This is a genomic window from Novosphingobium olei, assembly GCF_012927405.1.
Taxonomy (GTDB): Bacteria; Pseudomonadota; Alphaproteobacteria; order Sphingomonadales; family Sphingomonadaceae; genus Novosphingobium; species Novosphingobium olei.
The window spans coordinates 1-112463 of sequence record NZ_JABBGM010000009.1 but is presented as its reverse complement, the minus strand read 5'-3'; the positions used below and the strand labels follow the sequence as shown (position 1 = coordinate 112463).

The 112463-nt window shown below is 67.2% G+C and carries 108 protein-coding genes (1 of these 108 running past the window's edge); 57 read left to right on the top strand and 51 right to left on the bottom strand.

The window, feature by feature from the left end; translation table 11 throughout:
• Positions 1-318, bottom strand: partial view of a cold-shock protein gene (locus HHL27_RS22740; protein ID WP_169494610.1) — the 5' end (the start) only. Its footprint begins 456 nt before the window's first position; only the first 318 of its 774 coding nucleotides appear in the window; it begins with the start codon at positions 316-318; its stop codon lies off the left edge, out of view.
• Between the two features lie 253 nt (positions 319-571).
• On the opposite strand from HHL27_RS22740, the gene HHL27_RS17145 reads away from it, so the two are divergent.
• From HHL27_RS17145 to HHL27_RS17130, 4 genes are read left to right on the top strand one after another with little or no spacing between them, the layout of a single operon-like run.
• On the top strand, positions 572-1408 hold the full coding sequence (locus HHL27_RS17145; RefSeq protein ID WP_169494609.1) for a TerC family protein: 837 nt from the start codon (positions 572-574) through the stop codon (positions 1406-1408).
• Positions 1409-1413: 5 nt separating this feature from the next.
• On the top strand, positions 1414-1845 hold the full coding sequence (locus HHL27_RS17140; RefSeq protein WP_169494608.1) for a protein tyrosine phosphatase family protein: 432 nt from the start codon (positions 1414-1416) through the stop codon (positions 1843-1845).
• 20 nt (positions 1846-1865) lie between these two features.
• Positions 1866-2291, top strand: coding sequence for a hypothetical protein (locus HHL27_RS17135; RefSeq protein WP_169494607.1), 426 nt, complete (start codon positions 1866-1868; stop codon positions 2289-2291).
• Positions 2288-3208 carry a sterol desaturase family protein gene (locus tag HHL27_RS17130; protein ID WP_169494606.1) on the top strand — a complete coding sequence of 307 codons (921 nt, stop codon included), beginning with the start codon at positions 2288-2290 and terminating at the stop codon, positions 3206-3208. The genes HHL27_RS17135 and HHL27_RS17130 overlap by 4 nt, the downstream gene beginning before the upstream one ends.
• On the opposite strand, the gene HHL27_RS17125 is transcribed toward HHL27_RS17130, so the two are convergent.
• From HHL27_RS17125 to crcB, 7 genes are all read right to left on the bottom strand, one after another.
• On the bottom strand, positions 3205-3501 hold the full coding sequence (locus HHL27_RS17125) for a plasmid stabilization protein (protein WP_169494605.1): 297 nt from the start codon (positions 3499-3501) through the stop codon (positions 3205-3207). The two genes, HHL27_RS17130 and HHL27_RS17125, sit on opposite strands and share 4 nt — an antisense overlap.
• A gap of 62 nt (positions 3502-3563) precedes the next feature.
• Complete coding sequence (locus HHL27_RS17120; RefSeq protein ID WP_169494604.1) at positions 3564-4259, bottom strand: ATP12 family chaperone protein; 696 nt, start codon at positions 4257-4259, stop codon at positions 3564-3566.
• Positions 4259-4480, bottom strand: coding sequence for a hypothetical protein (locus HHL27_RS17115; RefSeq protein ID WP_169494603.1), 222 nt, complete (start codon positions 4478-4480; stop codon positions 4259-4261). The genes HHL27_RS17120 and HHL27_RS17115 overlap by 1 nt, the downstream gene beginning before the upstream one ends.
• Positions 4477-5139, bottom strand: a complete 663-nt coding sequence (locus HHL27_RS17110) for an HAD-IA family hydrolase (RefSeq protein ID WP_169494602.1) — start codon at positions 5137-5139, stop codon at positions 4477-4479. Before HHL27_RS17110 ends, HHL27_RS17115 begins: the two co-directional genes overlap by 4 nt.
• Positions 5136-5738, bottom strand: coding sequence for an FMN-binding negative transcriptional regulator (locus tag HHL27_RS17105; protein WP_169494601.1), 603 nt, complete (start codon positions 5736-5738; stop codon positions 5136-5138). Before HHL27_RS17105 ends, HHL27_RS17110 begins: the two co-directional genes overlap by 4 nt.
• Complete coding sequence (locus tag HHL27_RS17100; RefSeq protein WP_169494600.1) at positions 5738-7036, bottom strand: RluA family pseudouridine synthase; 1299 nt, start codon at positions 7034-7036, stop codon at positions 5738-5740. Before HHL27_RS17100 ends, HHL27_RS17105 begins: the two co-directional genes overlap by 1 nt.
• Positions 7033-7434 (bottom strand): fluoride efflux transporter CrcB, encoded by a 402-nt coding sequence (gene crcB, locus HHL27_RS17095; RefSeq protein WP_169494599.1) that lies wholly within the window; start codon positions 7432-7434, stop codon positions 7033-7035. The genes HHL27_RS17100 and crcB overlap by 4 nt, the downstream gene beginning before the upstream one ends.
• A gap of 218 nt (positions 7435-7652) precedes the next feature.
• Here crcB and rpsU point away from each other — a divergent pair, with 218 nt between their 5' ends.
• The 9 genes from rpsU to HHL27_RS17050 all read left to right on the top strand — a co-directional run bounded on the left by rpsU (position 7653) and on the right by HHL27_RS17050 (position 15742).
• Positions 7653-7859, top strand: a complete 207-nt coding sequence (gene rpsU / locus HHL27_RS17090) for a 30S ribosomal protein S21 (RefSeq protein ID WP_008070684.1) — start codon at positions 7653-7655, stop codon at positions 7857-7859.
• Positions 7860-8038: 179 nt separating this feature from the next.
• Entirely contained in the window at positions 8039-8608 is a 570-nt protein-coding gene (locus tag HHL27_RS17085; RefSeq protein ID WP_169494598.1) for an FKBP-type peptidyl-prolyl cis-trans isomerase, read from the top strand.
• Positions 8609-8766: 158 nt separating this feature from the next.
• Positions 8767-9069: an Asp-tRNA(Asn)/Glu-tRNA(Gln) amidotransferase subunit GatC gene (gatC, locus tag HHL27_RS17080; RefSeq protein ID WP_169494597.1), complete on the top strand. Its 303-nt coding sequence runs from the start codon at positions 8767-8769 to the stop codon at positions 9067-9069.
• 2 nt (positions 9070-9071) lie between these two features.
• Complete coding sequence (gatA, locus tag HHL27_RS17075; RefSeq protein ID WP_169494596.1) at positions 9072-10556, top strand: Asp-tRNA(Asn)/Glu-tRNA(Gln) amidotransferase subunit GatA; 1485 nt, start codon at positions 9072-9074, stop codon at positions 10554-10556.
• A 98-nt stretch (positions 10557-10654) separates the two neighbouring features.
• Positions 10655-11563, top strand: coding sequence for an FkbM family methyltransferase (locus tag HHL27_RS17070; RefSeq protein WP_169494595.1), 909 nt, complete (start codon positions 10655-10657; stop codon positions 11561-11563).
• A gap of 58 nt (positions 11564-11621) precedes the next feature.
• Positions 11622-13109: an Asp-tRNA(Asn)/Glu-tRNA(Gln) amidotransferase subunit GatB gene (gene gatB / locus HHL27_RS17065; RefSeq protein ID WP_169494594.1), complete on the top strand. Its 1488-nt coding sequence runs from the start codon at positions 11622-11624 to the stop codon at positions 13107-13109.
• A 346-nt stretch (positions 13110-13455) separates the two neighbouring features.
• Entirely contained in the window at positions 13456-14049 is a 594-nt protein-coding gene (locus HHL27_RS17060) for a hypothetical protein (RefSeq protein WP_169494593.1), read from the top strand.
• A complete protein-coding gene (locus tag HHL27_RS17055; protein WP_206069669.1) occupies positions 14046-14999 on the top strand; it encodes a hypothetical protein in 954 nt (317 codons plus the stop codon). The genes HHL27_RS17060 and HHL27_RS17055 overlap by 4 nt, the downstream gene beginning before the upstream one ends.
• A 143-nt stretch (positions 15000-15142) precedes the next feature.
• A complete protein-coding gene (locus tag HHL27_RS17050) occupies positions 15143-15742 on the top strand; it encodes a hypothetical protein (RefSeq protein ID WP_169494591.1) in 600 nt (199 codons plus the stop codon).
• Here HHL27_RS17050 and HHL27_RS17045 read toward each other — a convergent pair.
• On the bottom strand, positions 15726-18608 hold the full coding sequence (locus HHL27_RS17045; RefSeq protein WP_169494590.1) for a M16 family metallopeptidase: 2883 nt from the start codon (positions 18606-18608) through the stop codon (positions 15726-15728). The two genes, HHL27_RS17050 and HHL27_RS17045, sit on opposite strands and share 17 nt — an antisense overlap.
• A 163-nt stretch (positions 18609-18771) precedes the next feature.
• On the opposite strand from HHL27_RS17045, the gene clpB reads away from it, so the two are divergent.
• From clpB to HHL27_RS17020, 5 genes are all read left to right on the top strand, one after another.
• A complete protein-coding gene (gene clpB / locus HHL27_RS17040) occupies positions 18772-21351 on the top strand; it encodes an ATP-dependent chaperone ClpB (RefSeq protein WP_169494589.1) in 2580 nt (859 codons plus the stop codon).
• 123 nt (positions 21352-21474) lie between these two features.
• Positions 21475-22488, top strand: coding sequence for a glycosyltransferase family protein (locus tag HHL27_RS17035; protein WP_169494588.1), 1014 nt, complete (start codon positions 21475-21477; stop codon positions 22486-22488).
• Positions 22485-23378, top strand: a complete 894-nt coding sequence (locus HHL27_RS17030) for a hypothetical protein (protein WP_169494587.1) — start codon at positions 22485-22487, stop codon at positions 23376-23378. Before HHL27_RS17035 ends, HHL27_RS17030 begins: the two co-directional genes overlap by 4 nt.
• On the top strand, positions 23378-24421 hold the full coding sequence (locus HHL27_RS17025) for a hypothetical protein (RefSeq protein ID WP_169494586.1): 1044 nt from the start codon (positions 23378-23380) through the stop codon (positions 24419-24421). The genes HHL27_RS17030 and HHL27_RS17025 overlap by 1 nt, the downstream gene beginning before the upstream one ends.
• 184 nt (positions 24422-24605) lie before the next feature.
• Entirely contained in the window at positions 24606-25391 is a 786-nt protein-coding gene (locus HHL27_RS17020; RefSeq protein WP_240959934.1) for a hypothetical protein, read from the top strand.
• Between the two features lie 37 nt (positions 25392-25428).
• Here the strand turns inward: HHL27_RS17020 and HHL27_RS17015 are convergent, their stop codons facing one another.
• Positions 25429-26121 (bottom strand): class I SAM-dependent methyltransferase, encoded by a 693-nt coding sequence (locus HHL27_RS17015; RefSeq protein WP_169494585.1) that lies wholly within the window; start codon positions 26119-26121, stop codon positions 25429-25431.
• 153 nt (positions 26122-26274) lie between these two features.
• Here HHL27_RS17015 and phbB point away from each other — a divergent pair, with 153 nt between their 5' ends.
• Entirely contained in the window at positions 26275-26997 is a 723-nt protein-coding gene (gene phbB / locus HHL27_RS17010; RefSeq protein WP_169494584.1) for an acetoacetyl-CoA reductase, read from the top strand.
• Positions 26998-27057: 60 nt separating this feature from the next.
• Here the strand turns inward: phbB and HHL27_RS17005 are convergent, their stop codons facing one another.
• Positions 27058-27861, bottom strand: coding sequence for a helix-turn-helix domain-containing protein (locus HHL27_RS17005; protein WP_338114932.1), 804 nt, complete (start codon positions 27859-27861; stop codon positions 27058-27060).
• Between the two features lie 25 nt (positions 27862-27886).
• Here HHL27_RS17005 and HHL27_RS17000 point away from each other — a divergent pair, with 25 nt between their 5' ends.
• Together HHL27_RS17000 and HHL27_RS16995 are read left to right on the top strand one after the other, a co-directional pair.
• Positions 27887-28135, top strand: a complete 249-nt coding sequence (locus HHL27_RS17000; RefSeq protein WP_169494583.1) for a ribbon-helix-helix domain-containing protein — start codon at positions 27887-27889, stop codon at positions 28133-28135.
• The gene (locus HHL27_RS16995; protein ID WP_169494582.1) at positions 28125-28433 is read left to right on the top strand and encodes a DUF1905 domain-containing protein; all 309 of its coding nucleotides are present in this window, start codon (positions 28125-28127) and stop codon (positions 28431-28433) included. The genes HHL27_RS17000 and HHL27_RS16995 overlap by 11 nt, the downstream gene beginning before the upstream one ends.
• Before the next feature lie 3 nt (positions 28434-28436).
• On the opposite strand, the gene murA is transcribed toward HHL27_RS16995, so the two are convergent.
• Positions 28437-29720, bottom strand: coding sequence for a UDP-N-acetylglucosamine 1-carboxyvinyltransferase (gene murA, locus HHL27_RS16990; RefSeq protein WP_169494581.1), 1284 nt, complete (start codon positions 29718-29720; stop codon positions 28437-28439).
• Positions 29721-29855: 135 nt separating this feature from the next.
• On the opposite strand from murA, the gene galU reads away from it, so the two are divergent.
• A complete protein-coding gene (galU, locus tag HHL27_RS16985; RefSeq protein WP_169494580.1) occupies positions 29856-30743 on the top strand; it encodes a UTP--glucose-1-phosphate uridylyltransferase GalU in 888 nt (295 codons plus the stop codon).
• Positions 30744-30773: 30 nt separating this feature from the next.
• Here the strand turns inward: galU and HHL27_RS16980 are convergent, their stop codons facing one another.
• Complete coding sequence (locus HHL27_RS16980; protein WP_169494579.1) at positions 30774-31892, bottom strand: glycosyltransferase; 1119 nt, start codon at positions 31890-31892, stop codon at positions 30774-30776.
• Positions 31889-33313, bottom strand: coding sequence for a hypothetical protein (locus HHL27_RS16975; RefSeq protein ID WP_169494578.1), 1425 nt, complete (start codon positions 33311-33313; stop codon positions 31889-31891). Before HHL27_RS16975 ends, HHL27_RS16980 begins: the two co-directional genes overlap by 4 nt.
• 150 nt (positions 33314-33463) lie before the next feature.
• Between HHL27_RS16975 and HHL27_RS16970 the strand changes: the two genes are divergently transcribed.
• Entirely contained in the window at positions 33464-34588 is a 1125-nt protein-coding gene (locus HHL27_RS16970; RefSeq protein ID WP_169494577.1) for a methyltransferase domain-containing protein, read from the top strand.
• Between the two features lie 26 nt (positions 34589-34614).
• Here the strand turns inward: HHL27_RS16970 and HHL27_RS16965 are convergent, their stop codons facing one another.
• From HHL27_RS16965 to HHL27_RS16950, 4 genes are all read right to left on the bottom strand, one after another.
• Positions 34615-35181: an LptA/OstA family protein gene (locus HHL27_RS16965; RefSeq protein ID WP_169494576.1), complete on the bottom strand. Its 567-nt coding sequence runs from the start codon at positions 35179-35181 to the stop codon at positions 34615-34617.
• Positions 35178-35831, bottom strand: coding sequence for an LPS export ABC transporter periplasmic protein LptC (lptC, locus tag HHL27_RS16960; RefSeq protein WP_169494575.1), 654 nt, complete (start codon positions 35829-35831; stop codon positions 35178-35180). Before lptC ends, HHL27_RS16965 begins: the two co-directional genes overlap by 4 nt.
• A 19-nt stretch (positions 35832-35850) precedes the next feature.
• On the bottom strand, positions 35851-36468 hold the full coding sequence (locus HHL27_RS16955) for a ribonuclease D (protein ID WP_169494574.1): 618 nt from the start codon (positions 36466-36468) through the stop codon (positions 35851-35853).
• A gap of 74 nt (positions 36469-36542) precedes the next feature.
• Positions 36543-37847 (bottom strand): UDP-glucose dehydrogenase family protein, encoded by a 1305-nt coding sequence (locus HHL27_RS16950; protein ID WP_169494573.1) that lies wholly within the window; start codon positions 37845-37847, stop codon positions 36543-36545.
• Positions 37848-37984: 137 nt separating this feature from the next.
• Here HHL27_RS16950 and ung point away from each other — a divergent pair, with 137 nt between their 5' ends.
• Positions 37985-38668, top strand: a complete 684-nt coding sequence (gene ung / locus HHL27_RS16945) for a uracil-DNA glycosylase (RefSeq protein ID WP_169494572.1) — start codon at positions 37985-37987, stop codon at positions 38666-38668.
• Positions 38669-38675: 7 nt separating this feature from the next.
• Here the strand turns inward: ung and HHL27_RS16940 are convergent, their stop codons facing one another.
• The 5 genes from HHL27_RS16940 to HHL27_RS16920 all read right to left on the bottom strand — a co-directional run bounded on the left by HHL27_RS16940 (position 38676) and on the right by HHL27_RS16920 (position 48751).
• Positions 38676-39371 (bottom strand): HAD family hydrolase, encoded by a 696-nt coding sequence (locus HHL27_RS16940; RefSeq protein ID WP_169494571.1) that lies wholly within the window; start codon positions 39369-39371, stop codon positions 38676-38678.
• Positions 39372-39468: 97 nt separating this feature from the next.
• Positions 39469-40902 carry a glutamate synthase subunit beta gene (locus tag HHL27_RS16935; protein WP_169494570.1) on the bottom strand — a complete coding sequence of 478 codons (1434 nt, stop codon included), beginning with the start codon at positions 40900-40902 and terminating at the stop codon, positions 39469-39471.
• Between the two features lie 13 nt (positions 40903-40915).
• Positions 40916-45556 (bottom strand): glutamate synthase large subunit, encoded by a 4641-nt coding sequence (gene gltB, locus HHL27_RS16930; protein ID WP_169494569.1) that lies wholly within the window; start codon positions 45554-45556, stop codon positions 40916-40918.
• A 205-nt stretch (positions 45557-45761) separates the two neighbouring features.
• Positions 45762-47456 (bottom strand): hypothetical protein, encoded by a 1695-nt coding sequence (locus HHL27_RS16925; RefSeq protein WP_169494568.1) that lies wholly within the window; start codon positions 47454-47456, stop codon positions 45762-45764.
• A 53-nt stretch (positions 47457-47509) separates the two neighbouring features.
• Positions 47510-48751, bottom strand: a complete 1242-nt coding sequence (locus HHL27_RS16920; RefSeq protein WP_169494567.1) for a TIGR04063 family PEP-CTERM/XrtA system glycosyltransferase — start codon at positions 48749-48751, stop codon at positions 47510-47512.
• Between the two features lie 90 nt (positions 48752-48841).
• Between HHL27_RS16920 and HHL27_RS16915 the strand changes: the two genes are divergently transcribed.
• From HHL27_RS16915 to HHL27_RS16905, 3 genes are all read left to right on the top strand, one after another.
• Positions 48842-48997 carry a hypothetical protein gene (locus HHL27_RS16915; protein WP_169494566.1) on the top strand — a complete coding sequence of 52 codons (156 nt, stop codon included), beginning with the start codon at positions 48842-48844 and terminating at the stop codon, positions 48995-48997.
• A gap of 7 nt (positions 48998-49004) precedes the next feature.
• Positions 49005-50366: a putative O-glycosylation ligase, exosortase A system-associated gene (locus HHL27_RS16910; RefSeq protein ID WP_169494565.1), complete on the top strand. Its 1362-nt coding sequence runs from the start codon at positions 49005-49007 to the stop codon at positions 50364-50366.
• An 81-nt stretch (positions 50367-50447) separates the two neighbouring features.
• Positions 50448-50909 carry a MaoC family dehydratase gene (locus HHL27_RS16905; RefSeq protein ID WP_169494564.1) on the top strand — a complete coding sequence of 154 codons (462 nt, stop codon included), beginning with the start codon at positions 50448-50450 and terminating at the stop codon, positions 50907-50909.
• Positions 50910-50972: 63 nt separating this feature from the next.
• Here HHL27_RS16905 and HHL27_RS16900 read toward each other — a convergent pair whose 3' ends face one another.
• Positions 50973-52229, bottom strand: coding sequence for a polyhydroxyalkanoate depolymerase (locus tag HHL27_RS16900; protein WP_338114934.1), 1257 nt, complete (start codon positions 52227-52229; stop codon positions 50973-50975).
• A 160-nt stretch (positions 52230-52389) separates the two neighbouring features.
• On the opposite strand from HHL27_RS16900, the gene HHL27_RS16895 reads away from it, so the two are divergent.
• From HHL27_RS16895 to HHL27_RS16875, 5 genes are all read left to right on the top strand, one after another.
• Entirely contained in the window at positions 52390-54180 is a 1791-nt protein-coding gene (locus HHL27_RS16895) for an ABC transporter transmembrane domain-containing protein (protein ID WP_169494562.1), read from the top strand.
• 133 nt (positions 54181-54313) lie between these two features.
• Complete coding sequence (locus HHL27_RS16890; RefSeq protein WP_169494561.1) at positions 54314-56485, top strand: M13 family metallopeptidase; 2172 nt, start codon at positions 54314-54316, stop codon at positions 56483-56485.
• A gap of 77 nt (positions 56486-56562) precedes the next feature.
• A complete protein-coding gene (locus tag HHL27_RS16885) occupies positions 56563-57378 on the top strand; it encodes an undecaprenyl-diphosphate phosphatase (protein WP_169494560.1) in 816 nt (271 codons plus the stop codon).
• A 123-nt stretch (positions 57379-57501) separates the two neighbouring features.
• On the top strand, positions 57502-57768 hold the full coding sequence (locus HHL27_RS16880; RefSeq protein WP_169494559.1) for a GlsB/YeaQ/YmgE family stress response membrane protein: 267 nt from the start codon (positions 57502-57504) through the stop codon (positions 57766-57768).
• 72 nt (positions 57769-57840) lie between these two features.
• Entirely contained in the window at positions 57841-58125 is a 285-nt protein-coding gene (locus HHL27_RS16875; protein WP_169494558.1) for a hypothetical protein, read from the top strand.
• Between the two features lie 63 nt (positions 58126-58188).
• On the opposite strand, the gene phhA is transcribed toward HHL27_RS16875, so the two are convergent.
• Positions 58189-59088: a phenylalanine 4-monooxygenase gene (gene phhA, locus HHL27_RS16870; protein WP_240959948.1), complete on the bottom strand. Its 900-nt coding sequence runs from the start codon at positions 59086-59088 to the stop codon at positions 58189-58191.
• Positions 59089-59242: 154 nt separating this feature from the next.
• On the opposite strand from phhA, the gene ppk2 reads away from it, so the two are divergent.
• The 5 genes from ppk2 (at position 59243) to ribA (ending at position 63215) form a co-directional block, all read left to right on the top strand.
• The gene (ppk2, locus tag HHL27_RS16865) at positions 59243-60022 is read left to right on the top strand and encodes a polyphosphate kinase 2 (RefSeq protein ID WP_169494556.1); all 780 of its coding nucleotides are present in this window, start codon (positions 59243-59245) and stop codon (positions 60020-60022) included.
• 85 nt (positions 60023-60107) lie between these two features.
• Complete coding sequence (gene rpmG / locus HHL27_RS16860) at positions 60108-60275, top strand: 50S ribosomal protein L33 (RefSeq protein ID WP_011446825.1); 168 nt, start codon at positions 60108-60110, stop codon at positions 60273-60275.
• Between the two features lie 132 nt (positions 60276-60407).
• On the top strand, positions 60408-61064 hold the full coding sequence (locus HHL27_RS16855; protein ID WP_169494555.1) for a LolA family protein: 657 nt from the start codon (positions 60408-60410) through the stop codon (positions 61062-61064).
• Positions 61065-61359: 295 nt separating this feature from the next.
• Positions 61360-62151: an exodeoxyribonuclease III gene (locus HHL27_RS16850; RefSeq protein WP_169494554.1), complete on the top strand. Its 792-nt coding sequence runs from the start codon at positions 61360-61362 to the stop codon at positions 62149-62151.
• Positions 62148-63215: a GTP cyclohydrolase II gene (ribA, locus tag HHL27_RS16845; RefSeq protein ID WP_169494553.1), complete on the top strand. Its 1068-nt coding sequence runs from the start codon at positions 62148-62150 to the stop codon at positions 63213-63215. The genes HHL27_RS16850 and ribA overlap by 4 nt, the downstream gene beginning before the upstream one ends.
• Before the next feature lie 39 nt (positions 63216-63254).
• On the opposite strand, the gene HHL27_RS16840 is transcribed toward ribA, so the two are convergent.
• The 10 genes from HHL27_RS16840 to HHL27_RS16795 all read right to left on the bottom strand — a co-directional run bounded on the left by HHL27_RS16840 (position 63255) and on the right by HHL27_RS16795 (position 70194).
• On the bottom strand, positions 63255-63554 hold the full coding sequence (locus HHL27_RS16840; protein WP_169494552.1) for a hypothetical protein: 300 nt from the start codon (positions 63552-63554) through the stop codon (positions 63255-63257).
• 60 nt (positions 63555-63614) lie between these two features.
• Complete coding sequence (locus tag HHL27_RS16835; protein ID WP_169494551.1) at positions 63615-63950, bottom strand: hypothetical protein; 336 nt, start codon at positions 63948-63950, stop codon at positions 63615-63617.
• Positions 63951-63990: 40 nt separating this feature from the next.
• Positions 63991-64980, bottom strand: coding sequence for a right-handed parallel beta-helix repeat-containing protein (locus tag HHL27_RS16830; RefSeq protein WP_240959932.1), 990 nt, complete (start codon positions 64978-64980; stop codon positions 63991-63993).
• Between the two features lie 111 nt (positions 64981-65091).
• Positions 65092-65712: a MarC family protein gene (locus HHL27_RS16825; RefSeq protein WP_169494550.1), complete on the bottom strand. Its 621-nt coding sequence runs from the start codon at positions 65710-65712 to the stop codon at positions 65092-65094.
• Between the two features lie 4 nt (positions 65713-65716).
• Positions 65717-66508: a hypothetical protein gene (locus tag HHL27_RS16820; protein WP_169494549.1), complete on the bottom strand. Its 792-nt coding sequence runs from the start codon at positions 66506-66508 to the stop codon at positions 65717-65719.
• A gap of 71 nt (positions 66509-66579) precedes the next feature.
• A complete protein-coding gene (folD, locus tag HHL27_RS16815; RefSeq protein WP_169494548.1) occupies positions 66580-67473 on the bottom strand; it encodes a bifunctional methylenetetrahydrofolate dehydrogenase/methenyltetrahydrofolate cyclohydrolase FolD in 894 nt (297 codons plus the stop codon).
• Positions 67474-67489: 16 nt separating this feature from the next.
• On the bottom strand, positions 67490-67783 hold the full coding sequence (locus HHL27_RS16810; protein WP_169494547.1) for a YggT family protein: 294 nt from the start codon (positions 67781-67783) through the stop codon (positions 67490-67492).
• Positions 67784-67896: 113 nt separating this feature from the next.
• Positions 67897-68517: a hypothetical protein gene (locus HHL27_RS16805; protein WP_169494546.1), complete on the bottom strand. Its 621-nt coding sequence runs from the start codon at positions 68515-68517 to the stop codon at positions 67897-67899.
• The gene (gene argB / locus HHL27_RS16800; protein WP_169494545.1) at positions 68514-69434 is read right to left on the bottom strand and encodes an acetylglutamate kinase; all 921 of its coding nucleotides are present in this window, start codon (positions 69432-69434) and stop codon (positions 68514-68516) included. The genes HHL27_RS16805 and argB overlap by 4 nt, the downstream gene beginning before the upstream one ends.
• Before the next feature lie 52 nt (positions 69435-69486).
• Complete coding sequence (locus HHL27_RS16795) at positions 69487-70194, bottom strand: queuosine precursor transporter (protein WP_169494544.1); 708 nt, start codon at positions 70192-70194, stop codon at positions 69487-69489.
• Positions 70195-70290: 96 nt separating this feature from the next.
• Between HHL27_RS16795 and HHL27_RS16790 the strand changes: the two genes are divergently transcribed.
• Entirely contained in the window at positions 70291-71562 is a 1272-nt protein-coding gene (locus HHL27_RS16790; RefSeq protein WP_169494543.1) for a NupC/NupG family nucleoside CNT transporter, read from the top strand.
• A 6-nt stretch (positions 71563-71568) separates the two neighbouring features.
• Here the strand turns inward: HHL27_RS16790 and HHL27_RS16785 are convergent, their stop codons facing one another.
• From HHL27_RS16785 to mutS, 4 genes are all read right to left on the bottom strand, one after another.
• A complete protein-coding gene (locus HHL27_RS16785) occupies positions 71569-71823 on the bottom strand; it encodes a hypothetical protein (protein WP_169494542.1) in 255 nt (84 codons plus the stop codon).
• 6 nt (positions 71824-71829) lie between these two features.
• Entirely contained in the window at positions 71830-72324 is a 495-nt protein-coding gene (locus HHL27_RS16780; RefSeq protein ID WP_169494541.1) for a hypothetical protein, read from the bottom strand.
• 74 nt (positions 72325-72398) lie between these two features.
• Positions 72399-73391, bottom strand: a complete 993-nt coding sequence (locus HHL27_RS16775) for a hypothetical protein (protein WP_169494540.1) — start codon at positions 73389-73391, stop codon at positions 72399-72401.
• A 2-nt stretch (positions 73392-73393) separates the two neighbouring features.
• Complete coding sequence (mutS, locus tag HHL27_RS16770; RefSeq protein ID WP_169494539.1) at positions 73394-75964, bottom strand: DNA mismatch repair protein MutS; 2571 nt, start codon at positions 75962-75964, stop codon at positions 73394-73396.
• A gap of 121 nt (positions 75965-76085) precedes the next feature.
• Here mutS and HHL27_RS16765 point away from each other — a divergent pair, with 121 nt between their 5' ends.
• From HHL27_RS16765 to HHL27_RS16715, 11 genes are all read left to right on the top strand, one after another.
• Positions 76086-77723, top strand: coding sequence for a hypothetical protein (locus HHL27_RS16765; RefSeq protein ID WP_169494538.1), 1638 nt, complete (start codon positions 76086-76088; stop codon positions 77721-77723).
• Between the two features lie 123 nt (positions 77724-77846).
• On the top strand, positions 77847-80108 hold the full coding sequence (locus HHL27_RS16760) for an NADP-dependent malic enzyme (protein WP_169494537.1): 2262 nt from the start codon (positions 77847-77849) through the stop codon (positions 80106-80108).
• 64 nt (positions 80109-80172) lie between these two features.
• The gene (locus HHL27_RS16755; protein WP_240959930.1) at positions 80173-80916 is read left to right on the top strand and encodes a sterol desaturase family protein; all 744 of its coding nucleotides are present in this window, start codon (positions 80173-80175) and stop codon (positions 80914-80916) included.
• Positions 80913-81362: a DUF2141 domain-containing protein gene (locus HHL27_RS16750; RefSeq protein WP_169494536.1), complete on the top strand. Its 450-nt coding sequence runs from the start codon at positions 80913-80915 to the stop codon at positions 81360-81362. Before HHL27_RS16755 ends, HHL27_RS16750 begins: the two co-directional genes overlap by 4 nt.
• Positions 81359-82636, top strand: a complete 1278-nt coding sequence (locus HHL27_RS16745) for an MFS transporter (protein ID WP_169494535.1) — start codon at positions 81359-81361, stop codon at positions 82634-82636. The genes HHL27_RS16750 and HHL27_RS16745 overlap by 4 nt, the downstream gene beginning before the upstream one ends.
• Positions 82614-83516: an HpcH/HpaI aldolase/citrate lyase family protein gene (locus tag HHL27_RS16740; protein ID WP_169494534.1), complete on the top strand. Its 903-nt coding sequence runs from the start codon at positions 82614-82616 to the stop codon at positions 83514-83516. Before HHL27_RS16745 ends, HHL27_RS16740 begins: the two co-directional genes overlap by 23 nt.
• Before the next feature lie 95 nt (positions 83517-83611).
• Complete coding sequence (locus tag HHL27_RS16735) at positions 83612-85024, top strand: PAS domain-containing protein (protein WP_169494533.1); 1413 nt, start codon at positions 83612-83614, stop codon at positions 85022-85024.
• A gap of 353 nt (positions 85025-85377) precedes the next feature.
• Positions 85378-86355, top strand: coding sequence for an alpha/beta hydrolase (locus HHL27_RS16730; protein WP_338114931.1), 978 nt, complete (start codon positions 85378-85380; stop codon positions 86353-86355).
• A 10-nt stretch (positions 86356-86365) separates the two neighbouring features.
• Entirely contained in the window at positions 86366-87724 is a 1359-nt protein-coding gene (locus HHL27_RS16725; RefSeq protein ID WP_420874076.1) for a M48 family metalloprotease, read from the top strand.
• A gap of 11 nt (positions 87725-87735) precedes the next feature.
• Positions 87736-88470, top strand: coding sequence for a DsbA family protein (locus HHL27_RS16720; RefSeq protein ID WP_169494530.1), 735 nt, complete (start codon positions 87736-87738; stop codon positions 88468-88470).
• 16 nt (positions 88471-88486) lie between these two features.
• On the top strand, positions 88487-89398 hold the full coding sequence (locus HHL27_RS16715) for a PDZ domain-containing protein (protein WP_169494529.1): 912 nt from the start codon (positions 88487-88489) through the stop codon (positions 89396-89398).
• A 9-nt stretch (positions 89399-89407) separates the two neighbouring features.
• Here the strand turns inward: HHL27_RS16715 and HHL27_RS16710 are convergent, their stop codons facing one another.
• Positions 89408-90010, bottom strand: coding sequence for an HD domain-containing protein (locus HHL27_RS16710; protein WP_169494528.1), 603 nt, complete (start codon positions 90008-90010; stop codon positions 89408-89410).
• Between the two features lie 92 nt (positions 90011-90102).
• On the opposite strand from HHL27_RS16710, the gene HHL27_RS16705 reads away from it, so the two are divergent.
• From HHL27_RS16705 to HHL27_RS16685, 5 genes are all read left to right on the top strand, one after another.
• The gene (locus tag HHL27_RS16705; protein ID WP_169494527.1) at positions 90103-91296 is read left to right on the top strand and encodes a sensor histidine kinase; all 1194 of its coding nucleotides are present in this window, start codon (positions 90103-90105) and stop codon (positions 91294-91296) included.
• Between the two features lie 70 nt (positions 91297-91366).
• Positions 91367-92164 (top strand): LytR/AlgR family response regulator transcription factor, encoded by a 798-nt coding sequence (locus HHL27_RS16700; RefSeq protein WP_169494526.1) that lies wholly within the window; start codon positions 91367-91369, stop codon positions 92162-92164.
• Positions 92165-92268: 104 nt separating this feature from the next.
• A complete protein-coding gene (gene nadC, locus HHL27_RS16695; RefSeq protein ID WP_206069668.1) occupies positions 92269-93156 on the top strand; it encodes a carboxylating nicotinate-nucleotide diphosphorylase in 888 nt (295 codons plus the stop codon).
• Positions 93153-93539 (top strand): hypothetical protein, encoded by a 387-nt coding sequence (locus tag HHL27_RS16690; RefSeq protein ID WP_169494525.1) that lies wholly within the window; start codon positions 93153-93155, stop codon positions 93537-93539. The genes nadC and HHL27_RS16690 overlap by 4 nt, the downstream gene beginning before the upstream one ends.
• A complete protein-coding gene (locus HHL27_RS16685) occupies positions 93521-94252 on the top strand; it encodes a ribonuclease T2 family protein (RefSeq protein WP_169494524.1) in 732 nt (243 codons plus the stop codon). Before HHL27_RS16690 ends, HHL27_RS16685 begins: the two co-directional genes overlap by 19 nt.
• On the opposite strand, the gene HHL27_RS16680 is transcribed toward HHL27_RS16685, so the two are convergent.
• A complete protein-coding gene (locus tag HHL27_RS16680; RefSeq protein ID WP_169494523.1) occupies positions 94236-94691 on the bottom strand; it encodes a nucleoside deaminase in 456 nt (151 codons plus the stop codon). The two genes, HHL27_RS16685 and HHL27_RS16680, sit on opposite strands and share 17 nt — an antisense overlap.
• A 133-nt stretch (positions 94692-94824) precedes the next feature.
• Between HHL27_RS16680 and rpmB the strand changes: the two genes are divergently transcribed.
• Positions 94825-95115, top strand: a complete 291-nt coding sequence (rpmB, locus tag HHL27_RS16675) for a 50S ribosomal protein L28 (protein ID WP_169494522.1) — start codon at positions 94825-94827, stop codon at positions 95113-95115.
• 64 nt (positions 95116-95179) lie between these two features.
• Here rpmB and HHL27_RS16670 read toward each other — a convergent pair whose 3' ends face one another.
• The 5 genes from HHL27_RS16670 to HHL27_RS16650 form a co-directional block, all read right to left on the bottom strand.
• On the bottom strand, positions 95180-96205 hold the full coding sequence (locus tag HHL27_RS16670) for an esterase-like activity of phytase family protein (protein ID WP_169494521.1): 1026 nt from the start codon (positions 96203-96205) through the stop codon (positions 95180-95182).
• Between the two features lie 104 nt (positions 96206-96309).
• Entirely contained in the window at positions 96310-96816 is a 507-nt protein-coding gene (msrB, locus tag HHL27_RS16665) for a peptide-methionine (R)-S-oxide reductase MsrB (RefSeq protein WP_169494520.1), read from the bottom strand.
• 243 nt (positions 96817-97059) lie between these two features.
• Positions 97060-98397, bottom strand: a complete 1338-nt coding sequence (locus HHL27_RS16660) for a cytochrome P450 (protein WP_169494519.1) — start codon at positions 98395-98397, stop codon at positions 97060-97062.
• Between the two features lie 83 nt (positions 98398-98480).
• Complete coding sequence (locus HHL27_RS16655; protein ID WP_169494518.1) at positions 98481-99698, bottom strand: ABC transporter permease; 1218 nt, start codon at positions 99696-99698, stop codon at positions 98481-98483.
• Entirely contained in the window at positions 99698-100732 is a 1035-nt protein-coding gene (locus tag HHL27_RS16650) for an ABC transporter ATP-binding protein (RefSeq protein ID WP_240959929.1), read from the bottom strand. Before HHL27_RS16650 ends, HHL27_RS16655 begins: the two co-directional genes overlap by 1 nt.
• Positions 100733-100779: 47 nt before the next feature.
• On the opposite strand from HHL27_RS16650, the gene queG reads away from it, so the two are divergent.
• The gene (queG, locus tag HHL27_RS16645) at positions 100780-101847 is read left to right on the top strand and encodes a tRNA epoxyqueuosine(34) reductase QueG (RefSeq protein WP_169494517.1); all 1068 of its coding nucleotides are present in this window, start codon (positions 100780-100782) and stop codon (positions 101845-101847) included.
• Between the two features lie 110 nt (positions 101848-101957).
• Here queG and HHL27_RS16640 read toward each other — a convergent pair whose 3' ends face one another.
• The 5 genes from HHL27_RS16640 to HHL27_RS16620 all read right to left on the bottom strand — a co-directional run bounded on the left by HHL27_RS16640 (position 101958) and on the right by HHL27_RS16620 (position 110943).
• On the bottom strand, positions 101958-103184 hold the full coding sequence (locus HHL27_RS16640) for an NAD(P)/FAD-dependent oxidoreductase (protein WP_169494516.1): 1227 nt from the start codon (positions 103182-103184) through the stop codon (positions 101958-101960).
• Between the two features lie 105 nt (positions 103185-103289).
• Entirely contained in the window at positions 103290-107993 is a 4704-nt protein-coding gene (locus tag HHL27_RS16635) for an NAD-glutamate dehydrogenase (protein ID WP_169494515.1), read from the bottom strand.
• Positions 107994-108199: 206 nt separating this feature from the next.
• Positions 108200-109192 carry an LLM class flavin-dependent oxidoreductase gene (locus HHL27_RS16630; protein ID WP_169494514.1) on the bottom strand — a complete coding sequence of 331 codons (993 nt, stop codon included), beginning with the start codon at positions 109190-109192 and terminating at the stop codon, positions 108200-108202.
• A complete protein-coding gene (locus HHL27_RS16625) occupies positions 109189-110163 on the bottom strand; it encodes a tetratricopeptide repeat protein (protein ID WP_169494513.1) in 975 nt (324 codons plus the stop codon). The genes HHL27_RS16630 and HHL27_RS16625 overlap by 4 nt, the downstream gene beginning before the upstream one ends.
• A 21-nt stretch (positions 110164-110184) precedes the next feature.
• Positions 110185-110943 (bottom strand): alpha/beta fold hydrolase, encoded by a 759-nt coding sequence (locus tag HHL27_RS16620; protein ID WP_169494512.1) that lies wholly within the window; start codon positions 110941-110943, stop codon positions 110185-110187.
• A gap of 67 nt (positions 110944-111010) precedes the next feature.
• Between HHL27_RS16620 and HHL27_RS16615 the strand changes: the two genes are divergently transcribed.
• Positions 111011-112297, top strand: coding sequence for a glycosyltransferase family 39 protein (locus HHL27_RS16615; RefSeq protein WP_338114930.1), 1287 nt, complete (start codon positions 111011-111013; stop codon positions 112295-112297).
• Positions 112298-112463: the final 166 nt, after the last annotated feature.

Here is a 112463-nt window from a genome sequence, read left to right as displayed (position 1 = left end):
TACGACACCCTTGCCGGTGCCGACCACCTGGGCGGGCATGCCGCCGCCGCGCGGACCGCCGAAGCCACCGCCGCCGCCGCCGCGCGGGCCACCGAAGCCGCCGCCACCGCCGCCGCCGAAGCCGCCGCGATCGCCGCCACCGAAGCCACCACGGTCACCGCCGCCGAAGCCACCACGGCCGCCGCCGCCGCCGAAACCGCCGCGGTCATAACCACCGCCGCCGAAACCGCCGCCACCGCCGTAGGGATCAAAACCTTCGTCGCCGAAACCGTCGCGCTTGTCGCGTCCGCGACCCCGCCGCCCTCTGTCAAAACCCATAAAAACCAATAAACCTTCGTTCGCCCTGCTTTCCCGGCACCGCTGGCCGGACTCGAATGCCGGCGGCACGACAAGGGATTCGCGCCGGATTTCAGCCGGCCCACTCCATTGCACTTTCCACTATAGCCTACAAAAACGCCCAGCGCGAACGGAATCCACCGTTTTCGCCGAAAACGGCGCGAAATACTTTGACATTTGCAACAACGCAGCTCCGCCTTGCCGACGCGGGCTGCATTGGGCACAAGCCCAAGCCATGGATATTCTCGCACTCCTGGCCGATCCCGCTGCGTGGGCCGCCTTCGTCACGCTCGTCCTGCTCGAGATCGTGCTGGGCATCGACAACCTGGTGTTCATCGCCATCCTGTCGAACAAGCTGCCGCCCGAACAGCAGCAGAAGGCGCGGCGCATCGGCCTCCTGCTCGCGCTTGGCCTGCGGCTGGGCCTGCTCACGCTGATCGGCTGGATCGTCACCCTGCAGGCACCGCTGATCGACCTCGGCATCGCCGGCAAGCCCGGCGCGCATGGCGAACCGACGTTCGAAACGGCGTTTTCGGGTCGCGACCTGATCCTGATCGCAGGCGGCCTGTTCCTGCTGTGGAAGGCGACCAAGGAAATTCACCACAACATCGATCCCGAGCCGAGCGGCGAGTTGCTCGACCACAAGGGGCACGGCGGAGCGGGACATGGGGGCAGCGCAGGACAGGCGGTCGTTGCCAACTTCGGCTCGACCATTGCGCAGATCATCGCGCTCGATCTGGTCTTCTCGATCGATTCGATCCTCACCGCCGTCGGCATGACCGACGAGATCCCGATCATGATCGCCGCGGTCGTCACCACCGTATCGCTGATGATGATCGCGGCCGATCCGCTGGCGAAGTTCATCGAAAAGAACCCCAGCCTCGTCATGCTGGCGCTCTCGTTCCTGGTGATGATCGGGCTCGTGCTGCTGGCAGACGGGTTCGGACTCCACATTCCCAAGGGATACATCTACGCGGCGATGGGCTTCTCGGTATTCGTCGAGCTGCTCAACATCGTCGGCCGCAACCGGCGCGAAAAGCGCCGGCTCGCGGACGCGGCGGCAAGAGGATAAGAATCATGTTCCGCAAGATCGACGACAAGACGTACGCCAGCCCGCAGATCACCGTGGACGACGTGGCACAGGCCAAGGCGCTCGGCATCGCCCTGATCGTCAACAACCGGCCCGAAGGCGAATCCGACGACCAGACCCCGGGCGCCGAAATCGAAGCCGCGGCCAAGGCTGCCGGCATCGCCTACGTTGCCATTCCGGTCAGCCATGCCGGCTTCTCGCTGCCGCAGGTCGAAGCGCTCGATGCCGCGCTCGCCAGCGCCGGGGATGCGCCCGTGCTTGCCTATTGCCGCTCCGGCACGCGCTCGACGCTGCTGTGGGCGTTGACCCAGGCCAAGCGCGGCATGGCGCCTGATCAGATCGCCGCCAGCGCGGCTGGCGCGGGCTACGACATCGGCCCGATCCGCGCGCAAGTCGACATGCTCGCCGCCAACGGCTGAGCTTAAGAAAGCCGGGGGCGATGTCGGGGGGCATCAATCTGCTGGGGCTTGCGGTGCAGGGCGTGCTTTCGCTCGCCGCGATCCTGGCCATCTGGTGGATCGCGCGGGCGATGAAGCTTGGCGGCGACGTGCGCCTGCGCGACGAGGACCATGCCCGCGAGCTCGCCGAAGAGGCGATCTGCGGATTCGGTCCGGTCGAGGTCGCGCTCGATCGCGCGCGGATCGGCGCTCTGGTACGCGGTGCCGACGGACGCGTCCTGCTGCTGCGCCGCCACGGCAGCCATTTCGCCGCACGGCTGATCGCGGATTATCAGGGCATCCGGCTCGATCGGCAGTTCCTCACCATCGCCACGCGCGAACGGCGGTTCGGCGCGGTCACGCTCGATCTCGGCCCGCAGGCGCAGGCCTGGGCCGCAAGCCTGCGCCGCCTTGGAGCCTCGGCATGAAGCCGCTCGACCACCCGATCGAGGTCGTCGTCTTCGCGATCCCGTTCTTCATCCTCGCCATCGTGCTCGAAATGCTCTGGGCGCAGCGCCGCCGCCCCGATGCCTACGAACCCGCTGATACGCTCACCAGCCTGGCGCTCGGGCTGGGCAGCACGATTGCCGGGGCCCTGACCGCCGCGGTCGTCTATGCGGCGGCGACCTGGCTTTATGCGCACCGCATCGCCACCGTGCCGTGGGCATGGTGGGCCTGGATCGCCTGCTTCCTGCTCGACGATTTCAATTACTACTGGGCACATCGCACCGGCCACCGCGTGCGCTGGTTCTGGGCGAGCCACGTCAATCACCATTCCAGCCAGCACTACAATCTGTCGACCGCGCTGCGGCAGACCTGGACCGGGTTCATCGCCTTGTCGTTCGTGTTCCGCATCTGGCCGGCGCTGCTCGGCTTTCCACCGGCGATGATTGTCACCGTCGGCGGGGTGAACCTGATCTATCAGTTCTGGATTCACACCGAAGCGGTCGGTCGGATGCCGCGCTGGTTCGAAGCGGTGTTCAACACACCGTCTCACCACCGGGTGCACCACGCGACCAATCCGCTCTATCTCGATCGCAACTATGCCGGCGTGCTGATCGTGTGGGATCGGCTGTTCGGCACGTATCAGCCACAGCGCGACGAAGGCGAAGTGCCGGGCCTAGGCCGCATCCGCTATGGCATCGTGCGCCAGTTGGGCAGCTTCCACCTGCTGCATGCCGCCTTCCACGAGTGGACCGCGATGCTACGCGATTTCCTCACCGCGCCGTTCCGGCACAAGCTGTCCTACCTCGTGCGCGAGCCCGGCTGGAGCCATGACGACAGCCGGGAAAGCTCGGATACGATCCGCGCCCGCTGGCGCGAGCGGTACGCCGAGGACAACTAACGCGCAGCCTTGCGCCGGCGGGTTTCCCAGCCCTTCTTCGCTGCGGCCGATCGCTTGGCATGGCTTTGCGAGGAGCCGGCCTTTTCGCCGCCGCGCTTCGACGGGCTGTGGTCGCTCTTGCGCCCTCGGCCCGAACCGGACTTCTTGCCGCCACCGTCCTGCTTGTTGACGGTGGCCCAAGCGCGACGCTCGGCCTCGTCCTTGCTCACGCCCCGATCTTCGTAGCCTTCCTCGATATGTTCGGCCTGGCGCTTCTGCTTGCCGGTATAGGCGTCCTTGTCTCCACGCGGCATGGCTCCTGCTCCTTCAGCTGGTCTGTCGAAAAAGCGCTTGGGGTTACCCGGCGGTTCCCGCCTCAGCCGCGCGAAAGGCCGGCAAAGCGCGCGGCGGCGATGAAGGCCCCGCGCCGTAGGTCGCGCCGTGCCATGGCTTCCTCGTCCTTGCCCCACAGCTCGGCCTGCCAATCCTCTTCAAGGTTGGCCGCATTCCACAGCGTGTCGAGATCGGCATCGGGCAGGATCGCCTCGATCCCGAGCACCAGCGATGCGGCAAGGCTGGTGGTGTTGCGCAAGGCAGCCAGCGCGAAGGCGTCCAGCCCTTCGAGCACCGCCTGCAACGCAGCCAGCGTTTCGCCGGCCTGCGGCTTGTGGATGATGCCGGCCACGCGCTGGAAGCGTACGCCGTGGCGCGCTTCGGCAGCGGCGAGCAGCGGCTCCCACACCTCGCGCTGGCGCGCGGCGAGCGGCTCGTCCGGTTCGGCGCGATAGCACAGCGTGTCGGTCTCGCCGTAAGGCAGCAATTCCATGATCGCTCGCGCGCGGTCCGGCGCCACGACATCGAGCGCGTAATCCGCCATGTCGCGGAACACGAAGCGCGCCGGCTCGATTTCTTCGCCTTGCCCGTCCCATTCGGCGGCCATCGCCCCGGCCAGGGCAGCGCTCGGCACGATCTGCGGCTGGCGGGCCACGGTGCGGATGCCGCGCCCATCGAGCGTGACGCGGTAGCCTTCGCCTTCCCGGGCGACGGCGACTTGCTTGTAGAAACGCTTCATCAGTCCTTGCTTTTCCAGCGGCGCGCCAGCAGCGGCGGCACGAAGAAGAAGTCGACCATGCCCACCAGCAGCAGTGGAAAGCCCGCAGCGGGCGGCACGGCCTTCAGCCAGGCGACATTGCCCGAAGACACCAGCACGCCGGCCAGCGCGATCAGCGCGCCTGACAGACGCACCGCCTGCAGCACGGCAAAGCGCGCGATGGCCGGATCTCGCCCGCTCATTCCATCCCCCGCAGCAGCGCGCGCAGCTCCGTCATCGATGTCGCGACCGCCTCGGCCCCTGCCTCGAACAGGTCTTCCGGCTCGTGGTAGCCCCAGTCGACGCCGAAGGCGCGGACGCGAGCGTTGACGGCCATCTCCATGTCGTAGGCAGTATCGCCGATCATCGCGGTCAGGGCGCGATCGGCGCCGGTATCGGCAAGGCAGGCCTCGATCATGCTCGGATCGGGCTTCGACGGGTGCCGGTCGGCGGTCTGCAGCGTCAGGAAATGGCCGGTCAGGCCATGCGTCTGCAAACAGTGCACCAGCCCCCGGTCGCTCTTGCCCGTGGCGACGCCCAGCAGCCAGCCATCCGCGACAAGCTCCTCGATCAGTGCGGCGATCCCTTCGTACAGCGGCTCGGCCAGCGATCCCGCCTCGCGCCGGGCACGGAACGCATTCTTGTACGCCTGCGTCAGCGCGGCGTGATCGTCGTGCGCGCCATTGGGGTGCAGCCGCCGCATCGCCTCGTGCAGCGAAAGGCCCACCACCCGGCGCGTCGCCTGCCGCGCCGGCGGCTCCAGCCCGTTCGCCAGGAAAGCGGCATCCATCGACGCGCAGATATCGGCCTGGCTGTCGACGAGCGTGCCGTCGCAATCGAAGATCGCCAGCCGCAGGCTCATGGCACCAGCCGCCGCATCAGCTGCGCGATGGCGGGCGAACCTTCCGCCTCGAGCCCGGCGGCCACCCGCTCGCGCTCCTCGGGCGCCTTGTTCTGCGAAAGCTTGAACGTCGGGCGCCAGGCCAGCACTTCCATCTCGAACCCGACGATCGCGTCCATCATTTGCGACAGCGCAGCCTCGGGCATCTTGTCCATCGTCCACGGCGCGCCATCGGTAAGCCGCGCCTCGTGCCGGGCCGACAGCGCCTCCAGCAGCGCGCGCAAGCCTTCGCGCTCCATCCGCCGCACCCGCCCTTCCAGTTCAAGCGCGACGTAGTTCCACGTCGGCACCTGCGCCGGGTCGGCATACCAGCGCGGGCTGACATAGCCGTCGGGGCCGTTGACCACGATCAGCGCGGTGGCGCTCTCGATCGCGCGCGTCAGAGCATTGCCGCGCGCCAGGTGGAACTGCACCGCTCCGTCCCCGGTCGAAAGCAGCGGGGTGTGTGCTACCCGCGGTCCATCGGGCGTGGCGGCGAAGATCATGCCGAAGCCGATCTCCTCCACCAGCGCCTCGTGCAGAGCACGATCGTCGTTCCGGAACGCGGGGTTGGGATGCATCAGCGCTTGGGACCTGCGGGCTTCCTTGGCGCGGGTGCCCTGCCCGCCGCAGGCTTGCCAGCCCCGGGCTTGCCGGCCACCGGCTTGCGCGCGGCCGGCTTGCCATCGGCCCCCTTCTTGCCCGCCGGAGCGCCGCCAGCGCGCTTGCCGGTCGGCTTGCGGGCGATGCCGCCGCCACCATCGGCGCGCTTGCGCCGCTCGCCCCGGCGTTCCTTGCGGTATTCCTTGGCATGCGCCTTGGCCGCGCGCTTGGCGACATCCTTCTCGCTCACCAGCTTGACCGGTTCGAGCGGGATGTCGCCCTCTTCCTCGTGGAAGCCCAGGCTCACCATGCTCGCCGCGAAGTGGTCGGGCAGCGGCGCGGTCACATCGATCAGGTCGCCTTCGGGATGCTCGATCCGCAGGCGACGCGCATGAAGGTGCATCTTGCGGCTGATCGTGCCGGTCAGGAACGCGCCCTGCCCGCCGTACTTGCCATCGCCCACGATCGGATGGCCGATCGCCGCCATGTGCACGCGCAGCTGGTGGGTGCGCCCGGTCAGCGGCTGCAGCTCGACCCAGGCGGCGCGGTTGCCCGCCCGGCTGATCACGCGATAGCGGCTGCGCGCGGCCTGACCTTCGCCGCTTTCGTCGACCATCATCTTCTCGCCGCCGGTGCCCGGCTGCTTGGCGAGCGGCAGTTCGATCAGCCCGTCCTTCACATCGGGCACGCCCATCACCAGCGCCCAGTAGATCTTGCGCGCGGACCGGCCCGAAAACCGCTTGGAGAAGAACGCCGCGCTACCTGGCGTGCGCGCGATCAGCAGCACGCCCGAGGTATCCTTGTCGAGCCGGTGGACGAGCCGCGGCCGCGGCTCGTCCTCGCCGACATAGGCATCGAGCAGGCCATCGACGTGCTCATAGGTGCCGCTGCCGCCTTGCGTGGCAAGGCCCGGCGGCTTGTTGAGCACGATCGCCGCGCGATCCTTTTCCAGCACCATCGATTCGGCGAGCGCGATCTGCTCCTCGGTCAAGGGCTTGCGCTTGCGCGGCCCCTTGCTCGCAGGTGTCGTCCCGCCCGGCGGCACGCGCAGCACCTGCCCCGCCTCGAGCCGGGTGTCGACATCGGCGCGCTTGCCGTCGAGCCGGATCTGCCCGGTGCGCGCCCAGCGCGAAACGGTGGCAAAGCCCACCTGCGGCAGGTGCCGCTTGAACCAGCGGTCGAGCCGGGCCCCGGCATCGTCCTTCTGGATGGTGAACTGGCGGACTTCGCTATCGTCCTTCTGGTTGTAGGACTTTGGCTCGTAAGGCTTGTTCATGCCACGCCCCCCCGCATCGCGATCAGGCCCAGGAACAGTCCGGCCAGCCCCGCGAGCACCGATCCCACGGCATACGTCGCGGCAAGGCCGATGGCCCCGCGCTCGATCAGCAGCGCGGTTTCCAGGCTGAACGAGGAAAACGTGGTGAAGCCGCCGAGCACGCCCACGGCCAGCAGCAGGCGCCACGCCTCGCCCCCGTTCGCCCGCGTCAGCCAGCCAGCCAGCAGGCCCATCGCGAGCGAGCCCGAAACGTTGATCAGGAAGGTACCCCAGGGAAAAGCCGCGGCCGGCCCGACAAGGGCGGTGACCAGACGGCCAACATGAAAGCGCAGGAGAGCACCGGTGCCGCCGCCCAAGGCGACAAGTCCGCTGGCCTGCCAGGAAGAAGTCGATATCATTGGCCCGCCCTTAGCCGCTCAAGCCGCCAAATGCACGACTTAGCTTGGCCCGTGGCACGACTTTGCTTGCCTTGAGCAAAGGGAATCGCTATCGGCGCGCCGGTTCGAGCCGCATCCGTTCGGATTCGGCCCGTTTTGTGTTTCCCGGATTCATGGGTGATTCCCGCGCTTGATGACCAGCGGGCTCTCGCTCGAAACTGATTGAGGTATAGCGGTTTATGCAGATTCTCGTTCGCGATAACAACGTCGACCAAGCCCTCCGCGCGCTCAAGAAGAAGCTGCAGCGGGAAGGCGTTTATCGCGAAATGAAGCTGCGTCGCCACTACGAGAAGCCCTCGGAAAAGCGCGCTCGTGAAAAGGCTGCCGCCGTTCGCCGCGCCCGCAAGCTCGAGCGCAAGCGCGCCGAGCGCGACGGCGCGAAGTAAGGCGGAACGGGGCGATCGCGGGGAGAGGCGAACCTCTCCCTTCTCGCCTCTTGCCGAGCGGCCCTTGCTGGGCCAAGAGGGCGCCGTCGAAAGCGGCGCCCTTCGCGTGTCCGGCCTGATGCGCCGGCGAATCGGAGCGGCTCGCCGCACCTGTTTCGGGGACACCCAGAGGGGAAGAAATGTCGGAAATCACCCGCGTTCCGCTGCAGCCCGTGGCCAAGGGCTCGGTCACCAAGATCTGGCTCGGCGTCATTCTCGCCGTGGTCGTTGCAGCCGCGCTGGCCTTTGCCGCGCGCTACCACGGTCTGGTTGTCGATACGCTCAAGGCCGGCCAGGGCGCCTCGCCGACCACCGCCGACGTCGTGCTGGTGAACTATGTCGGCCGCCTGGCGAACGGCAAGGAATTCGATCGCGGTGAAAAGGCGGTCATGCCGGTCGAAGGCGTGATCCCCGGCTTTGCCAAGGGGCTCCAGCAGATGCAGCGCGGTGGCAAGTACCGCCTCGAGATCCCTGCCTCGATGGCCTATGGCACCAACGAACAGAAGAGCCAGGCCACCGGCGAAGTGGTGATCCCGGCGAACAGCGACCTCGTGTTCGATGTCGAACTGCTCGATTTCAAGAGCGCTGCCGAAATCGAACGCCAGCGCCAGATGATCCAGCAGATGCAGCAGCAGATGGGCGGCCAGATGCCCGGTCAGGCTCCCGGCCAGGTTCCGGGCGCCGCGGCTCCCGGCGCTCCGCGCCCCTGATCGCCCCGGGCATGGCGGGCCGGTGCTTCGGCGTCGTCCGCCCACGGCCCGAAAGGCGGTTCTTGCCCGCTCGCTGAAGTTGCCCGCTTCTTGAAGATCGCCGCGCGCCTGTGCTAGCGCGCGGCGTTCTCGTTTTCCGGCTTTCGAAAGCTTTTTCCATGTCCGTAGACACCGCGACCGTGGCGAAGATCGCCTCGCTGGCCCGCATCAAGGTCGATGAAGCCGCGATCGAGGCGATGGTGCCCGAACTCAACGGCATCCTCGCCTGGGTCGAACAACTCGGCGAGGTCGATGTGACCGGCGTCGAACCGATGACCGCCGTCATCCCCAACACGCTGCGCCTGCGCGACGACGTGGTGAACGCCGACCCGCTGACCGGTGGCGACATCCGCGACAAGGTGCTCGCCAATGCCCCCGCCGCCGAACACGGCTTCTTCGGCGTGCCCAAGGTGATCGAATAATCATGACCGAACTGACCGATCTCGGCGTTGCCGCCATCCGCGACGGCGTCGCCGCCGGCACCTTCACCGCCACCGAAGTGGCGACCGCCTTCAACGCCGCCGTGGTGCAGGCGCAGGACGCGTTGAACGCTTTCATCGTCACCACGCCTGATGTCGCGCTCGCCGCCGCCGCGAAGGTCGATGCCGACCGCGCCGCCGGCAAGCCGCTCGGCAAGATGGCCGGCGTGCCGATCGGCATGAAGGATCTGTTCGCCACGCAGGGCGTGCAGACCACCGCCGCGTCGAAGATTCTCGAAGGCTTCAAGCCCGAATACGAATCGACCGTCAGCCAGAAGCTGTGGGACGCGGGCGCCGGCATGCTCGGCAAGCTCAACCTCGATCAGTTCGCCATGGGCTCGTCGAACGAGACCAGCGCCTTCGGCAACGTCGTGTCGCCGTGGCGTCGCCCGAACGACACCGCTCCGCTCGCACCCGGCGGCTCGTCGGGCGGGTCCTCGGCCGCGGTCGCCGCGCGCCTCGCGCCTGCCGCCACTGGCACCGATACCGGCGGCTCGATCCGCCAGCCCGCCGCCTTCACCGGCATTTCGGGCATCAAGCCCACTTACGGCCGCTGCTCGCGCTGGGGCGTGGTCGCTTTCGCTTCCTCGCTCGATCAGGCGGGGCCGATGGCGCGCGACGTGACAGACTGCGCGATCATGCTCGAAGCCATGGCCGGGTTCGATCCCAAGGATTCGACCAGCCTCGACCTGCCCGTGCCCGACTGGAGCGCCGCGCTCTCGTCGGACCTGCGCGGCAAGAAGGTGGGCATTCCGCGCGAATACCGCCTCGATGGCATGGACGCCGACGTCGCTCGCGTGTGGGACGAAGGCATCGCCTGGCTCAAGGATGCCGGCGCCGAGGTCATCGACATCTCGCTGCCGCACACCAAGTACGCGCTGCCCACCTACTACATCATCGCGCCTGCCGAAGCGTCGTCCAACCTCGCCCGCTATGATGGCGTGCGCTATGGCCTGCGCGATCTGCCGCAGGGCGCCGGTCTTCAGGACATGTACGCCGCCACCCGCGCCGCCGGCTTCGGTGACGAGGTCAAGCGCCGCATCCTGATCGGCACCTACGTGCTCTCGGCCGGCTTCTACGATGCCTACTACACCCAGGCGCAGAAGGTGCGCACACTGATCGCCCGCGATTTCTCGCAGGCGTTCGAACAGGTGGACGTGATCCTTGCGCCGACCGCGCCGACCGCCGCCTTCGCGCTCGGCGAAAACAGCGACGATCCGCTGGCGATGTACCTCAACGACGTGTTCTCGGTGCCCGCCAGCCTCGCCGGACTGCCCGCCATGTCGGTCCCCGCCGGGCTCGATCGCAATGGCCTGCCGCTTGGCCTGCAGGTCATCGGCAAGGCTTTCGACGAACAGGGCGTGCTCAACGCGGGCCTCGCGATCGAGCAGCGCGCGGCATTCACTGCTCGGCCTACCCGCTGGTGGTGATAAAAAATCCCCGGATTTGAAAGAGCTAATCAACCGATACGTCTGGAATAATAACTTAAGATATATATATTTCGCCCCAACTCGTAGATGGGGTGACCATGGTTGCGCACGAATGGATCGACCGGCCGGCCTTTGACCAGCCGGTCGCGGGATTGCCGCCTCCGATCCGCGCCAGCCATGTCGCTGGAGCAGAGCCGGGGCGCTTGGTCAGGCTGTGGCGCCGGCTCTGCGCATCGGTTGCGCTCAACCTCAAGGATGCCCGGCAGCTGGGACCGGCGGTCCTGCTGCGCCACCTCGCCCGCCTGTCCGGCACGCCGCAGCACGCGGTGCAGATCCGCGGGCACGGGCGCTTCGAGATCCGCCGCCACGAAAGCGACCTTTCGGTCCTGCGCGAAGTGTTCGGCGAAGGCGCCTATGCCCTCGACCGCCACCCCCACCTCGCCGCCCGGCTCGAGCGCCGCTACCGCACGATCCTTGCCGCCGGTCGTCGCCCGGTCGTGCTCGATTGCGGCGCCAACATCGGTGCGGCGACCGTCGCGCTGGCCGAGCTGTGGCCGCGCGCCGCGTTCGTGGCGGTCGAGCCCGATCCCGGCAACGCGGCGATGGCGCGCCGCAACCTGATCGGCACGCCCAACGCCCACGTGCTGGAAGCCGCCATCGGCAGCGTGCCCGGTCACGCCGCGCTGCTCAACGATGGCGATGGCTTCGCCTGGGGCGTGCGCACCACCCGCGCCGCCAGCGGGGTGCCGATCATCACCGTGCGGCAGGCGCTGGAAGCGGTGCAGGACGGCGAACCCTTCGTCTGCAAGATCGATATCGAAGGCTTCGAGGAAGACCTCTTCGCCCGCGACACCGGCTGGATCGACCAGTTCGAGATCATCATGGTCGAACCGCACGACTGGCTGTTCCCCGGCAGACGCAGCTCGCGCCACCTGCAGCGCGCGATGGCCGACCGGGGCATGGAGATGATCGTCCAGGGCCACAGCCTGTTCTACCTGCGCCCCTGAACGCCGCGTTGCGACTTGCCCCTTTTCAGCGGGCGCGCGGGGCCCTATCGGGCTAGCCATGAGCGAATATCGTATCCAGGGCGCCACCGGTGAATGGGAGGTCGTGATCGGCCTCGAAGTCCATGCGCAGGTCACTTCCAACGCCAAGCTCTTTTCGGGCGCGGCGACCGCGTTCGGGGCCGAGCCCAATGCGCAAGTGAGCCTGGTCGACGCGGCGATGCCGGGCATGCTGCCCGTGCCCAACCGCGAGTGCATCCGCCAGGCGGTGCGCACCGGCATGGCGATCGACGCGCAGATCAACAAGTGGTCGCGCTTCGACCGCAAGAACTACTTCTATGCGGACCTGCCGCAGGGCTACCAGATCAGCCAGCTCTACCATCCGCTGGTGGGCGAAGGCGCGCTGGAGATCCAACTCGATGAGAAGGACCCGACCTCGACCAAGACCATCGGCATCGAGCGCATCCACGTCGAACAGGATGCGGGCAAGCTGATGCACGACCAGCATCCGACGATGTCCTACGTCGATCTCAACCGGTCGGGCGTGGCGCTGATGGAGATCGTCAGCCGCCCCGACATGCGCAGCCCGGCCGAAGCGGGCGCGTACCTTGCCAAGCTGCGCCAGATCCTGCGCTATGTCGGATCGTGCGACGGCAACATGGACCAGGGCTCGATGCGCGCCGACGTCAACGTGTCGGTGCGCAAGCCCGGTGCCGAGTTCGGCACCCGGACCGAAACCAAGAACGTCAATTCGGTCCGCTTCGTGATGGCGGTGGTCGAACAGGAGGCCAAGCGCCAGGTCGCACTGATCGAGGATGGCGGGACAGTGGTGCAGGAAACCCGCCTCTACGATCCCGACCGGAACGAGACGCGTTCGATGCGCAGCAAGGAAGATGCGCACGATTACCGCTACTTCCCCGATCCTGACCTGCTGCCGCTGGTGCTGGACGATGCGTTCCTGGAAGAATGCCGCGCCAGCCTGCCCGAACTGCCCGACGCCAAGCGCCAGCGCTATGAAGCCGGGCTGGGCCTGTCACCCTACAACGCCGCGGCATTGACCGCCGACGTCGAGACCGCGCGCCAGTTCGAGGCGCTGCTGGCCTCGGTCGCCAAGGCTGCGGGCAAGGGCGAAGCCGACGTTGCCAAGCGCGTTGCCAACTGGCTGCTGTCCGAACGGCCGGGCATCCTCAACGCCCAGAACATCCCGACCGACAGCCCCAAGAATTCGATCGAGGCGAACACCGCGATCGTGGTGGCGACCGAAGCGGGCACGATTTCCGGCAGCAAGGCCAAGGAAATCTTCGAACGCCACCTGACCAGCGACATCGATCTTGCCGCCGAGATCGACAGCAACAAGCAGACCACCGACACCGGCGCGATCGAGGCCGCAGTCGATGCCGTGCTGGCCGCGAATGCCGACAAGGTGGAGCAGTACAAGGGCGGCAAGGAGGCGCTGTTCGGCTTCTTCGTCGGCCAGACGATGAAGGCGATGCAGGGCAAGGGCAACCCGCAGGCGGTCAACCAGGTGCTGAAGGCGAAGCTCGGCTGAGGCACTTCGGGAGGGCCCGAATGGGCTCTTCTAAATCGGCCAAGTTGACGAAGTTGACAGACTTCTAAAGCAAAACTCGTCCGGTGCGGCACCACGCCGCGCCGGCGCCGCCTGCGCGACGTGCAGAACAAGCCAGCGCGCTGGTTCTGTTCGATTTTTGCAAAGGGTGCCATCGGCCGGACCCTAGGCGAGGCAGGCCTTGTAGGAAAGTTTCGGAGTGTGCTGCCCGGTTGTGCACACATCTTGCGTGCACAATACCTCGACAATGGTCCATCTGCATAATCCCGATTGCGAGCGGATTCGCGATGTGCTTCACCGCGCGTCGGGAAGTTGCGGGGGCAATTCTATGCATCGATGGAAAGTCGCGCGGGCGCTGCTGGTGGCGTGTGCGCTGGGAACGGTCACGCTGGCGACGAGCGAAAGCGCAGGTGCGGCCGAGCCGCTGGCGATCCCTTCGCCCGAGGGGCTGACGATGCCCAAGCTGGAATTCACGCCGACACCGGTGGATGAAGGCGATTACGACAAGTACTTCTATTTCCACCGCGCGAACACGACGTTCGCGCAAGCTTATGCCGATATCAAGGAATGCGACGCGCTGGCCAGCGGCAGCAGCATCTATCTGGGCGGCAACGAAGGCGTGATGAACAACGCTGTGATGCAGTACGGCATGGCGGGGGCCATCGGAGGGGCGATCGGCAGCGCCATGGTCGACGCGATTTTCGGTTCGGCCGCGCGCCGCGCGCAACGCCGCGCCAACTTGCGCAACTGCATGCACTTCAAGGACTACCAGCGCTTCGGCCTTAGCCACGACCTGTGGTCGGAATTCAACTTCGAGGAAGGCAACGGCCGCAAGAAGGAGGGCGTGCGCAACGATGCGCTGGCGCTGCAGGCGCTGGTCGCGTCCGGCCCCGCACCCAAGACCAAGGAGCTGGGGCTGTGAAGATGCGCCACTTGATGACGACCGCCGTCGCCCTTTGCGCGCTGGCGCAAGCGCCAAGCGCCCTTGCCGCCGGTGACAAGAGCGGCCCATTCACCGGCCCCGCCGCCGCGATCGACGAGCGTGCCGTGCTGGCGGGCAAGGAGAAGCTTGACCCCACGGCCGGTTACATCCTGGTTTCGGGTCCCGCCCGGCAGTTCGGCATGTTCCTGCGCGTGCCCGACGATGCCGTGCGTGCCGAGTGGGAGGCCGATCGGCAAAAGGCCTTCGCCAAGGAGCACAAGCGGTACGAAAGCGCGCTGGCAACGTGGAAGGCCGACGTCGAGATCGCCAGGCAGACCAAGGCAACGCCGCCCGCCCAGCCGGTAGAACCGACGCTGGAGACATTCGAACATGCCCCGATCGAATTGCACGACGTGGCAACGTTCGGGCCAATGTTCATCTATTCCAAGGGCGCGACCTTCACCTATCTCGAGAAGGTCCGCCCGGGCACTTATGTCTGGTATGGCAACGTGATGGGCGGCAACGGCATCCCTGTGTCGGGCACCTGCATGTGCATGGGCACAGTGCGCTTCGAGGTGAAGCCCGGCGTGGTTACCGATCTTGGCAACGCCTTGCAGGTATTGCCGCAGTGGTCTGCCGAAATGGACGTGGCGCGGCTGGATCTGAAGGCTGCGAACGACAAGCGCGTGGCCGAGGGCAAGGAACCCTATCCGCAATTTGCCGCCGGAAATCTGCAGACCGGCCTGCCCGCGTCGCTGAAGGACTGGCCTTCGGTTCAGGCGGAGTTCCACGCCAGCCCCAAGATCAACAACTACTACGCCATCTTTATCTCGCGCCTGCCCCCGGTACCCGGCGTGCTGAGCTATCACCGCGACGTGGTGGTGGACGAGCGCACCGGGCTGGAAGTCGAAAGCCCGACGCTGGTCAGCCGGCAGAAGCCGAAGCTGTAGCGGTCCGCCGAACGGCGGCGCTGTCCCCACACGTGGGTTGAGTTGCCGCCGTTTTCGAAGTGTTTCGACACCCGGGAGAATTCAGCCCGTTGCGCTTCGGGCGCGGTGGTGGTGCCATCCCCGCTCGGGATGGGGGACCGGCAATGGGCAAGCGGGAACGGTTGGTGCTGGTCGGCGCAATGGCAGCGATCTGCATAGCCGGGGCAGCAGAGGCCAAGCCGGTGGCGCATCGGCCGAGGCCCGTTCCCTCGGCCGTGGCCGCCGTGCCTTCCACCAGCGTTGCGCCCACGCTGCCCCCGCTGGCGCATGTCTCGTTGCTGGTCGATCTACCGCGCAGCGCGAAAGCCGGGGCACGGGCGGCGGGGATGTTATGTTTGCCCAATGGCGCGGTGCGGGTGGTGGATCTGGTTGGCAGAGATCAGGCGCTGGAGGCAACGGTCAGGGCGGCGCTGGCGCGCGCGGGCGAGGCCCGGCTGCGGGGGCGGGGCGAGATCGAGATCCACCTGACGGACGTTTCGGTGAAGCTCTGCGCGCGCAATTGGGGCGCCTTCGGCATGGGCGGCGACCATGGCGCGCTATCGGGCGAGGCGCGCTATGCCTTTCGCTGGCGGCGCGGCGGCGCTGGCCCGGCGATGCCGGTGGAGATCGCGTTCGGGATCGACCGTCATGCGCCGATGACGGCCGGCGAGATCACCGGCCGCGCGCTGGACCTGCTGTTCGACCGGATCATTCCGGCAGCTTGAAATCCTCGATCGGCAGGCCGAGCCCGGCAAGCTGCGGGCGGATCGACCTGGCATCGCCGACCACGACCCAGGTGAGCGCGGCGGGATCGACCTTGCCCCGGATCGCCGCGTCGAGATCGGCGGCGGTCAACGTGCGGTAGCGTTCGGGCAGACGGGCGTAGAAATCGTCCGGGCGGCCGAGCGAGACGATCTTGGCCATCGCATCGAGCAGCGCGGGGCTGGTTTCGAGCATGCCGGGCAGCTTGCGCGCATTGCTGGCGCTCGCAAGGTCAAGCTCGGCCGGAGTGGTGCCGCGTTTCTGCAGGTAATCGGCAAGATCGCTGCGCATGGCCGCCAGCGCCGGGCCGGCCTTGTCCGCCTGAACCGGGGCGACGAGCAGGAAGGCGCGGCGGTCCAGCCGTTCGTTGAGCACGCTGTACACGCCGTAGGACCAGCCCTTGGTTTCGCGCAGATCGGTATTGAGGCGCGAGAGAAAATCGCCGCCGATGACGTCGTTGGCGGTTTCCAGCGGGACGGCATCGTCCTTGCCGGTAAGCGCGATGGGTTCGCCCGCCACGATCGTCGCCTGCGGCATGCCGGGGCGATCGATCAGCAGGATGCGCGGGCGCGCGGCGGGCAGCATTGCCGGAAACGCCTTGGCAGGCGCGGGATCGGCGGGCGCGGCCCAGTTGCCGAAGCTCGCTTCGAGCAGGCGGGTGACTTCGGCCAGCGTGGTATCGCCGACGACGTAGATCCGCGCGCGATCGGGGCGGAACCACTTGCGGTGGAAGGCGGCGAGATCGTCGCGCGTGAGCTTGCCGACCACGGCGCTGTCACCAAGGCCGGAAGGGGCGCGGCCATAGGGATGGTCAGCCCCGTAGATCGCGGGATAGAGCACGCGGGTGGCAAGCGCCTGCGGGTTGCTGCGTTCGGCGGCGATGGCCGCCAGCTGCTGGGCGCGGACGCGTTCCAGCTCCGCAGGGGCGAGCGCCGGGCGGCGGATGTAATCGGCCAGCAGATCGAGCGAAGGCGCGAGATTGGCAGCCATTGCATCGAGCTGGAACGAGGTGGCATCCGCGCTGGCCGAGGCGGCGATCTGCGCGCCCAGCCGTTCGCGCTGGCGGGCAAGTTCGGTCGAGGAACGGGTGGTGGTGCCTTCGTCCATCACCTGCAGCAGCAGCGCGCCGGTGCCGAGCGCTTCGACCGCATCGGCGGCATAACCCGCATCGAAGCTGACCCGGACCGAGACAGCGGGCACGGCGGCGCGGCGGGCGAAGATCACCTGCATCCCGTTCGACAGGGTGGTGCGTTCGAGCGCGGGGAACGCCAGCGCATCGACCGCGCCGGCAGGGGGCAGCCTGGTGCGATCGGACGGGTCGGCAAAGGCGGCGATCCTGGGTGCAGGCTCGCTCTTGCGGGCGGCCTTGGGCAGCGGCGGCAGGCCATCGCCGCCGCGCTGTTCGCCGCCGCCTTCGCGAGCGCCCGGCGCGACGGTCAGCGCGAAGGCCGGCCGCGTCAGCCAGCGGCGCATGGCATCGCGCACGTCGGCCGGGGTGAGCGCGGCGGCGCGCTTCAATTCGGCTTCGATATAGGCCGGGTCGTTGGAATAGAGCAGCCCTTCGGCGAGCGCCTGCGACTTGCCGCCTTCGCCGCCGACCGATTCGAGCGCACGGATCTGCCCGCTGGCGATGACGGTGAGCGCGCGCGTCATCTCGTCGGCCGTGGGACCTTCGCTGGCAAGCCGCGCCAGTTCGGCATCGAGCGCGGCGGCGGTGGCGGCGGCGTCTCCACCGGGCTTGACGTCTGCCTGGATGGAGAACTGGCCGCCCTGCGCGAAGATCTGCGCGCCCGCGCTGACCGCCACGGCGAGCTGCTTTTCGCGCACCAGCGCATCGTCGAGCCGCGAGCTGGACAGGCCGCCGAGGATCACGCCCGCAACCTGCAGCGGCAGGTAATCGGGCTGGTCATACCCGGGAATCGCCCACATGCGGTAGATGCGCGTGGTGGCGACCTGATCATGGATAGTGCGCGTGACCGGTGCAGGCAGCGTCGGCACCGGGGCATCGACGGCGCGCACCTTCGGCCCGGCCGGGATCGGGCCGAACCACTTGTCGGCCTTGGCCTTTGCGGTGGCGAGGTCGATGTCGCCCGACAGCACCAGCACGGCGTTGTTCGGCGCATAGTGATCGGCAAACCAGCCCTTCACGTCGGCGAGCGAGGCAGCGTCGAGATCGGCCATCGAGCCGATCGTGGAATGGCGATAGGGGTGCCCGGCGGGATAGAGCGTTTCGAGCATCTCGTAATCGACGAGGCCGTAGGGATCGTTGTCGCGCTGGCGCTTTTCGTTCTGGACGACGGCACGCTGGGCATCGACGCGCTTCTGCGTCATCGCCTGGAGCAGGTAGCCCATGCGATCGCTTTCCATCATCAGCGCGCGATCAAGTGCCGGCGTGGGCACGGTTTCGTAATAGTTGGTGCGATCGAACCAGGTGGTGCCGTTCATGTCGGTGGCGCCGGCCTGGCTCAACGGCTGGAAGAAATCGCCGGGCACGTGCTGGGTGCCATAGAACATCAGGTGTTCGAACAAGTGGGCAAAGCCGGTCTTGCCCTGCGGTTCGTGCTTGGAACCGACACCGTACCAAACCGCCACGCCGACGACGGGCGCCTTGCGGTCCGTATGGACCAGGACGGTGAGCCCGTTGGCGAGGGTGAAGCGGTCGTAAGGCAGCTTCACCGCGGAAACGAGATCGGCCAGCGGGGCGGGTTGTGGCGCGGGTGCAGCAGCGGGCGCGGGTACGGCTGCCGCCTGCGGCGGCGCGGAGGGCGCGGCGGCACAGGCGGTAAGCGACAGGGCGAGGAGCGAGACGGAGATGGGGGCAATACGCATGGGCGCCGATGCTAACGACGGCGCGCACGAAAACCAATGAACCATCGGCAATTTTCGACCGGCGACATTGCGCTGCGGGCGTGCTCGACCCATTTTTGATCCAGATCCTTGTGTTGCCAAAAAGACACACTACCTCTGGGCGGATCAGGAGGACAAGACCCCCATGAACCTCGAGAAGTTTACCGACCGCGCCAAGGGTTTCCTGCAGGCGGCACAGACCGTGGCGATCCGCATGAACCACCAGCGGATCACGCCCGACCATATCCTGAAGGCCCTGCTGGAAGACGGCGAGGGCATGGCGAGCGGGCTGATCGCCCGTGCCGGCGGCAATGCCGCGTTCGCGCAGAGCGAGGTCGACAAGGCGCTGGCGAAGATGCCGGCCGTCTCTGGCTCGGGCGCGCAACAAACGCCGGGGCTCGACAACGATGCCGTGCGCGTGCTGGACCAGGCCGAACAGGTCGCGACCAAGAGCGGCGACAGCTTCGTCACCGTCGAACGCATGCTCGTGGCGCTGGCGCTGGCCACCACCACGACCGCGGGACAGGCGCTGAAGGCCGCGAACGTCACGCCGCAGGCGCTGGAGGCAGCGATCACCGCGTTGCGCGGCGGGCGCACGGCGGCCAGCGCGAGCGCCGAAAACGCCTATGACGCGATGAAGAAGTACGCCCGCGACCTGACCGAGGCGGCGCGCGACGGCAAGCTCGACCCCGTGATCGGCCGCGACGAGGAAATCCGCCGCACCGTGCAGATCCTGGCCCGCCGCACCAAGAACAACCCGGCGCTGATCGGTGAACCCGGCGTGGGCAAGACCGCGATCGCGGAGGGCCTCGCGCTGCGCATCGCCAACGGCGACGTGCCCGATAGCCTGAAAGACCGCCGCCTGATGGCGCTCGACATGGGCGCGCTGATCGCGGGCGCGAAGTATCGCGGCGAGTTCGAGGAACGCCTGAAGGCCGTGCTCGACGAGGTGAAGGGCGCCGAGGGCGAGATCATCCTGTTCATCGACGAGATGCACACCCTGATCGGGGCGGGCAAGGGCGAAGGCGCGATGGACGCCGGCAACCTGCTGAAGCCCGCCCTCGCCCGTGGCGAACTGCACTGCATCGGCGCGACGACGCTGGATGAATACCAGAAGTACGTCGAAAAGGACCCCGCGCTGCAGCGGCGGTTCCAGCCGGTGTTCGTGGGTGAGCCGACCGTGGAGGACACGATCAGCATCCTGCGCGGGATCAAGGACAAGTACGAGTTGCACCACGGCGTGCGCATCGCCGATGGCGCGATCGTGGCGGCGGCGACGCTGTCCAACCGCTATATCTCGGACCGCTTCCTGCCCGACAAGGCGATCGACCTGATGGACGAGGCCGCCAGCCGCATCCGCATGGAAGTGGAAAGCAAGCCCGAGGAGATCGAGAAGCTCGACCGGCGCATCATCCAGATGAAGATCGAGGAGATGGCGCTGGGCAAGGAGACCGACACCGCATCCAAGGACCGCCTGACCGCGCTGCGCGAGGAACTGGCGAACCTTGAGCAGCAGTCGGCCGAACTGACCACCCGCTGGCAGAACGAGCGCGACAAGATCGCCGCCGAGGGCAAGGTGAAGGAACAGCTCGACGCCGCGCGCGTGGAGCTGGAGGTGGCGCAGCGCAATGGCGACCTGGCGAAGGCCGGTGAGCTTGCCTATGGCCGCATTCCCGAGCTGGAGCGCCAGCTGGCCGAGGCCCAGGGCGTGAGCCAGAACGCCATGCTGCGCGAGGAGGTGACCGCCGAGGACATCGCCGCCGTCGTCAGCAAGTGGACCGGCGTGCCCGTCGACCGGATGATGGAAGGCGAGCGCGAGAAGCTGCTCAAGATGGAAGAAGTGCTGGGCCAGCGCGTGATCGGGCAGAGGGACGCGGTGATCGCGGTGTCCAAGGCCGTTCGCCGTGCGCGCGCCGGCCTTCAGGACCCGAACCGGCCACTGGGCAGCTTCCTGTTCCTGGGCCCCACGGGCGTGGGCAAGACCGAACTGACCAAGGCTCTGGCAGGCTTCCTGTTCGACGACGACAACGCGATGGTGCGCATCGACATGAGCGAGTTCATGGAAAAGCACGCCGTGTCGCGCCTGATCGGCGCGCCTCCGGGCTATGTCGGCTATGACGAAGGCGGCGTGCTGACCGAGGCGGTGCGGCGCCGACCTTATCAGGTCGTGCTGTTCGATGAGGTGGAGAAGGCGCACCAGGACGTGTTCAACGTGCTGTTGCAGGTGCTCGACGATGGCCGCCTGACCGACGGGCAAGGCCGCGTGGTGGACTTTACCAACACGCTGATCATCCTGACCAGCAACCTTGGCAGTCAGTACCTTGCCAATCTGGAGGAAGGGCAGGACGTCGAGACGGTCGAGCCACAGGTGATGGACGTGGTCCGCGGGCATTTCCGCCCCGAATTCCTGAACCGGCTGGACGAGATCATCCTGTTCCACCGTCTGGGCCAGGACCACATGGCGCCGATCGTCGAGATCCAGGTGGCGCGCGTCGCCAAGCTGCTGAAGGATCGCAAGATCGTGCTCGACCTGACCGATGCCGCCAAGCGGTGGCTTGGCCGCGTCGGTTACGATCCGGTGTACGGTGCGCGTCCGTTGAAGCGGGCGGTGCAGCGTTACCTGCAGGATCCGCTGGCCGAAAAGCTGCTCGCCGGCGAGATCGCCGACGGCAGCACGGTGACGATCGACGAAGGCGATGGCGCGCTGACGTTCGTTGTCGGCTGACGCCGGCCGACAGGCCATGACGGGCGCTTCGGACCATGTCCGGGGCGCCCGTCTTTTTGCAGTGCAGCACGCATCCCATGGCGGGGTCTTGACGTAGCTCCCGCAACTGCGAAAAGCAGCGACATGTCAGAGCGCGCCGTTTCACCCGCCGTGGTGATCTACGACAACTATCCCGGAAACGACGGGCACCGGGGCGAATATTACGCGCTGATGGCGCGCCTGATCGGCAGCACGCGCACGTCGTCGCTGTGGCGCGCGCTGTGGGCACGCCAGCCGGTGCTGGACGGCGCGATCGAGGCATCGGTCGGATCGTACATCCTGCTTTGCGTGGTGCGGGCCGCGATGGGACGGCGCACCGCCGGCATCCTGTTCCGCCCGCTGCCTCTGCTGGAAGGCGGACTGCTGCGGCTGCGGGTCAAGCGGATGCTGCTGGGACTGGTCAAGCGCCTGCCGGGGGTTGCCACGCTGACCATCCTGCCTTTCGAGCTGGAGCCCGGATTCGCGCGCTTTGCCAGCGGCTGGATCTACGATCCGCAGTACTGGGACCTGCACTACCCCGACGCGGTCGATGCCGACCGGCCGATCGGGGCCTTTGCGCAGGAGATCCGCGCCGCCGCCGCGAAGCGCCGCGTGGTCGTGGCGGTGGGGCGTCAGGACGAGGCCAAGGGCTTCGACATGTTTTCGCAGCTGTTCGCGGCGCGTGCGGACTTGCGCGAGCGCTGGCTCTTCGCGTTCGGCGGGCGGGTGGTCGACCGGCTGGTCGCGCCGTGCCTCGATCCGTTCGTGGCCGCTGGCGGACAGGCGAAGTCCGAATACATCAGCCACGACGAACTGCTCGACCTTTATGCCGCCGCCGACGCGGTGTGGTGCTGCTATGCGCTAGACTACGACCAGGCCTCCGGCGTGTTCGGGCGGGCAATCCAGCTCGGACTGCCGGTAATCGTGCGCAAGGGCTCGTTGCTCGAACGCACGTGCCGGGCAGAGGGACTGGCTTACGTCGCCTATGACGGCGAGGTGGCGAGCTTCGATGGCGTTGCCGTGCCGGCGCCGACCGACCCGGTGCTGGCCGCCCGCCGCGCGCGCCAGTGGGGCGAGGAAAGCGTGACGAAGCTGCGCGGGTTCCTCGGCCTCGCATGATCGGCCGCACGCTTCTCGATCTTCTGGCAGTGGCAGGCGCTCTGGGCCTGATCGCACTGCTGGCGGTCGAGATCGGCCTGCGGGTGACGGGGATTGGCGGCTTCCCGCTGTTCGTGCGCGATCAACGTTCGGTCTATCGCATGGCATCGGACCAGCAGGGACGCTTTCGCCGCCGCGCGCGCTGGCGCTATGGCCGGTTCGGCATCCGCACCGACGTGGATGTCGACACGCTTGCCGGCAAAGTCGTGGTGCTGGGCGACAGCGTGGTCGAAGGCGGGCTGCACCTCGACCAGAGCGAAACGCTCGCCGCGGTGCTGGAGCGCGAGACGGGCCAGGCGATCTGCCCGGTCGCCTGCCACGGCTGGGCGCTCGACAACGAACTCGGCGCACTGACCGCGCTGCCCGGCTGGGCGCAGGCCGCCGCGCTGGTGTGGGTCGTCAACAGCGGCGATTTCGACACGGTGGGCCAGGGCGAAAGCGAGCTCTCGTTCCCCACGCGCCGACCGCTGTGGCTGGCGCTGTGGCTGGCGCGCCGGCACATCTATCGCACCCAGCCGCGCTGGTGGCCGGTGAAGGGCATGCTTTCGCGCCCCGGTCCCTACATGCCCGAGATGCGCGAGGCGGCGCTCGCCCGCTTTGCGCAGGTCGCGCCGCAGATCGCGGGGCCGATCGTGATCGTCGCCCATGCGCTGCGGGGCGAGGATGTGGACGGCGAGCCCTTCTTCCGCCGCCTGGCGCAAGTGCGGCCCGGCACCGGCTTCGTCGCGCCGAGCAGGCTGCCCGGCTGGGGCGATGACTGCTATCTCGACTTCATTCACCCCAATGCGCGTGGCGCGCGGCTGATCGCCGACGCCATCGCCCCGTTCCTGCCTGCGCGCGAGGAAGCCTGATGGACGCGTCTCCCGAACTGACCGCCCTGTTCGAGCGCAAGCTCGACGAACTGCAATTCGGCCCGGGCGACCGGCTGCTGGTGTTCCGCCCGGTCGCCTGCGGCCTGGGCGGGCAATTGAGCGGGCGGCTGCTGACGCTCGCCATGGCGCTGGCGCTGGGCCGCAAGGCGGTGTTCCTGGGCCTGACCGATCCGCCCTATGGCCAGACGCTGGCCGCGCTGCACGACGAAGGGCACGACCTGACCGGGCTTGATACCGCGCCGATCGTCGAGATCGCTGCCGACCAGCCGGACAGGATCGTGGTGCACGATCCCAAGCTGATGTCGGTGCACGGCCCGCATTTCAGCACGCCCTTGCTGCAAAAGGCTTCGGCCCGGCTTGGCGTCGAGATTGCCAGCCAGATCCTGCTCGAAGGTCTGGTTTTCAACTGGATGAAAGTCACCCCCAAGGTGGTGGCCTGGAACGAGGCGCAGCGTGTGCGGCTGGGGGTCGATGGCGATACGCTGGGCGTGCATTTCCGCCGCGGCGACAAGGCGGTCGAGACCGCGTTCGTGCCCGCGGCGGTGATCAATGCACGCATCGCCGAGATCCATGCCGCCTGGCCTTTCGCCAAGCTGTTCCTGGCAAGCGACAGCCCCAATGCACCGCAGGAGATCGTCTGCCCGGCCGGCGTCGAGCTGATCTTCGACACGCAGGAGCAGCGATTCAACAACGCCAACCACAAAATGCTGATGGAGCAGCCCGAACTGGTCGAGCAGGAGACGCTGGTGGCGTTCAAGAACATCCACCTGCTGTCGATCTGCGGCGGCGTGGTGGGGCAGGACAACGCCCACTTCGCGACGATCGCCGCGGCATCGATCCTGGCGCGCGGCACGCCGCCCGAACGGATTGCGCTGATCAGTGGGCGGATCGCGGAGGAGAACAACCCGATGCTGGCGCGCTACTTCCGCGTCAAGGCCATGGCGCGGGCCATTGCGCGGCGGCTGCTGCCGCACATGACGGCCAGCGCGCGGATGGAGCGGGCGATGCGCCGCGCGCGCTGACGCTGCTGTGGAGATTCAGCCACAGGTTGGCAGCAAGCGACGGAATGAGGACATTCCCGTGCTTGGGCGTACTGGAAATGTAACCACCATTTGCTTATGTCGAGGAACGAACCGGCGTCCCGACCATCTCGCTTAGACGAGTCGATCGGAAAACACCGGGCGAATGAGGGCCAAGGTAAGACAGATGCGCAAGCAGGCGGACAAGCGAGTGAAAGGGGCTGAAAAGTACCGCTTTCTTCGTGCGCCCCTGATCGGCGCGGGTCTTTTCGCGGTCGCGCTCTTCGCCGTTCCGGCCGTCGGCAGCACGCTGGTCAGCAAGATCGACTCGACGCCTGTCAGCCTGGCGGCCCGTGGTGGCCTCGGTTCGTTCACGCCGGCCTCGGTCGATCCACGGCTTGCCGCGCAGTTCGGCCTGCCCACGCATGGCAAGCTGTTCCGCTTCACCCCCGCCGGATCGGAAACCCGTCCGAACCGCGCGGTGACCGTCGCGATCCGCATCGATGGCGCGGATGCCCGTGCGATTTCGGTCCGCGGCACCCTGCCCGCTTCGGCAACCGTACCCGGCTTTGCCGCCGTGCGCATTGCGCCCACGGTCTACAACCTTGGCGCGGCGCGCGGGTACCAGAGCTTTGCAGCGGGCAGCGGCACGGTGCTGCCGCGCGAGATCCAGCGCCTCGACATTCCCGATCTGCGCAGCTTCACGCCGGCCGGCTCGACCACTTCGGTCAATCCCGGTCGCCTCGCGCCGCGCATCCAGATCGACGAGAAGGAACGCACCGGCCGCGCGCCGCGCACGCTGGAAACGCAGGGCGACTACCAGCTCGACCTGGGTGGCAGCTATCGCCTGACGCGCAACTTCAACGCGATCGCGGGCATCCGCTATTCGTCCGAGCGTGACCGCCTGCGCCCGCTGACCGACGGCAAGCAGGACAACCAGGCCGTCTACGTCGGAACCCAGTTCCGCTTCTGATCCGACGCCGCCACGCATGGCGCGGCGGCACCGAATTTCACCGCCGCAATTTATCGAGCAGCCGCATCGCGATGCGCCTTGCAGCGCTTGGCTTGCGCGGTGGCTTTGCCGAAACCGCGATCACATCATCCGTCATCGCCGCTGCCTGCAGCCCGACCAGCGCGGCGGAGCGGGCCAGATCGTCGAGCGAGAAGCGCCAGCGGGGCGACATGTCGTCGGATGCGACCCAGCCGAGCCCGACCCGGTCGACCAGCCACTGCCCATCGGGCTTGAGCACATCGGCATAGAACCGAAGCATCGCCATGTAGTGATCGAGGCAGCAGGCGAATGTGGTCGGGTTATTGTCGACGATGAAGTCGAACTGCCCCCATTCCAGGCCGTCTGCCCCCAGGTACTTGTTGTGCAGCCGAACGTCGTAGCGCGGTATCGCAAGGCTGCGGCCATGGGTCACTTCTTCGCGGGTGATGGTGGTGCCGACGACTTCGGCGCCGCGCGCGCAGAAGCGCTTGGCCAGAAGCGAATTGCCCGCGCCTACGTGGAGGATGCGCTTGCCGCGCATGGGAAAGCCATCGAGGTAGCGTTCGATGCGCAGCTGGTCCTCGGTCGTCGGGTGAAGCGACCAGACGTGCCATTCGTCCAGCACGACGACACCGGGTTGATCCGTCGCGCCGCAGGATGGGAGCAGGTCTTCGAACAAGTCTGCCGCGCGGCGGCCTGGCGGCTGATCCATGTCACTCCCCGCGATCCTGCAGACCGCAATTCCGAAGGCTAGACCATGCTGCAGCGCAGCGTCAATCGGGGCGGATACCCGGCACCTAACACTTGTCGCAGGACAGTCATGCTTCTACCCTAACCGCGAGAGGGCGACGGCGGGAGTATGTGGATGACAAGAGTAGCAATCGTTACGGGCGGGACACGTGGTATCGGCGAGGCGATCAGCCTAGCCCTGCAGGCCGAAGGCCGCACCGTGGTGGCCAACTACGCCGGCAACGAGGAAAAGGCGCGCGCCTTCACCGAAGCCACCGGGATCAAGACCTACAAGTGGGACGTGGGCGACCATGAAGCGACGCTGGAAGGCTGCGCGCGCGTGGCCGCCGAAGTCGGTCCGATCGACATCGTGGTGAACAACGCCGGCATCACCCGCGACGGCGTGCTGCACAAGATGAGCTTCGATGACTGGAACGAAGTGATGCGCATCAACCTTGGCGGCTGCTTCAACATGGCCAAGGCGACTTTCCCCGGCATGCGCGAGCGCGGATGGGGCCGCATCGTCAACATCGGTTCGATCAACGGACAGGCAGGCCAGTACGGCCAGGTCAACTACGCCGCAGCAAAGTCCGGCATCCACGGCTTCACCAAGGCGCTTGCGCAGGAAGGCGCGAAGTTCGGCGTCACCGTCAACGCCATCGCGCCGGGCTATATCGATACTGACATGGTCGCCGCCGTTCCGCCCCCGGTGCTCGAGAAGATCGTCGCCAAGATTCCGTGTGGCCGCCTGGGCCAGGCGAGCGAGATCGCGCGCGGCGTGTCGTTCCTGACATCGGAGGAAGGTGGCTTCGTGACGGGTTCGACCATGAGCATCAACGGCGGCCAGCACATGTACTGATCCGCCACCGGGACGACAGACAGGTCCGCCCCAAACATTGCGGCGGACCTGCCTTTCGGATCAGGCGATGTAGATCCCCGATACTTTCCAGACCCCATCCTCATGCACCAGCGTCAGCAGTTCGGAGCCTTCGGGCTTGTTGGCGTAGCGGGCGCGGAACTTCACCACCACATTGCCATCGGGCGGCGCCGGCGTTTCCTCTGCCGAGAGCAGCACGCGGCTGCTGGCCGGGCCGAACTTGCCGTGGACGCCAAGCGCGGCCTGCGTCCAGCCGTCGAGCGTGTTGCTGGTGCGGAAGGCCCGCGTGGTGAGATCGTAGCTTGCCTTCCAGTCGCGCGCATCGACCAGTTCGAGCCAGTGGCGCGCGGCGGCGACGGCTTCGGTTTCGGCGACGGTCAGCGGCGCTGCATCAGCCGCGGGCACCGACGACGGCGCAACCGGACTGGCACCGCCGGCGACCGCAAGAGCTGCGGCAAGGGTCAGGCTCAATAACATGGCAATGCCTCCTGCAATCCAGCCGGGCCGGCCCCGATGGCCGCTCTGTTGGGCTGGTAGACCAAAAGGTTGCTCCTGATCCTGCACGGCCGCATCCAGCAAAGCCTTGTCCCCAAGCGATTGGGGGGTCTGTCCTTCGATCTCGTGCAGCAGCCGCGCCGCTTCGCGACTGCTCGACACGGCGAGCTTGCGGCGCGCTTCGCGCAGGCGTTCGTTGACGGTGTGGACCGACAGGCCGAAATGGCGCGCCATCGACTTGGCATCGTGGCCGGCCAGCAGCAGCCGCAGCGTCTCCTTTTCCTTTTCGCTCAATGCAAGATGGTTGCCGGTCATGCCCCGGATGTACGATCGGCCCAACTTGCGGGCCACCCCGAATTTCTCGTACCCTGCCCCGATGAGCTCGCCCTATCACCCTCCGGTCAAGCGCTCGGTCGAGATCGCTGGGCACAAGACCTCGATCAGCCTCGAGCCGCTGTTCTGGGACATGCTGCGCAGCGCGGCAGAGGACGAGAGCGTGCCGATCAACGCACTGGTCGCGCGGATCGACGTCGAACGAATTCAAGCGGATACGCCGCCCGGCCTCGCCAGCGCGGTGCGGCTGTGGCTGGTGGCGCGGCTGCAGGGCGCGGCGCATGCCGAATGACGGCGCGCCGCTTGCCGAGCTGACGTTCACGGCGGTGCTGATCGCGTGGCGCGGCCCCGCCCCGTATGTGTTTGCGCCCATCCCGCCCGAATGCGTCGGCGAAGTAGCCCACGCCGCGCGCAGCGCAAGCTATGGCTGGGGCTGCGTTCCAGTGACGGCAACAATCGGGACGACGCAGTTCACGACATCCCTGATGCCGCGCGATGGTGGATACCTGGTGCCGATCAAGCGCGCGGTGCAGCTGTCGGAGGGCGCGACCGTGGGCGCACGCGTGCACGTGCGCCTGACGATCGCCTGAGCCTCAGTCCCCGCCGACGCGCTCGACATCGGCGCCGAGCAGGGCAAACTTCTCCTCCAGCCGTTCATAGCCACGGTCGAGGTGGTAAAGGCGGTGGACCTGCGTTTCGCCCTCTGCAGCAAGGCCGGCGATGACCAGGCTCATCGACGCGCGCAGGTCGGTCGCCATGACTTCGGCGCCGTGCATCCGATCCACGCCATGAACGATGGCGGTGCGGCCCTTGGTTTCGATCCGCGCGCCCATGCGATTCAGTTCGGGCACGTGCATGTAGCGGTTTTCGAAGATCGTCTCGGTCAGGACGCTCGAGCCCTTGGCAAGGCAGAGCATCGCCATGAGCTGGGCCTGCATGTCGGTCGCAAAGCCCGGATAGGGCGCGGTCGAGAGCGTAACTGGCCGCAGTTCGCCATCGGCGGCCACGTGGAGGCCGGCCTTGGTTTCCTCGACATGCACGCCGGCATCGCGCAGCGCCTGGATCGTGGCTTCCATCTCGCTGGCGCGGGCGCCGGCGAGGGTCACTTCGCCGCCGGTGATCGCCGCGGCGCAGGCATAGGAGCCGGCCTCGATGCGATCGGGCATGACCATATAGGTCGCGCCATGCAGGCGATTGACCCCGTGGATGGTGATGTCCGAAGTGCCGATGCCTTCGATCTGGGCACCCATGGCGACAAGCAGGTTGCACAAGTCAACGATCTCGGGCTCGCGCGCGGCGTTGTGGAGCGTGCTGGTGCCGTTGGCGAGCACGGCCGCCATCAGCGCGTTCTCGGTCGCGCCGACCGAGACCACCGGGAAGCTGTAGCGCCCGCCGGGAAGGCCGCCATCGGGCGCGACCGCGCGGACGTAACCGGCGGCAAGTTCGATCTTCGCGCCGAACGCTTCGAGCGCCTTGAGGTGGAGATCGATCGGGCGGTTGCCGATGGCGCATCCGCCGGGCAGCGACACGGTCGCTTCGCCCGCGCGTGCGAGGAGCGGGCCGAGCACGAGGATCGACGCGCGCATCTTGCGAACCAGATCGTAGGGCGCGACCGTCGAGGTGAGGCGCGTGGCCTGCAGCGTCATGACCCGGCCGAAGTCTTCGGGCCGCGCGCCGGCAATAGAGGTCGAGATGCCGAACTGGTTCATCAGGTGCTGGAAACCATCGATGTCGGCCAGCCGGGGCAAGTTGCGCAAAGTGACCGGCTCGTCGGTCAGAAGGGCACAGGGCAGCAGGGTCAGCGCCGCGTTCTTGGCACCAGAGACGGGAACAGTTCCGGAAAGGCGCTTGCCGCCGCGAATGATGATCTTGTCCATCGCAGCCCCTTAGCGAGTTTGCCGCAATCGCGCAAAAGGCGATGCGCTTGGCGCTGTGAATGGAAAAGCGGACTTGCCTGTCTGAAACGGACCGTCTTAACTGCACTGCAACATAAACAGGGAATTGAAGCCGGCATGACGAGCGCGACCACCCGCAAACCAATCCGCAAGGCCGTCTTCCCCGTTGCGGGCCTGGGCACCCGGTTCCTGCCCGCCACCAAGGCCATCCCGAAGGAGATGCTGCCGATCATCGATCGACCGCTTATCCAGTACGCGGTCGATGAAGCCAGGGAGGCGGGGATCGAGCAACTGATCTTCGTGACCGGGCGTGGCAAAACCGCGATCGTCGAACACTTCGACACCGCCTACGAGCTGGAAAGCACGATGTCGGGCCGGAACAAGGACTTGTCCGTGCTAGACCCCACCCGCATCCAGCCGGGCAACCTGGTCACCGTGCGCCAGCAGGTGCCGATGGGACTTGGCCACGCGGTGTGGTGCGCCCGCGCGGTGGTGGGTGACGAGCCTTTTGCGATCTTCCTGCCCGACGAGATGATGGTCGGCAGCCCCGGTTGCATGAAGCAGATGGTCGACGCCTACAACGAGGTCGGCGGCAACCTGATCTCGGTGCTCGAGGTGCCGGAAGAGGAAGTTTCGAGCTACGGGGTGATCGCACCGGGCGCGCGCAAGTCGGACACACTGACCGAAGTTACCGCTCTGGTGGAAAAGCCCAAGCGCGAGGATGCGCCGTCGAACCTGATCATCTCGGGCCGCTACATTCTCCAGCCCGAAGTTATGCGCACGCTCGAAAGCCAGGGCAAGGGCGCCGGCGGCGAAATCCAGCTGACCGACGCGATGGCGAAGATGATTGGCGAGCAGCCGTTCCACGCGGTGACGTTCGCCGGGCGCCGTTTCGATTGTGGCAGCAAGACCGGCTTTGTCGAGGCAACCATCGCGCTGGCGCTCGAACGCCCGGACATGGCCGACGACGTCCGCGCGATCATGCGCCGCTTGCTCGGGGACTAACGGTTCGGCCAGAGCGCCCGCACGGGTGCGTCAGGCGATGCCGCTGAGACTGCGATAGGCGTCTGCCCAGCGCTGGGCGACGGTCTCGGCCGAGAAATGGCTGCGGGCCAACCCGCTCGCCGCTTCGGACATTGCGTGCCATGCCCCTTCGTCAAGCGACAGCGCGTGCGACAGCGTACTGGCGATGCCGGCGGCATCGTATCCGCACGGCAGGGCAGCGCCCGCGGCAAAGCCTTCGGGCAGGTTGCATTCATCGGTCATGACGGTCGGAACGCCGGCGGCCCAGGCCTCGAGGATCGCCATCGGCAAGCCTTCGCTCAGCGATGGCAGCACGACGAATCGCGAGCGCGCCACCAGCGCGTCCTTTTCCGCGCCGAAAATGGAGCCGATAAAGGAAATGGTCGGGTCTGGCGCAATCGCGGCCTTCAGCGCCGCGACATCCGCGGCATCGCCCCAACCCGCCAGGGTCAGGCGCGCATCGACCTGCTTGGGAAGGTTGCGCCAGGCTTCAACCAGCGGAAGCAGGTTCTTCTTGGAATGGATGCGCCCGATATAGGTCACCTGCGGTGCGGAATACCCCTGCGACAGCGCCGTCGGAACAGGGCCCGCATTGGGAATGACGAGTGACCGCCGGCTTGCGGTTTCGCGCTCGATGTCACTGGCTTCGCGCGCCGTCAGCGCATGAAAGGCCGTCGCCGCACGCCAGCTTCGACGCTCGTAGCCCAGCCGCGCCAGCGCCTTTTTCCAGCGCCCGCGCCCTGTGATCCAGGGATCGAGCATGCCGTGCGGCGAGATCAGGTACGGTTTGCCGGTCGTCTTGGCCCAACGCGCGCCCGCCGAGGATGGGTACATCCAGATACCGTGAAGGTGCAGCAGGTCCAGGTTCGCATCGATCATGCTCTGCGCGAGATCCGGTGCAAAGCCCACTACGCCGGGCCCGACCGTCGGACTGAGCGACAGCCTTCCAGGCGAAAAGCGGGAACTGTCCTCGGTCACATGGCGATCGTCGAGCGCGAACACGCGCGCTTCCCCGCCGAGACCCTGGATCATGTCAGCCTGACGGACGACAGCCTCGAACACTCCGCCACCTGCACGTGATGCCCAGGGGGTGAGCAAACCGATCCGCATGCCCTTGAGCGGAAGGTTCATCGATTGGGCGAATGCTGCAACTGCGCAAGCGAGGCACGCCGCCGCGCAACCGCAGGTGGCACGTTTGGCCTCGACGCACCACGCGCCGGCTCGACCGGCCCCGGCGTGCTGACGACGTGGACCAATCCCATACCGAGCTCGCGCAGATATCGGGCGCGCGCGCCGATGAACAGTCCGGTCCCCACCCCGTACCAGAGCGACCAGCCCCGGCTATTGAAGATCGAAGAGAAGAAGTTTGCGACGATGCATCCGATGATGATCGAGCTGCCCCACGCCGCAAGGAACAGCAGGTCCGACCCGTCGAACTTGCTTCTCGCGAGCCGGATCAAAAGCATGATGGCGTTGAAGAATTGCCAGAATTGAACTGCCAGCAGCGTGCCGCCGCCCGCAATCCCGGCAATGAACAGCAGACTGAGATGCTGACTGTGCCCGAAGCCGATCGAGTTTTCCGAACCGCCGCCTACCTCGCGCGGGTAGTAATAGGTCGTCACGGCGGCAAAGCCATTCCCGGAAACCAACGTCTGGGTCGTTTCCTCGAAGTGCTTGATCATGAAATCCCACTCGGACTGGCGGGTGTAGAGCGTGTAATCCTCGCCGCTGCTGGTGCGCTGGGTATAGAGGCGATCTGTCCAGCGCGTGACGCCCTCGCCGCCGTAGACAAGGAAGCCTACGCCAAAGATACTGACAACGACGATTGCCGCAATCAGGCGCGGGCCAATCAGACGATTCGCGCCGGCAGCGAGCGGCGCCAGCTGCACTGCTGCCGACATAAGATATGTGCGCGTGATCGACAGAAAGAGCAGGACGAATGCCGATCCCATTGCGCCGATCTCGGTCAAGGTGAGCCCGAAGAGCGCCATGCATTCGAGATAGCCAATAGCCGGAATTGTCGCCCCGCCCAGGATCTGGAAACGGACAGTCTCGAAATCGATCGGTCCGTTGACCAATCGCTGAACCACAAAACCCGAGATCACATACGCGAGCGCGGCAACCGCCAGCAGCCGTCTCAGCGCTGCCGGGTCGCAGGTCATCACCACGCGGGTCGTTGCGTAGGCCGTCGCCATATAGAGCACGGCAGGCAGCGCAATCCTGCCCAAGTCGCTTGGCTGCTGACCGTTCAGCAGACCGCTGACGGATCCCACTGCCACGAAAACAGTTACTGCCAGTAGAAAGGGCATCAATCCGGGCATCGCATACCTTCTGGTGGTGTCGACCACAAAAAGGTACGCGAACGCAGCCACGTAGATGCCAAAGAAGACCAGCGGAAGCGCGCCGAGACCCTTGCTCGAATCAGCCTTGAAATCGAAGACCATCGAGAAGACGAGCACGACGAACGCGGCAAAAAGCGCGGCTGCGTCTCTTTTGCGGGCTGCCAAACCGACAGGGATATAGGGTGTGCGCAGGCGCGCTTCGGAAGTCATGCGATCGCCCTAACCGGAGCAGCAACGCGAAGAACCACTTGGCCGGTCATATGCAAGAAACTCGTGAAGGGTCGATAAGGATTTCCGACGCGAAGCGCGCGGCTTGGCCCCCTCAGCCGGCACGCCCTTTTACGCGGCAATCAGATCGGCATGCACGCGACCGTGCTCTATGACGCCGCTCTTTTGCGAGCGGCTGGCGGCTTTGATCCTGGCCTTCGGCGCTGCGAGGACTACGAGCTCTACCTGCGGCTCAGCCGAACGCAGCGCATCGCCTGCCATCGCGGCATCGTCGCGCTCTACCGCATGCATGGTGCGAACATGTCGCTCGATGCCGTCGAAATGCTGGGATGGAACCGCAAAGTTCTTGAACGGCACAAGCCGGATGCGGCAGAAGTGGAAGCCCGGCGCGCCTGGAACGAAGGCATGCGCTCGCAACTGGGCGCCTTCGCCAACATCGTCTGGGCCAAGCAGAGGGCTCCGTCGAATTCCCGGTGGCGCCAGCGGAGACGAATGATGTCGCAAGCCCCGCTGACCACGTCGATGGCCGCGCTGCGACAGCTTGCCGTCCGGTGCCTTCCGCGCTCGCTCGCCGCTCGCCTGCGTGCCATCCGCCACCGTGCGCTTCTGGCAGACACCGGCCGCATCGATTTCGGCGATCTCGCCCGTGTCCGCCCCGTCAGCCAGGGTTACGGCTTCAGCCGCGGCACCCCGGTGGATCGCTTCTACATCGAACGGTTTCTCCAGCGCCACGCCGCCGAAATCCGGGGCCGCGCGCTCGAAGTGGCGGATCCCAAGTACTGCCGCCGCTTCGGAACGGGCGTGACGCAACAGGACGTGCTGAACGAGGCCCCCTCGCCCGAAGCGACGCTGGTTGGTGACCTGGGCACGCCCGGGGTCCTACCCGACAACGCATTCGATTGCATGGTGATCACCCAGACGCTGCAGTACGTCTTCGACCTGCGCTCAGCCCTTGCGCAGATCCACCGCGCCCTCAAGCCCGGTGGCACGATCCTGGCAACAGTCCCGGCGATCTCGCCGGTCGATCACGCCGACTGGCAATGGTATTGGCTGTTTACCGGCCATTCTGTGCGCAAGCTGTTCGAAGACGCATTCGGCACCGGCAATGTCGACATCGACATCTGCGGCAACGCCTTTGCCGCGACCTGCTTCGTGCAAGGCATCGCGCAAGAGGATATCGGCGCCGCCTGGCTTGAGCCGAACGACCCCATGTTCCCGGTCTGCATCACGGTGAAGGCCACGAAAGCCGCACGATGACCCCCCTCAATAGGGGGTAAAAAGGGTCAGGACTTCTTCGGCACGCTGAAGGTGCCGCTGACCCTTCCGCCGCTGCCCGAGCCCGAAACACCCGCGCCGCTGCGGCCATCCACGCTGGAGATGCCGGTGTTGAGGTCGATCACCAGACGTCCGCCGTTGAGCGTGTCGCCCGAACGACGCAGCGCCACATTGCCGACCATGGTGATGATCTTGCGGTTGAAGTCATAGACCGCCGCATCGCCGCTCGCGCGCTCGTCGCGACGCGTGACGACGACGCCGCCGGTGGCATCGATCCGCTGGATCTTGAGATCACCCGAATCGGTATAGGCGACCGTCGTCCGCGCGGCCTTCAAACGCAGTTCGTCCTGGGTGATGTCGACATTGCCGGTCAGCACCACGCGCTTCTGCTTGTCCTGCAACTCGATCCGGTCGGCCGCATAGTCCACCGGCGCGTTGCTGTTATGCGAGGCGATCGCCTGCGCCGACAGATGCTGCGCACCGGCGAAAACCAGCGACGCCCCGGCAAACCCGATCGCGCCGAGGCGGAGGGATCGAGGGGAGGCTATTTTCTCGAAGTTCGCGTTTGTGCTCATTGCGATGTTGGACTTTTCATCTTGCCCGGCTCCATCCGCAGCCGCGCATTGCCGTCGAGCGTGACGGTGCGCTCTTCGAGATCGGCGCTTATCCTGTCGGCGGTGAATGTGCCAGCCGGAATCCGGCCCTCGACCCGCCCGCGGCTGACCATGCGCTTGGTGTTGATGTCGATGTCGCTGCCTTCGGTGACCATGCGATAGCCGTCCGAGGTCTGGAAGTTCACGGGCCCATCGACGGCGATCGTCTGGCGGGCGAAGTTGTAGCCGCCATTGTTCGCGGTGAGGATGGCGGGGCCGTTGTCGAGCATGACCCGGGCGGTTACGTCGTGCATCTGGACGACGTTGTCGCGCGCCGAATGCTGCACTGCATTGCCCGCGGTGACCGAGAAATTGCGGCCCTTGTTGTCCTGCCCGCGATACATCGCGCTGATGACCTTCAGCCGGTCCTGCACCATCGCAACCTTGTTGCGATCGAGCAGGAAGCTGATTTCTCCACGCGGAGAGAGCGGGGCGAGGATCATCACCGCCAGCAGGGCACCGATCAGAATGGGCAGCCCGCGCGAAGCCAGCCGCACGAGCTTGTCGTGCAAGCCGCCCGGCGCCGCGAACAGGCGGCGGCGCGAACGGACCTGGTCAGCCTGAACGGTCATCGCCGGTCCCTGTCCACGATCACTCGTGGCTGAAGATGTCGCGGTCGGCCCACCCGGCGATATCGAGCAGCGCACGCGTCGGAAGAAAATCGAAGCACGCCTGGGCAATCGCGGTACGGCCTTCGCGTTCCAGACGTTCCACCAGGATCGCGTGCATCGCGTGGAGATAGCGCACGTCCGAGGCGGCATATTCCTGCTGCGGATCGCTCAGCACCGGCCCGCCCCAGTCGCTCGACTGCTGCTGCTTGGAAATCTCCTTGCCAAGCAGTTCGCGCACCAAGTCCTTGAGGCCATGCCGGTCGGTGTAGGTACGCACGAGCTTGCTGGCGATCTTGGTGCAGAACACTGGCGTGGCCATCACCCCCAGATAATGCTGGATCGCCGCGAGATCGAACCGCGCGAAATGGAACAGCTTGATGCGCGCGGGATCCGCCAGCACGGCCTTCAGGTTGGGGGCATCGTAGCTGCTGCCGACGCGGAAGCGGACGAGATGTTCGTCGCCCCGGCCGTCGGAAATCTGCACCACGCAAAGGCGATCACGCGTAGTGATCAGCCCCATCGTCTCGGTATCGACAGCGACCACGCCGGGGGCGAGGCAATCGGCGGGAAGGTCTTCTTCGTGGAGATAAACGGCCATCACCGGCACTTAAGCCGAAGCGTCCGCGTCGGCAAGGTATCCCGCGCCGACCTATCCCGCTTGCCGGACGAGGATCAGGGGCGGCCGACGCTCGAATAGGTAAACCCGGCTGCCCGCACTTCGGCCGGATTGAACACGTTGCGCAAGTCGACCAGCACCTTGCCCCGGGCAAGCTGGCCCACGCGATCGAGATCGATGCCGCGGAAAGCATCCCATTCGGTCACCAGCACCACCGCATCGGCGCCCGCGACGGCATCGTAGGTGCCCTTCGCCATGGTCACGTTGGGCAGCATGGGCGCGGCGATTTCCATGCCTTCCGGATCATACGCCACGACATCCGCGCCCGCGTCTTGCAGAGCCTGGACGATCGCGATCGAAGGCGCATCGCGCATGTCGTCGGTGTTCGGCTTGAAGGTCAGGCCCAGCAGCGCGATGCGCTTGCCGCGCGCATCCCCGCCCAAGGCCTCGATTACTTTGCGCCCCATCGCGCGCTTGCGCGAATCGTTCACGTGTACGACCGCTTCCACGATCCGCACCGGGCTGTTGTAGTCCTCGGCGGTCTTCAGCAGCGCCAGCGTGTCCTTGGGGAAGCACGAGCCGCCATACCCGGGGCCCGCGTGCAGGAACTTCGACCCGATGCGCCCGTCAAGGCCGATGCCGCGCGCCACGTCCTGCACATCGCCTCCGACCTTTTCGCACAGGTCAGCCATCTCGTTGATGAAGGTGATCTTCGTGGCCAGGAACGCGTTGGCGGCGTACTTGATCAGTTCCGAACTGCGGCGGCTGGTGAACAGGATCGGCGCCTTGTTGAGGAACAGGGGGCGATAGACTTCGCTCATCACGCTGCGCGCCCATTCGTCCTCGGCCCCGATGACGATGCGATCCGGCCGCTTGAAATCGCCGATGGCGGCGCCTTCGCGCAGGAATTCGGGGTTGGAAACGACCGCGAACTGCGTGGCTGTGCCCGAATCGCGAATGATCCGCTCCACTTCGTCCCCGGTGCCGACAGGCACCGTCGACTTGGTCACGACCACCGCCGGAGTCTTGAGATTTTCGGCGACTTCCTGCGCAACGGCGTAGACATAGGTCAGATCGGCATGGCCATCGCCACGCCGCGATGGCGTGCCCACGGCGATGAAGATCGCCTGCGCGCCGTCGATCGCACTCGACAGGTCGGTCGAAAAGGACAGGCGGCCGGCCTTGACGTTCGAGGCGACGAGCTCGGCAAGGCCCGGCTCGTAGATCGGCATGATGCCCAGATGGAGACGCTCGATCTTGCCCGCGTCCTTGTCGATGCAAACCACGTCGTGGCCGAAGTCGGCAAGGCAAGCCCCGGATACGAGGCCGACATAGCCCGACCCAACCATCGCGATCTTCATTCGCAGTTCCTCGGCAGATGCTGTGCGGCCCGGGGCCGCGACAAAGTCTCTTCGCAGTGCAGCATTAGGGATTGTTCCGGAGGGGAGCAACCCTGCAAGGTTGCGCCCTGGCGCTGAGGAGCGCTACCGCGGGGGCGATGGCTGCAACATCCCTTCCTGAAAGCTGGCGCGAAAGTCTCGCCCCGATCCTCGAAACGCCCGCGCTGCGCCGCCTGGGCGGGTTTCTCTCCGCCGAGGAAAAAGCCGGAAAGACAATCTTCCCCCCGCGTGGCGAACGGCTTTCAGCGCTGGAACTGACGCCGCTGGACGCGGTGAAGGTCGTCATCCTGGGGCAGGATCCCTACCACGGGCCGGGCCAGGCTCATGGTCTGGCCTTCTCCGTCCGTCCGGGGGTCAAAGTGCCGCCGAGCCTCGTCAATATCCACAAGGAACTGGAAACCGACCTCGGCCTGCCCCGCCCCAGCCACGGCAACCTGGAGGCATGGGCACGACAGGGCGTGCTGCTGCTCAACAATGCCCTGACGGTCGAAGCGGGCAATGCAGGATCGCACCAGCAGCGCGGCTGGGAGGAGTTTACCGACGCCGCGGTCGCCGCCGTGGCGCGACGCGACGTCCCCAGCGTGTTCATGCTTTGGGGCAGCCACGCGCAGAAAAAGGCGGCGCGGATCCCTGAACTTTCGCAAGGGTGCCATCTCGTGCTGAAGGCCCCGCACCCCAGCCCGCTGTCGGCGCATTCCGGCTGGTTCGGATCGCGCCACTTCAGCCAGGCGAACGCATTTCTGGAAGCGCACGGGCGCGGCGCGATCGACTGGCGCGCCTGACGGGCAATCAGCCCAACGAAGCGATCCACCCCGGAAGCTCCGACAGCGATTGCAGCCGCGCATAGCGCGGCGCCCCTTCGGGTTCTTCGCGATGTTCGTGGACCCAGGCGCCTTCCTGCGGAATGAAGGCGGCATAGGCACCAGCAGCGAGCGCAGGGAGAACGTCGGACCGCATCGAATCGCCGGCCATCACCGCCTGATCGGACTCCACCCCGTACTTTGCGAACAATCGAGAGAATGTCTCGCTGCGCTTGTCGCTGACGATCTCTACCCCGCTGAACAGATCCCCGAGACCCGAGGCCGCGAGCTTGCTTTCCTGGTGGAGCAGATCGCCTTTGGTCACCAGCACGAGCGGGGCGATGGCTGCGAGTTCGGCCAGCGTTTCGCGCACGCCGTCAAACAGTTCGACCGGGTGGGCCAGCAGGGCCCTGCCTGCCGCAAGGATTTCGGCGATCACGCCTTGCGGCACCGGATCGCCCACCAGTTCGAGCGCGGTTTCGATCATCGAAAGGGTGAAGCCCTTGGCACCATAGCCATAGAGCGGCAGGTTGCGCTCCTCGCACGCGACAAGGCGGGCGCTGGCGACGTGGGCATCGGCAAAGGGCTGAAGCATCTGCATCAGCGCCGTTTCAGCCACCCTGAAATGGCGCATGTTGTGCCAGAGCGTATCGTCGGCATCGAGGCAGATCAGGCGTATGGTCATGGCCGCCGCTTAGCGCGGACCGCTCGACCTGCGCCAGCCCCATGCAAAAAGGGCGCCCCGTGCGGGACGCCCTTTTGCTTGATCGACAGACGAGCGCTCAGCGCGGCAGTTCGCTCACGCCCATCAGCGCTTCGTCGACGGCGCGCGCGCACTGGCGGCCTTCGCGGATCGCCCAGACGACAAGGCTCTGGCCCCGGCGCATGTCGCCGCAGGCGAAGACGTTGTCGACGCTGGTCTTGTAGTCGACGACGTTGCCCTTGACGTTGCCACGCGGATCGAGCTCAACCCCCGCCTGTTCGAGCAGGCCCTGCTTGCGCGGGCCGACGAAGCCCATGGCGAGCAGGATCAGGTCCGCCTTGATGGTGAACTCGCTGCCTGCAACTTCCTGCATCTTGCCATCGATCCATTCGACGCGGACGCATTCGAGGCCGGAGACGTCGTTTTCGCCGACCACCCGCTTGGTCAGCACGGCGAATTCGCGTTCGCAGCCTTCCTCGTGGCTCGAGGAGGTGCGCAGCTTGAGCGGCCAGTTCGGCCAGCTGAGCGCCTTGTCTTCCTTTTCGGGCGGCTTGGGCATGATCTCGAGCTGGGTGACCGAGAGCGCGCCCTGGCGGTTCGAGGTGCCGACACAGTCCGAACCGGTGTCGCCACCGCCGATGACCACGACATGCTTGCCGGTGGCGAAGAGCGAGCCGCGCGGCGCGGCGCGCAGTTCGTCATCGCCCGCGTTGCGCTTGTTCTGCTGGGTCAGGAATTCCATCGCCATGCGCACGCTGGGAAGTTCTGCGCCGGGGATGGTGAGCCCGCGCGGATCTTCCGCACCGCCCGCCAGCACCACTGCATCGAAGTTTTCCTGCAACGAGGCGAACGAGACCGTGACGCCAACTTCTACGCTGGTGCGGAACTGGACGCCTTCGGCCTCCATCTGCATCGCGCGGCGGTTGATCAGCTGCTTTTCCATCTTGAAGTCGGGGATGCCGTAGCGCAGCAGTCCGCCGACGCGGTCGTTCTTTTCGAACACCGTCACCGAATGGCCGGCGCGCGCCAGTTGCTGCGCGGCGGCAAGGCCTGCCGGGCCCGAGCCGACCACGGCCACCGACTTCCCCGTCTTCTTCGCCGGAACCTGCGGCGCGATCCAGCCTTCCTTCCAGCCCTTGTCGACGATCGCGCATTCGATCGACTTGATGGTCACCGGCTGGTCGACGATGTTGAGCGTGCACGCCGCCTCGCACGGGGCGGGGCAGATGCGGCCGGTGAATTCCGGGAAGTTGTTGGTCGAATGGAGATTGTCCAGCGCCTCGCGCCAGTCGCTCTCATAGACCAGGTGGTTCCAATCGGGGATCTGGTTGTTCACCGGACAGCCGTTGTGGCAGTACGGAATGCCGCAGTTCATGCAGCGCGAGGCCTGGCCCTTGAGCCCTGCCTCATCGTGCGGAACGATGAACTCGCGGTAGTGCTTCAGACGCTCTGCTGGAGCGTCATAGGTGCGATCCTTGCGATCGATCTCGAGAAAGCCGGTTGCCTTGCCCATTGTAATCTAACCCTTATTCCGCCGCGACCGACGCGGCAGCGAGGCGCTCGGCCTCCATCTGGCGAAGCGCGCGCGCATAGTCGCGCGGCATGACCTTGACGAAACGCGGCAGTTCCTCGGCCCAGTTGTCGAGGATGGCGCGCGCCCGCTTGCTACCAGTGTGCAGCAGGTGGCGTTCCACCAGCACGCGCAGGCGCTCGGCATCGTGACGCAGCATGTCGCCCATGCCGTAGTCGTTGACGTCGACCCCGCGTTGCTGCGGACGGCCCGTGCCGTCGTCCTCGTCGCGCTCGGCCGAAATCGGCAGGAGGTCGACCATGGCGCCGTTGACGAGCTGCGCGAAGTTGCCGTCCACGTCGTAAACGTAGGCGACGCCGCCCGACATGCCGGCCGCGAAGTTGCGCCCGGTACGACCCAGAACGGCGACGACGCCGCCGGTCATGTACTCGCAGCCGTGGTCACCGGTGCCTTCGACCACCGCGATCGCGCCCGAATTACGCACCGCGAAGCGTTCGCCGGCAACGCCGTTGAAGTACGCCTCGCCCGCGATCGCGCCATAGAGCACGGTGTTGCCGACGATGATGTTGTCGGTCGCCTCGCGCTCAACGTGTGCCGGCGGGCGCACGATCACGCGGCCGCCCGACAGGCCCTTGCCGACATAATCGTTGGCATCACCAACCAGGTCCACCGTCACGCCGTGCGCCAGGAACGCGCCGAACGACTGGCCCGCCACGCCCTTGAACGAGATAGCGATGGTGTTGTCCGGCAGGCCGCGATGGCCATAGCGACGCGCGACCTCGCCCGAGAGCATGGCGCCGACGGTGCGGTTGACGTTGATGACGTTGCGCTCGATGCGCACCGCCTCGCCGTTTTCGAGCGCAGGCTTGGCCGCCGCGATCAAGTCGTTGTCCAGCGCCGCTTCGAGGCCGTGGTCCTGCTTGCCGCTCCAGTTGAGCGTCGTGCCGGCCACCGGCTCGACCTTGTGCAACAGCTTCGACAGATCGATGCCCTGCGCCTTCCAGTGCTTGACCGCCTTCTTGACGTCGAGCCGGTCAACCCGACCGACCATCTCGGCGATCGTGCGGAAGCCCATCTCGGCCATGATCGCCCGCAGCTCTTCGGCGACGAAGAAGAAGTAGTTGATCACGTGTTCAGGCTGGCCGGTGAAGCGGGCGCGCAGGACGGGGTCCTGGGTCGCGACGCCCACCGGGCAGGTGTTGAGATGGCACTTGCGCATCATGATGCAGCCGGCCGCGATGAGCGGCGCGGTGGCAAAGCCGAACTCGTCGGCGCCGAGCAGCGCGGCGACGGCGACGTCACGGCCCGTGCGCAGGCCGCCATCGGCCTGCACGCAGATGCGCGAACGCAGGTTGTTGAGCAGCAGGGTCTGCTGGGTTTCGGCAAGGCCGATTTCCCACGGGGAGCCCGCGTGCGTCAGCGAAGTCAGCGGCGATGCGCCGGTGCCGCCTTCGTAGCCCGAGATCGTGACGTGGTCGGCGCGCGCCTTGGAAACGCCCGCGGCCACGGTGCCCACGCCCACTTCGGACACAAGCTTGACCGAGATGCGCGCTGCCGTGTTCACGTTCTTGAGATCGTGAATGAGCTGCGCGAGGTCCTCGATCGAGTAGATGTCGTGGTGCGGCGGCGGGCTGATCAGGCCGACGCCAGGGGTCGAGTGACGGGTCTTGCCGATGGTCTTGTCGACCTTGTCACCCGGCAGCTGGCCGCCTTCGCCGGGCTTTGCGCCCTGCGCCATCTTGATCTGCACGTCGTCGGCATTGACGAGGTATTCCGCGGTGACGCCGAAGCGGCCCGAGGCGACCTGCTTGATGGCCGAGCGCATCGAATCGCCATTCGCCAGCGGCTTGAAGCGCGCCGGATCCTCGCCGCCTTCGCCGGTGTTCGACTTGCCGCCGATGCGGTTCATCGCCAGCGCCAGCGTGGTGTGCGCTTCCCAGCTGATAGAGCCGTAGCTCATCGCGCCGGTGGCGAAGCGCTTGACGATCTCGCTCGCCGGCTCGACCTCGTCAATCGAGATCGGCTGGTCAGCCTTCTTGAGCTCCATCAGCCCGCGGATGGTGAGCATCCGCTCCGACTGCTCGTTGATGCTTTCGGCGAATTCCTTGTACTTTTCAGGAATGTTGCCGCGCACCGCGTGCTGCAGGTTGGCGATGTTGCCGGCGGTCCAGGCGTGCTCCTCGCCGCGCAAGCGCAGCTGGTACATGCCGCCCACGTCGAGCATCTTCCGGTAGATCGGGTTGTCGCCATAAGCCGCCGCGTGGCGACGCACGGTCTCTTCCGCGATCTCGGCCAGGCCAACGCCCTCGATTGTTGTGGCCGTGCCGGTGAAGTACTTCTCGATGAAAGCGCTCGACAGGCCCACCGCGTCGAATATCTGCGCGCCGCAGTACGACTGGTAGGTCGAGATGCCCATCTTGGACATGACCTTGAGGATGCCCTTGCCGATCGCCTTGATGTAGTTCTTCTGCACATCCTTGGTCGAAAGCGGCAGCTCCTTGTCGACGCGGATCGCTTCGAGCGTTTCAAAGGCGAGGTAGGGGTTGATCGCTTCGGCGCCGTACCCTGCAAGCACGCAGAAGTGGTGCACTTCGCGCGCTTCGCCAGTTTCCACGACGAGGCCGGTCTGCATGCGCAGGCCCTGGCGGACGAGGTGGTGGTGCACCGCCGCCGTCGCCAGCAGCGCGGGCATCGGGATGCGGCTTTCGCACTGCGAACGATCGGACAGGATCAGGATGTTCTTGTCCGCCAGCACGGCTTCGGTCGCCGCCCAGCACATTTCCTTGACCGCCTGCTCGAGACCGGCGGCCCCGGTCGCGGCGTCCCAGGTCGTGTCGATCGTCGCCGTGCGGAACGCGCCATCCAGCGCGGCCTCGACCGAGCGGATCTTGGCGATGTCCTCGTTGGTCAGGATCGGCTGGTCGACTTCCAGGCGCTTGTGCGTGCCGGCATCGTGGCCAAGCAGGTTCGGGCGCGGCCCGATCATGCTGACCAGCGACATCACCAGCTCTTCGCGGATCGGGTCGATCGGCGGGTTGGTGACCTGTGCGAAATTCTGCTTGAAGTAATCGTAGAGCAGGCGCGAGCGCTTCGACAGCACCGCGATGGGCGTGTCGGTGCCCATCGAGCCGATCGGATCGTCGCCGTTGATCGCCATCGGTTCGAGGAACTTGGTGACGTCTTCCTGCGTGTAGCCGAAGGCCTGCTGGCGATCGAGCAGCGAGGTGCTTTCGACCGGCAGCGCAGCCAGTTCGGGCTCGACGACCTCAAGCTCCTTGAGCTTGTACTGCGCGGCTTCCAGCCATTCCTCGTATGGCTCGGCGTTCGCCAGCTCGGCCTTGATTTCCTCGTCCTCGACGATGCGGCCCTTTTCCATGTCGATCAGCAACATGCGACCCGGCTGGAGGCGCCACTTGCGGACGATATCCTCTTCGCGGAACGGCAGCACACCGCTTTCCGACGCCATGCAGATCAGGTCGTCGCGGGTGATCGAGAAGCGCGCGGGGCGCAGGCCGTTGCGATCGAGCGTGGCGCCGATCTGGCGCCCGTCGGTGAAGGCCACGGCGGCCGGGCCGTCCCAAGGCTCCATCAGCGCGGCGTGATATTCGTAGAACGCACGGCGCGACGGGGTCATCAGCGGGTTGCCGGCCCACGCTTCCGGGATCAGCATCATCACCGCGTGGGCGAGCGAGTAACCGCCCGCGAGGAGCAGTTCGAGCGCGTTGTCGAGGCTGGCGGTATCCGACTGGCCATGCGGGATCAGCGGCCACATCTTGTCGAGATCGGGGCCGAGCAGCTCCGATTCCATCGTGCGGCGGCGCGCGTTCATCCAGTTCACGTTGCCGCGAACAGTGTTGATCTCGCCATTGTGGGCAACGAAGCGGAACGGGTGCGCCAGCTTCCAGCTCGGGAAGGTGTTGGTCGAAAAGCGCTGATGGACAAGGCCCAGCGCCGACACGCAGTCCGGATCGCGCAAGTCGTCGTAGAAACCGCCGACCTGGGTCGCCAGCAGCAGGCCCTTGTAGACGATCGTGCGCGACGAGAAGCTCGGCATGTAGAGCTGGGTCACGCCCGGCAGGTCATACTTTTCGGCCATCGCCGCGAGCGGGTTCTGGGTCTGCTTGCGGATCGCCAGCAGCTTGCGTTCGAACGCATCCTGATCGGGCGTGCCCGCCCCGCGCTTGATCACGCACTGGCGGATCACCGGCATCTGTTCGATCACGGTCTTGCCGAGGCCGTCGATGGTGGTCGGCACATCGCGCCAGCCGATCAGTTCCTGGCCTTCCTTGGCGATGAACTTCTCGAAGAATTCGGTGACGAAGGTGCGGCTGGCCTCGTCCTGCGGCAGGAAGCACATGGCCACGGCATAGTCGCCCGGCGCCGGCAGATCCTTGCCTTCGGCTGCGGCCCACTTGCGGAACAGCGCATCGGGCAGCTGGATCAGGATGCCTGCGCCATCGCCCAGCAGCGGATCGGCGCCCACCGCACCTCGGTGGTCGAGATTTCGCAGAATCTCGAGAGCCTGATTAATGATCGCGTGGCTTTTGACGCCTTTGATATGGGCAATGAAACCCACACCACATGCATCATGCTCGTTACGCGGATCATAAAGGCCCTGAACCGGCGGAAATCCCATCTCGAAGGTGTTCCTACATCCATAAAGTGGAAACGGCGCGCGAATCACGCCCTTGCGAAAAGAGCGAAAGTTGCGCGAATTTCCCCCATGACTGCAGGAAAGTTATTTTGCAACCGCGAGAGGCAATTCCCGGCCTTAAGGGTGGCCGCAAATACGGATGCGGCGCTTCAGACGGTGGAAATCGGTATCCTTCGCCGGATCAGGGTCAGCCCCGGGCCGTCATCCGCTGGAGCGTGGCCAGCGCCGCGCGCAGGGCGCGCTCGGTCTCTTCGGCACCAGATGGGTCCGTGGGAGCTTGCGCAGCCACATGCGCTTCGTCCTCACCCGCTGTGCGCACGCCCTGACCCGGAAACACGACCACGGGCCGAGCTTCCGCTTCGTCAGCCGGTGCGGGCGCGACGATGAATTCCTGGCGCGGCGCGGCACTGCTACGGGTCGCGAGCGAAGATACGAAAGGCGGACGATCTAAGGGGGTGACGCTCGAAGCGTGCGACGAAGGTGCAGCGTTTACCGGGGGCACGGACAGGAAGCGCGGGACGACCACGTCGGCTTCGGCACTTTCGCCCGCTTCGTCCCAATCCGGTTCGAGCGCGCGCATCGCAGCGGGCTGGCGCACCATGGTCGTCTCGCGGTCGGATTCGCCAGGATCGCGCGGTCCGTGTTCGGGCGCACCGAACAGGCGCGGAGGCCGCATGGTGGACGCAGGCTGCGCCGGCGGTTGTACGGGGCCGCTTGCGTCCTCGGTGACGGCGGCGGATGGTTCTTCGGAAACCTGTTCTTCGAAAACCTGAGGAGCCTCGACGACGGTCTGAGCCGCTGCCTCGGCGGGAGCGGGATCCGGCGAGACGAACACCTGGCGCTCGGCAACCGGCTCGGGCGGCGTCTCATCGACGAGCGGCACCGGTGCCGTGACCTGAATGGGCGCAACCGGAGCGGGCGCAACGGCCATTGCGTGGGCATGGGGTCCCTTGCGCCGATCACCCTCGATGGCAAGGGCGAGGCGCTCGATCAGCTGGACCAGGCCGAGCGATTCGAGCGGAGCGACGGCCAGCGCGGGCGCGACCGGGCGCGGCGTGACGGGCGGCATCGCAAAGACCGACGCGCGGTGGCCAATGGGCTCGGGCGCGATCTGTGCGGCGGGTTCTTCAGCTTCCAGTACAGGCTGAGACACAGGTTCTGGCGCAACTTCAGGTGCGTGATCGAGCGGTTCGGCCGTCTCGGCAACCTCGGACCATTCGGGTACATCCGCCTCGACGGGCGCGTCCTCCGTCTGATCGACCGCTTCGAAAGGCTCGATCTCGGTCCAGTCGGCTTCGAGAATGTCATGATCGGCCGACGGAGCAGGGTGTTCGGCCATCCAGGGTTCCGGGTTACCGGCCACGTCCAGCACCTCGTCGGCCTCCGCTTCGGCGGCTTCGGCGTAAGGGGGCTCGAATGCGAGCGCCTCGCTGAGGTCGAAGGGCTTGCGCGGCGGTGCATCGGGGTGGGCGTCGAACGCGCGGACAGCCGGCGGTTCATTGCTTTCGAAGGCTTCGTCCTCGACGACTTCGGGCACGTCGTGGAAACTGGCGCTCGCGGTGCGGCGGCGGACCACAGGTTCACTGCGAGGACGCAGGCGCAGCCCGACGAACACGCCGACGATCAGCCCCCCCGCCGCCATCGCCATCGCGATCAGCAGGCGCGCCGTCAGGCCGAGCGGCGGTGCCGCGGCAGGAACGACCGACGCGACGTTGGCGGCAGTCAGAGCCCGCTCGAACAGCGAGGATGGCACCGCAAAACTGCCCAGCCCGAACAGGGCGGCCAGCCATAGCGCCACGAGCGCGGGAAACAGGCGGTGGGCCGTTACCGGCTGTCGGGCCGATCGGGAAGGCGCGCGGTCTGCTGGCTGGCTTCGGCTCATGATGTCCTGACGTCTCAACTCTGGATCGATTCGCGTGCGGCCGGATGGTGTCCTCAGGCGGACAATCCTGCAGCATCAGGCGTCTGGCCTAAAGCGTTTTGGTAAACGCGATGATAACGCGCCACGTTGGAACTCCAGTCGTGATCCTTGCGGACGAACGCGCGCGCCGTCTCGCGCCGGGCCGGCCAGATGTCGCGCCGCCCCAGCAGATCGATCAGCGCGGCCGCCAGCGCCTGCGGATCATCGGGCGCAAACAGCGTGCCAGTGACATCGTGCGCGATCAGTTCGCGGTGCCCGCCGACGTCGCTTGCGGCGACAAGCTTGCCCTGCGCCATCGCTTCCAGCGGCTTGAGAGGGGTTACCAGTTCGGTAAGGCGCATCGCCTTGCGCGGATAGCAGACCACGTCGACGAGCGCGTAGTAGCGCTCGACTTCGTGGTGGGGTACGCGATCGACGAAGCGGATGGCATGGGCGGCGCTCGATGCCGCAGCCTGTGCGCGAACCGCGGCCGCCGCCGGTCCGCCGCCGACCAACAGCAATCGCGCGGCGGGCAGCGCGGAAACGATGGCGGGCATGGCCGCCACCAGATCGTCGAGCCCCTCGTAGGGGTAGAAGCTGCCGAGAAAGCCGATCACCGGCCCCTCGCCCAGTCCCAGTTGTTCTGCCAGCGCGGGATCGCGCGGCGGGGGATCGCCGAACAGTTCGAGATCGACTCCGTTGGGCATGATCGACAGCTTGCCCGGCGCCACGCCGCGCGTGATCAGGTCGGCGCGCAGTCCTTCGCAGATCGTCACCACGGCGTCGGCGCGCGCGATCGCGCGATTCTCCAGCGCCCGCGTGAGGCGATATTTCGCCGACCCTTCGCGCCCCGTCAGGTTGCCGACGGCAGCATCCTCCCAGAACGCGCGGATTTCGTAGACCAGCGGAATGCCGAGGCGCCGCGCGGCCTGCGCGGCGGCGAGACCGCACAGCGCCGGCGAATGCGCATGGAGCACGTCCGGCCGGAAACCCTGCGCCACTTCGACGATCCGGGCTTCGAGCGCGCGCACCTCTCCCCATTCGCGCAGCAGCGGCAGTCCTTGCGGAAGGCCGGCCGTGCGGTGGAAACGGATGCCGTCGGCCGCTTCCACCGCGTCTGGCTGCGCCGCGCGCGTCTCGACATTGTGGCGTTGCCCGGTTACCCCTTCGACCTCGAACCCCAGGCGCTGCTGCGCCTTCAGGATCGCACGGGTGCGGAAGGTGTACCCGCTGTGCAGCGGCAGGCTGTGGTCGAGGACGTGGAGCACGCGGGTCATGCAGGATCCGATGCCAAGAAAAGCCTTAATAGGCCGTCAACCTCGTCGGCTTATGCGCAATCAGGCAACCAAGCCACAAGGGCCGAGACGATGATCGACATTTTCACGGTCCTGCTGCCCCACGCCCTGATGGCGCTGGCGGTATGGCGCCTGCTTCACCGCGATGACTTGGACGAAGACCCGGCATTGCCGCGCCAGACCATCGCATGGCGGCGTTCGCACCGGCCGGGCAAGAGCGAGCGCTGAGCGGGCGGTGCTCAACCTCTTCCTCACCGCGTTCGTCACCGCGTTCCTGCTCGCAGGGGTGCGCCGCCCGTTCCTGTTCGTGCTGGCCTACGCCTACATCGACATCGTGGCGCCGCAGAAGGTGACCTGGGGCTTCCTGCAAAGCGTCCCCGTATCGCTGATCGCGTTCTGCTGTGCCTTCGGTGCGTGGATGGTTGCCGAGGACAAGAACGGCATCCGCCTGTCACCGCGCCAGTTCGTGCTGTTGCTGCTGCTGATCTATTGCGGGCTCACCACGCGCACCGCCGACTTCCCGGTCGAGGCCGCCGAAAAGTGGGGCTGGGTGTGGAAGGCGCTGATCTTCGCGCTGTTCCTGCCGCTGACGCTGCGGACGCGCTTGCGGATCGAGGCGCTGGCGCTGGTCATGGTGCTGTCGGTGTCGGTGATCGTGATCGGCGGCGGCATCAAGACGCTCGCCTCGGGCGGCGGCTATGGCGAACTGAAGCTGCTGGTGAACGACAATACCGGCCTTTACGAAGGCTCGATCATTTCCACCGTGGCCATCTGCGTGATCCCGCTCGCGATCTGGCTGGCGCGGCACGGGACGATCTTCAGGCCCAACTGGATGGTCTGGGCCTATGCCATCGGCCTGTGCTTTGCCTGCGTGTTGATGCCCGTGGGAACGCAGGCGCGCACCGGCCTTGTCTGCTTCGGCGTGCTGCTGGTGATGATGCTGCGGAGCACCAAGCGGCGGCTGCTCTACGTCTCTCTGCTGGGTGCCGGCGCGATGATCGCGCTTCCGCTGCTGCCGTCGAGCTTCAACGAGCGGATGAGCACGATCAAGAACCACAAGGCGGACCAGTCGGCATCGACGCGCGTGGCGGTGTGGCAGTGGACGATCGAGTTCGCCAAGGATCACCCGTTCGGCGGCGGCTTCGATGCCTTCCGCCAGAACACGGTGTCCTACGATACCGAAAAGGCCGACTACGCCGGCGACAACAACGCGGTGATCGAGACCGAGCGGATCGAGGAACGCGGCCGCGCCTATCATTCCAGCTATTTCGAGATGCTGGGCGAACAGGGCTATCCGGGCTTGGCGCTGTGGCTGCTGCTGCACGTGATGGGCGTGATCCACATGGAGATCATCCGCCGCCAGTACGCCAAGAACCCGCCCGAAGGCTTCGCGTGGGTCACGCCGCTGGCCGATGCGCTGCAGCAGGCGCAGATCGTCTACCTTGTCGGCGGCGCCTTCGTCGGCATCGCGTTCCAGCCATTCTGCTACATGCTGGTGGGGCTGCAATGCGGCCTTTCGGCCTATATCGGCCGGATCCGCCGCTCGGCCCCATCGCCCTTCCGCTCGGCGCGCAAGCCGGAAATCGCCGCAACTTAACCAAGCAATTAAGCAAGGGCTTGCCCACGCTGCGCCGACCCGCCATTGTCGTCCGCAAACCAGAATTGATGGGAGAGCGAGATGACCAGGTTCATTCCGGCCGCAGAGATCAAGGGCCTTGTCGGGCAAGTGGTCGGCAGCTCCAGCTGGGTCGAAGTGACGCAGGAGCGGATCAACCAGTTCGCCGAAGCGACCGGTGACTTCCAGTTCATCCACATCGATCCGGAACGCGCAAAGGACACTCCCTTCGACGGCACGATCGCGCACGGCTTCCTGACACTGTCGCTGATCCCGCTGCTGACGATGGAAAGCGATTGCCCGCGCCCGGAGGGCGTGAAGATGGGCGTCAACTATGGTGGCAACAAGACGCGCTTCCTCTCCCCCGTCCGTTCGGGCAAGCGAATCCGCGGCGTCTTCAAGCTGCTGGAGCTGGACGAGAAGCGCCCCGGCCAGTGGCAGCAGACAATGGAAATCACGGTCGAGATCGAAGGGCAGGACAAGCCCGCCCTGATCTGCGAGTGGATCACCCAGTTCTTCGTTTGAGGCGATGCCAGCCGGGGCCGGCATCTGGCTCAACAGCGGGTCGCCACATCGGCGACCTGCCCGTCAGGCGACGACGGTCAGCTTGCGCGCCTTGGCCTTCTTTTCGAACTTGCCGATCCATTCGTCGACCACCGGCGCGATGCGGCTGCGCCAACGGGTGCCGTTGAAGATGCCGTAGTGCCCGACTTCGGGCGCGAGGTGATACTGCTTCATCGCCTCGGGCAGGTTGGGCGTGACCTTCAGCGCGGCCTTTGTCTGGCCGATGCCCGAAATGTCGTCCTTTTCGCCTTCGATGCACAGGATGGCGGTATCCTTGATCGCGCCGAGATCGACAGGCGTGCCGCGGTGAACAAACTCGCCCTTGGGCAGCAGGTGCTGCTGGAACACCACGTCGACCGTCTGGAGATAGAACTCGGCGGGAAGATCGCAGACGGCGCGGTACTCGTCGTAGAACGCCTTGGTCGCCTCGGCGCTTTCATCGGCGCCTTGCACCATGTGCTGGAACAGCTTGTAGTGGCTCATCATGTGGCTGCCGAGGTTCATCGACATGAAGCTGGTGAGCTGGACGAAGCCCGGATAGACGCGGCGCCCCTCGCCCGGGTAGTTGCTAGGCACTTCGGTGATGACGTTGTGCTTGAACCAGACGTAAGGCTTGGTGATCGCGTGATCGTTGACCGCGGTCGGGCTTTCACGCGTATCGATCGGGCCGCCCATCATCGTCAGCGTGACCGGGCGACAGGGATGCTCGGCTGCCGCCATGACAGCGGTTGCCGCGAACATCGGCACCGACGGCTGGCAAACGGCCATCGCATGCGCGCCAGGGCCGATGTGTTCGAGGAATTCGATCAGGTAGTCGATGTAGTCGTCGAGATCGAAGCTGCCGTCGGCCAGTGGCACGAACTTCGCATCGGCCCAATCGGTGATGTAGACCACGCAACGTTCGAGCATGCGCTCGACCGTGCCACGGAGCAGCGTGGCGAAGTGCCCGCTCATCGGCGCCACGATCAGCAGGCGGGGCGCATCGGCGGGCAGCCCGGCGTGGGTGAACTTCTTGAGCTTGCCGAACGGCTTCTGCAGTTCGGTGGATTCGCTGACGGCATGGATCCCGCCATCGACCTGAATGGTCTTGATCCCGAACGCGGGCTTGCCGCGCGGGGCGGTGGCATGGGCGAACACGTCCAGCGCGGATGCCATCATCTGCGTGGCGCCAAGGCCGGCAAACGGCGAGCGCGGATCGTTGAGCACGTCGGCAGTCATCGACGCCCAGGCGCTGCCTGCGTTGAGCAGCGAGCGCTGGATTTCATAGGCCTTGTAGAGCACCTGCGGCACCTTTCGTCTTCCGCCCTGCGGGGCGGACGGGATTCGATTGCCGCATAAATGCGCCCTTTTCGCGCATTGTGCAATGCAGCAGAAAGATGGGGGAGCCGGCTGCCTCTCGGTTCCCCTTTCCGCAGCGCACCGCATCGGCTAGTCGAGCGCGATGGACGAGGTTTTCCCTAGCGAACCGCAGGCGCCCGCGCGGCGCAGCCTGACTCCGTTGCGCATGGTGTGGCGCCAGGCGCTCAACTACCCGACGCAGGTCCTGCTCGCGCTGGCCGCGCTGCTGGTCACCTCGGGATCGACTATCGCCATCCCGGCAAGCTTCAAGGCGATCATCGACAGGGCCTTCGGCCCCGGTGCCAATGCGGCGACGATCAACAGTTCGTTCCGGCTGCTGATGCTGATCGTGGTCATGCTGGGGATCGGTACCGCCGTGCGCTTCTACTTCGTATCGTGGATCGGCGAGCGGGTGGTCGCGGACCTGCGGCTCAACGTCCAGAAGAACCTGCTGCGCCTGCCGCCGTCATTCTTCGAAACGAACAGCCCCAAGGAAATCTCGTCGCGGATGACATCGGACACCGCGATCATTGAACAGATCGTCGGCACCAGCGTGTCGGTCGCGCTGCGCAATATCCTGACCGCGATCGGCGGGGTGATCTACCTCTTCGCACTTGCACCGGGCCTGACCGCCGGCCTTTTGGTGGGCATTCCGGTTGTGATCGGGCCGATCGTGTTCTTCGGCGCGCGCCTGCGCAAGGCCTCGCGATCGAGCCAGGACCGCGTGGCGGACATCGGCGTGATGATTTCCGAAGTGCTGGGTGCCATGCGCGTGGTCCAGGCCTTTGGCCAGGAAGCGCGTGAAGCGCAGCGCTTCAGCGGCGCGGTCGAGCGCACCTTCGGCGCCGCGCAGCGGCGGATCCGCATCCGCGCGGTGATGACCGCCATCGTGATCTTCATGATCTTCGGCGCGCTGACGACGCTGATGTGGCGCGGCGCGCTTGCCGTCGCTGCGGGCCAGATCAGCGGCGGCACCATTGCCGCCTTCGTGCTGACCGGCGGGATCGTTGCCGGGGCGTTCGGCGCACTCACCGAAGTCTACGGCGACCTCGTGCGCGGGGCGGGCGCTGCGAGCCGTCTCAACGAACTGCTGCTCGAACAGCCCGACATCGCGCCGCCGGCACGCCCGATCACCCTGCCGCAGCCACCGCGCGGCCAGATCGCGTTCCAGAACGTGAGCTTCCGCTATCCCAGCCGGCCCGAGGTCTCGGCGCTCGAGGATTTCTCGCTGACCGTCGAACCGGGCGAGACCGTCGCCATCGTCGGGCCTTCCGGCGCCGGCAAATCGACCCTGTTTCAGCTCGCCGAGCGGTTCTACGATCCGCAGGGCGGCACGGTGCGCATCGATGGCGTGCCGCTGGCGCAGGCCGATCCTGCCGAAATCCGCGCCCGCATCGCGCTGGTGCCGCAGGAAGGCGTGCTGTTTGCCGCCTCGGCGCGCGACAACCTGCGCTATGGCAACTGGAATGCCAGCGACGACGAGATCTGGCGCGCGGCGCGCGATGCGAACGCCGAGGATTTCCTGCGCGCCTTGCCCGAGGGGCTCGACACGTTCCTTGGTGAAGACGGCGCGCGCCTGTCCGGCGGCCAGCGCCAGCGCATCGCCATCGCCCGCGCGCTTTTGCGCGACGCGCCGATCCTGCTGCTGGACGAGGCCACCAGCGCGCTGGATGCCGAAAGCGAGCGTTTGGTCCAGCAGGCGCTCGAACGCCTGATGCGCGAACGCACGACGCTGGTCATCGCCCACCGCTTCGCCACGGTGCGCCAAGCCGATCGGATCATCGTGATGGACCAGGGTCGGATCGCCGAACAGGGCACGCACGCCAGCCTGTCCGCTCTCGACGGCCTTTATGCTCGGCTGGCGCGGCTGCAGTTCGAAGGCGCGGACGCCTGATCGACCAACGGCATACACCGGCCGATCAACGACAGGGGGCGGTGGCCTTGCCTTTCAAGCAGGGGCTGTTCACTGCCTAGCAAGGCGTTAAGGACGATCCGGTCGCAGATGTAACCGGATGGAACGCATTCAGATGCCAAGGCAAACCGCATTTCTCGTCGCCGCGTCGGCGCTTTCGCTTTTCGCCCCCGCCCTCCATGCCCAACCCACGGCCGCCCCGGCTGCCAGTGCGACGGCTACTCCGCCCGCGCCGATGACGGCGCCGCTGATGAGCCGGGATTTCCCGGGGGCTGGTATCCAGCTGCAATACGTCGACAAGAGCGTGAAGCCGGGCGACGACTTCAACGCCTATGTGAACGGCAAGTGGCAGAACGCCTTCGTGATGCCGGCGGACAAGACGCGTTACGGCTCGTTCAACGTGCTCGACGATCTTTCGCAGGAACGGCTCAAGGGCATTCTTGACGAGTTGGTCGCGAAGAAGCCAGACCCGGCGACGCCCGAAGGCAAGATCGCTGCGGCCTATTCGGCCTATCTCGACACTGCCGCGATCGATGCCGCCGGCCTCGCGCCGGCCAGGCCCTGGCTGGACAAGATCGCTGCTGCAAAGACGCCCGACGATCTCGCCAAACTGTTCGCGCAGCCCGGCCTTGCCTCGCCGATCAGCTTCAGCGTGACGGCCGACGAGAAGGACAGCGATCACTACATCCTCTACCTCGGCACCGGCAGCCTGGGCCTGCCGGACCGCGACTTCTACCTTGTCGACAATCCGCGCAACCTGGTCGTGCGACAGAAGTACATGGAATGGCTGCGCTTCGCGCTGGGCCAGGCGGGCTATGCCGATCCGGCCAAGACGGCCGACGCGGTCTATGCGCTCGAAAAAAAGATGGCGCTCGCCCACTGGGATCGCGCGCTTTCGCGCAATCCTTCGCTGACCTACACCAAGCTGTCTCGCGCCGACTTCGCCAAGGCGCTGCCGGGCCTGCCGGTTGACGCCATGCTCACCGAGATGGGACTCGACAAGGCGCAGGCCGCGGTCGTCGCCCAGATGCCGCCTTCGGCTGAAAAGCTCGCCGCCGCCAAGTACACGCCCGAAATGGCTGCCAAGCTGGGCGGCGGCGTTCCGGCGCTGGCCGAACTGGTCCGCAGCGAGCCGGTCGACGTGTGGAAGGCCTGGCTCGATACCCAGTTCTTCTCCTCCTACGCCGGGGTGCTGCCCAAGCCGATCGACGATGCCCGCTTCGCCTTCTACGGCACGGTGCTGGCCGGGCAGAAGGTACAGCTGCCGCGCTGGAAGCGTGCCATCCGCGCGGTTGAAGGTCAGGTCGGCGAACAGCTCGGCAAGCTCTACGCCGAACGCTACTTCCCGCCCGAGAACAAGGTCGCGATGGACCAGCTCGTTGCCAACTTGCGCAAGGCGATGGCGGCCAACCTGGTCGATCTCAAGTGGATGGGCCCCGACACGCGCAAGGAAGCCCAAGCCAAGCTCGATGCCTTTACCCCCAAGATCGGCATGCCGGCCAAGTACAAGGACTATGCCGGGCTGACGCTGTCGGGCGCGACGCCGCTCGCCAACGTGATCGCCGCGCAGGACTGGGAAAGCCGTTTCGAGGCGGCGCGCCTGGGCCAGGAAGTCGATCGCAGCGAGTGGGGCATGCTGCCCGAAACGATCAACGCCTATTACAACCCCACCTACAACGAGATCGTGTTCCCGGCCGCGATCCTGCAGCCGCCGTTCTTCAACCTCCACGCCGATCCCGCGGTCAACTACGGCGCGATCGGGGCGGTGATCGGGCACGAAATGGGCCACGGTTTCGACGACCAGGGCGCGGCCTATGATGGCAAGGGCAACATGCGCGACTGGTGGACCGACAAGGACCGCGCCGCGTTCGAGGCGCTGACCGCGCGCCTTGGCAAGCAGTACGATGCCTACTGCCCGTTCGACGAGAAGAGCCCCGGCGGCAAAGCCTGCGTTAACGGCCAGCTCACCATGGGCGAGAACATCGGCGACCTTGGCGGCCTGTCGGTCGCCTATCGCGCCTACAAGCTATCGCTCGGCGGCAAGCCCGCCCCGGTGATCGACGGGCTGACCGGCGACCAGCGCTTCTTCATGGCCTTCGCGCAGGTGTGGCGTCAGGCGATCCGCGACGAAACCGCGCGCCAGTACTTGGTGGTCGATCCGCACTCGCCGGCGCAGTACCGGATCAACGGCATCGTCCGGAACTTCGACGAATGGTACAAGGCCTTTGGCGTCAAGCCGGGCGACAAGCTGTACCTGCCGCCCGCCGAGCGCGTGCGCATCTGGTAAGGTGAAAGAAATTTAAGGGCGGCGGCCTGCGCTGCCGCCCTTGACACCTTGCTGCACTGCGGCAACTCCATGCCGCCATGGACAGCACCACCATCACCGCGGTTCTTCTCGGCATCGTCGAGGGCCTCACCGAGTTCCTGCCCGTCTCGTCGACCGGCCACCTGATCCTCGCGACCGAGCTGTTCGGATATGACGCGGCGCAATGGGCGCTGTTCAACGTGGTGATCCAGCTGGGCGCGATCCTGGCCGTGGTGGTGCAGTACTGGCGCACGTTCTGGGCCGTGGCCATGGGCCTTGTCCGGCTGGAGCCCCTGTCCCTGCGCTTCGTGCGCAACCTGCTTGCCGCGTTCATGCCGGCAGCGGTGATCGGCCTGATCTTCAAGCACCAGATCGAAGGCCTGCTCGGCAGCCCGCTTGTGGTCTGCGGCGCGCTGATCGTCGGCGGCATCGGCATCCTGATCGTCGAGCGCTTTGCCAAGGGCGGCGAGCCTTCGGGTATCGGCCAGCTGCCCTTGCGCCAGGCGATCGGCGTCGGTTTCGTTCAGTGCCTTGCCATGATCCCGGGCATGAGCCGTTCGGGCGCGACGATCATGGGCGCGCTCGCCATGGGCATCGAGCGCCGCACGGCGGCCGAGTTCTCGTTCTTCCTTGCCATCCCGACGATGCTGGGCGCGAGCACGATCGAGCTGCTGGGCCAGCGTCACGCGCTTGCCGCCAGCACCACCGGCGTTGGCTGGAACGAGATCGCGATCGGCGCCTTCGTGTCATTCGTCGTCGCACTGGGCGTGATCAAGCTGTTCGTCGCCTATGTCAGCCGCAAGGGGTTCACGCCATTTGCCTGGTACCGCATCTTGGTGGGTCTCGCCGCAGGTGCCTGGCTGCTCAACGCCTGAGTCCCGCCCAAGTAGACTTCAAGTAGCGACAAGCATCAATCACAACGGTTCGTCGCACCTTCGGAACCAAAGGCCGTCATCCCGGTTTTGCGGGAAAGACAGCATTTCGAAGGGATTATCACCATGGGCCTTATCATTCTTCTCGTCGTCGGCGGCATCCTCGGCTGGCTGGCCAGCATCGTCATGCGCACTGATGCGCAGCAGGGCATCTTCCTGAACATCGTCGTCGGCATTGTCGGCGCGCTGCTCGGCGGCTTCCTGCTTGCGCCGCTGATCGGTGGCGGTTCGATCACCGACGGCATCTCGGCCGGTAGCCTGATCGTTTCGTTCCTCGGCGCCGTGATCCTGCTCGCGATTGTCAACCTCGTCCGTCGCGGCGCGGTTCGCTGAGCCACCACTCCTGATCAACCACAAAAGGGCGGCCCTGAAGTGGCCGCCCTTCTTCAAGAAGGGGACAATGCCATGAAGAGCTTCATCAAGGGCGCGATGATCGCGTCGGTTGCCGCGATGGGCCTCAGCCTCGCCGCCTGCGATTCCAAGCAGGAAAACGCCGCAGAGGACAAGGCCGACGCCGTGCGCGAATCGGCTGACGCCACTGCCGATGCGATCGACGCGCAGGCTGATGCGACCACCGGCGCTGCCGAGGACGCGCTCGAGAACAAGGCCGACGCCGTCCGCAACGCGGGCGAAAAGAAGGCCGACAAGATGGAAGACCAGGCCGACAAGATGGACAAGACCCCGGGCTGATCCCGGGACAACTGTCTTTCGGCAAGCAGGCGGCGTCCGGGCAACCGGGCGCCGTTTTCGCGTTCAGACCGGACGCGCGCCCGACGCTCTCCCGCCGCGCAGGTGATATTCGAGCGTGCCGCGCGTGTGGACGTTGTCGATATCGATCACCGCCGTATTGGCATAGGTAAAGCCCGGGCCCAGTCCGCGATACAGCCGGTCGAAGTCGCGCTCGACGGTCTGGTGATACAGATCGGCAAGGCTTTCGATCACGAAATAGGTCGGCTGCAGATCGTCGATCACGTAATCAGTGCGCATCACGCGATCGACGTTGAGGTAGATGCGGTTGGGCGACTGAGCCTCGAGCGCGAAGACCACCTCGCTGGGGCCCGAAAGAATGCCCGCTCCATAGGCGCGAAGCCCGCCCGCTTCTTCCACCAGGCCGAATTCGACCGTGTACCAGTAGAGCGCGCCGAGCGCCTTCAGCCGGTTATGGCGCATCGCCTTCCACCCGGCGCGGCCGTAGGCCTGCATGTAGTCTGCAAAGGTCGGATCGGTCAGCATGGGCACGTGGCCGAACACGTCGTGGAACACGTCCGGCTCTTCGATGTAGTCGAAATTTTCGCGGCTGCGGATGAAGTTGCCCGCCGGAAAGCGACGGTTGGCAAGGTGCCAGAAGAACACGTGGTCGGGAATCAGCATCGGCACCGGCACCACGCTCCATCCGGTGAGCGCGCCCAGTTCCGCGGACAGGCGGCCGAAATCGGGCACGCCGCCGCGACCGAGGTCGAGCTTGTCCAAGCCGGCCATGAACGCGCTCGCCGCGCGTCCGGGCAGGACCTTCATCTGCCGCGCAAACAGATCGTCCCACACCGCGTTCTCGTCTGCGCCATAGGCATGCTGCGCAGGCTCGATCCAGTCCGCGGCGACATGGGCGGGCCGCTTGAGCGGCGCGGTGAACACATCGGGCGAAGGATCGGGCAACTGCGTGAAGCCCGCGTGGCGGCCAGCATCGTTGCCAGCTTCAGGGCCAGCATGGCGGGCGGAGTCGATGGCATCCAAACCGGTTTCCATCGCAACTTTTTACACCGGAACGCGATTGGTGCAAACAGGGCTTCCCGTATCACGAAGGGCTGCCATGACCGAACTGAAGCGCAAGGACTATGAGGACGTTCTCGAAAACCTTCAGGAGGAACTGTCCGCCATGGCGCGCTGGGCGCAAGGGACGGGCGCGCGGATTGCGATCCTGCTGGAAGGGCGCGATACCGCGGGCAAGACCGGCGTGATCAACGCGCTGTCGGCCAAGCTCAATCCACGGCAGGTGCGCACCGTCGCGCTCGCCAAGCCGACCGAGCGCGAACAGGGGCAATGGTATTTCCAGCGCTACGTTCCCCACCTGCCCGCCGCGGGCGAGATCGTGCTGTTCGACCGTTCCTGGTACAACCGCGCCGGGGTCGAGCGCGTGATGGGGTACGCAAGCGAGGAGCAGGTGCGCGCATTCCTGTCGCAGGCCCCGGTTTTCGAGAAGCTGCTGACCGAGGACGGCCTGCTGCTGTTCAAGTACTGGCTCTGCTGCGACCAGGAAGAGCAGGAGGAGCGCTTTGCCGAGCGGCGCGACGATCCGATGAAGCGCTGGAAGCTCTCCCCGGTCGACCTGGAAGCGCGCAAGCACTACGACGACTATACCAAGGCGCGCGAAGCGATGCTGGCGGCGACGCACACGCCCCATGCGCCGTGGACGCTGGTGGACTTCAACGACCAGCGGCGCGGCCGCCTGACGTTGATCCGCGACCTGCTGGATCGCCTGCCCGACACGCAGCTACCGATACAGCCGCTGGAGCTTGCGCCGCTGGAGGAGGCGCCAAGCAAGGAACGGTTCGGCCTGATCGAGCCGCTTTGCCCCTATCCCGCCCCTTGACTTTCCCCCGATTCTCCCCCAACGCCCGCGCCCTGTGAAGGCGGCGTGGCGACGCGCCGCCGCTTTCGTTTCAGGATTTCGAGCAATGGCAAAGCCCACCACCGTCAAGATCCGTCTGGTCTCGACCGCCGACACCGGCTTCTTCTACGTGACCAAGAAGAACCCGCGCAACACGACCGAGAAGATGACCTTCCGCAAGTACGACCCGGTCGTGCGCAAGCACGTCGAGTTCAAGGAAGCCAAGATCAAGTAAGGCGCGCCGGGGACAGCCGACTGCGCATTCACTGCGCGCGCGCCCCGCACCTTTCCCGCACGCCCCGGGGTCCACTGTTCAGGAACCTTGGGGTTAAGGGGGAGTTCAACGCCGGCACTGCAAGGAGCGGCGATGAACACGATCCTGAAATCCTTTCGCACGCTGGCGTTCGCCGGCACGGCCCTGGCCCTTTCGGCCACGGGCCTTTCTGCGTTGTCCACCCCTGCGCTGGCGCAAGCCGCGCGTAGCCCGCAGATCGACCAGGCGGTCGGCGCCTTGCGCGCGATTGGCACGATGCGTGCCGACTTCGTCCAGACCGACCGCGGCGGCCAGAGCATTTCGGGCACGATGACGCTCAAGCGTCCCGGCCGCATCCGCTTCCAGTACCAGAAGGGCGTGCCGTTCCTGATCGTGTCGGACGGCAGCGCGCTTACCATGATCGACTACGAGGTTCGGCAGGTGCAACGCTGGCCGATCCGCAACAGCCCGCTGGGCGCCCTGCTCGATCCGAACAAGGACGTGGCCCGGTTCGCCACGCTCAACCCCACGTCGCACCCCGATGTGCTGAGCGTGACGGTGAAGGACCCCAAGCATCCCGAATACGGCACGATCACGCTGGTGATGACCCGCAATGCGGGTGCGCCGGGCGGATGGCAGCTCGATTCGTGGATCGCGCTCGATTCACAGGCCAAGCGCACCACCGTGCGCCTGTCGAACCAGCAGTACGGCATCGCCGTGCCGGACAGCACTTTCCGCTGGAACGATCCCCGCCCGCAAGTTCGCCACTGATTCCGGCGATTCGTCGCCATCCCGGGTTGGGTTGCCGCTGATCTGCGACAACTTGCGAATTTCCTGACGTTTACGTTCATCCCCCAGCAAGCGGGGCCCGCCTAGAAGGGTCCTCGACAAGACGGTCGAGGCGGGTTTCCCCCCTGTTGCCTGGCCTCCATCCAGCCGCTTGTCACCGCGTGACGAACGCACATGGAACCCTCGTCCCAATGCCCCCGGGACGAGGGTTTTCCTTTTGGGGCGCGATACCGTTCCGATTTGACGCGCGCCGAGCATCCCCCCTAAAGCCGCGCGCATGATCTCCATCGCCACTTGGAACATCAATTCGGTCCGCCTTCGCGCCGATCAGGTCGAACGCTTCCTGACTCAGGAAGCGCCCGACGTCCTCTGCCTGCAGGAAATCAAGACCGCCGAATCGCTCTTCCCCCACGATGTGTTCGAAAGGCTCGGCTACACGCATCGCGCGGTGCACGGGCAGAAGGGCTACCACGGCGTCGCCACGGTCAGCCGCATCCCCTTTCGCGAGATCGGCCGGCACGACTGGCAGGACAATGGCGAGGCGCGCCACGTCGGCGTAGAGCTGATCGGGCCGGGCCAGGGCCTGATCCTCGAGAATGTCTACATCCCGGCGGGCGGCGACATCCCGGACCGCACGGTGAATGCCAAGTTCGGGCAGAAGCTCGATTTCCTCGAACGCATGACCCGCTGGGCGGACAAGCTCGACAAGCCGACGCTGATCGTCGGCGATTTCAACATCGCGCCGCTGGAAAGCGACGTCTACGACCACAAGGCGCTGCTCAAGGTCGTCAGCCACACTCCGCTGGAGGTAGAGACGTTGCAGCGCTTCGCCGATGCGCACGGCTGGGTCGATCTCGGCCGCAAGCATATCCCGGCGCCGGAGCGAAACTATTCGTGGTGGTCGTACCGTTCGTACTGGCGGCAGAAGGACCAGGGCCGGCGGCTGGACCACATGTGGGCCTCGCCGGACGTGGCGGCACAGTCGCTTTCGCACCGCTTCGTCGAGGAGACGCGCCGCTGGGACCAGCCTTCGGACCACGTGCCACTGGTGACGGAGCTGTCGCTTTGAACGAGGCGCGCGCCGTTGCCCGCGCGCTGGATGCGCTGCGCCACGGCTGGGCCATCCGCGTCCACGGCGATGGCGGCGCGCTCGATCTGCTGCCGGCCGAGACGGGATTTGCGCAACCCGGGCTTTACGCGGCACGGCTGCTGATCTCCGCCGCGCGCGCGGCGACGCTCAAGCTCGCCAACCAGCGTGACGCGGCCGTGCCCGAAGCACCGGTGATCATCCACGGCGCGGAACCCTTCAGCCTCAACACCGCGCGGGCGCTTGCCGATCCGGCGCGCGATCTGGCCAACCCCTTGCGCGGCCCCTTCCGTGCCGAGGCCATAGAGGCCCGCGAGGCCGCCGTCGCGGCGATGGAAATGGCGCGGCTTGCCGGCATCCTGCCCGCATTCCTACTTTCCAGCGGCGCGGAAATCGCGGCGGAAGTGTCCGCGTCCGATCTTGCCGGGTTCAAGGATCCGCTCAACCTTACCATCCAGGCTCGGGCACGGCTTCCGGTCGATGCCTGCGAAGAAGCACAGATCGTCGCCTTCCGCGCGCGTGACGACTTGCGCGAACACGTGGCGCTGGTGATCGGCGAACAGCGCGGCGATCGCGCGCCGCTGGTTCGGCTGCACAGCGAATGCCTGACCGGAGACATCCTTGGCAGCCTGAAGTGCGACTGCGGCCCGCAGCTCGATGCAGCGCTGCGCGCGATGGCCGCCGAAGCGCGCGACAACGAAGGCTGGGGCGTGCTGCTCTACCTGCGGCAGGAAGGGCGCGGGATCGGTCTGATCAACAAGCTGCGCGCCTATGAGCTGCAGGACCAGGGCTTCGACACGGTCGACGCCAACGAGCGGCTGGGCCTGCCGAGCGAAGCGCGCGACTTCCCGGTCGCGGCGCGCATGCTGGAACTGCTCGGCGTGGAGCGCGTCCGGCTGATGACCAACAACCCGGCCAAGGTGGCAGCCCTGCAGGCCGTCGGCGTCGACGTGATCGAGCGCGTGGCGCACCAGTTGCCCGCCAATCCCCATAACGCGCGCTATCTCGCGACCAAGCGCGACCGGACCGGCCACATCCTGAAGTGAGGGAGAGGCGCTAGGAAAGCGCCCCTCCCCAAGGCCCGCTCAGAACGCGCGGAACAGCATCAGTCCGCACAGCACGATCATCGCGCTGGCAAAGGCCAGGCCCTTGCCCAGGTCAGCCAGCGTGAAGCGGTCGACATGCTGCTGGCGGAACAGGCGATAGCCGCGCGCGATGTCCGGGTTGCTGGCAACCATTCCGATGTCCAGCGAGCTTGCCTCCTTGCGGAACCAGTTCACCAGCAGCGTGTGTTCCGTGGGGGTGACATCGGGGTAAGCGGCCAGCAACGCCTCGACATGGGCGCGCCGGGCAAGCGCGATCGCGCTCGAATTCAGTTCGTTCATCGGTCTCGTATCCTGAAAGACGTCCATGGGGCACCCCGCGAAGGGTGCAGTCGGGATCGTTCAGGGGCGAGGCGGTGCGCGGGGTTCGAGCCTTTGCGGAAAGGCTGGATCAAGACGCGGGGGCGCGGTCTGCCGGGGCTTGGGACGCCAGGTCGCGACGAGCATGAGAGAAAGCGGAATCACCAGTGCCGCGACAGTCGGCAGGGGCGCCGGCAACGGGGCTACGGCAGCCTCTGCCACCCGCCGCGCAGGCGCTACCGCAACCTCGACCGTGTCGGCACTGAAAGCAGAGCCCGACCGCAGCGACAGGCCACCACCCATCGGCGCCAGCGCCTGCAGCGCAACGACGAGGACCAGCAGAATGGCCCACAGGCGGAAGGGACGGCGACGGGTCACACGGTCAATCTAGGCACGATGCCGCAAAAGGCCAAGCCGATCAGCGCTTTTCGAAGGGCTTAAGGCCCGGCCCCAGCGTATTTGCGCCAAGCTTGGTGGCATCGCCGGTCCAGTCTGCGAAAAACACAGTGTTGCGATCTACACCGGGGGCGAGGCGCGCGACGTTGTCCTTGATCGTCAGCCCGGCGGCGGAATGGTTATGCCCTTCGGCGCCGTTGGCGATGAAGGCGCTGTAGTTTTCCTTGTCCTTGCCCTGCACGAACCAGTTGCCGGTAATGAGGCCGGTCGCGCCGACCGACAGGTCGATCATGTAGTTGGTCGTCTTGCCCCGGCTGTCGTCGAAGCTCGAATCGACCACCTCGATCCGCGCCGCATGGCTCTTGACGTAGTGGCCCCCGCGGCCCTCCTCGAAGCGGCTGCGGCGGATCACGACATTGCCGTAATTGGCGAAATAGACCGAGTGCGCGCACGACAGGCCCCGGTCGCAGCGGCCAAGGCGCGAAAACGTGGACTTTTCGATCAGCACGGTGCCCGTGGGGTCCTCGGCGGAGAGAATGCCCTCCTCGCTGTCGCGGAACCAGGCCTGCCGCACGGTAAGGTTGCCGTGTTCGAGCCGGATGCCCGCGCCATTGCCTTCGGGCACGCGCAGGTTCTGGAAGGTTACGCCTTCCACGCGCATCGAACGCCCGCGCATGACCAGCGCCGCCTTGCCTTCGCAGGTCTGCCCGTCGAAGGCGACCTTGCCCGGGACTTCGGCGATGTACGCAACGTCGCCGGTGGTCTGCACCGCGCAATCCCGCCAGGCGCCCGGCGCGATCGAGATGGTGCCCGACCCTTCGCCGACGGCATTGACCGCCTGCTGCAGCGTTCCAAAGCGCTGGCCGCTTTCGACGAGGGTGTAGGGCGTCATCCCGGCCTGCGCGAAGACCGCGCCCGCCGGGATCGCCAGAAGCATGGCGACACCAAGGAGCATCAGCTGCACGCGCGCGGCGCGGTGGCGGCTCATCCGGGATTCGATCTGGCTCAGCATGGCAAGTATCCGGTGCATTGCCCCGGGGTATCGCCAAATGGTCGAACCGTCATCCCGGTTCCCGCGCCCGACCGCGCGCTGCACCGTTACGGGACAACCTGCCGGCGTGGCTCAGAACTGGGCCTGGATGCCGTCGATCACGAATTGCGCTGCAAGCGCTGCCAGCAGAACGCCCAGCAGGCGCGTCACCACCGCCTCCACCTGCGCGCCGAGCACGCGGATGATCGGGCGCGCGGCCACCAGCGCCAGGAAGCTCAGCACCATGACCAGCGCCAGCGCGGCGAGGATCACGCCGGTTTCCTCGATGCCCTTGGCGCGCGCGGTCAGCAGCATGACCGAGGCGATGGAGCCGGGCCCGGCCAGCATCGGCATGGCCATCGGAAACACCGACACGTCCTCGACATGGGGCTGGGCGGTGCGCACCTTTTCGGCCCGCTCCTCACGGCGTTCGGTGCGCTTTTCGAACACCATGTCGAGCGCGATCAGGAATAGCATGATGCCGCCCGCGATGCGGAAGCTGTCGAGCTCGATATGCAGCGCGCCGAGCAGATCCTCTCCAAACAACGCGAACACGAGCAGGATGCCCGTGGCGATCAGGCAGGCGCGCAGGGCCATCGAGAACGCCTGGCGCGCGCTCGCATTGGCGGTGAGCCCGGCGTAGATCGGGGCGCAGCCGGGTGGATCGATCACCACGAACAGCGTGACGAAGGCCGAGACGAACAGCTGGAGCATCGCGTCAGCCCGCCGCCTTGGCCGCATCGGCATGGGTCTGGATGACCGGCGTCATCGCCCCATCCTTCCACAACCACACGGTAAAGTCGCGCGCGCCGTCCGGCAGCACGACGGACCGCCAGGCGAGCGTACCATCGCGCGACCGGCCGTCCTTGGCATCCGCGCCAGCAGCCGCCGACAGCGCGGGGATCGGGCCGGCCAGCGGCGGCAGGGGCACATCCTTGCCATCGCCCGGCGGCGGGCGCTTGCCGCGCGGCGGACCCTCGCCACCGGGGATGGCGCCGGCGCCCGGCGGAGCAGACCGCGCGGGGCAGTCGGCAATGCGGCCTTCAAGGAAATCGGGCGCCTCAACCGGCTTTGCGGTGGCGCTGCCCTGATCAAGCGCCCACTTGTAATCGCCCTTCTTCTGCTGCTGCCAGATGGTGGTGTACCAGCCACTGGCGGTGTTCGACTGCCACGCGCCGCGCGTCACCCCCGCGCTGCCGTCGCAGCTGATCCAGGCGCCGTGCGGCTGCCACTTGAGCGCGGCACCATCGTCGTTGCGCTTGAGCCATTCGGCGACAGGAACGCGCTGCGGCCCGAACATCTCGGCCTCCTTGGTCGCAGTCTCTGCGAAGGCCTTCGCCTTGCCCTTGTCCTGCGCAAGGCGCGAAAAGGCGATGTCCGCCGCGATCAGCGCGCTCGGATTGGCAAGCGGCCGCATCATCCCGCGCGGAGGGCGCTGCGCATCGGCGGGACCGGCAACGGCAAGGACGAGCAGGAGGGCCGGAATGGCGAGCGGGATCAGGCGCTTCATGGCCTGGAACCTAACCGAAAGGAACCGCGCTGCCCACCCCTGCTTCGCCGGCGCCAGCGCCCTTCTGCGGCTCAGATCGCGTCGGCGGCGAGTTCGATGCCTTCGTGGCGATAGGCCGCGACGAGCGCGTTGCGCAGCAGGACGGCGATGGTCATCGGCCCCACGCCGCCCGGCACCGGCGTGATCGCGCCGGCGACTTCGGCAACGCCGTGATAATCGACATCGCCGACCAGGCGGGTCTTGCCTTCCTCGGCCGCTGGAACGCGGTTGATGCCGACGTCGATTACGGTGGCGCCGGGCTTGATCCAGTCAGCCTTCACCATCTCGGGCCGGCCCACCGCCGCCACGACAATATCGGCGCGGCGCACAACGCTGGACAGGTCCTTGGTCCGGCTGTGCGCGATCGTCACCGTGCAGCTTTCGGCGAGCAGCAGCTGCGCCATCGGCTTGCCGACGATGTTCGAACGGCCGATGACCACGGCATCGAGCCCGGAGAGATCGCCCAGCTTGTCCTTGAGCAGCATCAGGCAGCCGAGCGGCGTGCACGGCACGTAGCCGGGCTGGCCCACCGCAAGGCGCCCGGCGTTGATCACGTGGAAGCCGTCGACATCCTTGTCCGGCGCGATCGCCGCGATCACCTTCTGCTCGTCGATGTGCGGCGGCAGCGGCAGCTGCACGAGAATGCCATCGACCGCGGCATCGGCATTGAGCTGTTCGACGAGCGCCAGCAGGTCGGCCTCGGCGGTGTCTGCCGGCAGCTTGTGCTCGAAGCTCGCCATGCCGGCCTCGAGCGCGCTCTTGCCCTTGGAACGGACATAGACCTGGCTTGCGGGATCCTCGCCCACCAGCACCACGGCGAGGCCTGCCTTGCGGCCGGCCTTCTGCTCGAACGCACGGGCAAGCTCGCCGACGCGGGCGCGCAGGGTGGCCGCAAAAGCCTTTCCGTCGATGACGGCAGCGGTCATGGATTTCGTTCCTGTATCAGTAGCCCGACGCGGCGATGCCACGGAGCAGGATCGACAGCAGGTTCAGCAGGACGATCAGCACCATCGGCGAAAAGTCGATCTGCCCGGTATCGGGCATCATGCGGCGGATGGGGGCGAGCAGCGGTTCTAGAATGGCGTTGAGCGCCTTCCAGATCGCCGCAACCGCGTTGTTCTGCATGTTGACGACATTGAAGGCGATCAGCAGGCCGAGCACGAACTGCACGATCACCACCATGCTGACGATGTTGACCAGATAATCGATCATCTGGACGAGAGTGTAGAGCAGCATGCGCAAGGCGTCCTTTCACGCAGGGCGAATGCCGCGCCCCTTAGAGCATTTTCGCACGTCGTGGAAACACCCGCCCTTTGGGAAAATACGGATGAGCTGAAATTCGGAAGCGCTCAGGGCGCCAGCGTGGTGCTTTCGATGTGCCAGCGCAGCTGTTCCTCGCTCGCCCCGTCGACATCGTTGACCCGGCGCAGCACGACATTGCCGCGCACGGTGCGGGGTCCGTCGATGATCCGCACGGGCGCGGTGTAGTAGAGCGATCCGGCCGCGCCTTCCTGCTCGCCCTTGCCGATCGTCACGCGCGGATCGAGCAAGCTGGCCCACTTGGCCGCGAAGGCCTTGTCGGAAAGGCCGCTGCCCTTGCCGTAATCGCCCCAGTAGGCGCGCGCCGTCGCCCAGTCGCGCGTCTCGACGGCCTTGGCCCAGGCCGAAAGCACTTCGGCCGGATCGCGCGAGGCCGAAGGCTGCCCCGGGGCGGCGATCTCGGCGGTGGGCGTGGCCGAAGGGACGGGCGCGGCCGCGTCGGCGGCGCTTGCCGGCATTGTCGGCGGGGCCGCCATGCTCGCCGCGATGTCAGGCGCATCGGTCGGCGACGGTTCGTGCACCGGGCGATCGCAGCCCGACAGGTTGATGGCGAGCGCGGACGCGAGGACGGCGGCTAGGGTTGCGCGGATCATGCGCCAGCGACGAGCAGCGCCGGGATTGGTTCCCGCCTGCCGCCGCGCCGCGATCACGCGCGGATCAGCGTGCCCGCGCCGCGCGAGGTGAAGATTTCGAGCAGCATCGCGTGCGGCACCCGGCCATCGAGCACCACGGCGGCTTCGCAGCCTGCTTCCACCGCGTGGACGCAGGTTTCCAGCTTGGGGATCATGCCGCCTTGGATCGTGCCGTCTTCGGCCAGCATGGCAATGTCGGCCGGGCTGAGGTCGGTGAGCAGATTCTTGTCCTTGTCGAGCACGCCGGGAACGTCGGTCAGCAGGAACAGGCGCGATGCCCCCAGCGCGGCGGCAATCGCGCCGGCCATCGTGTCGGCGTTGATGTTGTAGGTTTCGCCATCCGGGCCAACGCCGATCGGCGCGATCACCGGGATCATGCCCGCCGCGCAAACGGTGTCGATCACCGTGGTGTCGATCCGGTCCGGTTCGCCCACGAAGCCCAGGTCGACGACGAGTGGCTCGCCTTCTTCTTCGATCGCCTTGGGCGCCTTGGACTGGACCTTGCGCGCCAGCACCATGCCGCCGTCCTTGCCCGAAATGCCGATCGCCTTGCCGCCGGCCCGGCTGATCCAGCTGACCAGTTCCTTGTTGATCGCGCCGGCCAGGACCATCTCGGCCACTTCGGCGGTCTGCTTGTCGGTCACGCGCAGGCCGTTGACGAACTGCGATTCGATGCCGAGTGCCTTGAGCATCCGGCCGATCTGCGGCCCGCCACCGTGCACCACCACCGGATTGATGCCGCAGGCCTTCAGCAGGACGATGTCCTGCGCGAAGTCCTCGGCAAGCTCGGGATCGCCCATCGCGTGGCCGCCGTACTTCACCACGAAGGTGCGCCCGGCGTATCGCTGCAGGTAGGGCAGCGCTTCGATAAGCGTTTCCGCCTTGTCGAGCATGGACTGGCGATAGGCGTCGGTCTGGTCGATGTTCGTGGCCATAATGGCCCGCGCCCTTACGCCCTCTGCGGCGAAATCAAAGCGGAATCGTGATTCAGGATGCGCGGTCGAGCCGTCGGGCAAGGCGGACGAACAGCCAGATCAGCGGTGGCACCATCACCGTGGAAAGCACCAGCTTGGCGATGATCTGCCCCTCCATCATCGCCCCCAGTGGCAGCGGCTGGCCCGAGGCATCCGCCACGCCCCAGAACGAGATGGTGATGAAGATCAGCGTGTCGACGACCTGGCTCAACATGCTGGCGATCCAGGCGCGCACCATCAGCAGGTTCCCCTGCCCGCCGGCCAGCCGGGAAAAGACATAGACGTTGAGCGTCTGCGACGTTCCATAGGAGATGAGGCCCGCGAACTGCATCCGCGCGCCCTGCCCGAGCAGCCGGGCAAACGCGTCCTGATCGCTCCAGAACGGCGCCGGCGGAACGACGCGGATGACGAACGTCAGCAGGCACATCGACAGGATCAGCGGCACGAAGCCGAAGCGCACTAGCCGGTTGGCGGTATCCTGTCCGAACAGTTCGGCAACCGCGCTCGCCAGCACCACCAGCAGCAGGAACGCGAAGATACCCGATTCAACCGCGAGGTCTCCCAGCAGCGGCCAGTGGCCGAGCGAGGCGATCTTGGTGCCAAGCACGCCCGCCAGCACGACGAGCCCGCCGTAGAGCAGCGCGAACGCGAAAAGCGAGCGGGGCACGCCCGAAGCAACAGCGGGCGAAGCGGCAGCGAGGCCTGAAACGTTGTCCTTCATCGCTGCCCGATACCCATGTTTTGACCCTCTGCCAAATCCCGTTTAGGACCGGGTGAAACCAGTTTCCCTTTTTGCTTCGGAGCTTCCGTTCCGCCGATGCGCGTGATCCTCAGCCTCGCCGGGATGGTCCTCATCCTGCTCATCGCCGTTGTCCTGTCCTCCAACCGCCGCGCCATCCGGCTGCGGGTGGTGGCGCCCGCCTTTGCCCTGCAGGCAGGGCTTGCCGCGCTGGTGCTCTATTTCCCGCCGGGCAATGCCGCGTTGCAGGGTGCGGCGCACGGCGTCGAAAGCCTGCTCGGCTTCGCCCGCGCCGGGGTGCAGTTCCTGTTCGGCCCGCTCGCCGCGCCCGAAATCGGCGGTCACAGCTTCGCCATCTCGGCACTGCCGACGATCGTGTTCTTCGCGGCGCTGATCTCGATCCTCTACTACATCGGCGTGATGCAGCTGGTGATCCGCTGGATCGGCGGCGCGCTGGAGAAGATCACCGGGATCAGCAAGGTCGAAGCGCTGTGCGCGGCCTCGAACATCTTTGTCGGGCAAAGCGAAGCGCCGCTGGTGATCCGGCCCTATCTGGCAGGACTCGCCCCTTCGCAGCTGTTCTGCGTGATGACCGTGGGCATGGCCGGCGTCGCCGGAACGATCCTTGCCGCCTATGCCGCAATGGGCATCCGCATCGACTACCTCGTCGCGGCGGCCTTCATGTCCGCGCCGGGCGGCGTGCTGATGGCCAAGATCGTCATGCCCGACGAACCGCCCGCCCCCGCCGCCATCGCCGATGGCGACCTGCCCGATCCCCACCCGCTCGCCCCGCAAGCCCTTCCCGGCGCGGTCGAGCCCGAGGAAGAGCGCCCCGCCAACATCATCATGGCCGCCAGCCAGGGCGCGCAGACCGGCGTGCGGCTGGCCGTGGCGGTGGGCGCAATGGTGCTCGCCTTCGTCGCGCTGGTCGCGCTTGCCAACGGCATGTTCGGCTGGATCGGCGGCTGGTTCGGTCATCCGGAACTCTCGTTCCAGCAGGTGCTCGGCTATGTCTTCGCGCCGGTGTTCCTGCTGCTCGGCGCGCCCGACTGGTCGCAAGCGATGCAGGCGGGCGGCCTGTTCGGCAGCAAGCTGGTGCTCAACGAATTCGTCGCCTTCATCGATCTCGGCAATGCGCAAGGGCTGTCGCCGCATACCGTCGCCATCGTCACGTTCGCGCTGTGCGGCTTTGCCAACTTCAGCTCGATAGCGATCCAGATGGCGGTGACCGGCGGCCTTGCGCCGAACCAGCGCCCGGTGATCGCCCGCCTCGGCATGCGTGCGCTGATCGCGGGCGCGCTGTCCAACCTGATGAGCGCCGCGCTCGCCGGGATATTCCTCAGCGTCTAGCCTGCCTCAAGGCCCCGGGAATGCGGCGAGGATGGTGTCGGTGACGCCAAGCCACCAGTCGGTGAAGTAAAGCGGCGTGATGACGATCTCGGCCGCAACGATCACCGTGATGCCGATGGCGGTCACCGGCTGGAGCCTGCCCTTCACGCGCCAGTCCATGACCGCCAGCAGTACCAGCAGGACATCGGTCATCAGGAAGCGGCGGATGAAGAACCCCATGCCGTGATACGCCATGTACGGCTTGAGCAAGGGACCGGTCACTCGCGACTATGCCGCGCCGAACAGAAGGGCGGTGCCGAGAAAGATCAGACGGCGGTGCAGTTCGGCGTCGCGTCGCAGGACAAGGCCGGCGATCGTGAAGACGAGGAACAGGCCCAGCGAGAAGATCGGTATGATCAGGAACCGCTGTTGGCCGGGTGCGTGGATGGCAGCGAACTTCTCGCTATAGGTTTCGGCAAAGACGCTGCTGATCGCCATAGCCGGGATGAGTGCCGCGCCGAACGCGCCCAACCGCCGATGCAGCCCGATCTGGCCTTGCCGCACGAACAGCACCTGCGTGGTGATGAGCGCGACCCAGCCGAGGAACAGCCCGGCGTGGATTTGCAGCGCGAGCGGTGCGGGATAATCGGCTTGGCCTTGGAAACGCAGCCAGCTTGGCGGCGCAAATCCGAGCAGGACGCCGATCACCCCCAGAATGATGAAAGCCAGAAAGTAGTCGCGCTCGGCCCGAAGGGCACGGCGAGGCAGGATAGCGGTGTGCATGGCGATTCCCCCCGAAATCGCACGCGAGTGTCGGTCACATCGCCTGTGCCGTCAACCGCGGCGCAAAAAGGGCGTCAGGCGCGATCCGGCGTCGGCATCAGCAGCCGGGCCGCGACCGAACGGACCATCAGCGGCACGCCCCACAGCACGAACGGAGCAATCATGAAGCCCCAGTAGCCGTTGTCCTCGCGCCCGAAGACGGTCAGCGCAGCGATGAAGCCGGCGCTGCCGACAGCCGCGATGCGCTCGCGCGCTTCTCCCCAGCGCAGCATGGCGAGCAGCGAGGCGGCCACCACGCCGAGCAGCAGCCAGCCGGGCAGCGGATAGAGCGCAAGGTTGCGGCGCAGTGCGTCGATCACCAGCGTCAGCCCCTGGAACCGGACCCAGCCGGGCGAGGCGACGTCGGCGGCGGTCACCTGCGCTGCAGCGAAGTGGGCATGGACCAGCCACAGTCCGCCCGCTGCCGCGATCGCGCCGCTGGCAAGGCCGGCCAGCCGCCAGTCGCGCCGCCACAGCGCCACCAGCACCATCGCCGCAAGCCAGGCGAGCGCGGTTTCGCGAACCAGCACTGCGAGAAAGGCGAGGCCGACCATCAATACCGGCTTTCGCGACGCGCACAGCGACAGCAGCAGCAGCAACACGCTCCATTGTTCGTGGAGATAAGCGGCACCGGGGAAGAAGGCACCGAACAGCCCGGTCAGCGTCAGCGCGATCGTCGCCAGCGCATCGGGCGCCGGTCGATCCGCCAGGGTGCGGCGCAGGACGACGAGCGTCGCGAACAGCAGCAGCACGAGCGCCCCGGTGCGGGCCGGCGTCGAAGGCAGCAGCGCGAGCGCATAGGCCAGCGTCGGCGGCCGCACCGCCAGCGCCGGACGCACCGGGTAGCTGCGCGCCCGCTGTTCGGTGATCGTGGCGGGATAGAAGCCCTCGCCGTGGCGCACCCGTTCGGTGACGGCGCGATAGAGTTCCTGGTCGACCAGCACGCCGTTCGTGGCAGGGGGCGCCGCGCTGGCCGGAACCGCCAGGGCCGCAAACAGGGCCAGCAGGATCAGGCGCAGCGCACGCACGGTCAGATGTCCCGCTTCAGTTCGTACAGCAGATCGAGCGCCGCGCGAGGGGAAAGCGAATCGATATCGACAGCGTCGAGCTTCTCCCGCAGCGCATCGACCTTTTCCTCGGCCGCCTCGATCGCGGCGGCGAACAGGGGCAGCTCGCCCAGCCCTGCGGCCAGCCCGCCGGTCGCCGCGCGCCCTTTCTCCAGCTTGTCGAGCACCGCCTTCGCCCGCTTGACCACGGGCGCGGGCACCCCGGCCAGCCGCGCCACGGCAAGGCCGTAGCTCTTGTCGGCGGGCCCTTCGGCCAGTTCGTGCAGCAGGACGAGATCGCCCTTCCATTCGCGCGCCCGCACGTGGTGGAGCGAAAGCGCCGGGCAGGTTTCTGCGAGCCGCGCGAGTTCGTGGTAGTGCGTGGCGAACAGGCAGCGGCTGCGGTTCACCTCGTGCACCGCCTCGGCCACGGCCCAGGCGAGCGCGAGGCCGTCGTAGGTCGACGTGCCGCGCCCCACTTCATCGAGAATCACGAAGCTGCGCTCGGTCGCCTGCGCCAGAATCGCCGCCGTCTCGACCATCTCGACCATGAAGGTCGAGCGCCCACGCGCGAGGTTGTCGGCCGCGCCGACCCGGCTGAACAGGCGGTCGACCAGGCCCACCGTCGCGCTCGTCGCCGGGACGAAGCCGCCCGCCTGCGCCAGCAGTACGATCAGCGCGTTCTGGCGCAGGAAGGTGGACTTGCCGCCCATGTTGGGCCCGCCGATCAGCCACAGCCGGTCATGGCTGGACAACGCACAGTCGTTGGCCACGAAACGCTCGCCTTTGGCGGCCAGCGCGGCTTCCACCACCGGGTGCCGCCCACCGACGATATCGAGGCAGGGTTCATCGACCACCCGGGGCAGGCTCCAGCCCCCTTCGGCCGCGCGTTCCGCCTGTCCTGCGGCAACGTCGAGCCGGGCAAGCGCCGCAGCGGTCGCCGCAATCGCTTCACGCCGGGCGACGGCTTGGCCCACCAGATCCTCGAAATGCGCCTCTTCGGCGGCGAGCGCGTGGCCGCCCGATTCGGCGATGCGGCTCGCCTCCTCGTGCAGGGCGAGCGCGTTGAAGCGCACCGCCCCCGCCATCGTCTGGCGGTGGGTGAAGCCCGAATCGGGCTGCATCAGCCGGTCGGCGTGCTTGGCCGGCACTTCGATGAAATAGCCGAGCACGCCGTTATGCCGGATCTTGAGGGCCGCGACGCCGGTTTCGTCGCGGTACTTCGCCTCCAGCGCGGCGATCGCGCGGCGCGAATTGCCCGCCGAGCGGCGCAGTTCGTCCAGTGCGGCGTCATATCCTTCGGCGATGAAGCCGCCCTGCCCCCGCTCGGTCGGCGGCGCGGGAACGAGCGCGCGGGCGAACAGATCGACCAGCGCGCCGTGGCCGCCCAGCGATGGCAGCAGCCCATCGGCCAGGGCGGGGCGATCGGCGCGGGCGAACAGCAGGTCGCGCAGGCGCAGCGCTTCGGACAGGCCATCGCGCAACTGGCCGAGATCACGCGGGCTTCCGCGCCCCGCCACCACACGGCCGAGCGCGCGGCCAACATCGGGCGCCGCGCGCAGGATCGCGCGCACGTCGCCGCGCAGCAGCGGATCGTCATGGAACCAGCTCACCAGTTCCAGCCGTTCGCGAATCGCCGCAGGATCGGTCAGCGGCGCCGAAAGGTCCTCGGCCAGCAGGCGCGCGCCCGCCCCGGTAACGCAGCGGTCGATCGCCTCGACCAGACTGCCGCGCCGCCCGCCGGTGGTGCTCGACAGAATTTCGAGGCTCGCCCGCGTCGCCTCGTCCATCGCCATGTGGCCGCCCGCCTCGCGCACCACCGGCGGCAGCAGGAACGGCAGCTTGCCCCGCCCCGCATGGTCGAGATAGTCGACAAGACCACAGGCCGCGGCCAGCATGGCGCGGCTGAAGCGTCCGAAGCCATCGAGCGTGGCGACGGCGTGCAGGTCCTTCAGCCGGCTTTCACCGCGCGCGGAATCGAAGCTGCGGGCCGGGCGCGGCACCATCTCGAACGGCGCGTCCGCCCAGTCTTCGGGCGCCACCACTTCGCTGGCGCCAAGGCGGGCCAGCGCGGCACCCATCGCTTCGGGCGCGCACTCTTCCAGCTCCATGCGCCCGGTCGAGATATCGCAGGCGGCAATGCCGATGCCATCGCGCACCGGACAGATCGCGGCGAGCACGTTGGCGCGGCGCGGTTCGAGCAGCGCTTCTTCGGTCAGCGTGCCGGCGGTGACGAAGCGGACGATGTCACGCGCGACCAGCGCCTTCGATCCGCCGCGCTTCTTGGCTTCCTCGGGGCTTTCGGTCTGTTCGGCGATGGCGACGCGGCAGCCGGCCTTGATAAGCCGGGCGAGGTAGCCCTCGGCCGAATGGACCGGCACGCCGCACATCGGGATCGGCGCGCCGCCATGTTCGCCCCGGCTGGTCAACGCGATGTCGAGCACCTGCGCGGCGGTCTTCGCATCGTCGAAGAACAGCTCGAAGAAGTCGCCCATGCGGTAGAACAGCAGGCAGTCGGCAGCCTGCTCTTTAAGCGCAAGATATTGCGCCATCATCGGAGTTGGGGCATGAGGGGTCACGACGCTGGTGGCTAGACCAGACGCGCCCGTTTCTCAAACCACCGACGCCGGATATCGACAAGTTCCGGCCAGCGCACAGAGGCCCGCGCAAGCGTTGATGCAAGTCCGCGACAAATCCTTCTCGTCGGTGATACGTGCCCTGTGGGACCGCGCCGGCACCCTGCCCTGGCTCAGTGGTCCGGGAATCGTGTTGCTCGTGCTCGCGATCTGCCTGCCCTTCGCGCTGGTCGAAGTGCCGCCGCTGATCGACGTGCCCGGCCACATGGGCGCCGCCGCGATCGAGGCTGCCGGCCCCAACAGCCCGCTGGAAAAGTACTTCAGCTGGAAGTGGGTGTTCACGCTCAACATCGGCGGCGGTGTGCTGATGAAGGTGCTGGGCGCGCAGTTCGGCATTCTGGCCGCCGGCTGGTGGAGCACGGTGCTGGCAACCGGCCTGTTCGCGGGCGGCGGGCTCGCCACGATTCGCATGCTCAACCCCAAGGGCGGGCATGGCGCGGCCTGGGCGCTGATGTTCGTGTTCAGCTTCCCGCTGCTGACGGGCTTCCTCAATTACATCCTGGCCACCGGCCTTTCCCTCAGCGCCTTCGCCGCTGCGGTGTGGCTCGAAAAGCAGCCGCGCAACCGCGCGATCCTGCTGATCGTGGCGCAGCCGGTGGCGATGCTGTGCCACGCGATCGGCGGCATGCTGCTGGCGCTGCTGGTCGCCGCCAATGCCTTCGGGCGAGAGATCGACCGCCTGCCCGCCGGCTGGTGGAAGCCCGCCAACGCGCGCCAGCTTGCAAAAGAGCTGGACTGGAAGGCGATCGCCCTGCGCCTGTGGATCCTGTGCTGGCCGCTGCTCGCCACGGTCATCACCATCGTGCTGTGGAAGTACCTGTCGCCCGAGCCGGTGCGCAGTCTCAACCGCTGGCGCTGGGACCAGAAGGCCTGGTACCTCGTGCTCACGCTGCGCGACCAGTCGCTGCTGCTCGATGGCGCCACGACGTTCCTGTGCTTCGTCCTGATCGCGTTCGGCTGGGCCTTCGGCGCGCGCTGGAAGTGGCAGCTGGGCATGCCCGGCCTGCTGGTGTTCCTGCTGTTCATCGCCATCCCCAGCGACATCAACGGCAGCGCCTTCGTCGACGTGCGCCTGCTCCCGGTCGCGGCCATGCTCGCGCTCGGGCTGCAGGACTGGAGCCAGGCGGGCGACAAGCGCGCGCGCATCGTGGCCACCGCCGGCATGCTGCTGCTGGCCGTCCGCCTCGTGGTGACGGGCGCAAGCTTTGCCGACTACGCCGACGATTACCGCAAGCAGCTGGCCGCGCTGCACCATGTCGAACCGGGCAGCCGCGTGCTCGCCTTCGTCGAACATTCCTGCCTCGAGGAATCGTGGCGCAACACCCGGCGCGACCATCTCGCCAGCCTGTCGAGCCTCTATCGCCAGGCCTGGGTCAACGACAACTGGGCGGTGCCGGGCCTGCACATGGTGATCCCGCGCTTCCGCCCGGGCCGCAATTTCGCCGCAGATCCGTCGGAATTCGTCTGGTCGCCGCGCTGCGCCGGGCGGCGGATGCGCACGGTCGATTACGCGCTGAGCAAGGCGCCGATCGAGCGTGTGGACTATGTCTGGCTGATCGACACCGGCCTGCCCAGCAATCCCGACCCACGCCTCCAGCTCGTCTGGCAGGAAGGGCGCAGCCTGCTGTTTCAGGTCCGCCGCCTGAGCATCCCCAACTGGAAGCCGCAGGACTTCTGATTTTTCGAGTTGCAATTACCGCAACCCAGCTATCGATAAATGCGTAACGTCGCCGCCTTGACGTAGCGGTTCAGGTCGGACAGGGCGCGAGCGTTACGCCGCCAGACACCAAGGGGAGGACACATGTCCGAGGAAAGCAACGTCCGCTTCACCGAGCGCGAGGCGCTTTTCTACCACAACACGATCCGCCCCGGTAAGATCGAGATCATCGCCAGCAAGCCGATGGCGACGCAGCGCGATCTCAGCCTGGCCTATTCCCCCGGCGTCGCGGTTCCGGTCCGGGCCATCGCCGACGATCCGGCAACCGCCTATGACTACACCGCCAAGGGCAATCTCGTCGCGGTGATCTCGAACGGCACCGCCATCCTCGGCATGGGCAACCTCGGCGCGCTGGCCTCCAAGCCGGTGATGGAAGGCAAGGCGGTGCTGTTCAAGCGCTTCGCCGACGTCGATTCGATCGACATCGAACTCGCCACCGAAGATCCGCAGGCGTTCATCGACGCGGTGGCGCTGATGGAGCCGAGCTTCGGGGGCATCAACCTTGAAGACATCAAGGCGCCCGAATGCTTCATCATCGAACAGGCGCTCAAGGAACGCCTCAAGATTCCGGTGATGCACGATGACCAGCACGGCACCGCGATCATCTCGGCCGCCGGCCTGCTCAATGCCTGCCACCTGACCGGCCGCAAGCTGGAAGACGTCAAGGTCGTGGTCAATGGCGCGGGCGCCGCGGCCATCGCCTGCACTGCGCTGATCAAGGCAATGGGCGTGCGCCATGACAACGTGATCATGTGCGATACCAAGGGCGTGATCTATCGCGGCCGCGAAAACGTCGATCAGTTCAAGTCGGCCCATGCCGTCACCACCGACAAGCGCACGCTCGCCGAAGCGCTCGAAGGTGCCGACATCTTCCTCGGCCTGTCGGTCAAGGGCGCGGTGACGCAGGACATGGTGCGTTCGATGGCCCCGCAGCCGATCATCTTCGCGATGGCCAACCCCGATCCCGAAATCACCCCGCCCGAAGCCAAGGCGGTGCGTCCCGATGCGATCGTCGCCACGGGCCGTTCGGACTATCCCAACCAGGTCAACAACGTCCTGGGCTTCCCGTTCATCTTCCGCGGCGCGCTCGACGTGCAGGCGACCGCGATCAACGAAGAGATGAAGATCGCCGCCGCCACCGCGATCGCCGAACTGGCGCGCGAGCCGGTGCCCGAGGAAGTGGCCGCCGCCTATGGCCGCAACCACACTTTCGGGCTCGACTACATCATCCCCGCGCCGTTCGATCCGCGCCTGATGGAGATCGTGTCGTCCGCCGTCGCCCGCGCGGCGATGGAAACCGGCGTGGCGCAGAAGCCGATCGAGGACTTCGACGCCTATCGCCAGGGCCTCAAGGCGCGCCTCAACCCCACCACCGCCGCGCTCGCCAACGTCTACTCGCTGGTGCGCGAAAACCCCAAGCGGGTGGTGTTCGCCGAAGCCGAGAACGAAGTGGTGCTCCGCGCCGCGATCCAGTTCCGTGATTTCGGCTATGGCACGCCGGTGCTGGTCGGCCGCACCCAGCCGGTGCTCGACAAGCTCAACGAACTGGGCGTTGCCGATCCCGAAAGCTACGAGATCCACAACTCGAACGTTTCGCCGCTGGTGCCCGAAATGGTCGAGTTCCTCTACCAGCGCCTGCAGCGCCGTGGCTTCCTGGAACGTGACGTCAAGCGCATGGTCAACCAGGATCGCAACGTCTTCGCCTCGCTGCTCGTCGCGCTGGGCCATGGCGATGCGATGATCTCGGGCATGACGCGCACCTTCTCGCAGACGATGAAGGAAGTGCGCCAGGTGCTCGATCCCAAGCCGGGCCACCTGCCGTTCGGCATCCACATGATGGTGGCCAAGAACTACACCGTGTTCCTGGCCGACACGACCGTCAACGAACGCCCCTCGGCCGAAGACCTGGCCCATATCGCCACCGAAACCGCCGCGGTCGCCAAGCGCATGGGCCACGATCCGCGCGTTGCGTTCCTGTCGTTCTCCACTTTCGGCAACCCTTCGGGCCGCTGGCTCGACAGCATCCGCGGCGCGGTCTCCATCCTCGATGCGCAGAACCCCGGCTTCGAATACGAAGGCGAAATGGCGCCCGACGCCGCGCTCAACCCCAAGGTCATGGCCAACTACCCGTTCAGCCGCCTGTCGGGGCCGGCCAACGTGCTGATCATGCCCGGGCTGCAGTCGGCCAACATCTCGGCCAAGCTGCTGCGCGAACTCGCAGGCAACGCGGTGATCGGGCCGATGCTGCTGGGCATGGAAAAGCCGGTGCAGATCGCGCCGATGACCTCGATCGCGCCCGACATCCTGACGCTGGCCGTGCTCGCCGCGGCGGGCATCGCGGGCTGACGATGGATCGCGTGGGGACGAAAGGCCTTGTGCCCGTCCCCACGGCCTTGGCATAGCGGCCGGCATGCCCGCGCACGCCATGCCTGCCGCCGCCGGATGGACCGGCCTCGTGCTCTCCGCGCTGGCGATGACCGCGATCGTCGCGGTGCGCTACGTCATGACCAGCGGCCTGTTCGCCGCGATCACCGGCCGGGTGCGGCCGGGCCATTACCGGGGCCTCGACAAGCAGATGCGCAGCGAGATCGGCTGGAGCCTCGTCTCCTGCCTGATCTACGGCCTGCCCGCAGGCGTTGTCGCCTGGGGCTGGCAGCAGCACGGCTGGACGAAGATCTACACTGATCCGCGCGCCTATCCGTTGTGGTGGCTGCCGGTGTCGCTGCTCGTCTACCTGTTCCTGCACGATAGCTGGTTCTACTGGACGCACCGCTGGATGCATCGCCCGGCAGTGTTCCGCGCCATCCATTCGATCCACCACGCCAGCCGCCCGCCCACGGCCTGGGCGGCGATGAATTTCCACCCGGTCGAAGCGGCCATCGTCGGCCTGCTCATCCCCGCCCTCGTCTTCGTGATCCCGATCCACGCCGGCATGCTTGGCCTCGTGCTGCTGGTGATGACGGTGATGGGCGTGACCAATCACATGGGATGGGAGATGTTTCCGCACTGGCTCGTTCATTCCAGAGCAGGACAATGGCTGATAACGGCGAGCCACCATCACCGTCATCACGAACTCTATCGCTGCAATTACGGGCTGTACTTCCGCTTCTGGGATCGCCTGTGCGGCACCGACAAGGGGCTTAGCGCGCCATGAACCGAATGCCTTACGCGCCCGTCCTGCTGCTGGGCGCAGCGCTGCCCCTGCTGCTGGGCACGGCGCTGCCCACGCCCACCTCGGTGCTGGTCGAAGTCGACGGCCTGCGCTCGACCCGTGGGCTCGTCCAGGCCTGCCTTACCGCCGATCCCGTCACCTTCCCCGATTGCCAGAAGGACCCGGCCGCGCAGCATCTGACCGTGCCTGCGCACGACGGGGAAACCCTGACCTTCCACGACGTTATGCCGGGGCGCTATGCAGTCGCGCTGTTCCACGATGAAAACGGCAACGGACGGATGGACAAGATGATGATGGTCCCCAAGGAAGGCTACGGCTTTTCGCGCGATGCCCCGGTGCGCTTCGGCCCGCCGACCTTCCGTGCGGCCGCCTTCACCGTGGGGACGACGCAGCTGCGCACCGCGGTGAAGGTGCGTTACCTGCTGTGACCGCGCCAGCGGAACGCCGCGCAGGAAGTGCGCTTGCGCCGTTCCAGTATCCCGCCTTCCGGTCGATCTGGACGGCCAACCTGTTCTCCAACATCGGCTCGATGATCCAGTCGGTCGCCGCCGCATGGCTGATGACCGACCTGACGCAGAGCCACGTGCTCGTGGCGCTGATCCAGGCTTCGGCCACGATCCCGATCCTCCTGCTGGGCGTGCTCGCCGGCGCCATAGCCGACAACTTCGACCGGCGCCGCGTGATGCTGCTCGCGCAGACAGGCATGCTGCTGGTCTCGGCGGTGCTCGCCGCGCTGGCGTATGCGGGGTGGATCAATCCCTACGTCCTGCTGGCGCTGACGCTGATGGTCGGCATGGGCACCGCACTCAACGGCCCCGCCTGGCAGGCCTCGGTGCGGCTGCAGGTGGGGCGCGAGGATCTGCCGCAGGCGATTTCGCTCAATTCCATCTCGTTCAACCTGGCGCGCAGCGTGGGGCCTGCGCTCGGCGGAATGCTGCTGTCGATCTGGAGCGTCAGCCTGGCCTTCGCGCTCAACGCGATCAGCTACATCGGCATGATCGTGGTGCTGATGCGCTGGAAGCCGGGCGCGCCGCCGCCGCAGCGCCAGCCGATCCTTGCCTCGATCCGCGTCGGCGTGGTGTTCTGCTGGAGCTCGGCACCGATCCGCAAGGTGTTGTTGCGCGGGCTGTGCTTCGGCCTTGGCGTTGCCGGATTCCAGGCGCTGATGCCCACCGTGGTGCGCGGCATGCTGCACGGGACGGAGATCGACTATGGCCTGATGCTGGGCGCGTTCGGGATCGGCTCGATCGTCACCGCACTGTGGGTCAGCAAGGCGCGCCGCCGATTCGGCAGCGAAAACGTCGTCACCGTCGCCACGATCGCCTTTGCCCTAGCGCTGCTGTCGATTTCGGCCGCGCAGAACCTGCCGCACGCGATGGCATCGGCCTTCCTCGGCGGCGCGGGCTTCGTCTCGGCGATGACCAGCCTGAACGTCGCGATGCAGCTGCGCTCGCCCGAAGCGATCCTCGGCCGCTGCCTGTCGATCTATCAGGCCGTCACGTTCGGCGGCATGGCCTTCGGGGCGTGGCTGTGGGGCAGCCTGGCCGACATGGCGGGCCAGCCCTTCGCGCTGCGCACTGCTGCCGCCTGGACTGCGGCGACTCTTGCGCTGCGCATCCTCGCCCCTATGCCGACCCGCGAAGAAGGACGGATCGATTCGGTGGAGGAACCGCAAGGCCATGCCAAGCTCGCCAGCAACTGAAGCCGCCAGCGCCGATGCGCGCCCCTTGCGCTCGCTGCTCTACATGCCCGCCAGCAACCGCCGCGCCATCGACAAGGCGCGCGCGCTCGATTGCGACGCGGTCGCGCTCGATCTGGAAGACGCCGTCGCGCCCGAGATGAAGGAAGAGGCGCGCGCCATCCTGATCGAGGAGCTGGCGACGGGCGGCTTCGGCCACCGCCGCATGGTCGGCCGGATCAATGCGCTGGCAACGCCCTGGGGGCATGATGACCTCACGGCCCTCGCCGCCGCACCGCTCGATGCCCTGCTTGCGCCCAAGGTCGACGATGCGCAAGACGTGGCCGCGCTGTCGCAGGCGATGGATCAGGCGGGCTATGGCGCCAATGTCGCGTTGTGGGTGATGATCGAAACCCCGCGCGCGATCCTTGCGCTCGAACGAATCGCCGCCTGCGCCGCCACCACCCGGCTTGCGGGCTTCGTCCTCGGCCTCAACGATCTGGCCAAGGAAACCGGCATGGCGCAGGCACCGGGCCGCGCGGTGTTCGTGCCGGTGCTGAGCCAGGCGGTGATGGCCGCGCGCGCCAACGGGCTCGTCCTGCTCGATGGCGTGTGCAACGCGATCGACGATCCGGCGCGACTCGAAGCCGAATGCACCCAGGCGCGCGATTTCGGCATGGACGGCAAGACGCTGATCCACCCCAGCCAGATCGACACCGCCAACGCCGTGTTCGCCCCGTCCGAAGCCGAACTGGCCGAGGCGCGCGCCATCGTCGATGCCTTCGATGCGCCGGAAAACGCCGGGAAAGGCGCGCTTCGCGTCAACGGCAAGATGGCCGAACTGCTCCACCGCGACATCGCCAGCAAGCTGATCGCCAAGGCCGATGCGATCGCGGCGCGCTGAACCGGACTGTCCAAGCAGAAGTCGCGGCGCAACTTAAACACTCCTTTACCACGTTGCGCCACAAGAGTGCCTGACTGGATCAGGGACACCTTCGCATGGATACCTATCGCGGCTTCGACAGCGACCGCAGCGACCTAGACCTCGCGGACGACGATCACCCGATCGAGCCGCCGCCGCTTGCCGTGGGGCAGGACGAGCGCCGCATGCAGGTGCGCGCCTACAATTTCTGGGCGAGCCTGCTGGGCAGTGGTCCCTATCCGTCGGTGGCGACGCTGCTCGATGGCAAGCTGCCCGATTTTGCCGCCAATTCGGTGCTGTTGCGCTTCGATCGCGGCATGGACGATCCGGCGATCGCCTATCTCGGGCGCGCGCTGGCCGAAGAATGCGGCACCCACGCCTCGCTCAAGCGGCTGAGCGACGTCCCTGGCCGGTCGCTGCTCTCGCGCATTACCGATCACTATCTCCAGATCATCGCCAACCAGGCCCCGATCGGGTTCGAGGCCGAATTCGTCAACCAGCGCGGGTCGACCATCCTCTATCGCGGCATCCTGCTGCCCTTCACCTCGAACGGCACCTCGATCGATTACATCTACGGCGCGATCAACTGGAAGGAAGTGGCCGACCAGGCCACGACCGACGAACTCCTGCTCGAGATCGGACAGGCGCTCGAACCCACGCCCAAGCCTAAGCCCAAACGGGCGAGCCAGATGCTGGCCGACTGGGCCGATGGCCCCTCCATGCTCGATGCGATGGACGATGCCCCGGCCAACGGGTTGATCGATGCAGGCCCGCTCGACCTGGCCGATTTCGGCGCGGAGATCCTCGCCTTTCCAGACCCCGCCGATGCGCTGTCGCTGCCCGGCACGGATCTTCCCGGGCCGGCATTCGGCGCCGATGCGGCCGCGCCTGCGCCTGTCTCGCTCGCCGACTGGCTCGCCGTCGCGCGCGAAATGGCAACGCTTGCCAATTCGAGCGAGGATCGCACCCGCAACGCGCTCTACACCGCGATCGGGCGCGCGTGGGACTTCGCGCTCGCCGCGCAGGCAAGCCCTGCGGACTATCGCCGCATGGTCGAAGAAGCCGGCCTGACCATGCAGGAACGCGCGCCGCTGACCCCGCTGGTCAAGCTCGTGTTCGGCGCGGATTACGACAAGACGCGGATCACCGAATATGCCACCGCGCTCGGCCATGCCCAGCGCCTTGGCCTGGGGCGCGGCGAACTCGGGCGGTTCCTGTCCGAAGCGCCCGGCGGCCTCAAGGGCGTGGTCGCGCTCGAACGCCGCTTGCGGCGCGACGAGATCGGCCGCGACCGGCGCGACCCGCACGCCCTGCTCGCCGAGGAACTGCGCGCGCTGCCGACCGAAACGCTGGCCGACCTGCCCGGCGACGGCGCTGAATTCGCACTGGTGATGGTGCGTCGCCTGCCCGACGGCTCAATCGCGCTGGTCGGCGAAGTGCCCGAAGACCACGCCCTGTTCGAAAGGGCAGCCCGCCGTCTCGTCGGCTGATCCGGACGGATAAGCGCCTGTTCCAACCGGCAATGGCCTGTCAGGCGGCGTGGACAAATTCCACAGCGCCACGGCTGGAGGCAAAAAGCGCCAGCGCGAGGAGGCGAGGTGGAGCAATATCGGGAATATTGCGAGCCGAGCCGACGCTGCGATGGCGCTTTTTGCCTCCAGCCCCTTCGGGGTTACCCTTTAAGAGGCCCCTGCGGCGTCGCTCAGCCTTGATGGAGGCTCACTCCACCTGCGGCCTCGCTCCTTGCCGGGGCCTCTTACAGGGTAACCGTGGCGTTGCGGAATTTGTCCACGCCGCCTAACTCCGCATCATGGCGGCAGGCAGCAGGCAGGAACGGCGGCGCGTGGGCATTTCGCAGGTCGGCTGGCTTCAGAACGGCTGGCCCCAGATCGGATGGCTGGGCTGGACGGCCGTGGCGCTGCTGGCGCTCGCGCTCACCGGCTTCGTCGCGCTGCGCCATGCGATGGAAACCAACGCGGTGGCGGTGCTCGACAGCGCCGACCGGCTGCTGCGCGGGGGGGACGGCGGCATCCGCCTGGTCGCGGCAGAGCGCTATGGCGCGCAAGACAACCAGAAGGTCGAAATGTTCGTGCCCACAGGCGCGCAGGGCCCGCTGCCGATCGTGGTGTTCATCCCGGGCGGCGCGTGGCGCACCGGCGATCCGCACGACTACCGCTTCATCGCCCGCGCGCTGGCACCCAAGGGCTATGCCGTCGTCCTCGCCGGATATCGCCTTGGCGCCAACGGCCGTTACCCCGCCATGCTGGAAGATGGCGCGGCGGCGCTGCGCTGGGTCAGCGACCATGCCCGCGCCCACGGCGGCGACCCGGCGCGAATCGTGCTGATGGGCCATTCCGCCGGGGCCTACAACGCCGCGATGCTCGCGCTCGACCGGCGCTGGCTGGCGCACCAGAGGCTTTCGGCCGATGCCCTGCGCGGCGTGGTGGGCCTGTCGGGCCCGTACGATTTCTACCCCTTCGACGATTCGGCCACGATCGATGCCTTCGGCCATGCCGCCAATCCGGAAGACACCCAGCCCATCGCCCATGTGCGCGGCGATGCGCCGCCGATGCTGCTGGTCCACGGCAGCGCCGACACGCGGGTGCGCCCGCGCAATTCGGTCGCGCTCGCCCGCGCGCTGACCGCAGCAGGGGCGCCGACCCATGCCGTGCTGCTCAAGGACGTCAGCCACGAAGGCATGATCATGGCCTTTGCCCGCCCCTTCACCCGCGATGCCCGCCCGCTCGATGCCGTCACCGCCTTTCTCGACAAGGTCACCGCACCTGCCGCTTCACCTGCGGTTCAGGCGGCGGGTCGATAGCGTGGCGGCCGTGAAGCCCTCGCTCCTGTCCCGCCTTGCCGCCGTGCTGGCGGCGGTCGCGCTGACGATCCAGCCGGTCGCCGCGCAATCGGTGCTGCGCGATGCCGAAACCGAAGCGCTGTTTCGCGACATGTCGGCCCCGATCATCGCCGCTGCCGGGCTCGATCCCAAGAATGTCGACATCGTCCTGCTCAACGATGGCACGATCAACGCCTTCGTCGCCGGCGGGCAGGCGGTCTATATCCATTCAGGGCTGATCGGCGCGGCCGACCATGTCAGCGAAGTGCAGGGCGTGATCGCGCACGAACTGGGCCACATCACCGGCGGCCACGTGATCAGCGATGCCGGGGTGAAGCCTGCCACCAACATCACCCTGCTCAGCCTGCTGCTGGGCGCGGCAGCCGCCGTGGCGGGCGCGGGCGATGCCGGCATGGGCATCTTCATGGCGGGGCAACAGGCCGCGCTCGGCAAGTACCTCGCCTTCAGCCGCTCGCAGGAATCGAGCGCGGACGCCGCCGGCGCGCAGTACCTGTCCAAGGCGGGCATTTCCGGCCGCGGCTCGCTCGATTTCTTCAAGAAGCTGCAGAACCAGGAATTCCGCTACGGCTTCAAGCGCGATGCCGACGCCGAATTCTACAGCACCCACCCGATGACGTCGGACCGCCTGACCACGCTGCAGGACACCTACGAAAAGGACCCGGCGTGGAACAAGCCCGAGGACGCCGCGCTGCAGGCGCGCTTCCTCAGGGTCAAGGCCAAGCTCTACGGCTACCTTGCCGAACCGGCCTCGACGCTTGCCGCCTATCCCGAATACCTGACCGACGGCCCCGCGCACTACGCCCGCGCCTATGCCTTCCACAAGGAGGCGTTCCTCGACAAGGCGCTGGCTGAAACCGACGCGCTGCTGCAGCAGACGCCGAACGATCCCTATGCGCTGGAACTCAAGGGCCAGATCCTGCTCGAATCGGGCAAGCCGGCCGATGCGCTCGATCCCCTGCGCCGCGCGACGCAGCTCAGCGACAATGCGCCGCTGATCGCCACGACCTTCGGCCACGCCCTGCTGGCGACCGAGGACAAGGCCAATTTTGCCGAGGCGGAGAAGGTGCTGCGCAACGCGGTCGCGCGCGATCGCGAAAATCCCTTCGCGTGGTACCAGCTGGGCGTCGTCTACGAAGCGCGCGGCGATACCGCCCGCGCCCGCCTTGCCAGCGCCGAACAGCAACTGATGGAACTGCAACTACCCGAAGCGGTGCGCAGCGCCGAAGCCGCGGAGATGGGCCTGCCCAAGGGATCGCCCGACTGGCTGCGCGCACAGGATATTGCCATGTCCGCCCGCGCGATGATTGAGCGGCAGCGCAAGAAGAAGTAGCGCTGGCAGCGATGACGTCCCCCGCCCTTCGCTCGACCCTGCTTTTCGCGCTCCCCGCGCTGCTCATCGGCCTTGGCGCCGGATGGTGGCTGCAAGGGCGCTCCGCGCTTGGCGCCGGCGACCGCGCGGCGATGGAAAGCGTCGTGCACGACTACATCCTCGATCACCCGGAAATCCTGCCGGAAGCGATGGACCGGCTGCAGGCGCGCGAGAACCAGGCGCGCATCGCGCCGATGCGCGGCGCGCTCGAAACCCCCTTCCCCGGCGCGGTGCTCGGCAATCCGCAGGGCAAGGTGACGCTGGTCGAATTCACCGATTTCGCCTGCACCTATTGCCGCAAGAGCGTGGCCGACGTCGCCGCGCTGATCCGCGCCAATCCGGACTTGCGCGTGGTGGTGCGCGAACTGCCGATCATCGCCCCCGAAAGCGAACCTGCCGCGCGCATGGGCCTCGCCGCCGCGGCGCAGGGCAAGTACGCCGCCTTCCACCAGGCCATGTTCTCTGGCGCCCGGCCGAGCAGCGAAAGCATCGCCGCCGCAGCCAGGGCCGCCGGCGTGGACCTTGCCGCCGCGCAGACCTTCGCCGCGCGCGGCGACGTGCAGCAGGAGCTTGAGCGCAATCTGGGCTTCGCGCGCCAGCTTGGCATCAACGGCACCCCGGCGTGGTTGATCGGCAAGGACATGATCGCCGGCGCGGTCGGGCCGGAACGGCTGCAGCAGGCGATCGATGCCGCGCGCAAGGGCTGAACGCGCGCCCAAAGCCATGCGAGCCACCTTGCTCGCCGCGCTGGCGCTGGCCGGTGGGCCGGCATTCGCCAAGCCGCTCGATGATCTGCAGCGCGCCGATGCGCTGGTGCAGACGGTGGGCTGGAAGCTTTCGCACGCCAACGCGCGTTTCTGCACCCGCGCCGCGCCGGGCATCGGGTTGATCCTGCAGGATGCGCAGACATTTGACGATCCTGCCGGCGCGCGCGCGGCCTATGGCCTGACCGGCGATATCGCCATCGCCGCGGTCGCCGCCAGTGGCCCCGCCGCACGGGCCGGGCTCGATGCGAACGACACAATCGTCGCCATCGCGGGCACGCCCGTCACCACCGTGCCGATGGCGCGCAAGGATCGCTGGGCGCGCGTCCTGGCGCTGCAGACCACGCTCGAAACCACCGTGGCAAACAAGGGCGAAGTGGCGCTGATGCTGGCCGGCGGGCGAACCGTCACCGTCCATGGCGAGCCCGCCTGCCGCGTGCGCTTCATGCTCGACGATGGTGGCGGCAACGCCAGTTCCGGGCGCGACGACGTGCGCATCGGGCGCGGCCTGTTCGACGATGCACATGGCGACGAAACGCTCGTGGCCGCGCTCGCCGCGCACGAACTCGCCCACGCCGCGCTCGATCACCAGAGCGTGCTCGAAGCCAACGATTCGGTCGCGGTGGTGCGCAAGACCGAGCGCGAGGCCGATCGCCTTGCCGTCTGGCTGCTCGCCAACGCGGGCTATCCGCCGGAAGCGGAGGCCCGTCTTGCCCGCACCGTGCTGTCGCGCAAGCAATTCATCTTCGTATCGGCCACGCACGGCGGCTGGCGCACCCGCGCGGCCGATATCGAACGCGAGATCGCCGTGCTGAACGCCGCGCCCGACCGCGACTGGCCGTTGCGCTTCCGCCGCGAGATCCAGCCCTAAAACGTCGCTTCAGGCGGCCACCGCCGAGGTCGGCTGGCGCTTCAGCGGCTTTGCCATCACCCGTCGCAGCATCGGTTCGAAGAACGACAGCGGCAGCGTGTCGTAGTCCGGATCGAACGCCGACTGGTCGTACTTCTCGCAGAATTCGGCGCAGGCGGCATAGTGCGGATCGTCGCGGAACCGGTCGCGCATGTTGCGGTCCATGCCCAGGAAGTGGAAGTAGTAATAACCCTGGAATGCCCCGTGATTCTGGCAGATCCAGTGCTCCTCCTCGGTCACGAAGGGCTTGACGATCGCCGCCGCCACCTCCGGGTGGTTGTAGGTGCCAAGCGTGTCGCCGATGTCGTGCAGCAGCGCCATGATCACATAGGTTTCGCCCCGGCCATCGCGGTGCGCGCGCGTCGCGCATTGCAGGCTGTGCGTCAGCCGGTCGACCGGAAATCCGCCGAAATCGCCATCGAGCAGCCGCAAGTGCGTCAGCACGCGGTCCGCCAGCGTGCTGGCAAAGGCGTTGTAATCGCGCGAAATGATCGCCCAGTCCTCGGCCGTGCCTTCCATCATCGAACGGAACACGGCGCGATCTTCCACCTCTGCGTGCGAATCGTGGCTCATGGCCCCTCTCCTCGATCGTTGTCGTTGTTGCGCAGAGCCTGACGCTTCCCAGGGCTTTGCGCAATGGCCCGCTTGGGGCTACAACCCTGCCGATGGCCGTGCTGCCGCTGACTCCCGCGCCGTTCTTCGGCAACAAGAACCGCGCTTTCTGGCGCCTTCAGTTCCTCGGCTGGGGCGGCGCGCTGGCGCTGCGCGCTTTGTCGAGCATCGCCAACGCCCAGCCATGGTCGTTCCTGATCATCGTGCTGATCGCCACGATCACCGGCTTTTCGATCTCGCTGATCCTGTCGGTGATCTATCGCGCGCTGATCAACCGGCGGCCGCTGATCACCTGGGGCGTCACCGCCTTCGTCCTCGCCATCGCGGTGGGCTTGTACGCCTTCATCGATTCGTGGGTGATCAGCCTCTATCGCACCAACAGCGATGCGGGGTTCGCGCAGCTGTTCCTGGGCGTGTTCTACCTTGACCTGACGCTGCTCGGCGCGTGGTCGGCGCTCTATTACGCGATCAACTTCTACATCCAGGTCGAAGAACAGAACGACCAGCTGATGCGGCTGGAAAACCAGGCGACCAGCGCGCAGCTCGCCATGCTGCGCTACCAGCTCAATCCGCACTTCCTGTTCAACACGCTCAATTCGATCTCCACGCTGGTGCTGCTCAAGCAGACCGAGCCCGCCAACGCGATGCTCAGCAGGCTGTCCTCGTTCCTGCGCTACACGCTGGTCAACGAACCCACCGCGCGGGTCACGGTCGCGCAGGAGATCGAGACGCTGAAGCTCTATCTCGATATTGAGCGGATGCGCTTCGAAGAACGGCTGCGCACCGAATTCCGCATCGACGACGATACCCGCGCCGGGCTGATGCCTTCGCTGCTGCTGCAGCCGCTGGTCGAAAACGCGATCAAGTATGCGGTCAGCCCGATGGAATATGGTGCTGAAATAACGATTTCGACGCAACTCGTCGGCTCGATGCTTCGCGTTACCGTGTCCGATACGGGGCCGGGGTTGCCAGCGGGCACCGACCCGTCGAAGTTGTTCGGCGTGACCAGCGACAGCAGCGACACAATCTCGTCGGGACATGTCTCGACCGGCGTCGGCCTTGCGAACATCCGCGACCGGCTGGCGCAGGCCTACGGGGAAAACCAGCGCTTCGACATCGGCAACCGGCCCGAGGGCGGTTTCGTGGTGACCATCGAACTCCCGTTCGAGGCCCGCGAACCCGCTCCCTTGCCGGTTGGCACGCGATCGGCTGCTTCGTCGGGCGCGCCGCGGCTCGCTGTAAATTGACCATGTTCGGGAACCTCGAGCCCGGCACGCATTTCTGTCGCGGTTGCTCTAGACATAACAAGGGTAGCGCATGACCATCCGTACGATCCTCGTCGATGACGAGAAGCTCGCCATCCAGGGCCTTCAGCTTCGGCTTCAGGCCTTCCCCGACGTGGAGGTGATCGACACCTGCTCGAACGGGCGCGAGGCCATTCGCAAGATCAAGACCGAAAAGCCCGACCTCGTGTTCTGCGACATCCAGATGCCCGGCTTCGACGGTTTCTCGGTGGTCAAGGGCGTGATGGAGATCGATCCGCCCCTGTTCGTGTTCGTGACCGCCTTTTCCGAACACGCGATCAAGGCGTTCGAAGCCAACGCCGTCGACTACCTGCTCAAGCCGGTGGAGGAGGACCGCCTCGCCGACGCGCTCGATCGCGCGCGCACCCGTCTTGCCGAAAAGCGCGGGCTGGAAGAGGCGGAAAAGCTCAAGAACGTGCTCGCCGAAGTGGCCCCCGATGCGATGCCCGAAATGGTCGATGATGGCGAACCTGCCGCCGGCCGCTTCGAAAAGCTGATCAACATCAAGGATCGCGGCCAGATCTTCCGGGTCGATGTCGATTCGATCGAACGGATCGAGGCGGCGGGCGACTACATGTGCATCTACACCGGCGACAATTCGCTGATCCTGCGCGAAACGATGAAGGATCTCGAACGGCGGCTCGATCCGCGCGTGTTCCAGCGGGTGCACCGTTCGAAGATCGTCAACCTGGATCAGGTCCGCCAGGTCCGCCCGCACACCAACGGCGAATGCTTCCTCGTGCTGGAAAGCGGCGCGGAAGTGAAGGTCAGCCGCTCCTACCGCGACGTGGTGGCGCGCTTCGTCCACTGATCGCTGAACCTTAAATCCCGCTCGTGTCGAGCGAAGTGGAGACACCGCGCACCGTGCGGCGACTCCCGCTCGACACGGTGCGCCGGGGTGGTATGGCGCAGGCCATGAGCAGCTTTACCCTCACCGGTTTCGATCTCGACGCCTTCGTCGCCGCCACGCTTGCCGAAGACCTCGGCCACGGGCTGCCCGGCGGCGGCGTCGACGTCACCAGCGACAGCGTGATCCCGGCCGACGCGCGCTTTTCGGGCGTGATGGACAGCCGCGATGCCATCGCGGTCTGCGGGCTGCCGATCGCGGCGGCCTTCTTCCGCGCGCTCGATCCCGACATGACAATCGACATCCTTGTCGAGGAAGGCGCGCAGGTTCCGGCGGGCAGCGAGCTGATGCGGCTCGAAGGCAATGCCCGCGCCATGCTCACCGCCGAACGCTCCGCGCTCAACACGGTGCAGCACCTCTCGGGCGTCGCCACGCTCACCCGCACCTATGTCACCGCCATGGGCGAAACCAAGGCGAAGCTGCTCGATACGCGCAAGACCATCCCCGGCCTGCGCCACCTCGAAAAGTATGCCGTGCGCACCGGCGGCGGCCACAACCACCGCATGGGGCTGTGGGACGCGGCGATGATCAAGGACAACCACGTCCTCGTTGCCGGCGGCGTGGCCGAAGCGGTGCGCCGGGCGCTGGCGGCGGGTGTGAAGGACGTGATCTGCGAGGTCGACCGCATCGACCAGATCGAACCCGCGCTCACCGCCGGGGCCACCCGCCTGCTGCTCGACAACATGGGCCCCGACCTCTTGCGCGAAGCGCTCGCCGTCGTCGCCGGGCGCGTGCCGTGCGAGGCGAGCGGCGGGGTCCGGCTCGACACCATCGCCGCCATCGCCGCCACCGGTGTCGACTACGTTTCGGTCGGCCGCCTCACCCAGTCGGCACCCGCCGCCGATATCGGGCTCGATTTCACCCCGCTTGGATCAACCGCAGGAGCAGCCGCATGAACCGCCCCGTTTCGGTCACATGGTTCGAGCGCCTGTTCCTTGCCGCGCAGGCGCTGCGCCTTGGCAACGTGGCCGCCTTCATGGGCGCGCTTGCCGCCTTCACCCAGGCCGCCCCGCCCACGATCATGACCGGTGCCTTTGCCAATGCCGCTGTCTCGACCGGGCTTGCCCTCGTCGTCTCGCGCGGGCGGATGGGGCTGGCACGCTGGTTCGTCGTCGCGCTCGCCGTGCTCGATCTGATCGGCATTGCCGGCATCCCCGCGCTGGCCAAGGCGATCAGCCCGGTCTTCGCGCTGCTGAGCCTTGCCGCGCTGTCGATCGAGGTGGCAGCGCTCGTCTTCCTGTTCCGGCGCGAAACCGGCGAATGGCTGGCCAAGCGCTGATGCCCGCGCGCCGCGCCCCGCTGGTGGCGCTGGCGCTCGCTGTCACCGCCACTTCGACCGCCGCTTGGGCCGATGCGCCCTCGTGCCGCCTGCCCCCGGCCTTTGCCCAACCGCCCGCGCCCGCGCCCGATGGCCCGATGCGGCGCACCGCCATCGCGGGCTATACCCTGGCGCTCAGCTGGTCGCCCGAATTCTGCCGCACGCGCCGCGCCGATGGCGGCGAATCGATGCAGTGCGGCACGATGGGGCGCTTCGGCTTCGTCCTCCACGGCCTGTGGCCCGAGGCGCGCGGCGGCGGCTGGCCTCAGTGGTGCCCCGCGCGCACGATGCCCGATGTCGCCACGCTGCGCCGCCATCTGTGCATGACGCCCAGCCTCGACCTGCTGACCCACGAATGGGCCAAGCACGGCGCCTGCATGAGCGCCACCCCGGCGGTCTATTTCGGCGAGGCGGAGAAGGCCTGGGCCCGCGTCCACCTGCCCGATATGGCCGGGCTGGCACGCCGGCCCGCGCTCAATGCCGGCACCTTGCGCCGCGCCTTCGTCGCCGCCAATCCGGGCCTGCCGATGCGCGGCATCCGCCTGTTGCTGGGGCGCGAGGGGCAGTTGAAGGAAGTCCACCTCTGCCTGGGCCGCAGCAAGGGCTACGTCGCGTGTCCCAGGGGCCGCGACGGACCGGGGAACGACGCGCCCGTTTCTATCGCCGCGCCCTGAAGAAATCCTGCAGCAGGGCCGCCGCCGCGCCCTCGCCCATGCCGGAATAGACTTCGGGCCGGTGCAGGCAGGTCGGCTGGTCGAAGATCCGCCCGCCGTGCTCCACCGCGCCGCCCTTCGGGTCTGACGCGGCGTAGTACACCCGCGCGATCCGCGCATGGACGATGGCGCCGGCACACATTGCGCACGGTTCCAGCGTCACCCACAGGTCGCAGCCTTCGAGCCGTTCCTGCCCCAGCGCGGCGGCGGCGGCGCGAATCGCCAGCACTTCGGCATGGGCGGTGGGATCGCACGTGCCGCGCGGCGCATTGCGGGCGCGGGCGATGATCGCGCCGTCCTTGACGATCACCGCGCCGATCGGCACTTCGCCTTCATCGGCGGCGCAGCGCGCCTGTTCCAGCGCGGCCTGCATGGGTTCGGGAAGCGGCCAGCGGGTCATGCTGCGGGGCTAGCGGCACCGCCTGCCCCGTGCAACGCAATCTGCGCCCGCGAATCCTTGACTTCGCGCCCTGAATCGATAAAGGCCGCGCCTTCCCGATAGGTTTATCGAACACACGAAGCGAGTTTTGACCATGTCGCGTATCTGCGAACTGACCGGTAAGGGCCGCCAAGTCGGTCACAACGTGAGCCACGCCAACAACAAGACCAAGCGTCTGTTCCTGCCCAACCTGCAGAACGTCACGCTGATGAGCGAGAAGCTGGACCGCAGCTTCAAGTTCCGCGTCTCGACCCACGGCCTGCGCTCGGTGGAGCACAACGGCGGCCTCGACAACTGGCTGCTCAAGCAGTCGGACACGAAGCTTTCCCCGCGCGCGCTCAAGGTGAAGCGCGAGCTGGTCAAGGCGGTCGCCACCGCCGCCTGATCCGGGACAACGGGCCGGCGCGCACGGGCGCAGCCGGCCTTTCCCGAACGGTCCCAGGGGTGGCTCAGCCCACCCGGGGATCGCTCCGACCGGCGGCTTCCCCCGCCTTTCGGACATGCAGCTTGAGCAGGATCGTTCGCTGCAGCCAGACCATCGTGTTGCTGTCCGAAACCAGCCAGATCGTGGCTGATCCATCGCGTTCGGGCCGCACCGCCATCCCTTCGTAGTTTTCCCGCACCCGCGAATCGCCGATCCGCGCGATTTCCTGCGTGCGCACTTCGGCCCCGGCGCGGATGTCCTTGGGTTCGGCGGTGACGATCACGCTGTAGAAGCCGGTGACGGTGAACTTGCGGCCCAGCACCAGCACCCGCCCATCGGGCAACTGCGCCAGCTCGGTCGGGCGGAAACCTTCGGGCATGTCGAGCACGAAGCGCCCCGGACGTTCGCCCGGCTGCGGAATGCCGCGGAAGACGAAGCCGGGATAGCGGCTGCGGTCGTACCAGTGCTGCCGCATCTCGGCGATCAGCACCAGCCGCCCGTCGGCGAGCTGGCGCATTGCTTCGGGCCCCTGGTTGAAGCCCCATTCGCGCAACTCGCGCGCCCGGATTTCATGGAAACGCGTCATGTCGGGATCGAACACCGCCAGGCGATCGGTGCCTTCGCGCCCCACCAGCAGCTGCCCCGTGCCGGCAATCGCGCTGACCGATTCGGCGTCGGTCGAAATGTGCAGGTCTGGCCAGGTCGCCGGGAACGGCATCCCCACGGCGACCGGCCCCGTACCGCGATCGGGCGTCTGCATCACCAGGTAGCTGTTGCGGTCTCCCAGCGCGAACAGGCGGCCATCGGGCAGGAAGGTCAGCGCCGAATAGTTGCCGAACAGGGGGAACCCGCCCCGCATCGCCCAGGCACCGACGATCTGCACGTCCGGGCCGACCGCGATCGGGCCCGATGCCCCCAGCAGATCGGTGAGCCCCAGCGCGCCCTGCGGCTCGAGCCGGAGCTGGCGCAGCGGATCGCGATCGCGGATGACGCCCGCCACCAGCAGGAGCACCAGCAGCGGCAACAGCAGGAACAGCTTGATGAGGCGCATCGCGAGGCGCCTCATGGCACGGCGCCGCGTGCGGCGATAGCGTTGCCGGCGGGCGGCAACCTAAAAGGGCTACGCCGCCCGACGATGCAGACCTGGCCGAAGCGTCAGCCCGGCCGGAACTTCATCGCATCGCCGTTCATGCAATACCGCAGCCCGGTCGGCTTCGGGCCATCGTCGAACACGTGGCCCAAGTGCCCGCCGCAGCGGGTGCAGTGCACTTCGGTTCGGTTCATGCCGAAGCTGCGATCGGTGGTCGTCGCCACCGCGCGGTCGAGCGGCTTCCAGAAGCTGGGCCAGCCGGTGCCGCTGTCGAACTTGGTGGCAGAGGCGAACAGCGCATTGCCGTCCGCCGCGCAGACGAACGTGCCCTTGCGGTGTTCGTTGAGCAGGGGCGAAGTGAACGGCCGCTCCGTGCCGGCCTGGCGCAGGATATAGTATTGTTCCGGGGTCAGCCGCTTCTTCCATTCGGCATCGCTGAAGCGCACCGGGAAGTTGCCCTGCGCCACCGGCGTCGCACCGCAGGCACTGGCCAGCGCCAGCGTCGAAACCGCGGCGATCCCGCCAAGGATCTGGCGGCGGCTGGCGGGAGCGGACAAGGGCGCGTGGGGCATCGCAGCTTTCCTGATGTTCGGCCTGAGGTCTGGCCTGGTGGCCCGGCCGGATATGGGAAGCGCTTGCCGGGAAGCAATGGAACCTTGCCGGAGACGGGCTAGGGGGGGCTGGGTGCCCGCCTCCGGCGGTTCGATCCGGCTGTGGTGGGGGAGGGATAAACCGCCGCCGGACACAGTCTGGCTAGCGATTCGTCCCTGAACGCGCGATGACCGGGATCACGCGCGCGTTCAGGGCCGCTTTTCTCAGTAGCGTTCGACTTCGACTTCCAGCTTGCGGAAGCCGTGGACGAAGTTCGCGCGCACCCGCTTGACCTCGCCCGTCACGTGCACGCGCATGCGGCGTTCGCGCATTTCCTCGAGCAGCACGCGCAGCTGCAGTTCGGCAAGGCGCGCGCCCACGCAGCGGTGGATGCCATAGCCGAACGACAGGTGCCGGCGGGCGTTCTCGCGCTCCACCAGCAGCTTGTCGGCAATGGGGAACACGGCTTCGTCGCGGTTGGCCGAAAGGTACCACATCACCAGCTTGTCGCCGGCCTTGATCTGGTTGCCGAACAGCTCGGTATCGGCGGTGGCGGTGCGGCGCATGTGGGCAAGCGGCGTCACGAAGCGGATGCATTCCTGCACCGCGTTGGGGATCACCGATGCATCGGCTTCCAGGATCGCGCGCTGGTCCGGGAAGGTGTGCAGCGCGTGGACGATGCCCGACATGGTGTTGCGCGTGGTATCGTTGCCGCCCACGATCAGCAGCACCAGGTTGCCCATGAACTCCTGCGGGCTCATGTGGCTCATCGCCTCGGAATGGATCATCATCGAGATGAGGTCGGGCGTCGGCGCCGCCCCCATCCGCTCCATCCACAGGCGCTGGAAATAGTGCGCCATCTCCATCAGGATCGCGTGGCGGTCGTCGGCCAGATCGCGCGCCAGCGTCAGCTCGACATCGCCCGCCCAGTCCGACCAGAACGTCAGCAGGCGGCGGTCTTCCCACGGGAAGCCGAACAGGATCGCGAGCATGCCCGTGGTCAGCTCGATCGAAACCTTGTCGACCCAGTCGAACTTTTCGCCGACCGGCAGCGAATCGAGCACGGTGGCGGTGCGGCGGCGGATTTCCGCCTCCATCTCCACGATCTTGGCGGGCGTGAAGGCGGGCGCCACGGTGCGGCGCTGGCCGGTGTGCTCGGGCCGGTCCATCGCGATGAACATCGGCAGCTGCCGTTCGGCGAGCACTTCGGGATCAATGTCGGCCGGCGGATCGCCGATGGTGATGCCGCCATGGCGCCACGACGAGGAGAACAGCTCGGGCAGCGCCTCGACATGGCTGATCGCCTGGTGGCTCGCCACGTTCCAGTAATCGCCATAGGGCGTGCCGGTCACCTTGTTGACGGGCGCCTTCTCGCGCATTTCGCGGAAGATCGGGCCCCAGGTGTCGTTGACGTAGATGTCGGAGCGGCTGACGTCCCACGGGTGGGTGTGCGTCGGCAGCGCCTGCGGATTGCTGCGCAGCCATTCCTCGAACGCTTCGTTGGCGGTGGGCGAACGGCGATAGGTGAAAGCAGGTGCCTCGGGCGCGAGTTGCGTGGCCATGCGGATCCTCTCATGCGCGGCGACTCGCCCGTCCGACGGCCGCCTTGTGCGCGTACTATCCGCGCAACCTACACGAGTGTCAATTAGGCCGGTTTTCGCAACATCGCGAAGATCGAACGCCGCGCCGGACGCCCACTCGCCCCCGATTTCAGCACGGTGCGGCGGAACAGCTGCGCGCCCATCCGCACGATCAGCAGCACCCACGTGGCCTGCCAGCCGAGCGCCAGCAGATGCGGCCACAGCGCCGGCTTCTGCGCGGCCTGCGCGATCATCGCGAAGGGCGAGCTGACCGGGAACAGGATGGCCGCCCATTCGATCCAGGTGCCCGGCCGAGCCAGCGCGAAGCTGGCGAAGAAGAACACCATCAGCTGCATCATCGTCACCGGCATCGACAGCGTCTGCACTTCGCGCACCGTCGTCGCCATGCCGCCGATCGACAGGAACAGCGACCCCAGCAGCAGGTAGGCCATGGCGAAGTAGAGGAAGCCCAGCACCAGGAACACCGGCCAGCCCACCGCCGGCGTCGCCAGTTCGGGCATCGATCGCATGCCGGCCATCACCAGCGCGCCATAGGCCGTGCCCCACACGGCGATGCCGACAAGGCTGACCGCCAGCATGGCGAACAGCTTGCCCAGGAACAGTGCGTCCATCGGGATGGCCGCGGCCAGCACCTCGATGATCTTGTTGCCCTTTTCCTCCACCAGGTTGGACAGCACCATGCCGGCGAGCAGCATGGTCAGCAGGAACAGCAGCACCTGCCCGCCCTGCGCGGTGGCGATGCGGCCGTTGCGCTGGCTGGCGGCGGTGGTCTGCACCACGTCGCCGCGCACTTCGGGAAAGGCGGTCGGGCTCGCCGTGCGGGCGCGGGCGGCGAAGGTCGAGATCATTCCCTGCCAATCGCCGATGCGCCCCTGCGGGCCGGTCAGCACCGGCGCATCGAGCGTGCCGGTGACCACGGCCGCAACGCCGCTGCCCTTGGCGAGTTCGGCGCGCGCATCGAACGTCTCGCCATCGCGCAGGCGGTCCAGCACGACGAAATCGGGCACTTGCCCGGCCATGCGGTCGGCCATGGCGTTGCGCGCACGAACCAGCCGGTCACCCTGGTGCGCGGGCATGGCAACGCCGATCGACGGATTGTCGAGATCGCGCTGCACTTGCGCACCGATCGACCCCGCCATCGCGCCGATCACCAGTGGGAACAGCGGCCCCAGCAGGAAGAAGATGAAGGTCTTGGAAAAGATCACCGCGACGAAATCGCGCCGGGCGACGACGAAGGCCGCGCGCAGTTTTTCAGGCAGCATCAGCGGCGCCCTCCTTTCGCTTGGCGTCCTTGCGCCGCTTCGGCCGCGCTTTCCTCCAGCGCCCTGGCCGCCGCTTCGCCCGCGATGGCGACGAAGGCATCGTGCAGGCCGGCCCGCTCGATCGACAGGCTGAGGATCCCCGCCTCCCCTTCGATCAGCGCGCGCAGCAGCGGCTCGATCCCGCTTTCGGGCAGGGTGAAGTACCAGAACGCGCCTTCGTGCCGCGCATCGGCGGGCAGTGCGGCGCGCCACGGCCCATCTGCAACACGTGTTTCCAGCCGCACCTGCGGGCGCAGCCGATCGCGCGCGGCGTCCACGGGCCCGGCAAACGGCACCTTGCCCCCGGCGATGATCGCCACCTGGTCGCACAGCCGCTCGGCGTGGGCGATCACGTGGGTCGAAAAGATCACCGTGGTGCCACGCGCCGCCAGATCGCGGATCGTGCGTTCGAGCTTGCCCTGGTTGAGCGCGTCGAGGCCCGAAAACGGTTCGTCGAACACCACCAGATCGGGCTGGTGGACCAGCGTGCCGAGCAGTTGCACCTGCTGCGCCATGCCCTTGGAAAGCTGGCGAATCTGGCGGTCGGCGGCATAGCCAAGGCCATGCGCTTCGAGCAGTTCGCGCCCCTTGCGCCGCCCTTCCGCCAGCGGCACCCCGCGCAGCGCGGCGAGGAAGGCGATGGCATCGGTCGCCTTCATCGCCGGGTACAGCCCGCGCTCTTCGGGCAGGTAGCCGATGCGCCGGGCAACCTCGGTCGGCCGGTCGGAGCCGAGCACGCGGCGGGTGCCCGAATCGGGATCGATGATGCCCAGCAGCATGCGCAGCGTGGTGGTCTTGCCCGCGCCGTTGGGGCCGAGAATGCCGTAGATCGCGCCCTTGGGAACGCTGATGTCGACCCCGTCGACCGCGGTGAAATCGTCGAACCGCTTGACCAGCGCGCGCGCTTCGATGGCCAGTTCCGCTCCGCAAGCGTCAACAGCGGCAGCATCGCCATGATTGCCCGACACCGCCCATTCCCCTAGCTGGATCTTCATGACTGCGAGGCGTTAACCCTAGGCGATGAACGAGCGGGACAGCAAGTTTGGTTAACGCGCACGCAGCACTTGCCCAAAAGATCAGGGCCGAGGCCGAGGCTTTGGGCTTTGCCGCCTGCGGCATTGCGCCCGCCGCCGACGATCCGTTGCGCGGCGAACGGCTGGAGCAGTGGCTGGGCGAAGGCGCGCACGGCACCATGGACTGGATGGAAACCCGCCTGCACCACCGGCGCGGGCCGCAGTCGCTCTGGCCCGAAGCGAAAAGCGTGATCGCGCTGGGCATGAGCTATGCCCCCGCGCACGATCCGCTGGCGCTGGCGGACGTGCCAGACCGGGGCCGCATCTCGGTCTATGCGCAAGGGGCCGACTATCACGACGTGGTGAAGCGCGCGCTCAAGGCGCTGGCACGCTGGCTGGTGGCGCAAGTGCCGGGGGCGGAGGTCAAGGTCTTCGTCGACACCGCCCCGGTGATGGAAAAGCCGCTGGGACAGGCGGCGGGGCTAGGCTGGCAGGGCAAGCACACCAACATGGTCAGCCGCACCCACGGCAGCTGGCTGTTCCTGGGCGCGGTGTTCACCACGATCGACCTGCCGTTCGACACCCCCCACGCGGACCGCTGCGGATCGTGCCGCGCCTGCCAGGATGCCTGCCCCACGCAGGCCTTCCCCGCGCCCTACCGCCTCGATGCGCGGCGCTGCGTCTCCTACCTCACCATCGAGCACAAGGGCCCGGTGCCCGAAACCTTACGCGCCGGGCTCGGCAACCGCATCTACGGCTGCGACGATTGCCTGGCGGTGTGCCCGTGGAACTCGTTCGCCAGGGCGGCGCAGGCCAACCGCGCCTACCTCCCCCGCGCCGAACTCGTGGCGCCCAAGCTGGCCGAACTGCTCGCGCTCGACGATGCGACCTTCCGCCGGGTGTTCGCCGGCTCCCCGATCAAGCGCATCGGCCGCGACCGGATGGTGCGCAACTGCCTCTACGCCGCCGGCAACAGCGGCGATGCGGCGCTGGCAGGCCCCGTTACCGCCCTGCTCAACGACCCCGACCCCGCGGTGGCCGAAGCCGCCCGCTGGGCGCTCGCGCGGCTCGCATCACCCCAACCCCGCCTGCCCTGAGCTTGTCGAAGGGCTGTCCTTCCCCTTGCAACGCAGCGCAACCCGCGAAGAACAAGAGCGGTACTTCGACAAGCTCAGGACGGACGGAACTGTGAGATCAGAGCGAGGATCTAGACAAGTTCCTTGAGCGGCACGGCGGCATCGGCGAGCTTTTCCGGCGCGATGGCGGCGCGCGTTTCGACCAGCTTCTTGCCCTGCACATAGTCCTTGACCATGTTCACGCAGTCGAGCGCGATCACCTTGCCGCCCTTGAGGTAGATCACCGAAAACGAGCGCGTTGCCGGATCGCCGCGCAGCACCGTGGCATCGTGCCCGGTCGACAGGCCCACGGTCTGCAGGCGCAGGTCATACTGGTTGGACCAGAACCACGGGGTTGCCTTGTACGGCACCGGATTGCCGCAGATCGCCTTGGCCGCGGTGGTCCCCTGGTCGTTGGCATTCTGCACCGATTCGAGGCGGATCACCGCGCCATCGGCGAAATCGTTGGCATGGGCCGCGCAATCGCCGATCGCGTAGACGTCGGGCAGCGAGGTGCGGCAGTATTCGTCGATGTCGACGCCATTGCCACCCGCCGCGCCCGCGCTCAGCAGCGGGCCGACCGAGGGGATGATGCCGATGCCGACGATCACGATCTCGGCCGGCAGGACGCTGCCATCGGCCAGCTTCACGCCGGTCACCTGGGCGCCGTCGCCCTCGATGCAGTCGACCGCGACCTCGGTGCGCAGGTCCACGCCGTGGGCGCGGTGTTCGTCCTGGTAGAAGGTCGACAGCGCTTCGCCCGCGACGCGCGCCAGCACGCGCGGCAGCGCTTCGAGCAGGGTCACGTGCACGCCGAACTTGGTCAGCACCGCTGCCGCTTCCAGCCCGATGTAGCCGCCGCCGATCACCACCGCGGTCTTCGCGCCGGCATCGAGCTGGCCCATCAGCGTATCGACATCGGCGCGCGTGCGCACGGCGTGGACGCCGGCAAGATCGGCCCCGGCGCACGACAGGCGGCGCGGATCGCCGCCCGCTGCCCAGATCAGCGAGCCGTATTCGACGCTCGATCCATCGGCCAGGGTCAGGACCTTGGCCACGGCATCGACCTTGGTCACTTCGCGGCCCAGGGCCATGGTGACCTTCTTGTCTTCCCAGAACTGCGCCGGGCGGATCAGGATGCGGTCGAAGGTCTTGTCGCGGGCCAGGTATTCCTTGGACAGCGGCGGGCGTTCATAGGGCAGCTCGGGTTCGCGTCCCAGCACCAGGATCGAGCCTTCGAACCCGTTCTGCCGCAAGGCGATCGCCGCCTGCGCCCCGCCGTGCCCGGCCCCGACAATGACAACGTCCGCCTTATCCATGCCACGATCCTCCACGTTTGGTGGCCGAATTGGCAGAAAAGACGGACGCGTCAACTAATCCCGGTCAAAAAGTCGGATTGGGCAAAAAGTCGGATCGGGCCAAACTCAGCGCATCAGCAGCGTGCGCGCCTGGCTGGCGATCTGGGCGAGCATGGCGGGCGCGGGCACCGGATTCGCCTGCGCCCGGGTGATCAGCGCGCGGAACTGGCGCACCGGCACTTCGTGCGCGGCGAACCAGCGCGCGACGCCGCCATCGGGATCGCCGCCGCCGTTGCGGGCAAGGAAGTCCAAGCGCATCTGCTGGAAATCGCGCGCAAGGCCCGAAACCAGCAGCCGTTCCCACGTGTCCGACGGGTTGGACCGGCTGGCCGCCTGCTGCGCCCAGTCGAGCCCCAGCCCCGCGCCCAGATCGGCGAACGCGCCCGTAAGCCGCGCCGCATCGACGTTCAGCTCGCCCGCAAGGTGGGCCAGGCCGATCGCACCGTCGAGATCGAACAAGTGCGCCACGCGATCGACGATCGCATCGGGCACGCCCTGGGCCGCAAGGTCCTGCCGCATCCGCGCCGCCTGCGCCTGCGCTTCGCCGCGCAGCAGTTCGGCCGCGGTGTGCGACAGCAGGCCGACACCGCCGGCCAGATCCTCGATCAGCGCATCGGGCGAAAGCGTGCCGCGCCCGGCGCGCAGCACATCGGCGACATGGCCGCGAAGGCCCCGCGCCACGCGTTCGAACATGGCGATGCGCTGGTCTTCGGCCATCGCCGTGTCATCGAGCAGCGCCCACGTTTCGGGCAGGTCGAGCAGCCGTTCGGCGGCGACGAAGGCGGCGGCGACTTGCGCCAGCGTGCAGCCTTCCTCTTCCATCAGTTCGAACGGATGGACCGGGCCCATGCGGTTGATGATGCGGTTGGCGAGCTTGGTCGCGATGATTTCGCGGCGCAGGCGGTGGTGGACGATCTCGGTTTCGAAGCGTTCCTGCATCTGCGGCGGGAACGCGGCGACAAGTTCGACTTCCATCACCGGATCGTCGACCACGGGGCTGTCTTCCAGCGCGCGCTGCAGCACCAGCTTGGCGCTCGACAGCAGCACGGCGAGTTCCGGGCGGGTGAGGCCCAGCCCGGCGCCCGCACGGCGGGCGTAGTCCTCGGCGCTGGCGAGGCCCTCGGTCTTGCGGTCGAGATCGCCGCCTTCTTCCAGCACGTCGATCACCCGCGACTGCGCCGGCACCGCACCGGCACCGCCGCGCTCGGCAATCGACAGGGCGAGCGCCTGCAGCCGGTTGTCTTCCAGCACCAGGTGCGCGACCGCGTCGGTCATCTCGGTCAGCAGCGCGACGCGGCCGTCCTCGTCGAGGTGGCCGGCGCGCTTGGCCGCAGCGAGCGCGATCTTGATGTTGACCTCGTTGTCCGAACAATCGACGCCGGCCGAATTGTCGATGAAGTCGGTGTTGATGCGCCCGCCGTGGAGAGCGAATTCAATGCGGGCGGCCTGCGTGGTGCCAAGGTTGGCGCCTTCGCCGATCACCTTGGCGCGCACTTCGTTGGCAGCGACGCGAACGGTGTCGTTGGCGGGATCGCCCACTTCGACGTTGTTCTGGTGGCTTGCCCGCACATACGTGCCGATGCCGCCGAACCACAGCAGGTCCACCGGGCTCTGCAGGATCAGCGAGATCAGCGTGTCGGGGTCGATCTCGTCGAGCGCAACGCCGAGCAGCGCCTGCACCTGCGGCGACAGCGGAATTGCCTTCATCGTGCGCGGGAAGACGCCGCCGCCTTCGGAAATCAGGCTCTTGTCGTAATCGTCCCAGCTCGACCGGGGCAGCGCGAACATGCGCGCGCGTTCCGTCCAGCTTGCCGCCGGATCGGGATCGGGATCGAGGAACACGTGACGGTGGTCGAACGCGGCGACCAGCTTGATCGACTGGCTGAGCAGCATGCCGTTGCCGAACACGTCGCCCGACATGTCGCCGCAGCCCGCCACGCGCACCGGTTCGGACTGCACGTCGACGCCCATTTCCAGGAAATGGCGCCGCACCGACAGCCACGCGCCCTTGGCGGTGATGCCCATCGCCTTGTGGTCATAGCCCTTCGAGCCGCCGCTGGCGAAAGCGTCGTCGAGCCAGAAATCGCGTTCGGCGGCGATGGCGTTGGCAACGTCGGAGAAGGTCGCGGTGCCCTTGTCGGCGGCGACCACGAAGTACGGATCCTCGCCATCGCGGATGACCACGCCGGCCGGATGGACCACCTTGTTTTCGACGATGTTGTCGGTGATCGACAGCAGCGTGCGGATGAACACCTGGTAGCTGGCCTTGCCTTCGGCCAGCCAGCCTTCGCGGTCGGTCGCAGGATCGGGCAGCTGCTTGGGATAGAACCCGCCCTTGGCCCCGGTCGGCACGATCACCGCGTTCTTCACGCGCTGCGCCTTCATCAGGCCAAGGATTTCGGTGCGGAAGTCGTCGCGCCGGTCCGACCAGCGCAGGCCGCCGCGCGCGACGGGCCCGGCGCGCAAGTGAATGCCTTCGACGCGCGGCGAATAGACGAAGATCTCGCGCCACGGCACCGGCCGGGGCAGGCCGGGTACGAGCGACGAATCGATCTTGAAGGCCAGCGCTTCCTCCGCCGCCGGGGCAAAGGCATTGGTGCGCAGCACCGCTTCGACCACGGCGCGGAAGGCGCGCAGCAGGCGGTCGTCGTTGATCGCGGCCACGCCCGCAAGCCCGGCGCGGATCGCCTCGGCCGCATCGCCTTCGGCCTTGGCACGGTCGCCGGCGAATTTCGGATCATGCCGGGCGGCGAACAGCGCGACGAGCCCGCGCGTGACCGCACCCGCATTGCGCAGCGCATCGACCACGGTCTGGATGGTGAAGGTGAGGCCCGTCTGGCGCAGGTAACGGAACCACGCGCGCAGCCAGTTCGCCTCGGGCGCGGACAGGCCCACCGCCACGATCAGGCGGTTGAACGCATCGTCCTCGGCCCCTCCGTTGAGCACGGCGGCAAGCGAGGCCTCGATCGCGCCTGCGCGCGCCAGCAGGTCGTCCGGGTTGCTGCCCACGGGCGTGCCGACGAGGAAATCGTGAATGAAGCCCAGTCGCCCCTTGTCGAGCGCGGTGGGCACTTCTTCCAGCACGCGGAAGCCGAAGTTTTCCAGCACCGGCACCGCGTCCGACAGGACGATGGCGCCTTCGCGCTGGTAGAGCTTGAGCCGCAGCCCTTCCTCACCCGCCAGACGGTGGAGGCGCGCGGCGCGGCGCGGGGCGTTGGTGCCGTTGAGGCCGCGCAGCACGCGGATGTCGTCCGCCGCCTCGCTTGCGCCTTGCGCGGCGCGATAGCCGACCGGGAACGCTTCGGCATAGCGGGTGGCGAGCGCGGCGGCGCGCGACGGCTCCTCGGTGCGGGCAAGCTCGGCCTCGACCGCGCCGGCCCATCCGCGCACCATCGCCTGCAGCGCCGCATCCAGCGCGGCTTCGTCGGGCACGTCCTGCCCGTCGCGAATGTCGAGCACGAAGCGCATCATGGCGAGCGTGCTGCCTTCGACCTGCAGGCTCCAGTCGAGCACTTGCGCGCCGGTCTCGGCCTCGAGCATCGCCTTCACCTGCAGGCGCACCTCGGTCGACTGCACGTCGCGCGGCAGCCACACGAAGGCGAAGAGATGGCGGGCGAGCGGGGCGCGGACCAGCGCGAGGCGCGGGCGCGGTCGGTCGACCAGGCTCATCATCGTGGTGGCGATGCGTTCCAGATCGTGGTCGTCGAAGCCGATCAGCAGGTCGTGCGGCAGCGCGGTCAGCGCATGGACCAGCGCCTTGCCGGCATGGCCCTGCGGCGCGAAGTCGAACTTGTCCATCAGGTCGGCAAGCTGGGTGCGCATGCGCGGGATGCGATCGGGCGCGGCGGCCAGCGCGGCGCTGGTCCACACCCCGGCGTGGATCGAGATCGCCACCACCTGCCCCTGTTCGATCACGGGCACGATGAACAAGTCTAGCGGCACGCGGCGGTGGACGCGCGCGATGCGGTTGGCCTTGACGATCAGCGGCGCACGGCCGGCTCCATCAGCACCCACGTGGTCGAACCAGGCGAAGGCGCGTTCGTACGAGGCAGCGGCGAGCAGCGGCTGGTCGCTGGCGCGGCAGATGCCGAGCTTTTCGCCTTCGCTGCCATCGCGGCGGCGGGTGACGTGGCCCAGCTGCGTCAGCATGCCATCGGCCAGCCAGCGCAGCAGCGCGGCGCCCTCCGGATCGGCCAGGCGGCGCGCATCTTCCTGCATCGCCGCCTGCATCCGCGGCCAGTCGGCCACGGCGGCGTGAACATCGTCGAGCGTGGCGGCGAGCGCGCTGGTCAGGTCACGCCGGGCCTTGGCATCGGCGCGTTCGGTTTCGAGATAGACGATCGATTCGCGGCTTTCGCCCGGCGCATCGCCATCGGGCAGCGCCACCAGGTGGCCATCGCCATCGCGCCGGACGGCCACCACCGGGTGGACCAGCCGGTCGATCGACAGGCCCTGCGCGGCAATCGTCGCGGTGATCGAATCGACCAGGAACGGCATGTCGTCGTTGACCACCGCGATGCGCAGGTACCGCGCGCTGGTTTCGCTGCCGCCCACGCTCTCGATCGCCATCGATGCTTCGCTGCCGCGCCGGCGGTGCGCGGCGATCATCGCAAAGCGCGCCGCCTCGGCCAGGCGCTGGCTGTCGAAATCGGCCTTTTCGGCGGGGAGGAGCGAAGCGGCGAAGCGGCTGGCAAGCGTGGTCGCCAGCGCGCCAGACGGATCGATGCCCGTGGCTGGGGCGGCGGTGGGGTCGATGGAACTCGTGGCCATGGCGTTCTTCCCGCTGGACCGGCGCGATGCGATGTCGCGTCGTTATAATTTTATGTCATTGCACTGTTGCAATCGTACGCGTGATATTCTTTTCGTTACGCAACTTCAAGATGCTCGTCGCCCGCGAATCCACGCTAGACTTGGCCGCGTTAACAGCGTGCGGGCGAGTCCGTTCCGCGCGAATGCTTAGTCGCGCAGCCAGGCCTTCAAGCGGGAACGGGGCCCGAGACCGCTTCCATCGTCAGTTCGAGCGAGCGGCGACGCAGCGCCGGATCGAAGGTCGATCCTGAAACGATCAGTTCGTCCGCGCCGGTGCGCGCCTGGAACGCTTCGAGCCGTTCGCGCACGGTGCGCGGGCTGCCGATCGCGGAAACCTGGCGCATGTGGGCCAGCATGGCTTCGGCCTGCGGCGGCAGCGTATCGCGATAGCCCGGCACCGGCGGCGGCAGCTTGCCCGGATTGCCGCTGCGCAGCCGCACGAAGCTCTGGTCCATCGACGAGGCGAGCAGCACCGCTTCCTCGTCGGTGGGCGCGGCGATCACGTTGATCGCGGCGGCGCAGTAAGGCTTGTCGAGGGTGGCCGACGGGGTGAACCGTTCGCGATACATCTTGAGCGCGGCATCGAGGTGATCGGGCGCGAAGTGCGAGGCGAAGGCATAGGGCAAGCCCAGCATCGCCGCGAGCTGCGCGCCGAACAGGCTCGATCCCAGGATCCACATCTGCGGCGCAGAGCCCAGCCCCGGCGTTGCCTGCAGATGCAGGCGGCTGTCGCCGGCGAACTGCAGCTGGAGTTCGAACACGTCGTCGGCGAAGTGCTCGGCCGCGCGGTTCACGTCCTTGCGCAGCGCCTGGACGATGCGCTGGTCAGCCCCGGGCGCGCGGCCCAGCCCCAGATCGATGCGGCCGGGAAACAGCGCGTCCAGCGTGCCGAACTGTTCGGCGATCACCAGCGGGTTGTGGTTGGGCAGCATGATGCCGCCCGCGCCGATGCGGATGGTCTTGGTGGCGTGCCCGACGTGCGCCAGCGTGACCGCGACCGCGGCGCTGGCGATGCCTTCCATGCCGTGATGTTCGGCCACCCAGTAGCGGTTGTAGCCGCAGGCCTCGGCGGTCTGCGCCAGCGCCGCCGCATCGGCGAGCGCCTGGCCGACCGTGCCGCCCTCGACCACGGGGACCAGATCGAGGACGGATAGCTTCATGGCGTGGCCTTCTTTTCCGCTGCGGGGCCACCCGGTGCGGGGGCCGATGCCGTTGCAGAGGATGTGGGAACAGGCCCGAGTTGTTCAAGATAGCCGCGCGCGGTCTTTGCCTCCGGGCTGTTCGGCGCGGCCTTGATCACCGAATCCCACGATTTCATCGCGGCGACGTCGCGCCCCGCCAGCACGGCGATGACCCCGGCTTCGAGCCCGATGGCGGGATCGCGCGGATCCTTGGCGGCGGCCACCTCGATATCGCGCTGGGCCCGGTCGAGATCGCCACCCCGGCGGGCGAGCGTTGCCGACAGCAGCCAGCCTTCGGCGTCCTCGGGTGCAAGGCGGTGCGCTTCATCGAGCGCGCCACCGGCTTCGGCCATCCGCCCGGCGGCCACCAGCGCGCGGGCGCGATCGGTCTGGAGCGAGGCGCGCGCGGCGTTGTCGCCCACGCCTTTCAACGCCAGCGCCTGGTCGAACCAGTCGACCGCCTTGTCGGCATGGCCGCCCGCCAGCGCGGCGTTCCCGGCCATGCCGAGCAGCTGGAACGACGATGCCGCCTGTTCGGGCGGGATCGTCGCCACGGCGGCGGCAAAGGCCCCTTCGGCCCCGGCATAGTCGCCGCTTTCGTTGAGCAGCAGCCCCAGGCACTGGTTGGCGCGGGTGCGCTCGAAATCGGTCTTGGCGCCATCGCGCCACAGCCGCGCCGAAGCGAGTCCGGCGGTCAGGTCCTGTCGCCCGGTGGCGAGGCAGGCGGCAAGACGGTCTGGCATCTGCTTCTTCTCCTCGGACGCGGCGCCATCGGTGCCCGGCGCGGTTTCGACCACGCGGCGGCGGCGCGGAATCGGCAGGGGCGATGCCTGCTGCGGCGAAGGATTGGGGCCGACCTGCAGATGGGCGGGCTGGGTCAGCGGAACAGGCATCGCCATCGCGGCGAGAAGGGGCAGGGTCAGGATCATCGGCGTGTCAGCATCCTTCATGCGCCGTGGGCGGGGAGCATCTCAGCCCCCGTCCGCGGGCAAGGCATCGAGGGTGCGCAGCAGCAGGGCGATGTCCTGCTCGCGCGACAGGCGGTGGTCGCCGTCCTTGATCAGGTGGACCTGCACATCGGCTGAACGCAGGGCGGCGGCATGGCGCAGCGAAACGTCCCACGGCACGTCCGGATCGGCCTGGCCGTGGATCAGGCGCACCGGGCCATCGAACGGGATCGTGCCCCCCAGCTGGCGCTGCGCCTCTCCATCCTGCCAGAACGTGGCGTGGGTCGGCGTGGGTTCGGGGCCATAGGGATTGTCTTCGAAGATGGTGCGCCCAGCGGCAAGCTGCGCCTTCTGCGCCTCGCTGAAGCCCCAGTCGGTGAAGTCGGGCGCGGCGGCGATGCCGACCAGCGCGGCGGTCCTGTCCGGAATGGCGCGGGCGACCAGCAGCATCAGCCAGCCGCCCATCGACGATCCGCACAGCACCGCGCGGGCAATGCCGCTGGCCGCGATCAGGTCGACCACCTCGTCGCGCCAGCGCGACAGCGTGCCATCGGCAAAATCGCCTTCGGACAGGCCGCAGCCCGAATAATCGAGCAGCAGGCAGGCGCGCCCTTGCGCCGCAGCATGGGCGAGCACCGCTTCGGCCTTCGATCCCGCCATGTCGGACATGTAGCCGGGCAGGAACACCAGCGCCGGCTCCGCGCCGGAAAGGAAGCGGTGGGCAAGGCGCAGGCCGTCAGGGCCGGTATGGTGGGCGACAGGGGCAATGGCATCGGCGGTCATGGCCGCTTGCCTATCGGCTTTGGCGGGACAACGCTATGTTTACGCCAAGCTGCGAGACACCACCCTTGTGAACCCTTCGCCCCCTGCCCTGCTCCAGCGCTTGCTGCTCCACCGGCGCTTCATCTTGGTGGCGTTCGCGCTGCTCGTGCTGCTGCGGCTGGGCGCGATCGCGCTGGCGGTGACGCCGACTTCGGACGCCGATTTCTACTATTCGCGCGCGGCGAGCCTTGCCGCCGGGCTCGGCTATCTTGCCAACGATGGCCATGCCACCGCCTATTGGCCGCCGGGCTGGCCGATGGCGCTGTCGGTCGCCTTCCGCCTGCTCGGCACCTCGATCTGGACGGTGGGGCTTGCCAACCTTGCCGCCGCGGCGCTGTCGGGCTGGCTGCTGCTCGATCTCTCACGGCAGGTGACCGGATCGGAAAGCGCCGCCAGCCTCGCGCTGCTCGGCTATGCGGTCTACCCCAACGCGGTGCTCTACACCCCGCTCGCGCTGACCGAGGTGTTCTACACCCTGCTGCTGCTGGCGAGCTGCTGGCTGCTGGCGCGGCCCGGGGCCTGGCGCACGCTGGCGGGCGGGCTGGTGCTGGGGATGGCCACGCTGGTCAAGGCGCAGACGCTGATCGTGGTGCCGCTGGTGCTGGGCATCGCGCTGCTGCGCGAACGGCCGATCCTGCCCCGCCTGCCCCGCACGCTGGGGCGCGGGCTTGCCGTGCTGGCTCTGGCGGGGGCGGTTGTGCTGCCCTGGTCGATGCGCAACGAGCGCGAGCTGGGGCGCTTCGTCGCGGTGTCGACCAACGGCGGGATCACCCTGCTGACCGGCAACAACGACAGCGCGCGCGGCGGCTTCACCCCCGAAGACCCGGTGGTGCGCGCGCTCGATGCGCAGCGCGACCTGACCGAACTGACCTACGACGACGAGGCGAAGCGGCTCGGCCTCGAATGGATCAGGGCCCACCCGATGCGCTTTGCCGTGCTGATGCCGCTGAAGCTCGCCAAGTTGTGGGTCAGCGACGGCGAAGGCGTCTGGGCCTATGAAACCGGCGCGAAGCACTACGACCCGCGCGCCTTCCTGCTGATCCGCGCCGTCAACCAGGCGCTCTACTGGGCGGTGCTGGCGCTGGCCCTGCTGGCGATTCCGCTGACCCTGCTGGCGCGGCTACGGGCCGGAGGGGGCGCGGGGCTGGGTGCGGTCGACTGGTGGTGCCTGCCCTATGCCATCGCCGCCTACCCGAGCGCGATCGCGATGGTCTTTTCGGGCCAGTCGCGCTTCCACTTCCCCGCCATGCCCTTCCTGTTCATGGCGGCGGCGAGCGCGATGGTGTTCTGGCTGGAGCGGCGACGCGCGGACTGACCGCAAGACATGGAAGCGCATCCGGCGGCGAGCCCGGACGATAACGCCGTGGGGAAGATACGGACCTGCGCGACCGGCGCGGGCGCCATGCGTGGCGCTTGCGCGTGGAGGGCAAGAGGAACGCTGTGGCGAGTGGCCGGCGGGGCGTTGGCTATCCCGGATCGGC

Bases quoted from the DNA above. Each gene is read 5' to 3' on its own strand.
- HHL27_RS17145 (WP_169494609.1), top strand. From the start codon at position 572: ATGGATATTCTCGCACTCCTGGCCGATCCCGCTGCGTGGGCCGCCTTC.
- HHL27_RS17140 (WP_169494608.1), top strand. From the start codon at position 1,414: ATGTTCCGCAAGATCGACGACAAGACGTACGCCAGCCCGCAGATCACC.
- HHL27_RS17135 (WP_169494607.1), top strand. From the start codon at position 1,866: ATGTCGGGGGGCATCAATCTGCTGGGGCTTGCGGTGCAGGGCGTGCTT.
- HHL27_RS17130 (WP_169494606.1), top strand. From the start codon at position 2,288: ATGAAGCCGCTCGACCACCCGATCGAGGTCGTCGTCTTCGCGATCCCG.
- HHL27_RS17125 (WP_169494605.1), bottom strand. From the start codon at position 3,501: ATGCCGCGTGGAGACAAGGACGCCTATACCGGCAAGCAGAAGCGCCAG.
- HHL27_RS17120 (WP_169494604.1), bottom strand. From the start codon at position 4,259: ATGAAGCGTTTCTACAAGCAAGTCGCCGTCGCCCGGGAAGGCGAAGGC.
- HHL27_RS17115 (WP_169494603.1), bottom strand. From the start codon at position 4,480: ATGAGCGGGCGAGATCCGGCCATCGCGCGCTTTGCCGTGCTGCAGGCG.
- HHL27_RS17110 (WP_169494602.1), bottom strand. From the start codon at position 5,139: ATGAGCCTGCGGCTGGCGATCTTCGATTGCGACGGCACGCTCGTCGAC.
- HHL27_RS17105 (WP_169494601.1), bottom strand. From the start codon at position 5,738: ATGCATCCCAACCCCGCGTTCCGGAACGACGATCGTGCTCTGCACGAG.
- HHL27_RS17100 (WP_169494600.1), bottom strand. From the start codon at position 7,036: ATGAACAAGCCTTACGAGCCAAAGTCCTACAACCAGAAGGACGATAGC.
- crcB (WP_169494599.1), bottom strand. From the start codon at position 7,434: ATGATATCGACTTCTTCCTGGCAGGCCAGCGGACTTGTCGCCTTGGGC.
- rpsU (WP_008070684.1), top strand. From the start codon at position 7,653: ATGCAGATTCTCGTTCGCGATAACAACGTCGACCAAGCCCTCCGCGCG.
- HHL27_RS17085 (WP_169494598.1), top strand. From the start codon at position 8,039: ATGTCGGAAATCACCCGCGTTCCGCTGCAGCCCGTGGCCAAGGGCTCG.
- gatC (WP_169494597.1), top strand. From the start codon at position 8,767: ATGTCCGTAGACACCGCGACCGTGGCGAAGATCGCCTCGCTGGCCCGC.
- gatA (WP_169494596.1), top strand. From the start codon at position 9,072: ATGACCGAACTGACCGATCTCGGCGTTGCCGCCATCCGCGACGGCGTC.
- HHL27_RS17070 (WP_169494595.1), top strand. From the start codon at position 10,655: ATGGTTGCGCACGAATGGATCGACCGGCCGGCCTTTGACCAGCCGGTC.
- gatB (WP_169494594.1), top strand. From the start codon at position 11,622: ATGAGCGAATATCGTATCCAGGGCGCCACCGGTGAATGGGAGGTCGTG.
- HHL27_RS17060 (WP_169494593.1), top strand. From the start codon at position 13,456: ATGCATCGATGGAAAGTCGCGCGGGCGCTGCTGGTGGCGTGTGCGCTG.
- HHL27_RS17050 (WP_169494591.1), top strand. From the start codon at position 15,143: ATGGGCAAGCGGGAACGGTTGGTGCTGGTCGGCGCAATGGCAGCGATC.
- HHL27_RS17045 (WP_169494590.1), bottom strand. From the start codon at position 18,608: ATGCGTATTGCCCCCATCTCCGTCTCGCTCCTCGCCCTGTCGCTTACC.
- clpB (WP_169494589.1), top strand. From the start codon at position 18,772: ATGAACCTCGAGAAGTTTACCGACCGCGCCAAGGGTTTCCTGCAGGCG.
- HHL27_RS17035 (WP_169494588.1), top strand. From the start codon at position 21,475: ATGTCAGAGCGCGCCGTTTCACCCGCCGTGGTGATCTACGACAACTAT.
- HHL27_RS17030 (WP_169494587.1), top strand. From the start codon at position 22,485: ATGATCGGCCGCACGCTTCTCGATCTTCTGGCAGTGGCAGGCGCTCTG.
- HHL27_RS17025 (WP_169494586.1), top strand. From the start codon at position 23,378: ATGGACGCGTCTCCCGAACTGACCGCCCTGTTCGAGCGCAAGCTCGAC.
- HHL27_RS17020 (WP_240959934.1), top strand. From the start codon at position 24,606: ATGCGCAAGCAGGCGGACAAGCGAGTGAAAGGGGCTGAAAAGTACCGC.
- HHL27_RS17015 (WP_169494585.1), bottom strand. From the start codon at position 26,121: ATGGATCAGCCGCCAGGCCGCCGCGCGGCAGACTTGTTCGAAGACCTG.
- phbB (WP_169494584.1), top strand. From the start codon at position 26,275: ATGACAAGAGTAGCAATCGTTACGGGCGGGACACGTGGTATCGGCGAG.
- HHL27_RS17000 (WP_169494583.1), top strand. From the start codon at position 27,887: ATGAGCTCGCCCTATCACCCTCCGGTCAAGCGCTCGGTCGAGATCGCT.
- HHL27_RS16995 (WP_169494582.1), top strand. From the start codon at position 28,125: ATGCCGAATGACGGCGCGCCGCTTGCCGAGCTGACGTTCACGGCGGTG.
- murA (WP_169494581.1), bottom strand. From the start codon at position 29,720: ATGGACAAGATCATCATTCGCGGCGGCAAGCGCCTTTCCGGAACTGTT.
- galU (WP_169494580.1), top strand. From the start codon at position 29,856: ATGACGAGCGCGACCACCCGCAAACCAATCCGCAAGGCCGTCTTCCCC.
- HHL27_RS16980 (WP_169494579.1), bottom strand. From the start codon at position 31,892: ATGAACCTTCCGCTCAAGGGCATGCGGATCGGTTTGCTCACCCCCTGG.
- HHL27_RS16975 (WP_169494578.1), bottom strand. From the start codon at position 33,313: ATGACTTCCGAAGCGCGCCTGCGCACACCCTATATCCCTGTCGGTTTG.
- HHL27_RS16970 (WP_169494577.1), top strand. From the start codon at position 33,464: ATGCACGCGACCGTGCTCTATGACGCCGCTCTTTTGCGAGCGGCTGGC.
- HHL27_RS16965 (WP_169494576.1), bottom strand. From the start codon at position 35,181: ATGAGCACAAACGCGAACTTCGAGAAAATAGCCTCCCCTCGATCCCTC.
- lptC (WP_169494575.1), bottom strand. From the start codon at position 35,831: ATGACCGTTCAGGCTGACCAGGTCCGTTCGCGCCGCCGCCTGTTCGCG.
- HHL27_RS16955 (WP_169494574.1), bottom strand. From the start codon at position 36,468: ATGGCCGTTTATCTCCACGAAGAAGACCTTCCCGCCGATTGCCTCGCC.
- HHL27_RS16950 (WP_169494573.1), bottom strand. From the start codon at position 37,847: ATGAAGATCGCGATGGTTGGGTCGGGCTATGTCGGCCTCGTATCCGGG.
- ung (WP_169494572.1), top strand. From the start codon at position 37,985: ATGGCTGCAACATCCCTTCCTGAAAGCTGGCGCGAAAGTCTCGCCCCG.
- HHL27_RS16940 (WP_169494571.1), bottom strand. From the start codon at position 39,371: ATGACCATACGCCTGATCTGCCTCGATGCCGACGATACGCTCTGGCAC.
- HHL27_RS16935 (WP_169494570.1), bottom strand. From the start codon at position 40,902: ATGGGCAAGGCAACCGGCTTTCTCGAGATCGATCGCAAGGATCGCACC.
- gltB (WP_169494569.1), bottom strand. From the start codon at position 45,556: ATGGGATTTCCGCCGGTTCAGGGCCTTTATGATCCGCGTAACGAGCAT.
- HHL27_RS16925 (WP_169494568.1), bottom strand. From the start codon at position 47,456: ATGAGCCGAAGCCAGCCAGCAGACCGCGCGCCTTCCCGATCGGCCCGA.
- HHL27_RS16920 (WP_169494567.1), bottom strand. From the start codon at position 48,751: ATGACCCGCGTGCTCCACGTCCTCGACCACAGCCTGCCGCTGCACAGC.
- HHL27_RS16915 (WP_169494566.1), top strand. From the start codon at position 48,842: ATGATCGACATTTTCACGGTCCTGCTGCCCCACGCCCTGATGGCGCTG.
- HHL27_RS16905 (WP_169494564.1), top strand. From the start codon at position 50,448: ATGACCAGGTTCATTCCGGCCGCAGAGATCAAGGGCCTTGTCGGGCAA.
- HHL27_RS16895 (WP_169494562.1), top strand. From the start codon at position 52,390: ATGGACGAGGTTTTCCCTAGCGAACCGCAGGCGCCCGCGCGGCGCAGC.
- HHL27_RS16890 (WP_169494561.1), top strand. From the start codon at position 54,314: ATGCCAAGGCAAACCGCATTTCTCGTCGCCGCGTCGGCGCTTTCGCTT.
- HHL27_RS16885 (WP_169494560.1), top strand. From the start codon at position 56,563: ATGGACAGCACCACCATCACCGCGGTTCTTCTCGGCATCGTCGAGGGC.
- HHL27_RS16880 (WP_169494559.1), top strand. From the start codon at position 57,502: ATGGGCCTTATCATTCTTCTCGTCGTCGGCGGCATCCTCGGCTGGCTG.
- HHL27_RS16875 (WP_169494558.1), top strand. From the start codon at position 57,841: ATGAAGAGCTTCATCAAGGGCGCGATGATCGCGTCGGTTGCCGCGATG.
- ppk2 (WP_169494556.1), top strand. From the start codon at position 59,243: ATGACCGAACTGAAGCGCAAGGACTATGAGGACGTTCTCGAAAACCTT.
- rpmG (WP_011446825.1), top strand. From the start codon at position 60,108: ATGGCAAAGCCCACCACCGTCAAGATCCGTCTGGTCTCGACCGCCGAC.
- HHL27_RS16855 (WP_169494555.1), top strand. From the start codon at position 60,408: ATGAACACGATCCTGAAATCCTTTCGCACGCTGGCGTTCGCCGGCACG.
- HHL27_RS16850 (WP_169494554.1), top strand. From the start codon at position 61,360: ATGATCTCCATCGCCACTTGGAACATCAATTCGGTCCGCCTTCGCGCC.
- HHL27_RS16840 (WP_169494552.1), bottom strand. From the start codon at position 63,554: ATGAACGAACTGAATTCGAGCGCGATCGCGCTTGCCCGGCGCGCCCAT.
- HHL27_RS16830 (WP_240959932.1), bottom strand. From the start codon at position 64,980: ATGCTGAGCCAGATCGAATCCCGGATGAGCCGCCACCGCGCCGCGCGC.
- HHL27_RS16825 (WP_169494550.1), bottom strand. From the start codon at position 65,712: ATGCTCCAGCTGTTCGTCTCGGCCTTCGTCACGCTGTTCGTGGTGATC.
- HHL27_RS16820 (WP_169494549.1), bottom strand. From the start codon at position 66,508: ATGAAGCGCCTGATCCCGCTCGCCATTCCGGCCCTCCTGCTCGTCCTT.
- folD (WP_169494548.1), bottom strand. From the start codon at position 67,473: ATGACCGCTGCCGTCATCGACGGAAAGGCTTTTGCGGCCACCCTGCGC.
- HHL27_RS16810 (WP_169494547.1), bottom strand. From the start codon at position 67,783: ATGCTGCTCTACACTCTCGTCCAGATGATCGATTATCTGGTCAACATC.
- argB (WP_169494545.1), bottom strand. From the start codon at position 69,434: ATGGCCACGAACATCGACCAGACCGACGCCTATCGCCAGTCCATGCTC.
- HHL27_RS16795 (WP_169494544.1), bottom strand. From the start codon at position 70,194: ATGAAGGACAACGTTTCAGGCCTCGCTGCCGCTTCGCCCGCTGTTGCT.
- HHL27_RS16790 (WP_169494543.1), top strand. From the start codon at position 70,291: ATGCGCGTGATCCTCAGCCTCGCCGGGATGGTCCTCATCCTGCTCATC.
- HHL27_RS16780 (WP_169494541.1), bottom strand. From the start codon at position 72,324: ATGCACACCGCTATCCTGCCTCGCCGTGCCCTTCGGGCCGAGCGCGAC.
- mutS (WP_169494539.1), bottom strand. From the start codon at position 75,964: ATGATGGCGCAATATCTTGCGCTTAAAGAGCAGGCTGCCGACTGCCTG.
- HHL27_RS16765 (WP_169494538.1), top strand. From the start codon at position 76,086: ATGCAAGTCCGCGACAAATCCTTCTCGTCGGTGATACGTGCCCTGTGG.
- HHL27_RS16760 (WP_169494537.1), top strand. From the start codon at position 77,847: ATGTCCGAGGAAAGCAACGTCCGCTTCACCGAGCGCGAGGCGCTTTTC.
- HHL27_RS16755 (WP_240959930.1), top strand. From the start codon at position 80,173: ATGCCCGCGCACGCCATGCCTGCCGCCGCCGGATGGACCGGCCTCGTG.
- HHL27_RS16750 (WP_169494536.1), top strand. From the start codon at position 80,913: ATGAACCGAATGCCTTACGCGCCCGTCCTGCTGCTGGGCGCAGCGCTG.
- HHL27_RS16740 (WP_169494534.1), top strand. From the start codon at position 82,614: ATGCCAAGCTCGCCAGCAACTGAAGCCGCCAGCGCCGATGCGCGCCCC.
- HHL27_RS16735 (WP_169494533.1), top strand. From the start codon at position 83,612: ATGGATACCTATCGCGGCTTCGACAGCGACCGCAGCGACCTAGACCTC.
- HHL27_RS16720 (WP_169494530.1), top strand. From the start codon at position 87,736: ATGACGTCCCCCGCCCTTCGCTCGACCCTGCTTTTCGCGCTCCCCGCG.
- HHL27_RS16715 (WP_169494529.1), top strand. From the start codon at position 88,487: ATGCGAGCCACCTTGCTCGCCGCGCTGGCGCTGGCCGGTGGGCCGGCA.
- HHL27_RS16710 (WP_169494528.1), bottom strand. From the start codon at position 90,010: ATGAGCCACGATTCGCACGCAGAGGTGGAAGATCGCGCCGTGTTCCGT.
- HHL27_RS16705 (WP_169494527.1), top strand. From the start codon at position 90,103: ATGGCCGTGCTGCCGCTGACTCCCGCGCCGTTCTTCGGCAACAAGAAC.
- HHL27_RS16700 (WP_169494526.1), top strand. From the start codon at position 91,367: ATGACCATCCGTACGATCCTCGTCGATGACGAGAAGCTCGCCATCCAG.
- nadC (WP_206069668.1), top strand. From the start codon at position 92,269: ATGAGCAGCTTTACCCTCACCGGTTTCGATCTCGACGCCTTCGTCGCC.
- HHL27_RS16690 (WP_169494525.1), top strand. From the start codon at position 93,153: ATGAACCGCCCCGTTTCGGTCACATGGTTCGAGCGCCTGTTCCTTGCC.
- HHL27_RS16685 (WP_169494524.1), top strand. From the start codon at position 93,521: ATGGCTGGCCAAGCGCTGATGCCCGCGCGCCGCGCCCCGCTGGTGGCG.
- HHL27_RS16680 (WP_169494523.1), bottom strand. From the start codon at position 94,691: ATGACCCGCTGGCCGCTTCCCGAACCCATGCAGGCCGCGCTGGAACAG.
- rpmB (WP_169494522.1), top strand. From the start codon at position 94,825: ATGTCGCGTATCTGCGAACTGACCGGTAAGGGCCGCCAAGTCGGTCAC.
- HHL27_RS16670 (WP_169494521.1), bottom strand. From the start codon at position 96,205: ATGCGCCTCATCAAGCTGTTCCTGCTGTTGCCGCTGCTGGTGCTCCTG.
- msrB (WP_169494520.1), bottom strand. From the start codon at position 96,816: ATGCCCCACGCGCCCTTGTCCGCTCCCGCCAGCCGCCGCCAGATCCTT.
- HHL27_RS16660 (WP_169494519.1), bottom strand. From the start codon at position 98,397: ATGGCCACGCAACTCGCGCCCGAGGCACCTGCTTTCACCTATCGCCGT.
- HHL27_RS16655 (WP_169494518.1), bottom strand. From the start codon at position 99,698: ATGCTGCCTGAAAAACTGCGCGCGGCCTTCGTCGTCGCCCGGCGCGAT.
- HHL27_RS16650 (WP_240959929.1), bottom strand. From the start codon at position 100,732: ATGAAGATCCAGCTAGGGGAATGGGCGGTGTCGGGCAATCATGGCGAT.
- HHL27_RS16640 (WP_169494516.1), bottom strand. From the start codon at position 103,184: ATGGATAAGGCGGACGTTGTCATTGTCGGGGCCGGGCACGGCGGGGCG.
- HHL27_RS16635 (WP_169494515.1), bottom strand. From the start codon at position 107,993: ATGGCCACGAGTTCCATCGACCCCACCGCCGCCCCAGCCACGGGCATC.
- HHL27_RS16630 (WP_169494514.1), bottom strand. From the start codon at position 109,192: ATGAAGCTATCCGTCCTCGATCTGGTCCCCGTGGTCGAGGGCGGCACG.
- HHL27_RS16625 (WP_169494513.1), bottom strand. From the start codon at position 110,163: ATGAAGGATGCTGACACGCCGATGATCCTGACCCTGCCCCTTCTCGCC.
- HHL27_RS16620 (WP_169494512.1), bottom strand. From the start codon at position 110,943: ATGACCGCCGATGCCATTGCCCCTGTCGCCCACCATACCGGCCCTGAC.